The organism is Paracidovorax konjaci, from assembly GCF_900112675.1.
Classification (GTDB): Bacteria; Pseudomonadota; Gammaproteobacteria; order Burkholderiales; family Burkholderiaceae_C; genus Paracidovorax; species Paracidovorax konjaci.
Genome location: NZ_FOMQ01000002.1, coordinates 284,420 through 399,762 on the forward strand (window position 1 = coordinate 284,420; position 115,343 = coordinate 399,762).

Annotated in this window: 89 protein-coding genes, 1 tRNA gene and 1 pseudogene (2 of these 91 running past the window's edge); 44 read left to right on the plus strand and 47 right to left on the minus strand. The window is 68.6% G+C overall.

Translation table 11 applies throughout. The annotated features are described in order from the left end of the window. From rpoH to ftsY, 3 genes are all read right to left on the minus strand, one after another. Positions 1-928, minus strand: partial view of an RNA polymerase sigma factor RpoH gene (gene rpoH, locus BM144_RS03850; RefSeq protein ID WP_092949968.1) — the 5' portion only. The gene continues 14 nt to the left of window position 1, outside the view; only the first 928 of its 942 coding nucleotides appear in the window; it begins with the start codon at positions 926-928; the stop codon falls past the left edge of the window. A gap of 358 nt (positions 929-1,286) precedes the next feature. Beyond that, the gene (locus tag BM144_RS03855; protein WP_092949969.1) at positions 1,287-1,778 is read right to left on the minus strand and encodes a hemerythrin domain-containing protein; all 492 of its coding nucleotides are present in this window, start codon (positions 1,776-1,778) and stop codon (positions 1,287-1,289) included. A gap of 189 nt (positions 1,779-1,967) precedes the next feature. Beyond that, positions 1,968-3,245: a signal recognition particle-docking protein FtsY gene (gene ftsY, locus BM144_RS03860; protein ID WP_092950117.1), complete on the minus strand. Its 1,278-nt coding sequence runs from the start codon at positions 3,243-3,245 to the stop codon at positions 1,968-1,970. Positions 3,246-3,463: 218 nt separating this feature from the next. On the opposite strand from ftsY, the gene BM144_RS03865 reads away from it, so the two are divergent. The 4 genes from BM144_RS03865 to coaD all read left to right on the plus strand — a co-directional run bounded on the left by BM144_RS03865 (position 3,464) and on the right by coaD (position 7,793). Further along, positions 3,464-4,915 carry a M16 family metallopeptidase gene (locus BM144_RS03865; protein ID WP_092949970.1) on the plus strand — a complete coding sequence of 484 codons (1,452 nt, stop codon included), beginning with the start codon at positions 3,464-3,466 and terminating at the stop codon, positions 4,913-4,915. A 156-nt stretch (positions 4,916-5,071) separates the two neighbouring features. Beyond that, positions 5,072-6,436: a M16 family metallopeptidase gene (locus BM144_RS03870; protein ID WP_175525940.1), complete on the plus strand. Its 1,365-nt coding sequence runs from the start codon at positions 5,072-5,074 to the stop codon at positions 6,434-6,436. After that, on the plus strand, positions 6,433-7,098 hold the full coding sequence (rsmD, locus tag BM144_RS03875; RefSeq protein ID WP_092949971.1) for a 16S rRNA (guanine(966)-N(2))-methyltransferase RsmD: 666 nt from the start codon (positions 6,433-6,435) through the stop codon (positions 7,096-7,098). Before BM144_RS03870 ends, rsmD begins: the two co-directional genes overlap by 4 nt. A 188-nt stretch (positions 7,099-7,286) precedes the next feature. Then, positions 7,287-7,793, plus strand: a complete 507-nt coding sequence (gene coaD / locus BM144_RS03880; RefSeq protein ID WP_092949972.1) for a pantetheine-phosphate adenylyltransferase — start codon at positions 7,287-7,289, stop codon at positions 7,791-7,793. A 147-nt stretch (positions 7,794-7,940) separates the two neighbouring features. Here coaD and BM144_RS03885 read toward each other — a convergent pair whose 3' ends face one another. The 6 genes from BM144_RS03885 to BM144_RS03910 all read right to left on the minus strand — a co-directional run bounded on the left by BM144_RS03885 (position 7,941) and on the right by BM144_RS03910 (position 12,449). After that, positions 7,941-9,017, minus strand: a complete 1,077-nt coding sequence (locus BM144_RS03885) for a zinc-binding metallopeptidase family protein (RefSeq protein WP_092949973.1) — start codon at positions 9,015-9,017, stop codon at positions 7,941-7,943. A 110-nt stretch (positions 9,018-9,127) separates the two neighbouring features. Continuing rightward, positions 9,128-9,442 (minus strand): BON domain-containing protein, encoded by a 315-nt coding sequence (locus tag BM144_RS03890; protein WP_092949974.1) that lies wholly within the window; start codon positions 9,440-9,442, stop codon positions 9,128-9,130. Between the two features lie 111 nt (positions 9,443-9,553). Further along, positions 9,554-10,114 carry a ferritin-like domain-containing protein gene (locus BM144_RS03895; protein ID WP_092949975.1) on the minus strand — a complete coding sequence of 187 codons (561 nt, stop codon included), beginning with the start codon at positions 10,112-10,114 and terminating at the stop codon, positions 9,554-9,556. 143 nt (positions 10,115-10,257) lie between these two features. Continuing rightward, the gene (locus BM144_RS03900) at positions 10,258-10,653 is read right to left on the minus strand and encodes a hypothetical protein (RefSeq protein ID WP_092949976.1); all 396 of its coding nucleotides are present in this window, start codon (positions 10,651-10,653) and stop codon (positions 10,258-10,260) included. A gap of 46 nt (positions 10,654-10,699) precedes the next feature. Further along, positions 10,700-10,864, minus strand: coding sequence for a DUF1328 domain-containing protein (locus tag BM144_RS03905; RefSeq protein ID WP_011796896.1), 165 nt, complete (start codon positions 10,862-10,864; stop codon positions 10,700-10,702). A gap of 244 nt (positions 10,865-11,108) precedes the next feature. Next, complete coding sequence (locus tag BM144_RS03910) at positions 11,109-12,449, minus strand: sensor histidine kinase (protein ID WP_092949977.1); 1,341 nt, start codon at positions 12,447-12,449, stop codon at positions 11,109-11,111. 143 nt (positions 12,450-12,592) lie between these two features. On the opposite strand from BM144_RS03910, the gene BM144_RS03915 reads away from it, so the two are divergent. After that, on the plus strand, positions 12,593-13,225 hold the full coding sequence (locus BM144_RS03915) for a response regulator (protein WP_092949978.1): 633 nt from the start codon (positions 12,593-12,595) through the stop codon (positions 13,223-13,225). Further along, positions 13,222-13,455: a hypothetical protein gene (locus tag BM144_RS22540; RefSeq protein ID WP_139225626.1), complete on the plus strand. Its 234-nt coding sequence runs from the start codon at positions 13,222-13,224 to the stop codon at positions 13,453-13,455. Before BM144_RS03915 ends, BM144_RS22540 begins: the two co-directional genes overlap by 4 nt. Positions 13,456-13,483: 28 nt before the next feature. Here BM144_RS22540 and BM144_RS03920 read toward each other — a convergent pair whose 3' ends face one another. The 4 genes from BM144_RS03920 to gpmA all read right to left on the minus strand — a co-directional run bounded on the left by BM144_RS03920 (position 13,484) and on the right by gpmA (position 17,226). Then, entirely contained in the window at positions 13,484-13,879 is a 396-nt protein-coding gene (locus BM144_RS03920; RefSeq protein ID WP_092949979.1) for a response regulator, read from the minus strand. Positions 13,880-14,027: 148 nt separating this feature from the next. Beyond that, positions 14,028-14,774: a HesA/MoeB/ThiF family protein gene (locus tag BM144_RS03925; protein WP_092949980.1), complete on the minus strand. Its 747-nt coding sequence runs from the start codon at positions 14,772-14,774 to the stop codon at positions 14,028-14,030. A 134-nt stretch (positions 14,775-14,908) separates the two neighbouring features. Continuing rightward, positions 14,909-16,345 (minus strand): S41 family peptidase, encoded by a 1,437-nt coding sequence (locus BM144_RS03930; RefSeq protein WP_092949981.1) that lies wholly within the window; start codon positions 16,343-16,345, stop codon positions 14,909-14,911. Positions 16,346-16,482: 137 nt separating this feature from the next. Next, positions 16,483-17,226, minus strand: coding sequence for a 2,3-diphosphoglycerate-dependent phosphoglycerate mutase (gene gpmA / locus BM144_RS03935; RefSeq protein ID WP_092949982.1), 744 nt, complete (start codon positions 17,224-17,226; stop codon positions 16,483-16,485). A gap of 84 nt (positions 17,227-17,310) precedes the next feature. Here gpmA and BM144_RS03940 point away from each other — a divergent pair, with 84 nt between their 5' ends. The 4 genes from BM144_RS03940 (at position 17,311) to BM144_RS03955 (ending at position 19,739) form a co-directional block, all read left to right on the plus strand. Then, entirely contained in the window at positions 17,311-17,718 is a 408-nt protein-coding gene (locus BM144_RS03940; RefSeq protein WP_092949983.1) for a rhodanese-like domain-containing protein, read from the plus strand. Between the two features lie 52 nt (positions 17,719-17,770). Continuing rightward, positions 17,771-18,028, plus strand: coding sequence for a glutaredoxin 3 (gene grxC, locus BM144_RS03945; RefSeq protein ID WP_092949984.1), 258 nt, complete (start codon positions 17,771-17,773; stop codon positions 18,026-18,028). Between the two features lie 120 nt (positions 18,029-18,148). Next, positions 18,149-18,607, plus strand: a complete 459-nt coding sequence (secB, locus tag BM144_RS03950) for a protein-export chaperone SecB (protein WP_092949985.1) — start codon at positions 18,149-18,151, stop codon at positions 18,605-18,607. 94 nt (positions 18,608-18,701) lie between these two features. Then, a complete protein-coding gene (locus BM144_RS03955) occupies positions 18,702-19,739 on the plus strand; it encodes an NAD(P)H-dependent glycerol-3-phosphate dehydrogenase (protein ID WP_092949986.1) in 1,038 nt (345 codons plus the stop codon). Between the two features lie 437 nt (positions 19,740-20,176). On the opposite strand, the gene panC is transcribed toward BM144_RS03955, so the two are convergent. Both panC and panB read right to left on the minus strand, forming a co-directional pair. Beyond that, positions 20,177-21,040: a pantoate--beta-alanine ligase gene (gene panC / locus BM144_RS03960; RefSeq protein ID WP_092949987.1), complete on the minus strand. Its 864-nt coding sequence runs from the start codon at positions 21,038-21,040 to the stop codon at positions 20,177-20,179. A 55-nt stretch (positions 21,041-21,095) separates the two neighbouring features. Beyond that, a complete protein-coding gene (panB, locus tag BM144_RS03965; RefSeq protein ID WP_092949988.1) occupies positions 21,096-21,989 on the minus strand; it encodes a 3-methyl-2-oxobutanoate hydroxymethyltransferase in 894 nt (297 codons plus the stop codon). A 71-nt stretch (positions 21,990-22,060) separates the two neighbouring features. Here panB and nadC point away from each other — a divergent pair, with 71 nt between their 5' ends. The 3 genes from nadC to BM144_RS03980 all read left to right on the plus strand — a co-directional run bounded on the left by nadC (position 22,061) and on the right by BM144_RS03980 (position 26,130). Beyond that, on the plus strand, positions 22,061-22,942 hold the full coding sequence (nadC, locus tag BM144_RS03970) for a carboxylating nicotinate-nucleotide diphosphorylase (RefSeq protein WP_092949989.1): 882 nt from the start codon (positions 22,061-22,063) through the stop codon (positions 22,940-22,942). 131 nt (positions 22,943-23,073) lie between these two features. After that, positions 23,074-24,198: a quinolinate synthase NadA gene (gene nadA, locus BM144_RS03975; RefSeq protein ID WP_092949990.1), complete on the plus strand. Its 1,125-nt coding sequence runs from the start codon at positions 23,074-23,076 to the stop codon at positions 24,196-24,198. A 147-nt stretch (positions 24,199-24,345) separates the two neighbouring features. Further along, positions 24,346-26,130: a chorismate-binding protein gene (locus tag BM144_RS03980; RefSeq protein WP_092949991.1), complete on the plus strand. Its 1,785-nt coding sequence runs from the start codon at positions 24,346-24,348 to the stop codon at positions 26,128-26,130. Between the two features lie 83 nt (positions 26,131-26,213). Here BM144_RS03980 and BM144_RS03985 read toward each other — a convergent pair whose 3' ends face one another. The 10 genes from BM144_RS03985 to BM144_RS04030 all read right to left on the minus strand — a co-directional run bounded on the left by BM144_RS03985 (position 26,214) and on the right by BM144_RS04030 (position 34,192). Next, positions 26,214-26,573 carry a 5-carboxymethyl-2-hydroxymuconate Delta-isomerase gene (locus BM144_RS03985; RefSeq protein WP_092949992.1) on the minus strand — a complete coding sequence of 120 codons (360 nt, stop codon included), beginning with the start codon at positions 26,571-26,573 and terminating at the stop codon, positions 26,214-26,216. Between the two features lie 86 nt (positions 26,574-26,659). Further along, entirely contained in the window at positions 26,660-27,037 is a 378-nt protein-coding gene (locus BM144_RS03990; protein ID WP_092949993.1) for a 6-pyruvoyl trahydropterin synthase family protein, read from the minus strand. A gap of 28 nt (positions 27,038-27,065) precedes the next feature. Beyond that, positions 27,066-27,704: a 7-carboxy-7-deazaguanine synthase gene (gene queE, locus BM144_RS03995; RefSeq protein ID WP_092949994.1), complete on the minus strand. Its 639-nt coding sequence runs from the start codon at positions 27,702-27,704 to the stop codon at positions 27,066-27,068. Next, positions 27,701-28,942 (minus strand): 8-amino-7-oxononanoate synthase, encoded by a 1,242-nt coding sequence (gene bioF / locus BM144_RS04000; RefSeq protein WP_092949995.1) that lies wholly within the window; start codon positions 28,940-28,942, stop codon positions 27,701-27,703. Before bioF ends, queE begins: the two co-directional genes overlap by 4 nt. Further along, complete coding sequence (bioD, locus tag BM144_RS04005; protein ID WP_092949996.1) at positions 28,939-29,628, minus strand: dethiobiotin synthase; 690 nt, start codon at positions 29,626-29,628, stop codon at positions 28,939-28,941. The genes bioF and bioD overlap by 4 nt, the downstream gene beginning before the upstream one ends. Then, positions 29,625-30,977, minus strand: coding sequence for an adenosylmethionine--8-amino-7-oxononanoate transaminase (gene bioA, locus BM144_RS04010; RefSeq protein ID WP_092950119.1), 1,353 nt, complete (start codon positions 30,975-30,977; stop codon positions 29,625-29,627). Before bioA ends, bioD begins: the two co-directional genes overlap by 4 nt. Before the next feature lie 18 nt (positions 30,978-30,995). Then, positions 30,996-31,376, minus strand: a complete 381-nt coding sequence (gene panD, locus BM144_RS04015) for an aspartate 1-decarboxylase (protein WP_092949997.1) — start codon at positions 31,374-31,376, stop codon at positions 30,996-30,998. Positions 31,377-31,420: 44 nt separating this feature from the next. Next, entirely contained in the window at positions 31,421-33,010 is a 1,590-nt protein-coding gene (gene nadB / locus BM144_RS04020) for an L-aspartate oxidase (protein ID WP_092949998.1), read from the minus strand. 52 nt (positions 33,011-33,062) lie between these two features. Next, positions 33,063-33,917: a segregation and condensation protein A gene (locus BM144_RS04025; protein WP_092949999.1), complete on the minus strand. Its 855-nt coding sequence runs from the start codon at positions 33,915-33,917 to the stop codon at positions 33,063-33,065. Positions 33,918-33,988: 71 nt separating this feature from the next. Continuing rightward, entirely contained in the window at positions 33,989-34,192 is a 204-nt protein-coding gene (locus tag BM144_RS04030; protein WP_092950000.1) for a DUF3460 family protein, read from the minus strand. Between the two features lie 131 nt (positions 34,193-34,323). Here BM144_RS04030 and BM144_RS04035 point away from each other — a divergent pair, with 131 nt between their 5' ends. Together BM144_RS04035 and BM144_RS04040 are read left to right on the plus strand one after the other, a co-directional pair. Continuing rightward, positions 34,324-34,890: an outer membrane protein assembly factor BamE gene (locus BM144_RS04035; protein ID WP_092950001.1), complete on the plus strand. Its 567-nt coding sequence runs from the start codon at positions 34,324-34,326 to the stop codon at positions 34,888-34,890. A gap of 84 nt (positions 34,891-34,974) precedes the next feature. Beyond that, positions 34,975-35,610 carry a YitT family protein gene (locus tag BM144_RS04040; protein WP_092950002.1) on the plus strand — a complete coding sequence of 212 codons (636 nt, stop codon included), beginning with the start codon at positions 34,975-34,977 and terminating at the stop codon, positions 35,608-35,610. Here the strand turns inward: BM144_RS04040 and BM144_RS04045 are convergent. The 4 genes from BM144_RS04045 to BM144_RS04060 form a co-directional block, all read right to left on the minus strand. After that, on the minus strand, positions 35,595-35,903 hold the full coding sequence (locus BM144_RS04045) for a hypothetical protein (RefSeq protein ID WP_092950003.1): 309 nt from the start codon (positions 35,901-35,903) through the stop codon (positions 35,595-35,597). The two genes, BM144_RS04040 and BM144_RS04045, sit on opposite strands and share 16 nt — an antisense overlap. An 11-nt stretch (positions 35,904-35,914) precedes the next feature. After that, positions 35,915-37,996 (minus strand): methionine--tRNA ligase, encoded by a 2,082-nt coding sequence (gene metG / locus BM144_RS04050; RefSeq protein WP_092950004.1) that lies wholly within the window; start codon positions 37,994-37,996, stop codon positions 35,915-35,917. A gap of 87 nt (positions 37,997-38,083) precedes the next feature. Next, positions 38,084-39,340 (minus strand): patatin-like phospholipase family protein, encoded by a 1,257-nt coding sequence (locus BM144_RS04055; protein ID WP_092950005.1) that lies wholly within the window; start codon positions 39,338-39,340, stop codon positions 38,084-38,086. Positions 39,341-39,360: 20 nt separating this feature from the next. Beyond that, positions 39,361-39,945 carry a restriction endonuclease gene (locus BM144_RS04060; RefSeq protein ID WP_092950006.1) on the minus strand — a complete coding sequence of 195 codons (585 nt, stop codon included), beginning with the start codon at positions 39,943-39,945 and terminating at the stop codon, positions 39,361-39,363. A gap of 170 nt (positions 39,946-40,115) precedes the next feature. Here BM144_RS04060 and apbC point away from each other — a divergent pair, with 170 nt between their 5' ends. The 8 genes from apbC (at position 40,116) to BM144_RS04100 (ending at position 51,990) form a co-directional block, all read left to right on the plus strand. Then, positions 40,116-41,207, plus strand: coding sequence for an iron-sulfur cluster carrier protein ApbC (gene apbC, locus BM144_RS04065; RefSeq protein WP_092950007.1), 1,092 nt, complete (start codon positions 40,116-40,118; stop codon positions 41,205-41,207). 179 nt (positions 41,208-41,386) lie between these two features. Next, on the plus strand, positions 41,387-43,027 hold the full coding sequence (locus BM144_RS04070) for an OFA family MFS transporter (RefSeq protein WP_092950120.1): 1,641 nt from the start codon (positions 41,387-41,389) through the stop codon (positions 43,025-43,027). A gap of 16 nt (positions 43,028-43,043) precedes the next feature. Next, the gene (locus BM144_RS04075) at positions 43,044-44,564 is read left to right on the plus strand and encodes a methyl-accepting chemotaxis protein (RefSeq protein WP_092950008.1); all 1,521 of its coding nucleotides are present in this window, start codon (positions 43,044-43,046) and stop codon (positions 44,562-44,564) included. A gap of 164 nt (positions 44,565-44,728) precedes the next feature. Then, the gene (locus BM144_RS04080) at positions 44,729-47,050 is read left to right on the plus strand and encodes an FdhF/YdeP family oxidoreductase (protein ID WP_092950121.1); all 2,322 of its coding nucleotides are present in this window, start codon (positions 44,729-44,731) and stop codon (positions 47,048-47,050) included. A 475-nt stretch (positions 47,051-47,525) separates the two neighbouring features. Then, positions 47,526-48,314, plus strand: coding sequence for a formate dehydrogenase accessory sulfurtransferase FdhD (fdhD, locus tag BM144_RS04085; protein WP_434802643.1), 789 nt, complete (start codon positions 47,526-47,528; stop codon positions 48,312-48,314). Positions 48,315-48,487: 173 nt separating this feature from the next. Beyond that, a complete protein-coding gene (locus BM144_RS04090; RefSeq protein WP_245783521.1) occupies positions 48,488-48,877 on the plus strand; it encodes a hypothetical protein in 390 nt (129 codons plus the stop codon). 87 nt (positions 48,878-48,964) lie between these two features. Next, the gene (locus tag BM144_RS04095) at positions 48,965-51,490 is read left to right on the plus strand and encodes an ABC transporter permease (protein WP_175525941.1); all 2,526 of its coding nucleotides are present in this window, start codon (positions 48,965-48,967) and stop codon (positions 51,488-51,490) included. 65 nt (positions 51,491-51,555) lie between these two features. Then, positions 51,556-51,990 (plus strand): group II truncated hemoglobin, encoded by a 435-nt coding sequence (locus BM144_RS04100; RefSeq protein WP_092950010.1) that lies wholly within the window; start codon positions 51,556-51,558, stop codon positions 51,988-51,990. Positions 51,991-52,224: 234 nt separating this feature from the next. Here BM144_RS04100 and BM144_RS22545 read toward each other — a convergent pair whose 3' ends face one another. From BM144_RS22545 to BM144_RS04145, 9 genes and pseudogenes are all read right to left on the minus strand, one after another. Next, complete coding sequence (locus BM144_RS22545; RefSeq protein WP_175525942.1) at positions 52,225-52,524, minus strand: hypothetical protein; 300 nt, start codon at positions 52,522-52,524, stop codon at positions 52,225-52,227. 919 nt (positions 52,525-53,443) lie between these two features. Beyond that, positions 53,444-53,836 (minus strand): annotated as a pseudogene (locus tag BM144_RS23770) (RHS repeat-associated core domain-containing protein); the annotation flags it as partial. A 492-nt stretch (positions 53,837-54,328) separates the two neighbouring features. After that, the gene (locus tag BM144_RS22550) at positions 54,329-54,787 is read right to left on the minus strand and encodes a hypothetical protein (RefSeq protein WP_139225627.1); all 459 of its coding nucleotides are present in this window, start codon (positions 54,785-54,787) and stop codon (positions 54,329-54,331) included. Continuing rightward, positions 54,784-59,583: an RHS repeat-associated core domain-containing protein gene (locus BM144_RS04120; protein ID WP_092950014.1), complete on the minus strand. Its 4,800-nt coding sequence runs from the start codon at positions 59,581-59,583 to the stop codon at positions 54,784-54,786. The genes BM144_RS22550 and BM144_RS04120 overlap by 4 nt, the downstream gene beginning before the upstream one ends. 15 nt (positions 59,584-59,598) lie before the next feature. Further along, positions 59,599-60,807: a hypothetical protein gene (locus tag BM144_RS04125; RefSeq protein WP_139225628.1), complete on the minus strand. Its 1,209-nt coding sequence runs from the start codon at positions 60,805-60,807 to the stop codon at positions 59,599-59,601. A gap of 24 nt (positions 60,808-60,831) precedes the next feature. After that, on the minus strand, positions 60,832-61,983 hold the full coding sequence (locus BM144_RS04130; RefSeq protein ID WP_092950016.1) for a DUF2169 family type VI secretion system accessory protein: 1,152 nt from the start codon (positions 61,981-61,983) through the stop codon (positions 60,832-60,834). After that, entirely contained in the window at positions 61,980-63,287 is a 1,308-nt protein-coding gene (locus BM144_RS04135; protein WP_092950017.1) for a hypothetical protein, read from the minus strand. The genes BM144_RS04130 and BM144_RS04135 overlap by 4 nt, the downstream gene beginning before the upstream one ends. Positions 63,288-63,431: 144 nt before the next feature. Then, the gene (locus tag BM144_RS04140; protein ID WP_092950018.1) at positions 63,432-63,935 is read right to left on the minus strand and encodes a hypothetical protein; all 504 of its coding nucleotides are present in this window, start codon (positions 63,933-63,935) and stop codon (positions 63,432-63,434) included. Beyond that, entirely contained in the window at positions 63,925-66,243 is a 2,319-nt protein-coding gene (locus BM144_RS04145; RefSeq protein WP_092950019.1) for a type VI secretion system Vgr family protein, read from the minus strand. Before BM144_RS04145 ends, BM144_RS04140 begins: the two co-directional genes overlap by 11 nt. Positions 66,244-66,467: 224 nt before the next feature. On the opposite strand from BM144_RS04145, the gene BM144_RS04150 reads away from it, so the two are divergent. Beyond that, complete coding sequence (locus BM144_RS04150; protein ID WP_092950020.1) at positions 66,468-68,528, plus strand: bifunctional 2',3'-cyclic-nucleotide 2'-phosphodiesterase/3'-nucleotidase; 2,061 nt, start codon at positions 66,468-66,470, stop codon at positions 68,526-68,528. 50 nt (positions 68,529-68,578) lie between these two features. Here the strand turns inward: BM144_RS04150 and BM144_RS04155 are convergent, their stop codons facing one another. Beyond that, entirely contained in the window at positions 68,579-69,217 is a 639-nt protein-coding gene (locus BM144_RS04155; protein WP_092950021.1) for a PepSY domain-containing protein, read from the minus strand. A 121-nt stretch (positions 69,218-69,338) separates the two neighbouring features. On the opposite strand from BM144_RS04155, the gene BM144_RS04160 reads away from it, so the two are divergent. The 3 genes from BM144_RS04160 to BM144_RS04170 all read left to right on the plus strand — a co-directional run bounded on the left by BM144_RS04160 (position 69,339) and on the right by BM144_RS04170 (position 72,271). Beyond that, on the plus strand, positions 69,339-70,073 hold the full coding sequence (locus tag BM144_RS04160; RefSeq protein ID WP_092950022.1) for a PepSY domain-containing protein: 735 nt from the start codon (positions 69,339-69,341) through the stop codon (positions 70,071-70,073). Continuing rightward, positions 70,073-70,747: a response regulator transcription factor gene (locus BM144_RS04165; protein ID WP_092950023.1), complete on the plus strand. Its 675-nt coding sequence runs from the start codon at positions 70,073-70,075 to the stop codon at positions 70,745-70,747. Before BM144_RS04160 ends, BM144_RS04165 begins: the two co-directional genes overlap by 1 nt. A gap of 132 nt (positions 70,748-70,879) precedes the next feature. Beyond that, the gene (locus tag BM144_RS04170) at positions 70,880-72,271 is read left to right on the plus strand and encodes a sensor histidine kinase (RefSeq protein ID WP_092950124.1); all 1,392 of its coding nucleotides are present in this window, start codon (positions 70,880-70,882) and stop codon (positions 72,269-72,271) included. A gap of 303 nt (positions 72,272-72,574) precedes the next feature. Here the strand turns inward: BM144_RS04170 and BM144_RS04175 are convergent, their stop codons facing one another. From BM144_RS04175 to radC, 4 genes are all read right to left on the minus strand, one after another. Continuing rightward, on the minus strand, positions 72,575-73,258 hold the full coding sequence (locus BM144_RS04175; RefSeq protein WP_092950024.1) for a hypothetical protein: 684 nt from the start codon (positions 73,256-73,258) through the stop codon (positions 72,575-72,577). Between the two features lie 308 nt (positions 73,259-73,566). Further along, positions 73,567-74,229 carry a Smr/MutS family protein gene (locus tag BM144_RS04180; RefSeq protein WP_092950025.1) on the minus strand — a complete coding sequence of 221 codons (663 nt, stop codon included), beginning with the start codon at positions 74,227-74,229 and terminating at the stop codon, positions 73,567-73,569. A gap of 112 nt (positions 74,230-74,341) precedes the next feature. Continuing rightward, positions 74,342-75,547 carry an esterase-like activity of phytase family protein gene (locus BM144_RS04185; RefSeq protein ID WP_092950026.1) on the minus strand — a complete coding sequence of 402 codons (1,206 nt, stop codon included), beginning with the start codon at positions 75,545-75,547 and terminating at the stop codon, positions 74,342-74,344. Then, positions 75,547-76,260, minus strand: coding sequence for a RadC family protein (gene radC / locus BM144_RS04190; RefSeq protein ID WP_092950027.1), 714 nt, complete (start codon positions 76,258-76,260; stop codon positions 75,547-75,549). The genes BM144_RS04185 and radC overlap by 1 nt, the downstream gene beginning before the upstream one ends. Before the next feature lie 105 nt (positions 76,261-76,365). Here radC and BM144_RS04195 point away from each other — a divergent pair, with 105 nt between their 5' ends. From BM144_RS04195 to BM144_RS04205, 3 genes are all read left to right on the plus strand, one after another. Further along, complete coding sequence (locus tag BM144_RS04195) at positions 76,366-76,851, plus strand: FKBP-type peptidyl-prolyl cis-trans isomerase (RefSeq protein WP_092950028.1); 486 nt, start codon at positions 76,366-76,368, stop codon at positions 76,849-76,851. 4 nt (positions 76,852-76,855) lie between these two features. After that, positions 76,856-77,854, plus strand: a complete 999-nt coding sequence (gene ispH / locus BM144_RS04200; protein WP_092950029.1) for a 4-hydroxy-3-methylbut-2-enyl diphosphate reductase — start codon at positions 76,856-76,858, stop codon at positions 77,852-77,854. A 227-nt stretch (positions 77,855-78,081) separates the two neighbouring features. Next, entirely contained in the window at positions 78,082-79,407 is a 1,326-nt protein-coding gene (locus tag BM144_RS04205; RefSeq protein ID WP_092950030.1) for a hemolysin family protein, read from the plus strand. A 54-nt stretch (positions 79,408-79,461) separates the two neighbouring features. Here the strand turns inward: BM144_RS04205 and BM144_RS04210 are convergent, their stop codons facing one another. Continuing rightward, the gene (locus BM144_RS04210; RefSeq protein ID WP_092950031.1) at positions 79,462-80,133 is read right to left on the minus strand and encodes a CBS domain-containing protein; all 672 of its coding nucleotides are present in this window, start codon (positions 80,131-80,133) and stop codon (positions 79,462-79,464) included. A gap of 226 nt (positions 80,134-80,359) precedes the next feature. On the opposite strand from BM144_RS04210, the gene BM144_RS04215 reads away from it, so the two are divergent. After that, positions 80,360-81,301, plus strand: a complete 942-nt coding sequence (locus tag BM144_RS04215; protein WP_092950032.1) for a threonine/serine dehydratase — start codon at positions 80,360-80,362, stop codon at positions 81,299-81,301. Between the two features lie 9 nt (positions 81,302-81,310). Here BM144_RS04215 and BM144_RS04220 read toward each other — a convergent pair whose 3' ends face one another. After that, positions 81,311-81,751 (minus strand): VOC family protein, encoded by a 441-nt coding sequence (locus tag BM144_RS04220; RefSeq protein ID WP_092950033.1) that lies wholly within the window; start codon positions 81,749-81,751, stop codon positions 81,311-81,313. 96 nt (positions 81,752-81,847) lie between these two features. Here BM144_RS04220 and serS point away from each other — a divergent pair, with 96 nt between their 5' ends. The 13 genes from serS (at position 81,848) to BM144_RS04285 (ending at position 112,544) form a co-directional block, all read left to right on the plus strand. Beyond that, positions 81,848-83,170 carry a serine--tRNA ligase gene (serS, locus tag BM144_RS04225; protein ID WP_092950034.1) on the plus strand — a complete coding sequence of 441 codons (1,323 nt, stop codon included), beginning with the start codon at positions 81,848-81,850 and terminating at the stop codon, positions 83,168-83,170. Positions 83,171-83,182: 12 nt separating this feature from the next. Beyond that, a complete protein-coding gene (locus BM144_RS04230; RefSeq protein WP_092950035.1) occupies positions 83,183-83,695 on the plus strand; it encodes a DUF1993 domain-containing protein in 513 nt (170 codons plus the stop codon). A 75-nt stretch (positions 83,696-83,770) separates the two neighbouring features. Continuing rightward, positions 83,771-83,860: transfer RNA gene (locus BM144_RS04235), tRNA-Ser, on the plus strand. 235 nt (positions 83,861-84,095) lie between these two features. Then, complete coding sequence (locus BM144_RS04240) at positions 84,096-84,623, plus strand: sigma-70 family RNA polymerase sigma factor (protein ID WP_092950036.1); 528 nt, start codon at positions 84,096-84,098, stop codon at positions 84,621-84,623. Between the two features lie 90 nt (positions 84,624-84,713). Beyond that, entirely contained in the window at positions 84,714-84,950 is a 237-nt protein-coding gene (locus BM144_RS04245) for a DUF4880 domain-containing protein (RefSeq protein ID WP_092950037.1), read from the plus strand. Positions 84,951-85,128: 178 nt separating this feature from the next. Beyond that, positions 85,129-85,389, plus strand: coding sequence for an MbtH family protein (locus BM144_RS04250; protein ID WP_092950038.1), 261 nt, complete (start codon positions 85,129-85,131; stop codon positions 85,387-85,389). A gap of 5 nt (positions 85,390-85,394) precedes the next feature. Beyond that, positions 85,395-86,147, plus strand: a complete 753-nt coding sequence (locus BM144_RS04255; RefSeq protein WP_092950039.1) for a thioesterase II family protein — start codon at positions 85,395-85,397, stop codon at positions 86,145-86,147. Positions 86,148-86,237: 90 nt separating this feature from the next. Then, the gene (locus BM144_RS04260; protein WP_092950125.1) at positions 86,238-87,230 is read left to right on the plus strand and encodes a TauD/TfdA family dioxygenase; all 993 of its coding nucleotides are present in this window, start codon (positions 86,238-86,240) and stop codon (positions 87,228-87,230) included. Continuing rightward, a complete protein-coding gene (locus BM144_RS04265; RefSeq protein WP_092950040.1) occupies positions 87,227-92,548 on the plus strand; it encodes a non-ribosomal peptide synthetase in 5,322 nt (1,773 codons plus the stop codon). The genes BM144_RS04260 and BM144_RS04265 overlap by 4 nt, the downstream gene beginning before the upstream one ends. Next, entirely contained in the window at positions 92,545-97,137 is a 4,593-nt protein-coding gene (locus tag BM144_RS04270) for a type I polyketide synthase (protein ID WP_092950041.1), read from the plus strand. The genes BM144_RS04265 and BM144_RS04270 overlap by 4 nt, the downstream gene beginning before the upstream one ends. A gap of 18 nt (positions 97,138-97,155) precedes the next feature. Continuing rightward, positions 97,156-100,530 carry a non-ribosomal peptide synthetase gene (locus BM144_RS04275; RefSeq protein WP_092950042.1) on the plus strand — a complete coding sequence of 1,125 codons (3,375 nt, stop codon included), beginning with the start codon at positions 97,156-97,158 and terminating at the stop codon, positions 100,528-100,530. Continuing rightward, positions 100,527-108,452 (plus strand): non-ribosomal peptide synthetase, encoded by a 7,926-nt coding sequence (locus tag BM144_RS04280; protein WP_245783522.1) that lies wholly within the window; start codon positions 100,527-100,529, stop codon positions 108,450-108,452. Before BM144_RS04275 ends, BM144_RS04280 begins: the two co-directional genes overlap by 4 nt. A 27-nt stretch (positions 108,453-108,479) precedes the next feature. Further along, positions 108,480-112,544 carry a non-ribosomal peptide synthetase gene (locus tag BM144_RS04285; protein WP_092950043.1) on the plus strand — a complete coding sequence of 1,355 codons (4,065 nt, stop codon included), beginning with the start codon at positions 108,480-108,482 and terminating at the stop codon, positions 112,542-112,544. 85 nt (positions 112,545-112,629) lie between these two features. On the opposite strand, the gene BM144_RS04290 is transcribed toward BM144_RS04285, so the two are convergent. Both BM144_RS04290 and BM144_RS04295 read right to left on the minus strand, forming a co-directional pair. Then, on the minus strand, positions 112,630-114,831 hold the full coding sequence (locus tag BM144_RS04290; RefSeq protein ID WP_092950044.1) for a TonB-dependent siderophore receptor: 2,202 nt from the start codon (positions 114,829-114,831) through the stop codon (positions 112,630-112,632). 110 nt (positions 114,832-114,941) lie between these two features. Beyond that, positions 114,942-115,343 carry the 3' portion of a GNAT family N-acetyltransferase gene (locus tag BM144_RS04295; RefSeq protein ID WP_092950045.1) on the minus strand. It continues 675 nt past the right edge of the window, so 402 of the gene's 1,077 nt are visible here — the last part of the coding sequence; its start codon lies off the right edge, out of view — the gene reads right to left on this strand; it ends in the stop codon at positions 114,942-114,944.

Sequence of the window (115,343 nt, forward strand, 5' to 3'; positions counted from 1 at the left end):
CCAGGGCCTTCTTCATCTTCTTCATGGCGGCGACTTCGATCTGGCGGATGCGCTCGGCACTCACGCCATACACCGCCGCCAGCTCGTGCAGCGTCATGCCCCCGGAACCATCGTCGTTCACCTTGAGCCAGCGCTCTTCCACGATGCGGCGGCTGCGGTCGTCCAGCGCCGCCAGGGCGGTGGCGATGCCGTCGGTGGCCAACACGTCGCGCTGGCGCGACTCGATCATGGCGGTGGGCTCGTGCGCTCCGTCGGCCAGGTAGGCGATGGGGCCGTAGGCCTGCTCGCCATCGTCGGACGGGGAGGGGTCGAGCATCACGTCGCCGCCGGAGAGGCGCGTTTCCATCTCGATGACTTCTTCTCGCTTCACGTTCAGGTGCTGCGCCACCACATCGATCTCCTGCTCGGAGAGCGTCTCCCGGTGCGTGCCGGCGTCGGCGTTGGCGGCATTCGCCTTGAAGCCCTGCTTCATCGAGCGCAGGTTGAAGAACAGCTTGCGCTGGCTCTTGGTGGTGGCCACCTTCACCATGCGCCAGTTCTTCAGGATGTATTCGTGGATCTCCGCCTTGATCCAGTGCATGGCGTAGCTCACCAAGCGCACGTTCTGGTCGGGGTCGAACCGCTTCACGGCCTTCATGAGGCCCACGTTGCCTTCCTGGATCAGATCGCCGTGGGGCAGGCCATAGCCCAGGTATTGCCGGGCAATCGACACCACCAGGCGCAGGTGCGACATCACCATGCGGCCGGCGGCTTCCACATCGTTGTCTTCCTTCAGCCGGCGCGCATAGTTGCGCTCCTCCTCGGCCGTGAGCATGGGCAGGCGGTTGACAGCCGAGATGTAGGCGTCCAGATTGCCCAGCGGGGGGATGAGTGCCCAGGCGTTGGCCGGGGCAAGCGCGGTCGTGGCGGTCCCAGATTGAATGGTCATCCCAGAGGTCCTTTCGTCCATGGCAGTCACTTTAGCAGTCTCTTTGAGAGAGTGCTAAGACCGAAGTTCCTGTCCCTGCGTAGGACGGGGGCGTTGCCTCGGCGGGCATTGTGCGCAAGCGGTGCATAACGCGACCAGAGCGCTGCAAGTCATTGTCCGGAAAGCAAAATTTCCCTCCATTGGACGGAATTTCCTTCAAACCATCCCTGCCTGGGCGAACGGATTGCATGCGGTCCGAAGGCATTCGGCCAAGGGGTGGTCACGGTTTTTCACGATCTGAAAGACGCCCCATGGCCCTTCGTCGGGCACAGGGGCGGTCCTGGGAGTTCGCCTCCCCGCCCGCCCGGCAGCGCCGGCCTCAGGCCATTTCGACCATCTCCGCCATAAGTTCTTCCTTGCGGGCCTGGAGCGTCTCGCGCATCGCGACCAGGTCCAGCTTCCGCGAGGCACGGGCCTTGACGAAGATCTCGTTGCGCTCTTCCTTCACGTGGTGGTCGATGTATTCGCCCAGCACGGTGACCTTGGCGTCGAACTTGTCGTCGGCCAGATCGGCGCCCTGGATCTGGGCGATCAGGTCCTTGGCGCTGGCATGTTCCACCTCGGCTTCGTCGAGCAGGTCGGTTTCCTTGAGCGCTTCCCGGAGCGCGGGGTAGAAGATTTCCTCTTCGATCTGCGCGTGCACCGTCAACTCGATGCAGATCTGCTGCGCCAATTCCAGCTTCTTGGCGGCAGCGCTCTTGGCTTTCGAGCCGACCAGTTCATCGTATTCCTTGAACATCTTCTTGACCTTGCGGTGGTCGGCATCGAGTAGGGTGCAGGCGTCGGGAGCGGAACGTGGGGTCGTGGGCATGGTATTTCCTTGGTGTTGTCGGGAAATTCCATTGTCTTTTTGCCCTCTTGCGGCGCCGTAGGAAGGCGGCCTGTGTTCCCGTATTCCGAGTGCGATTCGGGGTATACGTCCGGCTCCTGTCGAGATCTCCCGGCAATTGTCTCGAATGCCGCGGTGCACGGGGCGAGACGCCCCATGCCCGGGCCGCCGTCAGGCGAGCAGCGCCTGCGCGAATTCGCGTGCGTCGAAGGTTTCGAGGTCTTCGAGTTTCTCGCCCACGCCGACGAAATACACGGGCACGGGCCGTTCCTGGGCGATGGCCGCCAGCACGCCGCCCTTGGCGGTGCCATCGAGCTTGGTGACGATCAGGCCCGTGAGCTGGAGCGCATCGTCGAAGGCCCGCACCTGGGCGAGGGCGTTCTGCCCGGTGTTGCCGTCGATCACGAGCAACACCTCGTGCGGCGCCGTGCCATCGGCCTTGGTGATCACGCGCTTGATCTTCTGCAGCTCCTGCATGAGGTGCAGTTGCGTGGGCAGGCGGCCGGCCGTGTCCACCAGCACCACGTCCTTGCCGCGTGCCTTGCCGGCGCTGACGGCATCGAAACTCACGGCCGCCGGGTCGCCGCCTTCCTGGCTGACGATCTCCACTGTATTGCGGTCGGCCCAGACGCCGAGCTGCTCGCGCGCGGCGGCGCGGAACGTGTCGGCCGCGGCCAGCAGCACGGCGGCGCCTTCGTTGGCGAGGTGCTTGGTGAGCTTGCCGATGGAGGTGGTCTTGCCCGCGCCGTTGACACCGGCCACCATGATCACGGTGGGCGTGTGGCGCCCGATCTCCAGCGGCTTTTCGAGCGGGCGCAGCAGGTCGGCCAGTGCATCGGCCAGCAGCGCCTTCACGGCCGCGGGATCGGTGGCCTTGGCCTCCTTCACGCGGCGCTTGAGGTCGCGCAGCAAGTGTTCGGTCGCCTTCACGCCGGTGTCCGCCATCAGCAGGGCTTCTTCGAGTTCTTCATAAAGCGCGTCGCTGATCTGCGTGCCGGTGAAGACGGTGGCGATGCTTCCTCCGGTCTTGCGCAGGCCGTTCTTGAGCCGGTCGAGCCAACCTTTGCGCTCCTCGGGCGCGGGGGGCGGCACGGGCGCGGGAGATGCTGCAGGAGCCGGCGGCAAGGGTTGCGGTGCAGGCGAAGGCGGCGGGACCGGCACGGGCGCACGCACCGGTGCGGGGGCCGCAGCGGGCAGGGGCGCAGGTGCCGGGAGATGCGCAGGCGGCACCGGCGCAGGTGCAGGATTCGCAGGTGTCGGAACGACGGGCGCAGGGGCCGCGGCGGGCACGGCCGGGGGCACCGGGGCATTCGCCGGTACCTGGGGTATGGCCGGTGCCGGGGGCGGCGGCACGGCCACCGGAGGTGCGGGCAATGGGGCCGGCGGCTGAGGCGCAGGCGAGGCAGGCGGCGTGGCCGGCGAGGGGGCCTTGGCGAACTGGTTGCGCAGCCAGCCGAGTGCGCCGGTGGCTGCAGGGGGCTCCGCCGCGGCGGTGGGCACGGGTGCAGGTGCCTGCACCTGCGCGGGTGCGGCCGCAGGCGCTTCGGGCGCAGCGGTTCCGGGTGTGGCCGACGGCGGGGTGGAGGGCACCTCGGCGGGTGGCGGTGGGGCGGGCTTTTTCTTGAAAAAACTGAACATCGGCGGGTTCTTAGAATCGCAGCCATTCTATGAAACGCGCACTTACCCTTCTGGGCCTGTTGGCCTGCGTGCATGCCGGGGCGCAATCCCCCGCCGCCACGACCGTCCCTGCCCCCACGTCCGCGGAGGGCTCCCAGCCCGGCGCACAGGCGCCCAGCGTGCGCCAGTACACGCTGCGCAACGGCATGCAGCTGTTCGTGCAGCCCGACCGGCGCGCCCCCACGGCGGTGCACATGGTCTGGGTGCGCGTGGGCTCGATGGACGAGGTGGACGGCACCTCCGGCGTGGCCCACGCGCTGGAGCACATGATGTTCAAGGGCACGAAGACCGTGCCGCCCGGCCAGTTCTCGCGCCGGGTCGCCGCGCTGGGCGGGCAGGAGAACGCCTTCACCAACCGCGACTACACGGGCTACTACCAGCAGATCCCCGCCAGGCGGCTCGCGGAGGTCATGCGCCTCGAATCGGATCGGTTCGCCCACAACCAGTGGCCGGACGCGGAGTTCAAGAAAGAGATCGAGGTCATCAAGGAAGAGCGCCGCATGCGCACCGACGACCAGCCCCGCGCGGCGCTGATCGAGCAATTGAATGCCGCGGTCTTCACGTCCTCGCCGTACCGCCGCCCGGTGGTCGGCTGGATGAGCGATCTCGATGCGATGACGCCCGACGACGTGCGCGCCTTCCATCGCCAGTGGTATGTGCCCGCCAATGCCGCCGTGGTGGTGGCCGGCGATGTGGACCCGGATGCCGTCCGTGCGCTCGCCGAGCAGACCTATGGTCGCATCCCCGTGCGGGCCGTGCCCACCCGCAAGCCGCGCACCGAGCCCGCGCAGCGCGGCCTGCGCCGCATCGATTTCAAGGCACCGGCCGAGCAGGCTTTCGTGGCGCTGGCCTTCCGCGTGCCCAGCGTGGAGCGGCTGGAGGGCCTGGCCGATTCCGACCGCGATGCGCTGGCGCTCATGGTGCTTTCGGGTGTGCTGAGCGGCTACGACGGCGCGCGCCTGGACCGCGCGCTGAGCCAGGGCGCCGACCGCGTGGCCGACGGCGCGGACAGCGGTGCCTCGGTCATGGGCCGGGGCCCCAGCCTTTTCCTGCTCACGGGCGTGCCGGCCGCCGGCAAGACCGCGCAGGAGGTCGAGGCCGCGCTGCGCGCCGAGGTGGCGCGCGTGGCGCGCGACGGCGTGGGCGATGCCGAACTCTCCCGCGTGAAGACCCAGTGGGCGGCCTCCACCATCTATGCCCGCGATTCGCTGCAGGCGCAGGCGAGCGACCTGGGCAGCAACTGGGTGCAGGGCCTGCCGTCCGACGCCGACGCCCGCCTGCTCGCGCTCTTGCGCGCCGTGACGCCCGCCCAGGTGCAGGCCGTCGCCGCGCGCTACTTCGGCGACGATCAGCTCACGGTGGCGACGCTGCTGCCCCAGCCCGTGGCCCCCGGCACCCGCCGTCCGGCCGCGCCCGCGAATGCCGATGGGCGCATGCACTGATGCGCTGCGCGCTCCTCCGTGGCCTTCGGCGGGCTCGCGCGGCACGGACGGCGGCAAGGGCCCTCGGACGGCTGAGCCCGCCTCCCAATGCGCGTGCCAGCGGCGCGATGGATCACCGAGGCGGCTGTCCGCAGCCGCCGGAAAGAAGAACTTCCGATGATGACTTTTGCTATTAAAAAAGTAGCTGCTCGTGCAGTGTTTGCGGCGGCATGCGGCCTGCTGGCCACGCAATCTGCCTGGGCGCTGCTGCCCATCCAGCACTGGACGGAGGCCAATGGCGCCCGCGTCTGGCTGGTCGAGAGCCCGGGCATCCCGATGGTGGATGTGCAGGTCGATTTCGACGCCGGCACCCGGCGCGACCCCGCGCCGCAGGCCGGCCTGGCGGCCGCCGCGGCGGCTATGGCGTCCAAGGGCGTGCGCGGCGGCGAAGGCGGCGAGCCCGCGATGGACGAGAACGCCCTGGGCGAGGCATGGGCCGACCTGGGTGCCAGCCTGTCGGCCTCGGCCGAGCGCGATGGCCTGAGCTATTCGCTCAGGTCGCTCACCGACGCCGGCCTGCTGGACCGCGCCGCGCGGCTGGCCGCGCGGCAGATCGCCCAGCCCGCCTTCCCGCAGGACGTCTGGCAGCGCGAGCGCGCACGCTGGAGCGCATCGCTGAAGGAGGCCGAGACCCGTCCCGGCACGGTGGCCGGCAAGGCGTTCGCGCAGGCCGTCTTCGGCAGCCATCCCTACGGGCAGCGCACCACGCCCGAGACGCTCGCGCGCATCGAGGTGGCGGACCTGCAGGCCTTCCACACGCGCTACCTGCAGGCCTGCCGGGCCCGCGTGAGCATCGTGGGCGCCGTCACGCGCGCGCAGGCCCAGACCCTGGCGCAGACGCTGCTCGCGCGCCTGCCCGCATCGGATGCCACCGGCTGCGCGCCGCTGCCCGCCGTGCCGCGCGTACAGGCGCTGGACAAGCCGGTGGAAGAGAAGATTCCGTTTGCTTCGGCGCAGGCGCACGTGCTGATCGGCCAGCCGAGCTTTCCCCGCAAGGACCCGGACTTCCTCGCGCTGCTGGTGGGCAACCACATCCTGGGCGGCGGCGGGTTCACGTCGCGGCTGACCGAGGAGGTGCGCGAAAAGCGGGGCCTGAGCTACAGCGTCTACAGCCAGTTCTCCCCGGGGCTGGATGCGGGGCCCTTCGCCATCGGCCTGCAGACCCGTCCGGACCAGGCGGAGCAGGCCGTGAAGGTCTCGCGCGAGGTGCTGGCCCGCTTCGTCGCCGAGGGCCCGACTGCCGCCGAGCTGCGCGCGGCCAAGGACAACCTCATCGGCGGCTTCGCGCTGCGCATCGACAGCAACCGCAAGCTGCTGGGCAACGTGGTCAACATCGCCTGGAACGACCTGCCGCTGGATTACCTGGAGCACTGGACCGACCGCGTGGAGGCCCTCACCGCGGCCGACATCCGCGCCGCGCTGGCGCGCAAGCTGCAGCCGGACCGCATGGTGACCGTGGTGGTCGGCGGGAGCGCGCCATGAGCCGCGCCCCTGCACGGCCCGGTGCATCCGCACCCCGCCCGGCGGCCAGGAACGCGGGCTCTGCGCGTGCCGCTGCCGGCCCCGCTGCCGCGCCGGAGCCCGCGCACCGCGGCGCGGGCGAAGTGCGGATCATCGGCGGCCAATGGAAGCGCACGCGCCTGCCGGTGCTGCAGCGGCCGGGGCTGCGGCCCACGCCGGACCGCGTGCGCGAAACCCTGTTCAACTGGCTGGGCCAGGACCTCGCCGGCTGGCATTGCGTCGATGCGTTCGCCGGCACCGGCGTGCTGGGCCTGGAGGCCGCGTCGCGCGGCGCGGCCGAGGTACTGCTCGTCGAGGGCGATGCCGGGCTGGCCGAGCAGTTGCGCAAGTCGTGCGACAAGCTGGGCGCCAAGACCGTGCGCGTGCAGCGCGGCGATGGCCTGGCCGCGCTGCGCCAGCGGGCCCCGCGCTCCACGCATTTGGTGCTGCTCGATCCGCCGTTCGAGGGCGGGCTGTTCGAAGCCGCGCTCGCCGCCGCCGTCCCCAGCCTGGCCGACGACGGGTGGGTCTACCTCGAAGCGCCGCAGGCCTGGGACGATGCCGCGCTCGCGCCCTTCGGGTTGGCCGTGCACCGGCACCTGCGGGCGGGCGCCGTGCATGCCCACTTGCTGCGCAAGGTATAGATTGCTATAAATTAGATAGCAAACTATTCAATGGAATCGGAGGCATGGGGTCGATTCCATCGGATCCCGCGAGTCCGGGCCGGGAGCGACAGGGGCGGGCGGGGCACGCTGCAATAATCCGCCCCACGGCCGTCGCGCGGGGAGCGCGCGGCCCCCGCATCAGCCCACGCACAGGAGCACCGTCCGCCATGGCCCAGAACGTCCTCGCCATCTATCCCGGCACCTTCGATCCCATCACGCTGGGCCATGAGGACGTCGTGCGCCGTGCCACGCAACTGTTCGGCCGCGTGACCGTGGCCGTGGCCGCGGGCCACCACAAGAAGACCCTGTTCAGCCTGGAGGAGCGCATCGAGATGGTGCGCGAGGCCGTGCAGGCCTATCCACAGGTCGAGGTGGAAAGCTTCTCGGGGCTGCTGCGCGACTTCGTGGTGGCGCGCGGCGGCAAGGCCATGGTGCGCGGCCTGCGCGCGGTGACCGATTTCGACTACGAATTCCAGCTCGCCGGAATGAACCGCAGCCTCATGCCCGAGGTCGAGACCGTCTTCCTCACGCCCAGCGACCGGTACCAGTTCATCAGCAGCACTTTCGTGCGCGAGATCGCCGTGCTGGGCGGCGAGGTGGACAAGTTCGTCTCCGTGCCCGTGTGCGAACGGCTCGCCAGCAAGGTGCGGGCGATGCTGCCCGCCTCGTCCTGAGGCGCCTGCCGCCTGGCGGAAGGCAAGAGCCGCCGCGCTGCCATCGGCCGGCGCCGCGGCTGGCGGGGAGATGCGCCGATCGACCGTGCGAAGCCGGGTGCTGCGTATTCGGCCCCGGTCACTCCGCGCGCTGGCTGGCGTGCAGGCTCAGGCGGACTGCACGAGGTCGTGCACGAACCGCAGCTTGGCCAGTGCCCCGGTGGAGAGCGCGAAGGGGTAGGCATCCTGCTGGCCCAGGCTGCGGTTCAGGCTGTTGAGCAGCAGGGTCAGCGGCACCCATTCCCGGACCATGGTGTCGAAATCGGGTTCCGACGTCGCGAAGGGGTTGCCCACGCGGTAGCTGTCGCTGGTGTCGCCGTGGGGGATCTGCAGGCCCGTGTGGTAGCTGGACGCGGTTTCCAGCAGATCGACCATGTGCAGATAGTGCGCCCAGGTTTCGGCCCAGTCCTCCCAGGGATGCGCCGTGGCGTAGGCGCTCACGTGGTTCTCGCGCCATGCGCCCAGGTGCGGGCTGCTCGCGTAGTAGGCCTGCAGCGCTGCGCCGTAGTCCTGCCGCTCATCGCCGAAGACCGCGCGGAACTGCTCGACCCGGTCGGAGCCCTGCAGCAGGTGGTCCCAGTAGAAATGCCCCGATTCATGGCGCAGGTGGCCCAGCAGGGTGCGGTAGGGCTCGTGCAGGGCGAGCCTCAGCCGGGCCCGCTCGTCGTCATCGGCCTCGGCCACGTTCAGCGTGATGGTGCCGCCCGAGTGGCCCGTCATGACGCGATGGCCCGGTTGGTCGGCCAGGAACTCGAACACCGGGCTCGCGCCATCGGGCGCGGGCTGCAGGCCCAGGCGGGCCAGCGTGTAGTAGAGCTGCCGCTTGGCATGCTCGATCTGCTTCCAGCGCCGCAGATTCGCGGGTTCCGAGAGGTCGGGAAGAATGCGTGTCTGCCGGCAGGACGGGCACAGCCGCTGCGGCGAGTCGGCAGGCACTGCGAAATTGCAGGTGCCATGCGCGATGCGGTTGTGGCAGAGGCGGTAGAGCGGTGGCGCACTGCCTTTGCGGCGCGAAGGCACGCGCTCCCACAGATCCCCGTCCGAGTGCAGTCCGGACACGGCCGGCACCAGGGCCGCCATCACGAGCTGGTCAGCGAGGAAGGCGAGCTTCGCACCGCAGTGCAGGCACTGGACGCTGTCGAAGAAAACGAGGTGACCGCACTGGTCGCAATTGAAAACCTGCATGGCGCAGAGCTTAGCCCTTGGGGAGAGAGGATCGCCAAAGAAAACAGGCTCCGATGGAGCCTGTCTGGAAAGGTGCAGGCAGGGCCCGGAAGCCCGCCTGCCGATGTGCCTCAGGGGCGCACGACGATGCTATTGCGCACGTCGCGCACGTGCTTCGTGTTGCGGGCGATCGATTCAGCGCGGTCCTTCTCGGTCTGCGACTTGGCGAAGCCCGAGAGCTGCACCGTGCCGTTCAGCGTTTCCACGCTGATCGACGTGGCCGACACGGACTTGTCTTCCGCCATCTTGGCCTTCACGGCCGTGGTGATGCCGGCGTCGTCCACGTAGGAGCCGACGGTCTGCTGGTCGCGTGCCACCGAGCATCCGGTGGTGACGATGGTGGCGCCAGCGAGGGCTGCGAAAGCGAGGGCACGAGCGTACTTCATGGTTATTTCCTTGGTTTGGTTGAGAGAACACGGGTGCGGGGACATCCTTCAGTCCATCGGTCTGTTGCACCCTCCGTGACCGATGCACTGTCTACCAGGGCCGGCTGCGCGTCAGCGGTGCAGCCAATCCTTGAGTTCATCGGCATGCTCTTCCTCGTCGGCGAGGATGCCCTCGAGCATGCGGCGCGTGGTCGGGTCCTTGTCGCCGATCAGCGAGATCATCTGGCGATAGGCTTCGACAGCGATGCGTTCGGCAACGAGGTTGGCACGCACCATCGCCTTCAGGTCCGATGACTCGTCGTACTGGGCGTGGCTGCGCTCTTCCAGCGTGCGTGGGCGGAAGTCGGGCTCGCCGCCCAGTTGAACGATGCGCTGCGCGATCAGGTCTGCGTGCGCCGCTTCCTCGTTCGCATGCACGAGGAATTCGGCAGCGATCGCGGGAGACTCCAGGCCGTCTGCCGTGAAGTAGTGGCGCTTGTAGCGCAGCACGCACACCAACTCGGTGGCCAGCGCGTCGTTCAGCAGCTTCACGATCGCGTCGCGGTGCGGGCCGTATGCCGGGGTTACAGCGCCGTCGTCGAGGTCTTGCGTCGCGGCGTATTGCAGCGCTTTCTCGTCCAGCGCGAGGGTGTCGTTCGCAGTTGCCGGTGCCTGGGATGTCGGGGTAGTCATGGAGCGCCCGTGTATGTTGTTGTTGGGGTGTTTCAAAAGGGCCGGTGGGCGGACCGCAGGGCGGAAGTCCTCATGGGATTCCGGCCTCCTGCTGGTGTCGGCTTCAGGCCTCTGTCCATCTGTTGCGGGGGTGGCCCTCGGGTTCAGTAGTCGCGGCGGCTCGGACGGCGGGCCAGCATGCACAGCGTTGCCACGAAGGCACCGGCCGCAGCGGCCAGGGCGAGCGACTTGCCGGGTTGCTCCGTCACGTAGCGTGCGGTGGCGTCGGCGGCCTGGTTCAGCTGGCGGCGTGCGCGCTCGCTGGTATCGGCGCAGTAGGCGATGCCGCGGGACGCGAGGTCCTGCGCACGGGCAGCCAGGTCGTCGATCAGCGGATCCACGTCACCCTGCAGTTCACGCACCTTGCGTTCGGCCTTGTCGAGCGTCTTGTTCGCAGCATTGCGCGTGGACTGCACGGCATCCTTGGCGGAGTCCAGCATGTCGTCAGCCACGTCGTGTGCGGTGTCGGCGGCCTTGTTGGCGAGGTTTTGGGGTTCCATGGTCTGTTCCTTCGTTGTGGAGTGGTCTGTGGCGGGCTTCGGTTCGTCAGCCGCGCTTGAGCAGGCTCAATACGAAGGTGACGACGGCCATGATCACGAACACGAAGAACAGGATCTTGGCGATGCCGACGGCGCCTGCCGCGATCCCACCAAAGCCGAAGAGTGCGGCGATCAGGGCGATCACCAGAAAAACCACTGCGTAATGCAACATATCCATCTCCTCTTGGACCGGCGGACCGGTGGGTGGTTGGTCGATGGCGCTGTCGTGTTGGCGCCTGGGGTCCACTGTAGGTTTGGCCGATGGTGGGGGCTGCCGGTCCCTGGCGCGCTGCGCTGTAGGACGCAGCCGACCGCCGGACCGCACTTGCGCAGCGCGGCCCGGACTGGTCGGAATCGGAGGAGAAAGCGTGGCGCCGCGGAGCGCGGGACGTGCTGCCCGCGGGCGTCGCCAGGGCTCAGTGCATCACGGGTAGAACGGCGGACACGAGCGTGCCTTCGCCGGCTTCGGAGGTCACGGTCAGCCGCCCTCCGGCTGCCTCCACGCGGTGGCGCATGCCCATCAGGCCGTGGGCCGAAGCATGGACTTTGCTGGTGTCGAAACCGGCGCCGTTGTCGCGGATCTGCACCGCGACATGGGTGGGGTAGTTGTGCACGGCCACCAGCACCTTGGTGGCGTTGGCGTACTTGCCGATGTTGGTGAGCGATTCCTGCACCATGCGATAGATGGTGAGCTGTGCGGATTCGGGCAGCTCCACCGATTCGAGGTTCAGGTCCACCTCGATGCTGCTGCGCTGTTCGAACTCGCGCGCCAGGATCTCCAGCGACGCCGTCAGCCCCAGGTTGAAGAGCGACGAGGGCCGCAGGTCTTCGATGATGCGCCGCTTGAGCGCGATGCCGCTGTTGAGGGTCTCGGTCAGGTGCTTGAGCCGCTCTGCGATCTCGGGTGACTGCGCATCCACCTTCGATTTCAGCCGTGCGACATCCAGCTTGGCCGCCGTGAGCAGCGCGCCCAGTTCATCGTGCAGCTCCCGTGCCAGGTGGCCACGCTCGTCTTCACGCACCTGCTGCAGGTGGTTCGCCAATTCGGTCAATGACGCCGTGCGCTCGCGCACGACGATCTCCAACCGGTCACGCTCGCGCTGGAGGGCGTCCTGCTCGCGCTGCTGCGCGGTCTGCAATGCACTGGCCTGCCGCAGGTACATGTAGAACGCGAGCAGCCCGATCACGACCACCGTGGCGATGCCGATGCGCGAGAGCGTGAGCGAGTGGAGGATTTCGTCGGTGTGGTGCGTGGATTGGTCCACGCTGCGCTGCACGAGCCGGCCCGAGAGCGTGCGGATGGCATCCATGTTCTCCTTGCCCACATCGGTGGACAGGACGAACTTCCATGCGTCGTCGTTGTTCTGCCGGCGCAGGCGCAGGCTCAGGTCCAGCTCGGACATCTTCCGGGAGATCTGCCGGGACAGCTGGGTGAAATCTTCCTGGTCTTCGGGCGAAGAGACGTATATGCCGCGCAGCTCTTCCAGGTTGGTATCGATGGTGGCTGCAGCCTTCTGGTAGGGCTGCAGGTAGCGCTCGTCGCCGGTCAGCAGATAGCCCCGCAGGCCGGTTTCGGCATCGAGCATGTTCTGCATCATGCGGTTGAGCGCCGCACGCGTGGTGTAGGTGCTCGACAGTGCGTGCACCGCATCGTTGGAGCGTGCATAGCCCGCTTCGTTGATGCCAACCAGCGCAGAGGCTGCCAGCAGCGCCAACGGCAGGCTGACGGCCATCTTGCGAAAATTGGACCAGCGCATATGTATGTTTCTCCGAAAGACAAGCGGGTGAATTCTGGATAATGTCACCAGCCAGCCGCAACAGCGGAAGGCACGCTCCCGCAACGGTGGATGGGCCACCTGAACAACGATGGGCAGCCATGCTGCTCTTGAAAGAACTCTCAATGATCAAGATCGGCATTGTGGATGACCATGCGATTGTCCGCTCGGGATTGCGACAATTTCTGTCAGAACATGTAGACCTTCGCGTCGTCGGCGAAGCGTCCAACGGCCGCGAAGCCATCGACCTCGTACGCACCCACGAGATCGACGTCCTGCTCATGGACTTGTCCATGCCGGGGCAGAGCGGACTCGATGCGCTCGCCATGCTCCGCGCCAAGGCCCCGGACATGGGCATCCTCATCCTGAGCGGCTATCCCGAGGAGCACTACGCCATCAACCTCATCCGCCAAGGCGCGAGCGGCTATCTCAACAAGGAGTGCGATCCGAAAGAGATCGTCGAAGCCATTCGCACCATCTCGCTGGGGCGCCGCTACCTCACCCCTGCGGTCGCGGACCTGCTGGCACAGCAGCTCAACCGCAAGGACGATGCGCCCCCGCACGAGCAATTGTCCGAGCGTGAGTTCCAGGTCTTCCTGAAGCTTGCCAAGGGCGAAACTGCCGGCGACATCGCGAAGTCGCTTTCGCTCAGCGTGAAGACGGTGAGTACCTACCGCACGCGGCTCATGGAGAAGATGGCGCTGTCGTCCAACAGCGACCTCACGTACTACGCGCTGAAGAACAAGCTGATCGATTGATCCTGCAGCGTTGGTGCATGCGGGGTGGTTGGCCCTGCATGCATGTTCGGCAGGCACTCAAGCAAAAGGCCCCGGATGGTTTTGCCATCCGGGGCCTTTTGTCTGATGCACGGTTCAATGGTCGTGAGTGCGGGGATCTGGAAGTGGCGGCGCTGCCGCGCATTCAGGCGCGTATTAGCCAGGCCGACGACGCAGCGCCCGGCGTGCCGTGCATCCGAAGTTTCTGGTGAAAGAGAGGATGAGGAAAACGATTGCGCTTCAAGCGTTGCCGGCAGTGTTGCGCAGTGCCCCATGCTCCACGCAGTATTCGACCAGCGCATCGATTTCATTGGATTTGTCGAACACGGCATCCACACCCAGCTGAGCGCAGCGCATGCGGACATCGGGCGTCGCATAGTTGCTGAGGACCACCATCTTTTGGCGTGCCGTCCGGTCCCTGCAGGCGGCGAGGATGCCCAGGCCACTGCCCTGCCGGAGGAAGAGATCGACGATGGCCAGATCCCACTGCTCCGGATGGCTGGCAAGCCATTCCTTGCCCTCGTCCTCGGTTTCAGCGACGCCCACGGCTTCGACCTCCGCCAACTCCTCCAGCGTGCCGATCAGGTTCTCCCGGATCGTGGCGTTGTCTTCAACGATATAAGTGCGCAGTTTCACTGTGGGGTCTGGTCCGGATCAGGGGCCAGATGGGAGGGGTTGATCACGGCTCTACTTTATAGGGAGAGAGCCGGCATTCTGCCAGCAGCAGGGTGTTACCCCGGTAGGATTTCTCCTACCGCACCAAGCGCGCCATCGGCATGCCCGCTCATTGGCCGCACACCTGGCAGGCAGGATCGCGCCGCGCGCGCATGGACGTCCACTCCATCCGCAAGCCATCGAGCATGAGCAGGCGCCCGGCCAGAGTCGTCCCGGCTCCCGTCAGCAGCTTCAGCGCCTCGGCAGCCTGCATCGCGCCGATGATGCCGACCATCGGGGAGAAAACTCCCATGGAAGAGCACTGGACTTCCTCGAAAGCGGCGTCGGGCGGAAAAAGGCAGGCATAACATGGGGCATCGGGCACGCGTGGATCGATGACCGTGATCTGCCCATCGAAACGGATCGCGGCCCCCGCCACCAGCGGCACGCTGTGCCGCACGCAGGCAGCGTTCACTGCTTGCCGTGTAGCGTAGTTGTCGGTGCAGTCCAGAACGACATTGGCCTGCGGGACATGGGTGTCCAGCCACTCTGCATCGGCGCGCGACGGCACGGAGTCCACGCGCGCGCCAGGATTGAGGGCCGACAGCGCCTGCGCGGCCGAGGCCACCTTGGCCTGCCCGATCCGCTCCGTGGTGTGCGCGATCTGGCGTTGCAGGTTGGTGAGGTCCACGGTGTCTGCATCGACCAGGGTCAGATGCCCGACGCCTGCCGATGCCAGGAACAGCGCGGCAGGCGAGCCCAGGCCGCCAGCGCCGATCACGATGGCGTGCGCGGCCAGCAGGCGTTCCTGCCCTTCGATGCCGATCTCGTCGAGCAGGATGTGGCGGGAATAGCGCAGGAGCTGGTCATCGTTCATGGAATAGGGGGGCCTTCGAGAGGGCTGGGCGGTATGTGGTGAGAGGGTAACCCTCGTCCGCCCCTCGAAAAAGCAAAGCCGGGCTCCCTTCGGAGACCCGGCCTGTGCGGAGCAGCGCGATGTGGCTCGGCCGATCAGTTGTCCTTCTTCTCTTCCTTGCGCTCGGTCTGCGTCTTGCTGACGACCACGGTCTGGCCCTTCAGCTGGTTCAGTGCCTGGATCAGCTGGAAGTCCTTCTCGGATCCGAACTCGGGCATCTTGCGTTCGGATCCCGGCTTCTTGGCTTCCTCTTCAAGGCGCTTGCGAGCCTCCTCGCGGGCCTTTTCCCGGACTTCGTCCTTCTTCTCTTCCCCCTGGCCGCTGGTCAGGTGCTTTTCGAGGTCGGCCTCGCGCATGCGCAAGGCTGCGTAGAGGTCTCCCTCGGGGCTCTCGTCCACCATCACGTCGGGCACGATGCCCTTGGCCTGGATCGATTTGCCCGTGGGCGTGTAGTAGCGGGCCGTGGTGAGCTTGATGCCGGTGTCCGGGCCCAGGGGGCGCACGGTCTGCACGGACCCCTTGCCGAAGGTCTGGCTGCCCATCACCGTGGCACGCTTGTGGTCCTGCAGCGCGCCGGCCACGATTTCGCTGGCCGACGCAGAGCCTTCGTTCACCAGCACGACCAGCGGCACATTCTTGAGCGCGGGAGGCAGGCGCTTGAGCGGGTCGCCGCTGCCACGCCGCTGATAGAACTCGGGCGACGCCTTGTAGACCGCCTTGCTTTCCGCCAACTGGCCGTTGGTGGACACGACGGTGACGTTCTCGGGCAAGAAGGCCGCGGAGATGGCCACGGCAGCGTCCAGCAGGCCGCCCGGATCGTTGCGGAGGTCCAGCACCATGCCCTTCAGCTGCGGATCCTGGCGATAGACTTCCTCGACCTTGCGCACGAAGTCGTCGACGGTGCGTTCCTGGAACTGCGAGAGCCGGATCCATGCGTAGCCGGGCTCGATCACCTTGCCCTTCACCGACTGGGTCTTGATCTCTTCGCGCGTGATCGTGACCGGAAAGGTGCGGCTTTCGTCCTTGCGGAAGATCGTCAGCGTGACCTGGGTACTGGGCTCCCCGCGCATCTTCTTCACGGCCTCGCTGAGGGCCAGGCCCTTGACGGCCGTGTCGTCGATCTTGGTGATGAGGTCGTTGGTCTTGAGGCCTGCACGGAAGGCGGGAGAGCCTTCGATGGGTGAGACGACCTTGATCAAGCCGTCTTCCTGGGTGATCTCGATGCCGACGCCCACGAAGCGCCCCGTGGTCCCTTCGCGGAATTCCTTGAACGACTTCTTGTCGAAATACTGGGAGTGCGGATCGAGGCTCGCCACCATGCCGGAGATGGCATCGGTGATGAGCTTCTTGTCGTCCACCGGCTCGACATAGTCGGTCTTGACGAGGCCGAAGACGGCGGAGAGCTGCTGGATTTCCTCGAGAGGAAGCGGAGCCAAGGCTCCGCGAGCGACGGTTTGCAGAGAAACCGTGGTCAGGGCGCCGGCAATGACGCCGACCGACACCCATCCTGCGATTTTGAGTTTGTGGCCCATTCAAATACCTTTGCCGGTTCAAGGTCCAATATACACCCCGTTGGAAAGCGCAGGTGCGGCGCAGTTCCGCACCCGTCGGGGCTTTTACGGGCTTTTTGCCGGCTTCTTCCGGCTTTTGCCCCGGAACGGGGGGAAGTTCAGGCCTTTCCTTGCGACGCCACGGCGGCGGCGGCTTTCGCGGCGGCCTCGGCATCGCCCAGGTAGTAGTGGCGCAGCGGCTTCAGGCTGGCATCCAGCTCATAGACCAGGGGGATGCCGTTGGGGATGTTGAGGCCCACGATGTCGCCATCGGAGATGCCATCCAGGTATTTGACCAGCGCGCGGATCGAATTGCCGTGCGCCGCGATCACCACGCGCTGGCCGGATCGCACGGCCGGGGCGATGCGCTCGTTCCAGTAGGGCAGCACGCGGGCGACCGTGTCCTTCAGGCATTCGGTGAGGGGGATCTGCTCGGCCGGCAGTCCGGCATAGCGGATATCGCCGCGCTCACTGCGCGGATCGGCGGCTTCCAGGGCCGGCGGCGGAGTGTCGTAGCTGCGCCGCCAGACCAGCACCTGCTCGTCGCCGTACTGCTTGGCCATGTCGGCCTTGTTGAGCCCCTGCAGGGCGCCGTAGTGGCGTTCGTTGAGGCGCCAGCTGTGCTCGACCGGCAGCCAGGTCCGGTCCATCTCGTCGAGCACGTGCCAGAGGGTGCGCGTAGCGCGCTTGAGCACGCTGGTGAACGCCACGTCGAACTCGTAGCCCTCGGCCTTGAGCAGCCGGCCGGCTGCTTTCGCCTGTTCGATCCCGGTGGGGGTCAGGTCCACGTCGGTCCAGCCGGTGAAGCGGTTTTCAAGGTTCCAGGTGGATTCGCCGTGGCGGATCAGGACGAGTTTGTGCATGTTGGCTCGGTAGAAGCTGTAGAAACGGGCGGGGCAAAACGCCGCATTCTAAAATTGCGGGGTTTGCTTTCCCCAAGGACTTCCGTGAATTTCTTCATCGACAACTGGTATCTCGTCCTCGCCGCACTGGCCTCGGGCACCGCGCTGCTGCTGCCCGTCTTCCGCGATGCGACGGGCGGGTCGCTGACCGCCGCGCGCGCGGTGCAACTGATCAACCGCGAAAAGGCCGTGGTGATCGATGTCTCCGAGCCCGACGAGTTCGCCGCGGGGCACGTGGGTGGCGCAAAGAACGTCCCGCTGGGCCAGCTCGAGGAGCGCCTGCCCCAGGTGGTCAAGAACAAGGCGATTCCGCTCGTGCTCGTCTGCGCCAAGGGCAACCGCGCCCAGCGCGGCGTGGCGGTGGCCAGGAAGCTCGGCTATGACAACGCGCAGGCGCTCGCCGGCGGCCTGAAGGGCTGGAAGGACGCGAGCATGCCGGTTGAAAAGGCCTGAAGCGGCTTCACCTGCCACGCATATCCCACGAAACCGCACAGGAGGCCGCCCCATGCAACCCGTCAAGATGTACACGACCGCCGTCTGCCCGTACTGCATCCGTGCCAAGCAAATCCTCAAGGCCAAGGGCGTCGAACAGATCGAAGAGGTCCGCGTCGACCTCGATCCCACGGCCCGCTCGCACATGATGGAGATCACCGGCCGCCGCACGGTGCCGCAGATCTTCATCGGCGATACCCACGTGGGTGGCCATGACGAACTGGTGGCGCTCGACGGCCGCGGCGGGCTCATGCCGCTGCTGGGCGCCTGAGACCGCTTCCGGGGCGCTGCATAATGCGGCCCCAAGTGCCCGCTGCGGGACCGCGACGTCCCCTGGCGGGCTTTGTTTTATTTGCCGAAATTCCGTTTTCGAACCGAAAGACCGACGACCATGTCTGAAGAAAATCCCGTGTTCCAGATCCAGCGCGTGTATCTGAAGGACCTGTCCCTGGAGCAACCCAACTCCCCGCAGATCCTCCTGGAGCAGGAACAACCCAACGTGGACATCCAGCTGGGCGTGGAAGCCGCTCCGGTCGCGGACGGCATCTTCGAAGTGGCCGTCACGGCCACCGTGCAGACCAAGATCAAGGACAAGACGGTGTTCCTGGTCGAGGCCAAGCAGGCCGGCATCTTCGAGATCCGCAACATTCCCGAAGACCAGATGGGCCCGATCATGGGCATCGCCTGCCCGCAGATCGTGTACCCCTACCTGCGCGGCAACGTGGCCGACCTGATCACGCGCGCCGGCTTCCCGCCCGTGCACCTGGCCGAAATCAATTTCCAGGCCATGTACGAGCAGCAGCAGGCGCAGATCGCCTCCGCTGCCCCGACGCCGGGCGTCACGCAGTAATCCCCAGGCTTTGCCGATCGCGCCGCCCCGCGGCGCTGCCGGAGCAGGGCCGGTCGACGTCCCCCGGGCCCTGGCTCCGCAAGCGCAGACATCCATGAAGATCATCGTGTTGGGTGCGGGGGCCTGGGGCACCGCCATGGCGCTCAGCGCCGCTGCCCACCCTGCCGGGCATGGCGTGACCCTCTGGGCGCGCGACGGGCAGCAAGCGGCCGCCATGCGTGCGGCCCGCGAGAACCCCCGCTATCTCCCCGGCATTCCCTTTCCGGAAACCGTCGCCCTGGCCAGTGGCGACGGCATCGCCACGCTCGCGTCGGCGGCCGATCTGGCGATCATCGCCACCCCCATGTCCGGGCTGCGCAGCATGCTGGAGCACCTGCGCGATGCCTCCGTGCCCGTGGCCTGGCTTTGCAAAGGGTTCGAGGCGGTGCCTGCCGGCGCTGCGTGTCCCGGGGATGCGCCGTACGGCCTGATGGCCCATGAGGTCTGTGCCCGCGCGGCGCCGCGGCTGCGCGCGGGCGCGCTCAGCGGCCCGAGCTTCGCGCAGGAGGCGGCCCAGGGCCGGCCCACGGCCCTCGTGGCGGCCAGCGCGGACGCGGGCGTGCGCGAACTGCTGGTGGAGGCCTTCCATGGGCCCACGCTGCGCATCTATGCCAACGAAGACATCGTGGGCGTGGAAGTCGGCGGCGCCGTCAAGAATGTGCTGGCCATCGCCACGGGGCTGTGCGACGGCCTCGACCTCGGGCTGAATGCCCGTGCCGCGCTGATCACCCGCGGTCTTGCCGAGATGACCCGACTGGGCCTCGCATTGGGCGCGCGGCCCGATACGTTCATGGGCCTTTCCGGTCTGGGCGATCTGGTGCTCACGTCCACCGGGGATCTGTCCCGCAACCGCCGCGTGGGCCTGGCGCTGGCGCAGGGCCTGACGCTGGAGCAGGCCGTCCAATCGCTGGGCCACGTGGCCGAAGGGGTCTACAGCGCCCGCACGGTGGTGCAGCGCGCCCGGCACGTGGGCGTGGACATGCCGATCGCCGAAGAGGTGGTGTCGTTGCTGGACGGGCACACCACCCCGCGCGAGGCGGTGGCGCGGCTCATGGGCCGCGGCCCCGCGGCAGAAACGCTGCTGCCCGGCTGAAAAGCAGAAAAGGCCCGCGCGATGCGGGCCTTTTCTTTCCGGAGTGTCCTTGCCATCGCAACGGTACTTTGGCCCGCTGCGCAAGACCCGGGTGCTTACAGCACGCCGAAGAGCATGAGCAGCAGAACGAGGGACAGTGGGACGCCGAGGAGCCAAAGGATGATGGGCATGGTCTTTCTCCTGAAAGGTGGGTTGTCGATGCCTCCACGTTAAGACCGCGTCCCTGCGCGGATTGTGCGCGTGCGGCACCTGCCCGCGTAGGCGACGGCCGCACCGGATCGCCGGACGCAGGGGCGCTGCCGGCGCGACCCGGTCCACTGTCGGGCGTGCGAGGGCCGCCAGGCCTCAGGCGGGAACGGCCGGGCGCTGTCGCGCAGGCAGTGCGGGCCGCACGGAGGGCGGCGGCAGCGGTGTCGGCAGGGCCCTTGGGGCCGTTGTCAGAACTCGAGGTTGTCGATGAGCCGCGTGGAGCCGATACGCGCTGCGCCGAGGGCCACGAGCGTGCCTGCCGGATGGCCGTTGCCGTCGCTCGCTGCAGCAGCAGGCTGCAGGTCGGCGCGGCGGCGCACCACGAGGTAGTCGGGCGCCCAGCCCCCGCGTCGCAGCGTGTCGGCGGCCGCGGCTTCCAGCGCGGGCCAGTCGCCCACGGGGTGCGAGAGGGCCGCATCCGCCAGCCTGCGCAGCGCCTGCGAGAGCCCGGCGGCCTGTGCCCGCTCGGCGGGGCCGAGGTAGCCGTTGCGTGAACTCAGCGCGAGGCCGTCCTCCGCGCGGCAGGTGTCGCCGGCCACCACGTCCACGGGCAGCGCGAACTGCTCGGCCATGCGCCGGATCACCATCCACTGCTGGTAGTCCTTCTTGCCGAACACGGCCGTGCCGCCGCCCGTGGTGCCGAACACGGCGGCGAAGAGCTTCATCACCACGGTGCACACGCCGGTGAAGAAGCCGGGGCGGAACTGGCCTTCCAGCAGGTCGGCCAGGCGGGGGTCGGGCTGCACCTTGAAGGTCTGCGGTTCCGGGTACAGGTCGGCCTCGCGCGGGGCGAAGAGGATGTCGCAGCCCGCCGATTCCAGTTGGGCGCGATCGGCGTCCCAGGTCCGGGGGTAGCTGTCGAAATCTTCGTGGGGCAGGAACTGCAGGCGGTTCACGAAGATGCTGGCGACCGTCACATCGCCAAACGGCACGGCCTGCCGCACGAGCGAGAGATGGCCGGCGTGGAGGTTGCCCATGGTGGGCACGAAGGCCGGGCGGCCGCGGCCGGCTAAGGCGGTGCGCAGCTCCGCGATGGAATGGGCGATGTGCATGGAAGAGAAGGAAGAAGGCGGGGGATTCGTGGTCGGAAGGCCGGATGGGCCGGCATCACCAGGCATGCACGGCATCGTCGGGGAAGCGCCCGGCCTTGACCGCCGCCACATAGGCTTCGATGGCGCCGCGCACGTTGCCGGCTTCGGCCATGAAGTCGTGCACGAAGCGCGGCATGCGGCCAAGGTTCATGCCCAGCATGTCGTGCAGGACCAGCACCTGGCCCGCGGTGCCGCTGCCCGCGCCGATGCCGATGGTGTGGCAGCGGGGCAGGGCCTCGGTGAGCTCGCGCGCCAGACCGGCGGGCACCATTTCCAGCACCAGCATGGAGGCGCCGGCATCCTGCAGTTCGCGCGCCTGCTGGCGCAGCAGGCGCGCGGCGTCCTCGTCCTTGCCCTGCACGCGGTAGCCGCCGAGCGCATGCACGGTCTGCGGTGTGAAGCCGAGGTGGGCGCACACCGGAATGCCGCGCTCCACGAGGAACTGCACGGTGGGCGCGGTCCAGCCGCCGCCTTCGAGCTTCACCATGTGCGCGCCGGCCTGCATCAGCACGCAGGCGCTGCGCAGGGCCTGCTCGCGGCTTTCGGCGTAGCTGCCGTACGGCAGGTCGGCCACCAGCCAGGCGGTGCCCTGCACGCGGTTCAGGCCGCGCGCCACGCTGGCCGTGTGGTAGGCCATCGTGTCGAGCGACACGCCCACGGTGCTGGGCAGGCCCTGGCAGACCATGCCGAGCGAATCACCCACCAGGATGCATTCCACGCCCGCCGCATCGGCCACGGCCGCGAAGGTGGCGTCGTAGGCGGTGAGCATGGCGATCTTCTCGCCAGCCTCGCGCATCTGCGCGAGCCGCGGCAGGCTGACGGGGCGGCGCTGGGGCAGGGGCGATGCGGGCGGCAGCGTGCCGTAGGGGGTGCCGGGGGCGGCAGCGGATGCGGCGTGGGCGGTGGTCATTGGGCGTGTGGTGCGGAAGGCGTCCCGAAAAAGTGCCGGGAGTCTATGCGATGCCGCTATGCTTGCCGCCCATGCAAAAAAGCGACCTTTCCCGAGACCTCTTCGCCGACCCCGGATACGTGAACCGCCTGGCGCAGGCCGATGTGGCCCGTGCGCTGCAGGAAGATGTGGGCGAGGGCGATCTGACGGCCGGCCTGGTCGATGCCGGGCGCCGCGTCCGGGCCCGGGTGCTCGCGCGCGAATCCGCCGTGATCTGCGGCGGGCCGTGGGCGGAGGCCGCCATCCGCGCGCTGGACCCCGGCGCGCGCATCGAATGGCAGGTAGGCGAGGGCCAGCGCTGCGCGGCCGACGAGGTGGTGCTGGTGGTGGAGGGCAGCGCCCGCGCGCTGCTGAGCGCCGAGCGCACGGCCCTCAACTTCCTGCAGCTGCTCTCCGCCGTGGCGACCAAGACGGCCACCTACGTCGAGGCCGTGCGCGGCACCGGCACGCGCATCGTCGATACGCGCAAGACGCTGCCGGGCCTGCGCCTCGCGCAGAAATACGCGGTGCGCGCGGGCGGCGGCACCAACCACCGCATCGGGCTGCACGACGCCGTGCTCATCAAGGAAAACCACATCGCCGCGGCCGGCGGCGTCACCGCCGTGCTGCAGGCCGCGCGCGCCGTGGCCGATCGCGCGGCCTTCGTGCAGATCGAGGTCGAGACGCTGGAGCAGTTGCAGGAGGCGCTCGCCGCCGGCGCGTCCATGCTGCTGCTGGACAACATGCCCCTGCCCATGCTCCAGGACGCCGTGCGCATCGCTGCAGGCCGCGCGGTGCTGGAGATCTCCGGCGGTGTCACCCTGGATGGCCTGCGCGCGCTGGCAGAGACCGGCGTGGACCGCATTTCCATCGGTACGCTCACCAAGGATGTGCGGGCCGTGGACTTTTCCATGCGCATGCAGGACATCGCCTGACGGCGGGACCTGCCGGCCGATGGCCCTGCCACTGCGGGGGGGCTTCGGCAGCGCGACAATCGCGTCCGGACCGGACCGACGCCCCCCCACAACCCACGAGCGGCCCGAGAGCCGCACCCGACCCGATCGCCATGACCGCCACCGCCATCAAGGACGTGGAATACGAGCAGCCCGAGGGCACCACCCCCGGCGCCGCCTGTGCCACCCGCCATGCCTGGGCCCGCGTGCCCGCCGAACCCGCGCCGGCCGAGCGCGCGGCCCTGCTGGACCGCATCCGCCGCCTGCTGCGCGAGAAGAACGCCGTGATGGTGTCGCACTACTACGTGCACCCCGACCTGCAGGACCTGGCCGAGGAGACCGGCGGCATCGTGAGCGATTCGCTGGAGATGGCGCGCTTCGGCCGCGACCATGCCGCGCAGACGCTGGTGGTCTCCGGCGTGCGCTTCATGGGCGAGACGGCCAAGATCCTCTCGCCCGAGAAGACTGTGCTCATGCCCGACCTCGACGCGACCTGCTCGCTGGACCTGGGTTGCCCGGTGGACGCCTTCAGCGCCTTCTGCGACCAGCACCCGGACCGCACCGTCGTGGTCTATGCCAACACCAGCGCGGCCGTGAAGGCGCGCGCCGACTGGCTCGTCACGTCGAGCTGCGCGCTGGAGATCGTCTCCGCGCTCAAGTCGGCGGGGCACAAGATCCTCTGGGCGCCGGACCGGCACCTGGGCGCCTACATCCAGCGCGAGACCGGCGCGGACATGCTGTTCTGGAATGGCGCGTGCATCGTGCACGACGAGTTCAAGGCGTTCGAGCTGGAAGCGCTGATGCGCGACCACCCGCAGGCCAAGGTGCTGGTGCACCCCGAGAGCCCGGCCGAGGTGGTGGCGCTCGCCGACGCGGTGGGCTCCACCAGCGCGATCCTGAAGGCCGCGCGCGAGATGGATGCGCGCGAATTCATCGTGGCCACCGACAACGGCATGCTGCACAAGCTGCGCGCCCTGAACCCCGGCAAGGTGTTCCACGAAGCGCCCACGGCCGGCAACAGCGCCACCTGCAAGAGCTGCGCGCACTGCCCCTGGATGGCGATGAACGGCCTGGCCGATGTGGCGCGGGTGCTGGAGACGGGCGCCAATGCCGTCCATGTGGACCCGGCGCTGATCCCGCGCGCGCGGCAGCCCATCGACCGCATGCTGGCGTTCACCGCTGCGCTCAAGGGCGGTCAGCCCGCGGGCGCGCTGGTGCCGCGCATCGGCGCTGCCTGATATTTGCTACTAAATAAATAGCAAACTATTCAATGAAATCGGCGGCATCAGGCACTTTTGACTGGAATGGATGCCGCGCCCTGCCGTCGCCGGGCGGGTGGCCCCGCCGCGTGCCGGCGGCGCGCTGAACCGGCCCGGGCTTCGTCCATGGCATCCCGCATCGATTTTTCCACCCCGCTGGACCCGGCTGCGCCGCGCCTGCGCCACGCCTTCGGCACCCCGCGCGAGGTGTGGGTGGCGCGGTCGCCGGACGAGGTGCGCGGCGTGCTGGAGGCCGTGCAGGCGGCCGCGGCCCGGGGCGACTGGTGCGTGGGCTACCTGCGCTACGAGGCGGCGGCGGCCTTCGACGCGGCCCTCGTCACCCATGCGCCCGAGGGGCCGCTGGCCTGGTTCGCGGTGCACGGCGCGCCGCAGCCCTGGCCGGGGCCGGCCGGCACGGAGCCGGCTGGAGGGGTGCAGGGCCTGGCGCGCGTGGAGGGCTGGACGGGCCTGGAGCGCGCGGCCTTCGATGCCGCCTTCGCCCGCATCCAGCAGGCCATCCGCGACGGCGAGCTGTACCAGGTCAACTTCACCGCGCCCCTGCGCGGCGGCTTCGAGGGGAGCCCCGCAGCGCTGTTCGATGCCCTGCGGCGCGCGCAGCCGGGCGGGTACGCCGCCCACATCGAAGCGGAGGGCGAGCAGGTGCTGTCGGTGTCGCCCGAGCTGTTCTTCGACTGGCGGTCGGCTGGTGAGCAGGGCGGCGCCATCCTCGCGCGGCCCATGAAGGGCACTGCGCCGCGCGGTGCCACGCCCGAAGCCGACGCGGCCCATGCGGAGCACCTGCGCACGGCGCCCAAGGAGCGCGCCGAGAACGTGATGATCGTGGACCTGCTGCGCAACGACCTCTCGCGCATCGCCGAGCCGCACAGCGTGCGCGTGCCCACGCTCTTCCACACCCAGGCGCTGCCCACGGTATGGCAGATGACCTCCGACGTCACCGCGCGCACGCGCCCCGGGCTCAGCCTGTGGGACGTGTTCGCGGCGCTGTTCCCGTGCGGCTCGGTCACCGGCGCGCCCAAGGTGCAGGCCATGCGCACCATCCGCAACCTGGAGGCTGCGCCGCGCGGCATTTACTGCGGCGCCATCGGCGTGGTGCGGCCCGACGGCCCCCCGGGCGCGGGCGGCATCGCCGCCACCTTCAACGTGCCCATCCGCACCGTGGTGCTGCACGGTGCGGCCGCCACCTGCGGCATCGGCAGCGGCATCACTTCCGACGCGCAGGCGGCGGCCGAATGGAGCGAATGGCGCCACAAGCGCGCCTTCGTGGAGCGTGCGAGCCAGCCGTTCGAGCTGCTGGAAACCCTGGCGCTGGAGGCCGGGCACTTCCGCCATCTGGCCGACCACCTCGCGCGCATGGCCGCTTCGGCCGCGCATTTCGGCTTCGGCTGGGATGCGGCGCGCGTGCAGGATTGCCTGGACGCGCTGGCGCGCCGGCACCCGGAGGGCCTCTGGCGCACGCGCCTGCTGCTGGACGCCGCGGGCGCGCCGCGCGCCGAGGCGCTCGCCTGCGCAGCGGTCCCCACCCCGGTGCGCCTGCGGCTGGCCGACCGCGCCTTCGAAGCCGCCCACGGCGAATTCGTGCGCCACAAGACCACGCGCCGTGCGCACTACGCGGCCTTCGCGCCCACGGTGCCCGGCGTGTTCGATACGGTGCTCTGGAACGAGGCCGGCGAGGTCACCGAGGGCACCTTCGGCAACCTGGCCGCGTTGCGCGACGGGAAGTGGACCACGCCGCCGCTCGCCTGCGGCCTGCTGCCCGGCGTGGGCCGCGCGGTGGCCCTGCGCGAAGGGCGCATCGCCGAGGCCGTGCTGCGGGTGGAAGACCTGCCGCGCGTGCAGGGCTGGGCGTTCCTCAACAGCCTGCGGGGCTGGCTGCCGGCCACGCTGGACTGACGGCACGGCCCCGCCGGGGAGCGCGCGGGCCGTCCCTGCTGCCCGTCACCGCGCGTTGCCGCGCCGCGGGGATCAAGCGTGCTTCAGAGCTTTTCTTTCACGTACGAGCCGCGGTCCATGTCCACGATCTCCACGCTGAGCTGCACCGCCAGGCCTTCGGGCCTGGGCGTGTGCGCGCGCAGCACGGCACCCACGCGGCCGGCGAGGTCCTGCTTGGCTTCGGGCGAGCGGCCCGAGAGCAGGCGCAACTGCGCATGCACGAAGGCGCGGCCTTCGGGCTGCGTGCCGATGGCGAAGCGGTCGGTGGTGATGTAGCGGCTCTTGAGGTCGGACTCGGCCAGGATCTCGGGGCTGGCGGTGAGCGAGGCATTGACGGCTTCGAGGATCCGGGCTTCCGGGAAGGGGCGCAGGTTGTCGGTGTATTCGATGACGAGGTGGGGCATGGCGTCTCCGTGGATGGGCGGGTGGATGGTGGTCTGACAGAAAAAAGCGGTGTGCCGTGCAGGCCGGCGCGGGCCACGGGGCGGCGTCAGCCGCGCGGCCGGGCCAGGTCCAGCACGCAGCCGTCGCCGACGGCTTCGCGCCACACGCGCACGCGGCTGGGCGGCGGGTCGAGGTCGGAGAGCGCGTCGGCGATGAACACGCACAGGTTCTCCAGCGTGGCGGGGCCCAGGCCAGGCACCTCGTCCAGGAGGTGGTGGTCGAGCCGTTCGCGCAGCTGCGTGCAGCGCGCCCGCAGGTGGCCCAGGTCGATCACCATGCCGGTGGCGGGATGGCGCGGGCCGGTGACGGAGATCTCGGCGTGGTAGGTGTGGCCGTGGATGCGGCGGCTGCCCTCGGCCTCGATCTCGCGCTGCAGCGTGTGCGCGGCATCGAAGAAGAAGCGTTGGTGGACGGTGAACAACATGGTCGAAAAAAAAAGGGGGCGGGCCGGCTCAGCGGATGCCGGTGAGTTTGTGGGTCTGCAGGCTCAGGCGCCAGGCGGGGCGCTCCAGGCAGGCGTCGATGCAGCGGGCGGTGTGGGCGGCCTGGTCGGGCCCGTCCATGGGCTGCAGGAAGCGGTGGGTGAAGCGCGTCTGCGATTCCAGCGCGGCGAGATCGAACCCAGGCTGGGGCCACACCAGCTTGAGCTCTTGCCCCTCGCGCTGCACCCAGGGCGCGCCGGCCTTGGGGCTGATGCAGAGCCAGTCGATGCCCGGCGGTGCGGCGATGGTGCCATTGCTCTCCACGGCGATGCGCAGGCCCCGCGCATGCAGTGCGTCGATGAGGGGCGCGTCGAGCTGCAGCAGCGGCTCGCCGCCCGTGATGACCACGAGGCGGTGGTCGGCATCGTGCGCGGGCCACTGGGCGGCGACCACGTCGGCCAGCGCATCGGCCGTGGCGTACTTGCCGCCCAGCGTGCCGTCGGTGCCCACGAAATCGGTGTCGCAGAAGCGGCAGACGGCGCTGCTGCGGTCTTCCTCGCGGCCGCTCCAGAGGTTGCAGCCCGCGAAGCGGCAGAACACGGCGGGCGTGCCGGCCTGGCCGCCCTCGCCCTGCAGGGTGTAGAAGATTTCCTTGACGCTGTAGGTCATGCGGCGGCCTCCTGCGCCATGTCGGCGGTCTGGGTCTGTGCGAGTTCGGCCAGCGCGTCCAGGAGCCGCGCCACGTCCGCCTCGGTGTGGGCGGCCGAGAGCGCGATGCGCAGGCGCGCCGTGCCCTCGGGCACCGTGGGCGGGCGGATGGCCGGCACCCAGAGGCCGCGGGCGCGCAGGAATTCCATCGCGGCCAGCGCCTCGCCGTTGGCGCCGATGACGAGCGCCTGCACGGCCGTGCGCGAATCGCCCAGTTGCCAGCGCGTGCCGCGCAGCACCGGCGCGAGGCCGCTGCGCAACTGCGCGATACGGGCCTGCAGGTGGGCGCGCAGCGCGTCGCCGCGTTCGATCAATCCCAGGCTGGCCTGCAGCGAACGCGCCAGCAGCGCCGGTGCGGCGGTGGCGAAGATGTAGCTGCGCGTCTTCTGCAGCAGCCATTCGACGAGCACGTCGCTGCCCGCCACGAAGGCGCCGGCCGCGCCCGCGGCCTTGCCCAGCGTGGCCATGTAGAGCACGCGGGGCGAGGCGTGCGCGCCGGTGAGGCCCGCTTCGGCCAGGCTGCCCCGGCCCTGCGGGCCGAGCACGCCGAAGCCATGCGCGTCGTCGAGCAGCAGCAGGGCGTCGTAGCGCTCGCACAGGGCATGCAGCGCGGCGATGTCGGCCACGTCGCCGTCCATGCTGAACACCGCGTCGGTGATCACGAGCTTGGCGCGCGCCGGGCTGGCCGCGAGCTGGCTCTCCAGCTCCGCGAGGTCGGCGTGCGCATACCGGTGGATGGAGGCCCGCGACAGGCGCGCGCCGTCGATCAGGCAGGCGTGGTTGAGCGCGTCCGAGAAGATGGCGTCGCCCGCGCCCACCAGGGCCGGAACGATGCCGATGTTGGTGGCGTAGCCCGCATAGAAGTAGAGCGCGCGCGGCAACTGCACGAAGCGCGCGAGGTCGGCTTCCAGCGCGGCATTGGCCGTGCTGTGGCCGCTCACGAGCGGCGAGCCGCCCGAGCCCACGCCGAATTCCCGCGCGCCCGCGCAGGCGGCCTCGGCGATGGCCGGGTGGGCGGCCAGGCCCAGGTAGTCGTTGCTGCAGAAGGCCAGCATGGTCTGTCCGTCCACGTCCAGGTGCGCACCCTGCAGCGGGCGCACGGCACGGCGGCGGCGGCGCAGGTGGGCGGCGTCGAGCGCCGCGATGCGGGCGGGCAGCGCGTCGAGCCAGGACGGTGCGGGGGCGGTGGTGGTCGTCATGCGGAAGAAAGGGTCCAGGAAGCGGGCAGCGCGAAGTGCGCGGCGCGCGGGTCGGGCACGCGCTGGTGCGGGATGTCCGCGAGCAGGGGGGCGTCCAGGCGCTGGCGCAGCCAGTCGATATTGTCCTCCGTAGCCTGCATGGCGGGGTCGATGCGGCTCGCGATCCAGCCCGCCAGGGGCAGCCCGCGCGCGCGGATGGCCTCGGCCGTGAGCGCCGCATGGCTGAGGCAACCCAGCCGCAGGCCCACGACCAGCACCACCGGCAGGCCCAATGCCTGGGCCAGGTCGGCGCCGGTCGCCGTATCCGACAGCGGCACGTGGAAGCCGCCCGCGCCCTCGACCACCACGGCATCGGCCAGGCCGGCAAGCGCGCGGTAGGCGCGCACGATGGCGCCGGTGTCGATGGCCGTGCCGGCGCGCCGCGCGGCGATGTGGGGCGAGAGCGGGTCGGGCAGCAGCACGGGGTTGTCCAGCGCGGGCGGCACTTCGAGCGTGGAAGCGGCCCGCAGCGCGAGCACGTCCTCGTTGGCGAGCGCGCCGCCGGGGCCGATGGGTTCCGCGCCCGCGGCGATGGCCTTCATGCCCACCACGCGCGCATGGTGCCGCGCGAGCGCATGCAGCAGGCCCGCGCTCGCCAGCGTCTTGCCCACGCCGGTGTCCGTGCCGGTGACGAAGCAGCCGATCATGGGAGGCTCCTCTCGGGGATGTCTTGCGCGCCGGGTGTTTCCTCGGCGAGCGTGGCGTCCAGCGCCGCGAGGGCCTCGCGGCCCAGGTGCGCGATGGCGCCATCGTCCAGCACGTAGGGCGGCATGGCGTAGAGCGTGCGGCCGATGGGGCGCAGCAGCAGGCCGCGCGCCATGGCGTGGCGGTGGTAGCGGCGCGCGAAGTCCGGGGCCGAGCCTTCCACGTCCCAGGCCCAGACCATGCCGAGGTGGCGCGCATGGCGCACGCGCGGGTGCGCCGTGAGCGGCGCGAAGGCCGCATGGAAGAGCGGCGCGCGCTGCGCGTTGCGTGCCAGCGCGCCGGTCTGCTCGAACAGCTCCAGCGTGGCCAGCGCCGCGCGGCAGGCCAGCGGATTGCCGGTGTAGGAGTGCGAATGCAGGAAGCCGCGCGCCACGTCGTCGTCGTAGAACGCGGCGTAGACCGCGTCGGTGGTGAGCACGGCCGACAGCGGCAGCGTGCCGCCCGTGAGCCCCTTCGAGAGGCAGATGAAATCGGGGCGGATGCCCGCCTGCTGGTGCGCGAACATCGTGCCGGTGCGGCCGAAGCCGGTGGCGATCTCGTCCACGACCAGGTGCACCCCGTAGCGGTCGCACAGTGCGCGGGCCTGCCGCAGGTAGCCCGGGCCGTGCATCGCCATGCCGCTCGCGCACTGCACCAGCGGCTCCAGGATCAGCGCGGCGGTGGTGGCGTGGTGTTCGGCGAGCCAGGTCTCCAGCGCTGCGGCGGCGCGCCCTTCCACGGCCGCTGCGTCCTCGCCCGGCAGCGTGCCGCGCGCATCGGGGCTGGGCACGGTGGCGCCCAGGCGCACGAGCGGCGCATACGCCTCGCGGAAGAGGCCGATGTCGGTCACGGCCAGGGCTCCCACAGTTTCGCCGTGGTAGCCCCCGGCCAGGCCCACGAAGCGGCATTTCTCGGGCCGGCCCTGGTTGCGCCAGTAATGGGCGCTCATCTTGAGCGCGATCTCCGTGGCGGCCGCGCCGTCGCTGCCATAGAAGGCATGCCCCAGCCCGGTGAGCGCCGCGAGCCGCTCCGACAGCTCCACCACCGGCGCGTGCGTGAAGCCCGCGAGCATGACGTGGTCGAGCCGCGCGATCTGGTCGGTGAGCGCCGCGCGGATGTGCGGGTGGCCATGGCCGAAAAGATTCACCCACCACGAGCTGATGCCGTCCAGGTATCGGCGGCCGTCGGTGCCGTGCAGCCAGGGGCCTTCGGCGCGGGCGATGGCCACCGGCGGCTCGGCCTCGTGGCGCTTCATCTGCGTGCAGGGGTGCCAGACGCTGGCAAGGCTGCGGGCGGCAAGGGGGTCGGGCATCGGCGCGTTCACGGCGGCTCAGGCCTTCTGCGTGGGCACGTGCTCGCGCAGCGCCACCTGGCGGTTGGCGGCGTCCACGAACACCAGGCGCGGCCGGTGCGCGGCCACGTCGGCCTCGTCCACCTGGGCGAAGGCCGCGATGATGAGCAGGTCGCCCACGCTCGCGCGGCGCGCGGCCGAGCCGTTCACCGAGACGATGCCGCTGCCGCGCTCGCCCCGGATGGCGTAGGTGACGAAGCGCTCGCCATTGTTGATGTTCCAGATGTGGACCTGCTCGTTCTCCGCGATGCCGGAGGCGTCCAGCAGGTCTTCGTCGATGGCGCAGGACCCTTCGTAGTGCAGCTCGCAGTGCGTGGCGCTGGCGCGGTGGATCTTGGATTTCAGCAGGGTGCGGAACATGGGCGGGCAGGGCGGGGAAAGTGGGGAATCGGTCGCGGACGGGCTCAGCGGGCGGACGGCACGAGCAGCGTGGGCGCCGCGGGGGCGGCCATTTCGGGCCAGTCGCGGCTGTAGTGCAGTCCGCGGCTCTCGCGGCGTTGCTGGGCCGAGCGTACGATCAGCTCGGCCACCTGCACGAGGTTGCGCAGCTCCAGCAGGTCGCGGCAGACGTGGAAGTTGGCGTAGAACTCGGCGATCTCCGCCTGCAGCAGCGCGATGCGGTGCGCGGCGCGCTCCAGCCGCTTGTCGGTGCGCACGATGCCCACGTAGTCCCACATGAAGCGGCGCAGCTCGTCCCAGTTGTGCGAGATGACCACGCGCTCGTCGGCGTCGGTCACGCGGCTGTCGTCCCATGCGGGCAGGTCCGGTGCCGGCGCCGCCGTGCCGGGCGCCGTGAGCACCGCATCGGCCGCCGCCCGCGCGAACACCATGCACTCGACCAGCGAATTGCTGGCCAGGCGGTTGGCGCCGTGCAGGCCGGTGCAGGCGGTCTCGCCGATGGCGTAGAGGCCGGCCAGGTCGGTGCGGCCGGCCAGATCGGTCAGCACGCCCCCGCAGGTGTAGTGGGCCGCGGGCACCACGGGGATGGGCTGGCGCGTGATGTCGATGCCCAGCTCCGCGCAGCGCGCGAGGATGGTCGGGAAATGCGCCTGCAGGAATTCCGGGCTCTGGTGCGAGATGTCCAGGTGCACGCAATCGAGCCCGTGGGTCTTCATCTCGAAGTCGATGGCGCGGGCCACCACGTCGCGCGGCGCGAGTTCGGCGCGGTCGTCGTGCATCGGCATGAAGCGCGTGCCGTCGGGCCGCAGCAGGCGCCCCCCCTCGCCGCGCACGGCCTCGCTGATGAGGAAGGACTTGGCCTGCGGGTGGTAGAGGCAGGTGGGATGGAACTGGATGAATTCCATGTTCTGCGCGCGGCAGCCTGCGCGCCAGGCGGCGGCGATGCCGTCGCCCGTGGCGGTGTCGGGGTTGCTGGTGTAGAGATACACCTTGCCCGCGCCGCCCGTGGCCAGCACGGTATGCGGTGCGCGGAAGGTGTGCACCGTGTCGGTCGCCTCGTCGAAGGCGTAGAGGCCCAGGCAGCGTTGCGGGCCGGGCAGGCCCAGCTTGCGGGCGGTGATCAGGTCCACCAGGGTGTGCTGCTCCAGCAGCGTGATGCCGGGGGTGGCCCGCACGCGCTCCAGCAGCGTGCGCTGCACGGCCGCGCCCGTGGCGTCGGTGGCGTGCACGATGCGCCGCGCCCCGTGCCCGCCTTCGCGCGTGAGGTGCAGGCGGCCGGCCTCTTCTTCGGAGAACGGCACGCCCAGCGTCTGCAGCCAGCGGATCGCCTGCGGCGCGCCTTCGACGACGGCGCGCGTGGCGGCCAGGTCGCACAGGCCGGCGCCGGCCACGAGGGTGTCCTGCACATGGGCATCGAACGTGTCGCCCTCGGCCAGCACCGCGGCGATCCCGCCCTGCGCCCAGCCGCTCGCGCCGTCGGCGAGGCCGCGCTTGGTGAGCACCGCCACGCGGTGCGTGGGCGCCAGGTGCAGGGCGGCCGAGAGGCCCGCGAGGCCGCTGCCGATGATGAGGATGTCGAAATCGAAGGAGGCCATGCGTTTCGGTTCGGGGGTCTGGGAAATGCCGCGCCCGGGCGGCGGAGCGGCCCTACACGGGGGTGTAGGCCAGCCGCACGTAGATGGGGGCGAAGGCCTCGGCCTGTGTGATCTCGATCAGGGTTTCCTTGCCCAGTTCCAGCAGCGCGATGAAGGTCACCACGAGCACCGTGGAGCCCTTGGAGGGGTCGAACAGTTCTTCGAACTCCACGAACCGGCGGCCCTGCAGGGTCTTGAGCACGGCGCTCATGTACTCGCGCACGCTCAGTTCCTCGCGCGTGATGCGGTGGTGCTGCACGAGCTTCGCGCGCTTCATGATGTCGCGCCAGGCCTCCTGCAGCTCGGCCACGTGCACGTCGGGAAAGCGCTGCACCAGGCTCTGCTCGATGTGGACCTGCGCCCGCAGGAAGTCCCGGCCGTACTGGGGCGCGCGCCCCAGGCCCGCGGCGGCGAGCTTGATCTGCTCGTATTCGAGCAGGCGGCGCACCAGTTCGGCACGCGGGTCTTCGGCCTCCTGGGCGCCTTCCTGCTTCTTGGGCGGCAGCAGCATGCGCGACTTGATCTCGATGAGCATGGCCGCCATGAGCAGGTACTCGGCCGCCAGCTCCAGGTTGCGGCTGCGGATCTCGTCCACGTAGCGCAGGTACTGCCGCGTCACGTCGAGCATTGGAATGTCGAGGATGTTGAAGTTCTGCTTGCGGATCAGGTAGAGCAGCAGGTCCAGCGGGCCTTCGAAGGCTTCGAGGAACACTTCCAGCGCATCGGGCGGGATGTAGAGGTCCTGCGGCAGCGCGAAAAGCGGCTCGCCGTAGAGCCGGGCCACGGCATCGGACACCGGCCCGGCAGGCGCGGCATCCGCTGGGGAATCACCGGCGGTCGGGGGCGCGTCCACGGCCTCGGTGCTCATGCGATGCTGTTATTTTGGTAGCAAGGTATGCAGATGTGACGCCGGCATACCGCTATTTCGGTGCCCAGGCGTCAGCCCTGGGTCTGGTACACGTAGGGCTTTTGCGCCACGCGGCTGTCGTCGTATTCCTGCCAGATGTCGCGGTCGACCTGCTTGTCCCACAGGAGGGCGCGGCCGGCCACCTGCTGGGCGTCGAGCTCGGGCTTCTGGGACTTGAGCTTCTCGATGAACTGGGTGGCGTCGGATTGGTAGTCGGGGCGGCGGAAGAAGGACATGGTCGTGGTTGGGCTCGGAAACAGTCTGAGATTTTACCGGCGCCCGGTCGCGCTACATTGCGGCTCCCGCGCGACGCGCGGCCTGGCCCTTTCTCCCACCCTGCGCCGAGTGCGCTTTTCCCGTTTCCCCGATGACCTCTCGCACGCTCTCCGTCCTGCCCGTCTCCTTGCCGGATGCCTCCCGCAACGGCCCTTCCGCGCCCGACCGGCGGCGCCTGCTCGCCACGGCGGTGGGCACCGTCGCGGCGCTGTGGCTGCTGAATGCGTGCGATCCGCAGCGCATCCGGGAACTGGAGGAAGGCGTCTCCACCGAAGCGGACGTGCGCGCGCGCTTCGGCGAGCCCGAGCGCGTGTGGGACGAGCCCGACGGCGCGCGCACGCTCGAATACAACCGCCAGCCCGAGGGGCACCAGAACTACATGATCACGATCGGCACCGATGGCCGCATGACCGCGCTGCGGCAGGTGCTCGCGTCCCACGTGTTCGAGAAGATCGTGCCCGGCATGCTCATGGAGGATGTACGGCGGCGCCTCGGCAAGCCGGCCAGGATGACCACCTTCGAGCGCCAGGGCGAAACCGTCTGGGACTGGCGCTGGAACGACGGCGGCACGCAGCCCATGGTGTTCAGCACCACCTTCGACCTGCGGGGCCGGGTGCTGCGCAGCGGCAGCGCCTTCGAGATGCGCGACGGGAAATGATGCGCGACGGGAAATAATCGGGCCCTCCCGGCCTGGCCCGCGGCTTGCATGCCCGCGGCCAGCCCTGCCACCCCACCCCCCGCCATGTCCGACGCACCGCCCGATCCCATTCCCGTTCCCGTCCCCTCGCTGCGGCACGGCCGCTACGAGGACGTTCAGGCGCTGGTCGCCGGCACGCTCTTCGTGGCCATGGCGCTGATGCTGTTCGGGCAGGCGGGGCTGCTCATCGGCAGCACGGCCGGTATCGCATTCCTGCTGCACTACCTGACGGACGTCTCTTTCGGCAAATTGTTCTTCGCGGTCAACCTGCCGTTCTACTGGTTCGCGTGGACGCGCATGGGCCGCGAATTCACCATCAAGACCTTCCTGAGCGTGGCCATGCTCTCCGGACTCACGGAGATGTTTCCGCACGTGATGCACGTGGATTACCTGGACCCGCTGTTCGCCGCCGTCCTGGGCGGGCTGCTGCTCGGCACGGGCTGCCTGTTCCTGGCGCGCCACAAGTCCAGCCTGGGCGGGGCGACCATCGTGGCGCTGTACCTGCAGAACCGGCACGGCATCCGCGCGGGCAAGGTGCAGATGGCGATCGACTGCACGGTGCTGGGGCTGGCGCTCTTCGTAGTGCCGCCGGAGCGGGTGGCCTATTCGGTGCTGGCGGCGGTGGTGATGAGCCTGTTTCTCTGGGTCAGCCACCGTCCGGGGCGCTACGTCGGGGAGTAGGGCGCCGCGGGCGTGCCGGCCGGTGCGGCGGCGGGCCGGATGGATTCGCGGATCTGGATGCCGCTGGTGTCGCCGCTGCCGCCGGTCACCGCATCGGCCGCCATGCCCACTCCCTTGCCCACGATCTTGACCGTGCCAATGGCCGCGTCCGCCGCCAGACCGACGGCACTCGCGGTGACGCCCACGGCCGTGCTGGCCACCGTCACCACGGTGCAGCCCGCGAGCCAGTGCAGGACCACCGCCAGGGCGGCGGCGGCCGGCAGGGTGCGCCGATGGAAGGCTTTTTTTGGCATGGCCGCAGCCTTCAGCGCACGCGCATGCCGGGCGTGGCGCCCGGCCAGGGGTTCAGCACGTGGATGCCGGGGTGCGCCTTCTCGTCGTTGTGGCTCGCGGCCAGCACCATGCCCTCGGAGACGCCGAACTTCATCTTGCGCGGCGCGAGGTTGGCCACCATCACGGTGAGCTTGCCCACCAGGTCCTCGGGCCGGTAGGCGCTCGCGATGCCGGAGAACACGTTGCGCGTGCGGCCCTCGCCCACGTCGAGCGTGAGGCGCAGCAGCTTGGTCGATCCTTCCACGGCCTCGCACTGGACGATGAGCGCGATGCGCAGGTCGATCTTCGCGAAATCGTCGATGGTGATGGTGGGCGCGATTTCCTCGCCGCCCGGTGCTATGGTTTCTGTAGCAATCTTTTCAGGTTCTGCGGCGGCATGGGGCTCGAACAATGCTTCAAGCTGCTTGGCGTCCACGCGCTGCATGAGATGCTGGTAGGCACCGATGGCATGGCCCTCGCCGAGCAGCGCCGGCGCATCCGAGAAGCTGAGCGGCGCGATGTTCAGGAACGCCTCCACCTGCGCGGCGAGCGCCGGCAGCACGGGCTTGAGGTAGAGCGTGAGCCAGCGGAAGGCCTCGATGCAGGTGGTGCAGGCGGCCTGCAGTGCCGCCTCCTGGCCTTCCTGCTTGGCGAGTTCCCAGGGCTTGCGTGCGTCCACGTACTCGTTCACGCGGTCCGCCAGCAGCATGGTTTCGCGCACGGCACGGGCCGTATCGCGCTTGTCGTAGGCCTCGGCGATGGCGCCGGCCTGCGCGCGCAGCACTTCCAGCAGCGCGGCGCCCTCGGCGTCCGCCGTGCCCAGGCGTCCGCCGAAGCGCTTGGTCAGGAAGCCCGCCGCGCGGCTCGCGATGTTCACGAACTTGCCGATCAGGTCGCTGTTGACCCGCGCCATGAAATCTTCGGCGTTGAAGTCGATGTCCTCGTTGCGTCCGTTGAGCTTGGCCGCGAGGTAGTAGCGCAGCCATTCGGCGTTCATGCCCAGGCCCAGGTACTTGAGCGGGTCGAGGCCGGTGCCGCGGCTCTTGCTCATCTTCTCGCCGTTGTTCACGGTGAGAAAGCCGTGCACGAAGACCGCGTCCGGCGTCTTGCGGCCGCTGAACTTCAGCATCGCGGGCCAGAACAGCGTGTGGAAGGTCACGATGTCCTTGCCGATGAAGTGGAACTGCTCCAGCTGCGGGTCGGCGATGTAGGCGTCGTAGCTCTCGCCGCGCTTCTCGAGCAGGTTCTTGAGCGAGGCGAGGTAGCCCACGGGCGCGTCGAGCCACACGTAGAAATACTTGCCCGGCGCGTCGGGGATCTCGATGCCGAAATACGGCGCGTCGCGGCTGATGTCCCAGTCGCCCAGGCCCTCGCTGGTGGTGCCGTCGGGGTTGGTGCGCACCGAGAACCATTCCTTGACCTTGTTGGCCACCTCGGGCTGCAGGCGGCCGTCCTGCGTCCACTCCTGCAGGAACTCCACGCAGCGCGGGTCGGAAAGCCGGAAGAAGAAATGGTCGGAACTCTTCAGCACCGGCTTGGCGCCCGAGAGCGCGGAATACGGCTCGACGAGGTCGGTGGGCGCGTACACGGCGCCGCAGTTCTCGCAGTTGTCGCCGTACTGGTCCTTGGCATGGCAGCGCGGGCATTCGCCCTTGATGAAGCGGTCGGGCAGGAACATGTTCTTCTCGGGGTCGAAGAACTGCTCGATGGTGCGCGTCTCGATGAGGCCCGCGGCCTTCAGGTCGCGATAGATTTCGCGGGCGAGCGCGTGGTTCTCGGGGGCGTCGGTGCTGTGCCAGTTGTCGAAGCGGATGTGGAAGCCCTCGAGGTAGGGCTTGCGGCCGGCCGCGATGTCGGCCACGAACTGCTGCGGCGTCTTGCCCGCCTTTTCGGCCGCGATCATGATCGGCGCGCCGTGCGTGTCGTCCGCGCCGACGAAGTTCACCGCGGCGCCCTGCATGCGCTGGAACCGCACCCAGATGTCGGCCTGGATGTATTCCATGATGTGGCCGATGTGGAAGTTGCCGTTGGCGTAGGGCAGGGCGGTGGTGACGAAGATCTTGCGTGCGGACATCGGGGTGCGTCTTTCGGTGCGGCGGTGCGCCCGCGCGCGGTGCGCGGGCGGAGCCGGCGATTTTAGGGCGAGGCGGGCGGCGCCGCGTTACTGCGTGGGCGCGCGCAGCGCGTGCCCCGCGTCGCGCCAGCCGAAGAAGCGGCAGATCTCCCCGCGGCGCGCGAGCGCATCGGCACGGCCCAGTGCCATCAGCTCGCGCGTGTAGGCGGGCTCGAAGAGCAGATAGCTCGCCAGGGCCGCGCCCCGCACGTCCCGGGCGTTGGTGGTGACGCCCAGCGCGCCCAGCAGCGTGCGCACCGGCGCGGGCAGGTCGCCCACGTGCCGTGCGGCGAGGGCATCGAGGCGCTGGGAGGGCGCGATCACCAGCAGTTCCAGCGGGCGCAGCGGACTGTTCGCGCGGGCTTCGGGCGGGATCAGGGCCAGCGTCTGGTTGATGCGCTGGGCGCGTTCCACGTCCACGGCCAGGGCATCCAGGAAGATGTTGGAGAGCGCGTGCCCGGCCACCTGGGCCAGGGAGGGGTAGGCGGGCGCAGGCTCGGCCGCGGTGTCGCCGGCGGGCTCGTGCATGCGGCCCGCGCCGATCACCAGCACCCGCTCGGCCCCGAGGTGGATCGCCGGTGCGATCGGCGCGGACTGGCGCATGGAGCCGTCGCCGAAGAATTCGGTGCGCCCGCCCAGCTCCAGCGCAGTGGCCGGGAACACGAAGGGAATGGCGGACGAGGCCAGCAGGTGCGGGTGCGTGATGCGCCCGCGCGACGCCCGGCGCTGCTGCCGCGCCCAGGGCTGCAGGGACTCGGCCGCCTCGAAGAAGGTGATGTGCTCGCCCGAGCTGTAGCTGGAGGCCGTCACGGCCAGCGCCTGGAGGTGGCCGTCGCGGATCAGGCGCGGCAGGCGCGAGAGCGGCACCAGCCGCGCCAGCAGTTCGGACAGCGGCGCATTGTCGAGCAGCGACCGCGGGCGCATGCGCCGCCAGCGCGCCACCGCCCAGCCCAGCGAGAGCAGGGTCAGCCAGCGCGCACCGCTGCGCATCACGCTCAGCGAATCGGCGCGGTAGACCTGCGGTGCGTGGAAGTCGCGCCACACGTGAGCGATGCGGCGCACGGCCCGGTCGAAGTGGTCGGCGCCGCAGGCCAGGGCCGCCGCATTGATGGCGCCGGCCGAGGTGCCGGTGATGATCGGGAAGGGGTTGGGATCGCGCCCGGCTCCGCAGGATTTGCGCAGGTCGGAGATGGCCTCCAGCACGCCGACCTGGTAGGCGGCGCGGGCGCCGCCGCCCGTGAGCACGAGCCCGGCCGGGCGTGACTGCGCTGCGTGCCGGGAGCGGTGCGCAAGCGGGGCGGCCATGGGCGGCGGATCCGGCAGGCTCAGCGGCGGGCAGCCGGTGCGGCGGGCGCCTTGAGCAGCAAGGTGGCCAGGGCCGGGCCGTCCATGATGGCCAGGGCATGGTCGCGCGCGAAATCGCGGGCCGCGTCGCTCACGGCCCCTTGCGGCGCGATGTACACGCCGGAGGCCACGTCCTGCGCGCGCATCGCGGCCTGCAGGTCGCGCAGCGGCTCCACGCCATGGGCGCCGGCCTTCCACCGGCGGGCGCTGACCAGCGCGGAGCGTCCTTCGCGCTCGATGCGGAAGTCCGCCGGCCCGGCCGGCAGGCGGTGCACGGTATGGCCCTCGGCCCGCCAGGCGCTTTCGAGCCGGTCGGCCAACGCCCGCCAGGGCAGGGCTCCGGCTTCGTCCAGCGCGGCCTGCATGCGCGTGGCACTGGGGGCCCGCAACTGCCGCCACGCGGCCACGCAGCCCACGCCGAAGATCGGCAGCACGCCCACGGCGGCATAGGGCGCCACGTGCGAGGGCAGCAGTGCACCGCAAGCCAGCGCGATCGCTCCCGCCGCAAGAAAGCTCACCCACCAGGGAGAGCGCAGCAGCACGGCGAAAAGCGAATTGGGGGCCATCTTCAATTTCACGGGGAACGGTCCTTCGGGCGGTAGGGGAACAGGGGTGTGCAGTACGGCGGGCCGATGCCGCGGAGCGCTTTCGCGCGGCTCGGCCGCGGCATTGTCCTGCGGGCGGCGGGGGCGCGGATCAGGGAATAGACTACCTGCCCCCAAGGAGATTTACCGATATGGCAGTGACTGAACAGGCGCTCCTCGCGGCGCTCGCGAGCGTACGCGATCCGCACTCGGGCAAGGATTTCGTTTCCCTGCGCGCGGTGCGCGGCATGCGCATCGATGGCGGCAACGTGGCGTTCGGCGTGGAACTGGGCTACCCGGCCCGCAGCCTGGAAGCCGCGCTGGCCCGCGACCTGGAGGCCGCCGCACGCACGGTGCCCGGGGTGGAGAGTGTCTCGGTCCAGGTCACCACCCAGGTCACCGCGCATGCGGTGCAGCGCGGCGTGCAACTTTTGCCGCAAGTGAAGAACATCATCGCCGTCGCTTCGGGCAAGGGCGGTGTGGGCAAGAGCACCACGGCCGCCAACCTGGCGCTGGCGCTCGCGGCCGAGGGCGCGCGCGTCGGCGTGCTGGATGCCGACATCTACGGCCCCAGCCAGCCGATGATGCTGGGCATTGAAGGCCGGCCCGAAAGCACCGACGGCAAGACCATGGAGCCGCTGCGCAACCACGGCGTGCAGGTGATGTCGATCGGCTTTCTCGTCGATCCCGACCAGGCCATGATCTGGCGCGGCCCCATGGCCACGCAGGCGCTGGAGCAGCTGCTGCGCCAGACGAACTGGCAGGATCTGGACTACCTGATCGTGGACATGCCCCCGGGCACGGGCGACATCCAGCTCACGCTGTCCCAGCGCGTTCCGATCACCGGCGCGGTCATTGTGACCACGCCGCAGGACATCGCACTGCTCGATGCACGCAAGGGCATCAAGATGTTCGAGAAGGTGGGCGTGCCCATCCTGGGCATCGTCGAGAACATGGCGGCCCACGTGTGCAGCCAGTGCGGCCACGTGGAGCACATCTTCGGCGAGGGCGGCGGGCGCCGCATGGCGGCCGAATACGGCATGGAATACCTGGGCGCGCTGCCGCTGGACCTGCAGATCCGCCTGCAGGCCGACAGCGGCACCCCCACGGTGGTGGCCGATCCCGGCAGCGAGGTGGCCGACATCTACCGCCAGGTGGCACGGGAGGTGGCGGTCAGGGTGGCACAGCAGGCCCGGGACTTCTCCTCCAAATTCCCCACCATCTCGGTGACCAAGGACACCTGACGCCACCCCGAAGGGGCGTGTGCGCCCCGCCCCGCCCGCTTGTGTTGGAAAAACCAATCACATTGCTCGGTCACATGTATTGACGTGTATCAACTGCTGCGCTGACACTGCGCCATCCATTCCATTTGGCGGGATGGGCATGCGGCAGAAGACAGTAACCAATATAGCGAGGAGTGGGCATGGCGGGAACACAACCAGGGTTTCTGGACAAAGAGCGGATCATCGCGGGGCCAGGCTTCAACCGGTGGCTCGTGCCCCCGGCGGCTTTGGCCATTCACCTGTGCATCGGGATGGCCTACGGCTTTTCCGTCTTCTGGCTACCGCTGTCGCAGGCGCTGTCCAAGGCCGGCACGGGACAGGCCTGTCCCAAGGACATGAGCTTCTTCGCGGAACTGTTCGCCAGCGGCTGCGACTGGCGCGTGGCCACCCTGGGCTGGATGTACACGCTCTTCTTCGTCTTCCTGGGCTGCTCCGCGGCCATCTGGGGCGGCTGGCTGGAGCGTTCGGGCCCGCGCAAGGCCGGCGTGGTCTCGGCGGTGTGCTGGTGCGGCGGCATGCTGCTGTCGGCCCTGGGCATCTACCTGCACCAGTTCTGGCTCATGATTCTGGGCTCGGGCGTCATCGGCGGCATCGGGCTCGGCCTCGGCTACATCTCGCCGGTGTCCACGCTGATCAAATGGTTCCCGGACCGCCGGGGCATGGCGACGGGCATGGCCATCATGGGCTTCGGCGGCGGCGCGATGATCGGCTCGCCCCTCGCGGTGGACCTCATGAAGACCTTTGCCACCCCGACCGACGTCGGCGTGATGCAGACATTCGTGGTGATGGCGCTGATCTACTTCGTCTTCATGATGGCCGGTGCGCTGGGCTACCGCGTGCCGCCCACCGGCTGGAAGCCCGAGGGCTGGACGCCTCCGCCCCCCAGCGCCAACGCGATGATCACGCAGCGCCATGTGCACGTGAAGCGCGTCTGGGGCATTCCGCAGTTCTGGCTCGTCTGGGTCGTGCTCTGCATGAACGTGAGCGCCGGCATCGGCGTGATCGGCATGGCGTCGCCCATGCTGCAGGAGGTCTTCGGGGGTGCGCTCATCAACGTGCCCGCCAGGTTCGGCGACCTCAATCGCGAGCAGCTCGCCGCGATCGCCGTGGTGGCCGGCGGCTTCACGGCACTGCTGTCGCTCTTCAACATCGGCGGCCGCTTCTTCTGGGCCAGCCTCTCCGACAAGCTCGGCCGCAAGATGACCTATGTGGTGTTCTTCGTCCTGGGCGGCCTGCTCTACGCCAGCATCCCCAGCTCGGCCAGCGCCGGCAGCAAGCTGCTGTTCGTGGGGGCCTTCTGCATCATCCTCTCGATGTACGGCGGCGGCTTCGCCACGGTTCCGGCTTACCTGGCCGACCTGTTCGGCACGCAGTTCGTGGGCGCCATCCACGGCCGCCTGCTCACGGCCTGGGCCACGGCGGGCATCCTGGGGCCGGTGGTGGTGAACTACATGCGCGAATACCAACTGGGCCTGGGCATTCCGCGCGAGCAGGTCTACAACCAGACCATGTACATCCTCGTGGGCATGCTGGTCATCGGGCTCATCGCCAACCTGCTCGTGCGCCCGTTGGCGGACAAATGGTTCATGAGCGACGAGGAACTGGCGCACGAGAAGAAGCTGGCCCACGAGAAGGCCGCTGCGGCCGAGGTCGGCGCGGGCTCGGGCGGCGGCGGGTCCACCAGCCCGGCATTGGTGGCATTCGCCTGGGCGGCCGTGGGCATCCCGCTGGCCTGGGGTATCTACAAGACCCTGGTGAGCGCAGCCAAGTTCTTCCATTGAACGGGAGGGCGCGGCCATGTTGCCCGGCTCCCTGACCCGCCGCATCGGCGCGGCGGCCCGGCGGTTCGCCGCCGAGCATGCCGGTGCCTTCAGCCTCGAAGCGGCCGCCGGCGGCCAGCCTCCGCTGCTGCGCTGCGGCGGGCAGGTGCTGAACGGCGATTTCGCCCCCATCGACCGGTTCACGGAGCAGACCGGCGTGCGGGCCACGGTGTTCGCCCGCCAGGGCGAGGACTTCGTGCGCATCGCCACCTCGGTGCGCAAGCAGGACGGCGAGCGCGCCATCGGCACGCTGCTCGACCGCTCCCATCCGGCCTACCGGGCTCTGCTGGCGGGGCGCCCCTACGCGGGCTACGCCACGGTCTTCGGCCGGCAGAACATGACACGTTACGACCCCGTGCGCGATGCCGCGGGCCAGGTCGTGGGCGTGTTGTACGTGGGGCTGGACGTGAGCGGCATCCCCGCCCTGGGTGCTGCAGCGCGCCTCGCGCTGTCGGTGGTGGCGGCCCAGTACGCGGTGGGCGCGCTGGCATGGCTGCTGCTGCCGCCCCTGCAGCCTGCCTGGCTCGCGGTATCGGTCGCCTTGCCCCTGATCGTGGCGGCGCTGGTGTATGCGCTGGCGCAGCGCGGCATCACCGGTCCGGTCGCGGAGGGCTGCGCGGCGGCGCAGCGCATCGCAGCCGGCGACCTGACCACGCAGATGCACGTCTCCCGCCGCGACGAGGTGGGCCAGATGCTGCAGGCGATCAACGGCATCGGCGTCGGCCTCACGGGGCTGGTCTCGCAGGTGCGCCAGGGCGCCGAAGGGCTGCGCGTGGCCACCCGGGAGATCGCGGAGGGCAACGGCGACCTGGCGAACCGCACCGAGCAGCAGGCCGGCGAAGTGAACGCGGCCGCGTCGGCGCTGGAGCAGCTCACCGCCACCGTGTCGCAGAACGCCGGGCATGCGCAGCAGGTCAACGGCCTCATGGCGACCGTGTCCCGCACGTCCGCGCAGAGCAGCGAGGCGGTGGATCGCGTGGTGGCGACCATGACCGAGATGCGGGACGACGCGCACCGCATCCGCGACATCATCGGCATCATCGACAGCATCGCCTTCCAGACCAACATCCTCGCGCTGAACGCGGCGGTGGAGGCGGCCCGCGCGGGCGAGCAGGGCAGGGGCTTCGCGGTCGTGGCGTCCGAGGTGCGGGCGCTGGCCCAGAGGTCCTCGGGCGCGGCGCGGGAAATCCGCACGCTGATCTCGGCCTCGGTCGACCGCGCTGACGCGGGTGGCGGTCTGGTCGATGCGGCCCGCGTGTCCATGCAGGGTATTTCAGGATCGATCTCCGAGGTGACACGGCTCATCGAAGGCATCGCCACGGCGAGCGGCCAGCAGAGCAGCGGCATCGAAGGGATCCACCACAGCGTGGAGCGCATCGAGCAGATGACCCAGCAGAATGCCGCCCTGGTCGAGGAGGCCGCCGCTGCCGCCCTGCGCATGCGCGAGCAGGCAGCCGGTCTTGCCGATGCCACGGCGAAGTTCAAGACCGCGGGCTGACCCCTCCGGCAAAGCACCACCACGACCGACCATCCGGCCATGCACACCCTTGACCTGCCCGCCCCGCATAACCCCCTGACCCCAAGGGGCGGCGCAACGGCGTAGCCTTCCTGCCCCGGGGCGCCGCCCGCGATCCGGCAATGCTTCCGTCTGAGGAGACCACGATGAGCGAACAGAAAATCGAGTTCTACAACGGCCCGGCCGGCGGCTGGGGCGCGCTGCGCTCCGTCGGCAAGACGCTCAGGCAGCAGGACATCCCGATCAAAGGCGCCAAGACGCTGCTGTCGGCCAACCAGCCCGACGGTTTCGACTGTCCGGGCTGTGCCTGGCCCGACCGCAACCATGCCTCCACCTTCGAGTTCTGCGAGAACGGCGCCAAGGCCGTGGCGGCGGAGGCCACCGCGCGGCGTGCCGGGCCCGAGCTGTTCGCGCGCCACACCGTGGCCGAGCTGGCCGAGCAGAGCGATTTCTGGCTGGAAGACCAGGGGCGTCTCACGCACCCCATGGTCTACGACGCGAGCACCGACCACTACGTACCCATCGCCTGGGACGATGCGTTCGGGATCATCGCGCGCCACCTCCAGGCGCTGCCCGACCCGAACCAGGCCATCTTCTACACCTCGGGCCGCGCGAGCAACGAGGCCGCGTTCCTCTACCAGCTCTTCGTGCGCGAGTACGGCACGAACAACTTTCCCGATTGCTCCAACATGTGCCACGAGCCCAGCGGCAGCGCCATGCGCCCGCAGATCGGCGTGGGCAAGGGCACGGTGACGCTGCAGGACTTCGAGGAGGCCGACGCCATCTTCATCTTCGGCCAGAACCCCGGCACCAACCACCCGCGCATGCTGGGCGAGCTGCGCGCGGCCCACAAGCGCGGCGCGCAGATCGTGAGCTTCAACCCGCTGCGCGAGCGGGGGCTCGAGCGGTTTGCCGATCCGCAGAGCAAGATGGAAATGGCCACCCTGGGTTCCACGCCCATCAGCACGCACTACTTCCAGTTGCGGGTGGGGGGCGACCTGGCGGCGGTCAAGGGGATGATGAAGCACCTCGTGGAGATCGAGGACCGCGAGGGCGGCGTGCTCGACCACGAATTCATCCAGGAACACACCACCGGCGTCGATGCGCTGCTGGCCGATGTCCGCGCCGAATCGTGGAGCCTGATCGAGCAGGAATCGGGGCTCTCGCAAGAGCAGATCCGCGCTGCGGCCGAGGTCTACCGGCAGGCCAAGCGCGTGATCGCCTGCTGGGGCATGGGCATCACCCAGCACATGCACTCGGTGGCCACCATCCAGGTGATCGTCGACTGGCTGATGCTGCGCGGCAACATCGGCCGCCCCGGCGCGGGCCCGTGCCCGGTGCGCGGGCACAGCAACGTGCAGGGCGACCGCACCATGGGCATCTGGGAAAAGCCTCCCGCCGCGTTGCTCGACCGGCTGCAGGAAGTCTTCGGTTTCGAGCCGCCGCGCGAGCCCGGCGTGGACACCGTGGAGGCGATCCGCGCCATGCTGGACGGCAGGGGCCGCGTGTTCTTCGCACTGGGCGGCAACTTCGCGGCCGCCACACCGGACACGTACGAGACGTGGAAGGCGCTCAGGCGCTGCGATCTCACGGTGCACGTGACCACCAAGCTCAACCGCAGCCACATCGTGCATGGCCGCGAGGCGCTGATCCTGCCGTGCCTGGGCCGCACCGAGATCGACATGCAGGCCACGGGCCCGCAGGGCGTGACGGTGGAGGATTCCATGAGCATGGTGCACATCTCGGCGGGCATCAACCCGCCGGCTTCGGAGCACCTGCTGTCCGAGCCCGCCATCGTCGCGCGGCTCGCGGCGGCCACGCTGGGCGAACGCACCCGCACCCCCTGGCTCTGGCTGATCGAAGACTACGCGCGTATCCGCGACAAGATCGAACAGGTGTTCGTGGACTTCAAGGATTTCAACCAGCGCGTGGCCGTGCCCGGCGGCTTCCGCCTGCGCAACACGGCCAGCGAGCGCGTGTGGAACACCGCCACGCGCAAGGCCGGTTTCGTGCCGCATCCCGTGCCGCAGGACACCCCCGTGCACCAGGCGCGCGCCCGCACGCGCGACACGGTGGTCTTCACGCTGCTCACCACGCGCTCGCACGACCAGTACAACACCACCATCTACGGGCACGACGACCGCTACCGCGGCGTGTACGGGCAGCGCCGCGTGGTCTTCATCCACCCCGAGGACATCCGGGCGCTGGGCCTGAAGGACGGCGACTGGGTGGACATCCGCACCGTATGGAGCGACGGCCAGGAGCGCCGCGCCGACCGCTTCAAGCTGGTGGGCTACGACATTCCGCGCGGCAACCTCGCGGCCTATTACCCCGAGACGAACCCGCTGGTGCCGCTGTCGTCCGTGGCGCTGAATGCCGGCACTCCCACGTCCAAGTCGATTCCCGTGGTGCTCCTGCCCAGTGCGGACACTGCCGCTGCCGTCGTGATGGTGGCAGCCGAGGCCTGACGCGGGCGTGGCGGACGAAACCGATGGCCTCACGGCCGCGCTGCTGTCGGCGCTGGCCGAACTGGACGGTCCGCAAGGCGTCTCGCTGCCCCGGCTCGCCAAGCGGCTGGGTCTCTCGGGCAGCGTGCTGCTGCGGCGCCTCCATTGGTTCAGCGATGCCCGGTTGGGGGGCACACCGGGCCCCGGCTGGGTGCAGGTGGTGCAGGACGGAGAGCGGTGGATGGTCCGGCTGACGGAGGCCGGCCGCGCCCAGGCCGGCACCGGGGTGGGTACCGACACCGAGGCCGGGGGCGATACCGAAGCCGGCGCGCAGGCAAGCGCGGGTGCTGCCGTTCCTGCGCCGTCTGCGGCATGCCTTCCGGCGCAGTCCGGCACCGGCGACCCCGCCCGCAACGAACCTGCCGCGCTGCCCGGCCCCGTGGTCGCGCGCGCGGTGCAGCGGCATGCGGCCGCGGGCGCTGCGCCGGGTGCGAGCCTGGATGCAGGGGCCTCGCCGTTGCCGGTGCCTGCCTGGCAGGACGATGCGGTGGCCGCCGAAGTGCCCGTGGCGCTGGTCTTCAACGGCCTCTCGCACGCGGTGATGATGGCCACCCCGTCCGATCTGGATGAATTCGCCCTGGGTTTCGCGCTCAGCGAAGGCCTGATCGACACCCCCGCCGATTGCCGCGGCATCGAAGTGTTCTCCCGCGACGGCGCAGAGGCCGGTGTGGGCGCGGCCTGCGAAGTGCACCTGGACATCGCGCCCCGCTGCTTCGCACGCCTGAAGGAGCGGCGCCGTGCGCTCGCCGGCCGCACCGGCTGCGGGCTGTGCGGCATCGACAGCCTGCAGGCGCTGGACCTGGTGCCCGAGCGGGTTGCACAGCGCCCCTGGGTGGCGGCGCTGCCGGCCGCTGCCGTGCTGCGCGCGGTGGCCGCCATGCCGCCGCTGCAGGTGCTCAACGCGGCCGCGGGCGCATTGCATGCGGCGGCCTGGGCCACGCCGGACGGCGAACTCACCGACCTGCTCGAAGACGTGGGCCGCCACAACGCGCTCGACAAGCTCATCGGCCGCCTGGCCGCGCAGGGCCGATCGGGCGAAGAAGGCTTTGTCGTGATGTCGAGCCGGGCCAGCTACGAGCTGGTCCGCAAATGCGCGCGCAGGGACATCCCCCTGCTGGCCACCGTGTCCGCGCCAACCTCGTTGGCCGTGGACCTGGCCGGGCAGGCCGGAATGGTGCTCTGGGGCCTGTGCCGGCCCCCGCGCGCCGTGCGCTACGCCGGCTGAGCCCGACGTAGCCACGGTTTCCTCGGCCGGCCTGCAGCCGGAGAAAGGGTGGGCACGCCATTTGCCGGCAATCGGTCGTGGCCGGCGCCCGGCCGGCCCGGCCCGAAGCCGCCGGCATCCGGCGAGTGGCAGCAGCCCATCCCCGCAACGCATCCTTCAGGAGACCTCCATCCATGGCATCCGCACCGTTCCCGCCCACCTCCGCCGCTTCGTCCGCGCCCGCATCCTCCGGTGACTCTCCCGTGGGCGGAAAGCCGGGCCGCGATCCCCTGTCCTTCGGGGCTTCGGTTGCCGGCGAAGAGGATCCCGGCGCCGCCTTCGACAACGACGACACCGGAGCGCCGCGGCCCGGGGCCCCCGACCAGCCGGCCGGGCCGCGCGGCGGCAGCGAACCCCGCGAAGCCAGCCCGCCGCTGGCGCCCGGCGACGAAGCGGCCCCTGGCACGCCGGGCACGGGCGAAGACCTGTGCCCGGCCTGTGGCGGAAGCGGCCGCCGCGAGGGCGCGCCGTGCGCCGAATGCGCGGGCACCGGGCGCATCACGGTCGGCATCGGGGGCGCCTGAAGCGCGGAGCCGCGACTTGCGAACGCCCTGCGGCCGGGTTGCCCCGCGGCCGTGGAGGGACGGGCCATTTGCGCTAAGGTGCCGCCCATGATGCCGTCCTTCTTCCTGCTGGGCTGGCGCACTCTCTGGCGCGATCTGCGCGCCGGCGGCCTGCGCCTCCTCGTCGTCGCCGTGGCGCTGGCCGTGGCCGCGCTCACCTCCGTGGGCTTTTTTGCCGACCGGCTGCAGGGTGGCCTGGAGCGCGACGCGCTGCAGCTGCTGGGGGGCGACGTGGTCATCGCCAGCGACCTGCCCACCCCTGCCGCCTTCACCGACAAGGCCCGGGCGCTCGGATTGCGCGGCGTGACCACGCTGGGCTTTCCCACCATGGGCCGCGCGAGCGATGCGCAGGGCGGCGCCAGCCGCCTGGTCGCGCTCAAGAGCGTCGAGGCGGGCTACCCCCTGCGCGGTAGCCTGCAGACCGCCGACGGCTCCGGTGCCCCCGCCGGGCCCACGCGCGACGTGCCCGCGCGCGGCGAGGTCTGGGTGGACCCCGCACTGCTCGAAGCCCTGGGCCTGAAGATCGGCGACCCGCTGCTGCTGGGCGACGCGCAGCTGCGCATCGCGCGCACCATCGCCATCGAGCCCGACCGGGGCGCCGGCTTCATGAGCTTCGCGCCGCGCGCCATGGTCAACGTGCAGGACCTGCCCGCCACCGGTCTCGTGCAGCCCGCCAGTCGCCTCACCTACCGCTTCGCCGTCGCGGGCGATTCGCCCGCTGCCGTCCAGGAGTTCACCGCCTGGGCCAACCGCGCACTGCAGGACCCCGCCGTGCATGGCGTGCGCGTGGAGTCGCTCGACAGCGGCCGCCCCGAGATGCGCCAGACGCTCGACCGCGCCCAGAAATTCCTCAGCCTCGTGGCCCTGCTGGCCGCACTGCTGTCCGCCGTGGCCGTCGCCCTGGCCGCGCGTGGCTTCGCCAACGACCACCTCGACGCCGCGGCCCTGCTGCGCGTGCTCGGCCAGAGCCAGCGCGGCATCGCCGGCGGCTACGTGGTGGAGTTCACGCTCGTCGGCCTGTTCGCCAGCGCCGTGGGCGTGGCGCTGGGCTACGCGGTGCACCACGTCTTCGTGCTGCTGCTCGCGGGCCTGGTCGAAGCCACGCTGCCCGCGCCCAGCCTCTGGCCGGTGGCGTTCGGTTTCGGAATGGGCCTCACGCTGATGTTCGCCTTCGGCCTGCCGCCCGTGCTGCAACTGGCCCGCGTACCGCCGCTGCGGGTGATCCGCCGCGACCTGGGCGGCCTCAAGCCGGCCTCCCTGGCCGTGCTCGGGGTGGGCATCGCGGGCTTTGCCGCGCTGCTGCTGGCCGTGAGCAGCGACCGCAAGCTGGGCCTCATCGCGGTGGGTGGATTTGCGGGGGCTGTGGCGCTCTTCGCACTCCTGAGCTGGGCCGCCGTCAAGCTGCTGCGCGCCAGCGTCAACGAGGCCACCGCGCCGCGCTGGCTGGTGCTGGCCACGCGGCAGATCTCCGCGCGGCCGGTCTACGCGGTCGTGCAGGTCAGCAGCCTGGCCGTGGGCCTGCTGGCGCTGGTGCTGCTCGTGCTGCTGCGCACCGACCTCATCGACAGCTGGCAGCGCGCCACGCCGGCCGATGCGCCCAACCGCTTCGTCATCAACGTCATGCCCGATCAGGCGGATGCCTTCCAGGCCACGCTGCGCGACGCGGGCGTGCAGCGCTACGACTGGTTCCCCATGATCCGCGGCCGGCTCGTGGCCATCAACGGACGCGACGTCGGCCCGCAGGATTACACCGACGACCGTGCGCGCCGCCTCGTCGACCGCGAATTCAACCTCTCCAACGCCGCGAAGGCGCCGGACCACAACACCCTCGTGGCCGGCCGCTGGACCGACGGCGCCGCCGGCGAGATCAGCGTGGAGGACGGCATCGCCGAAACCCTGGGCCTGAAGCTCGGCGACACGCTGCGCTTCGACATCGGCGGCATCCCGAGCGAGGCACGCGTCACCAGCCTGCGCAAGGTGGACTGGAGCTCGCTGCGTGCCAACTTCTTCGTCATGTACACCACGGCGCAGATGCCGCCCGAGCTGCCCGTCACCTACCTGGCCGCCTACCGGGCGCCCGGCGCGCCGGGCTTCGACAACGCCCTCGTGCGCGCCTTCCCCAACATCACCAACGTGGACATGGGTGCCACCCTGGCCCAGGTGCAGCGCGTGCTGGGGCAGGTGATCCGGGCGGTCGAATTCCTCTTCGGCTTCACGTTGGCGGCCGGCCTCGTCGTGCTCTTCGCGGCGGTCACCGCCACCCGCGAGGAACGGGCCCGGGAATTCGCCATCATGCGCGCCGTGGGCGCCCGTGCCAGCCTGCTGCGGCAGGTGCAGCGCGCCGAATTGGCAGGCATCGGCCTGCTGGCCGGCTTTCTCGCCAGCACCGTGGCCGTGGCGGTGGGCTGGGCCCTGGCGCGCTATGTCTTCGACTTCCAGTGGACTGCCACGCCCTGGGTGCCGCTGGCCGGCGCGCTCGCGGGCGCCGTGCTGGCACTGGCCGCCGGCTGGTGGGGCCTGCGCGAAGTGCTGCGCCGCCCCGTGGTGGAAACCCTGCGCCGCGCCGCGGAGTGATGGGTGGAGCGCAGCCGGCGCACCGGCTGCGCGCGAAGGCCCCGACCTGATCGATGAACCGACCGATGACCTCCCCTGCAGACCCTTCCCTGCCTTCGCCAGCCGCCGTGCCGACGCCCGCTGCCACTCCCTTCGAGTGGATCGGCGGCGAACCCGCCGTGCGCACCCTCGTGGACCGCTTCTACGACCTCATGGACCTGGAGCCCGCCTACCGGGAATTGCGCGCCGCCCACGGCACCACCCTGGCCGATGCGCGCGACAAGCTGTTCTGGTTCCTCTGCGGCTGGCTGGGCGGCCCGGACCACTACATCGAACGCTTCGGCCATCCCCGCCTGCGCATGCGGCACATGCCGTTCTCCATCGGCATCAAGGAACGCGACCAGTGGGTGGCTTGCATGGACCAGGCCATGGGCGAGAGCGGTGTCCCTGAGGCCCTGCGGGCGCGGCTGCGGGAGAGTTTCATGGGGACGGCGGATTGGATGCGGAACCGGGGCGGGTGAGAGCGCGGCCCGCGTGTAGGCTTGAACCGGGCGGTCTCTGAAAATGCCCTATTCAGGATGGCTTCCGTGTGGCGTCCTCTCAAGGCCGCATCTCCCCAGGCCATGCTGCTTCCGTCCATACGGGGCCTGGCCCCTTGGTCGATTTCCGCGGCGCACCGATCTGGTCGCAGTATTGGTCGTGGATGGCAAAGATCTTCGGATTTTTGCTTTATTTGCTATATTTTTGATAGCAAACTATTCAATGAAATAGGCGGCATGGAGGAGTTTTGGTCCGGATTTCTCTGCTCCGTCGCCTTTCCACTCTGATTCCAGCTTGGCTAGGGGCACGAAGCTGCCCGGCTCGTAGAGGTACTCGGACAGGCGCGATCCACGCAATTCGCCGGTGAGGAGATCGCCGTCGTAGAGGAAGCGGATGTGCCCGAAGGCATCGGCCTTGTCGATGCGCCGGCCCAGGGGGTCGTAGCGGTAGCGGGTGACCTGTTCGGTGGCAGCGGGCTGCACGTGGCCTTCCGCAGGTCGGTCGCGGTACCGCACGACCCGTGCCTCGACGATCTGGTGCTCGGGGCTGTAGCGGTAATGCTGGACGGTGTGCCAGCCGATGCGGCGCTCGGTGATGTTGCCGTGCAGGTCGTAGGTGAAGCGCAGGTCCTGGCAGACGGTAAGTCGGTTGCTGGCGACATGCCTGGATAGAGTAACGGATTTATTGTGATTCTTTGATGAAATAAACTTGAATGTTGCCTCTTTTCTCTTTTGTGGATAATGAATAATATTCTGCAGGCGAGAAATCCCCTTCTATTAGAAATTTGTTGATCTTGAAGATTGCATACTCAACGGATTCTTCTGAAAGCTCAATATGAACAAGTTTTTCTTTGATGTCAATGAATTCAAGGGCTTCATCATCGGTAATGCTTATGATTATCTCTGACTGAATTTCGGAGGCGGCTTTCTTGTATTTTGCTTGAAATGAGTTGAATTGTTTGGTTGCTTTGATTTTTTTAGTGCCTCAATGAAGTAATTTGCACTGCCGTAATCGAATGATATGGATAGTTCTTTTTTGCTGTAAGGGCCTATCCAATATTTAATCATGGGCACCTCTTTATTGGAACATGGACATTCTTTGTGACAGTGAAATTGCCGGTGGGGTTGCCCTTCTTGTCGGTTTTGGGGTGAAAAACTCAAAATGTACGTGAGGAGTATTGGGGATGTTGGGACTGCCCATACCATGGGCTCCAGAGTAGTCTCCAGGTGTTACTCTGAATCGACGAGTGCCATCTATACTTCGCCATTTTCCTTCTTCAACTTTCACAAACTCATCCCCAAGAAATTTCTTCATTTCATCTTTAATACCATGCATACAAACGGATCTTCGCCATTCTGATAATTGTTGTGTGGAATTGTTTGGCTTGTCTTTACCTGATACGACATGTGGGGAGCGTGTCCCTGAGCGATATTTAAGTCCGAGAGGGTCTATCCATGTAATTGGGTTGATCCCATATCTGAAGAGGTTGGCTCCGCCTTCCAACCCAACCGGATCCTGATGGACGAACCTGCCAATAACCGGGTCGTAATACCGGAACCGGTTGTAATGCAACCCGGTTTCCCCATCGGCATACTGCCCTTGGAAGCGCAGGGGTTGTTCGACGAAGGAGAGGGCCTGGATATCGCCTTGTGCAGCGAGTGCCAAAGGCCGATCCGCATGCGTGAAGACCGCCGAACCGTCCGTGCCGGTTTTCAGAACCTGCAGCGCCTGCGTCTCCCCCCAGACTTTGTAGCTCGCTGCCCAGACGATGCGGCCCTGCTCATCGGTCAATTCCTGCGGCGCGCCGATCTGGTCGCACTGGTAGTAGTAGGCGGTAAACGTCTTCGGCCGCTCAGATGTATTTGCTATATTTTCAATAGCAAGCTCTTCAATGAAATCGGCGGCGTGGAGGGGGTTTGGTCCGGATTTCTCTGCTCCGTCGCCTTTCCACTCCGACTCCAGCTTGGCCAGGGGCACGAAGCTACCCGGCTCGTAGAGGTACTCCGAAGCGGTCGGACTTGGCCACGCGCCGTCCGAGGGTGTCGTAGGCATAGCGCGTGGCCTGGGTCACGCCGTGGCGGTAGCCCACTAGACCACGCCCGAGTGCGAAGCGTGGCGCGTCTCCACGGTGCGTGTTCGTGCCGGTGAATTAAGGTGACAGACAGAACAATTGGCAACGTTCGAGAGACATCACGCTCATTCCGTTGAAATCATTGGACAGGCTGCTATTAATGGCGTAGCAAATGGGCGAGGGTAAGCGCGTGGCTCTGCGATGAGGCTATGAAGATCATGTTGCACTCCAGTTTCGAGACAGCCTTACTATTTAACAGACTCTCCATAGTCGACAAAACCCTCCATAGTGATTGCGAGACACCAAGAGCCGTCCTCGGGAAAGAAATAATGATGTTGAGGAGTATTAATTATAATCAATCTAAATACATCCCAAAAAATATTTCTGGATATGATTAAGCCGAAATCCAATGAGGAGTCATTGATATAAAATATTCTTGGACTTTGATCAATGATGGACTGGAAGTTTTTATTTTCTAATTCATTTGCTACGATTTCTAGCTTTTCTGTCGTGTTGATGGTTTTGTTTCTTGGATTGTAGTTGTATAGCCAGTGGTTTCGGGTTTTTCCCCAATCTATTTTCGAACCTGAAAAGCTAAATTTTTTGCTTAGGGGATTTATTAGTTTTTCTTGATTGTGCTCGACGATCAAATGATTGTTGATGGTGTAAGGAGCGATCTTCTCTAGTATTTCTTCTTCAATGTTCATCTGCCTCTCCAAGGTTTTGATGGTAAGTTAAAGCTGCCTTGTATCTTTTCTACCGTTTTGCTTGATCCTTCAAAGGTGAAATGCGGGCCTTCTTCTTTGCCGTTGAATACATTGATATGTCCTCCGCATCTTGAATCATGCTCAACTCTAAAACCAGTTTTTCCGTTTTCCGTTGTCATCCCAACCGGCTGTCCTGCTGTAGAGCCAAATTTACCTGTGTTTACTGTATTGGCTGAGAAACCCCGTGCTGTTAACCATGCCAACGCGGCATTTCTGGCCTGGTTATAATCTTTGAAATGCTTTCTGTTGGGACAGTCATCCTTCTTTTTCTCTTCGCAAGGACAGTTCTTATTAGATGAACTGCTTTTCTGCGGGCTGAGTCCTAAAGGATCAAACCAGTCGGATGAGTTGGGTGCATACGTGAATAAGTTTGTACCACCCATTAACCCGATAGGATCCTGAGAAACAAACCTCCCCACCCCCGGGTCGTAATACCTAAACCGGTTGTAATGCAACCCGGTTTCCTCATCGAACTGCTGCCCCTGGAACCGGAAGGGCTGTTCGATGAGCGGAGGCACGGTGTGCCGGGCTGCCTTGTCGTTGGCGTCGTGCGAGTCCATTCCCGGCCCATGCCCCCGGCGCCGTTCGCCGGCCAGCCCGTCCGTTCCAGTCGCCGTTCTCGGCACGGCCCGCAGCGTGGCCTCGCCCCAGACCTTGTAATCCGCAGCCCAGGCGATGTGGCCCCGCGCATCGGTCAGCTCCAGCGGGGCGCCGATCTGGTCGCAGTGGTACCAGTAGGTCTGGCGATCATCCTGCGTTCCCTGGAGGGTGGCCAGCGGCACGAAGCTGTTCGGCTCGTAGACGAACAGCGCCTCGCGCCCGCCGCGCTGGCTGTGCACCAGCAGGTCGCCGTCCCAGAGGTAGTGCGTGGCGCCGAAGCGGTCGGACTTGGCCACGCGCCGTCCGAGGGCGTCGTAGGCATAGCGCGTGGCCTGGGTCACGCCGTGGCGGCTGGTGGTCGATTCGACCAGCTGGTGGTCGGCGTTCCAGCGCAGTTCGATGACCTCGTGGGTGCCCGCTTTCTGGTTGCCGCGCGTGCGCTTCGTCACGTTGCCGTGCTCGTCGTACTCGAAGTGCAGGTCCTGGTAGAAGCGCAGGCGGTTGTCGCCCACGACCCCCAGGCCGGTGCGCTCGGTACGGCCCTCCTGGGCGTGCTGGCGCTCGATCTGCGAGGCGGAGCCGTCCAGCAGGTTGCCGGCCGGATCGAAGGCGAAGAGTTCCCTGGCGAGGCGGCTGCCGTGGCCGGGCAGGGCGGCGAGGATGCGGCCGGTGGGGTCGTAGCGGAAGTCCTGGCGGCCGCGCAGGGTGTCGGCGCGGGCGACGAGCTGGCCGGTGGCGTCATAGGCGTAGGCGCGCTCCAGCACGGCAGCCCCTGCCTCCGTCGCCACGTTGCCGCTGCCGCGCAGGCTGGCGCGGTGGCGCACGAGGCGGCCGGCCGGGTCCCAGCCGTAGTGGCTGGTGGCGGCGCCCTGGCTGCGCTCCGTCTCGCGGTGCAAGGCGTCGCGTTCGATGTCGGTGATGACCTCGTGGGCGCCCTGGCCGTCCGCCGGGGCGATGTTGATCTGGTGCAGGTGCCCGGAGCCGTAGAAGAGCCAGTGCAGCGCGCGCCCGTCGGGCAGGCCGGTACGGATGCGGTTGCCCAGCGGGTCGTAGCCGTGGGAGAGGGTGCGCACCAGATCGTTGGAGACCGGATGGCCCGGGCGGCTGCGCACGGTGCCGGTCCCTTGCCCGATCAGCGTCTGCGTCTCGGCCAGCAGTTGCCCCACGGGGTCATAGGCGAAGGCGAGGTGCGCCGCACCGTTGTTCGCCTGCGTGAGGCGGCCCAGCGCGTCGTAGCGGTAGGTGGATTCCAGTGCGGCTTCTGCGGCGCCGTGTCCGTGCGAGCGCTTGGCGAGCAGCCGGCCCAGCGCGTCGCGCTCGAAGCGCGTGACCTTGCCGGGCCCGGCCTCGCAGCCGCCGGTCTCGACCGCGTGGGTGAGTTCGCCCGCGGCGTTGTAGACGTAGCGCTGCCAGCGGCCGTCGAAGCCGATCTCGTCGGTGAGCTGGTCGCGCAGGTCGTAGCGGAAGGTGGTCTGGGCGCGGTTCTCGTTGGTGAGGGCGATGAGGCGGCCGGCGCGGTCGTAGTGGTAGGCGAGGGTGCGGCCGGCCGCATCCACGCGGGTGAGGGGGCGGCCGGCACCGTCGTAGGTGTAGCGGGTGGTGTGGCCCAGCGGGTCGGTGTAGGCGAGCAGTTGGGCCTCGCCGTTCCAGGCGTACTGGTGGACGGCGGGGGTGCCGCGTCCTTCTGCGTTGCCCGTGCCGGGCTCGGTCACGCGCACGAGGCGGCCTGAGCCATCGTACGTGTAGTGCGTCGTCTGCCCGAGTGCATCGGTGCGCGCCAGGAGCTGGCCCAGGGCGCCGTAGGCGAAGCGCGTGGTGCGGCCGGAGCAGTCGGTGGCGGCGATGAGGTTGCCGGCCTCGTCCCAGGCCAGGCGCCGGGTGCCGCCACGGGCATCGGTGGTCTGCACGGGCCGGCCGGCCAGGTCGTAGACGGTGCGCGTGGTCTGCCCGAGCGGATCGGTGGACTGCACGAGATGCCCGCGCGCGTCGTACTCGCGCCGCCATTCGTGGCCCAGGGCATCGCGCAGCACGGTGACGAGGTCCAGCGGGTTGTACTGCAGCTGGGTGGATTGGCCCAGGGCATCGACGATCTGCACGATGTTGCCGCGTGCGTCGTGGCGCAGGCTGGTGCGCCGGCCCAGGGGGTCGATGCGCCCGCGCGGGGTGCCGGTGGCGTCGAAGGGCGTGTCCTCGCGCGTGGCCTCGGGGGTGCCCTCGGCGACGACGGTGGAGACGATGTTGAAGCGCGCATCCCAGTGGTAGGCGGTGACGCGGCCCAGTGCATCGGTGTGGCGGGTGATGCGCTCCTGGGGGAAGTAGGCGAAGCGGTCGTCGTCCTGGCCGGGGATCGGGGTGTCGGCGCACCAGGAGCGCAGCACGCGGCCCTGCGGGCCTTCGGTGTCGTATTGGGCGAAGTAGCGGTGGCCGCTGGCCTTGCGGTAGCCCACCAGCACGCCCGTGCGCCAGGCGTACTGGCGGTAGGGCGTGTCTCCATGGTGGGATGCGATGAGCTGGCCGTGCGCGTCGTAGTCGTACCGCGCCAGCACGGTGGGCGCATGGCCGGGCACGAGCCATTCCACCGCGGCGATGCGCTCGCCGAGCAGCGCGTCCTGTGGCGCGGGCGCCGAGGCGCGCGTCCACGCGAGGCGCAGGTGGCGCCCTGCGGTATCGGTCAGGCCCGTGAGGCGCTGCGGACGGAACGCCGCGCCGAAAGTGTCTGCCGCGGCCGTCGGGGGCGGAGCAGCGTCCGTGCCGTCCTCGCGGGCGCGGCGTTCGCGCTCTTGCCGGCCGCTCCAGGTCAACACCTCTTGCGTGCCGTTGCCCCCAGGTTCCAGCGGTTCCCAGTGCAGCGCGATGGAGTTGCCGTCGCGGTCCGAGAGGCGTGCCAGCGGCAGGCGCCATTGCCCGGGTGCGTGGCGGCGGAAGTGGTGTTGCAGGCCGCTCTTGTGTTCGACGATCCACAGGTCGGCGCCCGGCCGGCGCACGGTGAACTTCTCGTAGCGGTCGAAGTGCTCGGCGCCTTCGGCGACCAGGGGCAGCGGCACGTGGCGGCCGGCATCGTCCAGCAGCACCATGCCCTCGGCGGAGAGGCGCAGTTCCTGTGCCACCGAATGGCTCCAGCCGCGGCCGAACGGGCCGTCCTCGGCCAGGCCCGAGCGGTAGCGGCGGCGCCAGGCGAGCGATAGCAGCGGACCCGGGCCGGGCAGGGCGAAGTCCGTCTCGTCCATGAGCTTCTGCCCGCTGGAGATGAGGACGGGGCCGCCGATGGCGCACGTTTCGCAGGGGCCCTTGCCGTGCGGCTGCTGGTTGTTGCTGTGCTGGGGCGTGGCCTTGGTGTCGTTCTTGCCCTCGCTCTTGGTGCTGCGCTTGAAGCGCTTGCCCGCCAGCGCGAACAGCAGGGCGGCGCCGCTGCCCACGAGCCAGCGTGCCAGGCGCTGGCGCGCTTCTTCGAGCTGCGCGGGTGTCATCTCGGAGGTCCAGGTGGCGGTGATGGCGCGGATCTCGTCGGCGGCCTGCATGGCGGCCTGGCCCGTGCCGATGGCGCGGTCCACCATCACGGCGCCCCCCACCGCCTGGCCGATCACGGGCACGCCCTGCACAGCGGTGGCGGCGATCGAGATGCCCAGGCCTGCGTAGGTGGAGGGGTCCTTGAGGGCTTCGAGCACTTGGTCGATCTCCGCCTGCGCGGCATCGCCGAAGTGCTTGGCCTCCAGTCCGCCGAGCACCTTGCCGGCGTTGTCGATCATCTTGGCCGTCTGGGGCGAGAGGCGCACCAGCACGGCGTTGGCGAGCGTGGTCACGCCATCGACGACCATCTCCCCGGCTTCGTGGGCCACGTCCTTGACGTAGGTGGAGTACTGGTTGACCTTGTCGCGCACTTTGGTGAACCAGCCGACCTTGACGGGCACGGGGTCGTGCCGGCCCTGGTCCATTGCGCCATAGCGGTTGGCCATCTGGGTGCCGTGTTCGCGGATGGTGCCCAGAGGGATCTGGATGGTGCGGCTGTTGTTGGCGTGCCATGCCACGCCGGGGTTGCCTTTGGTCTTGAGTTCGACCGGCGTGGCAGGCTCGAAGGTCCAGCCATCGGCCACCTGCGTGACCGCTCCGCGGCCCCCGCTGAAGATGTGCGTGCCCATGCTCGGGTTTTCTCCCTATCGGTCAATGTTCTGGTTGTTCTGGAGGAAGCGGGCCGAATAGGTGCGGACCTGCTCGGGGTGGGAGCCTGCCTCTGCGGCGTGTCCCTGCGCTGTATGTGCCCGCGGATGCTGCAACGTACGCTCCAGTGCCACGGCCGCCGCTTCCGTGCCCTCGTCGAGCGTCCATGACAGGATCGAGTTGGCGGGATGGAGGTCGTGGAGCACGCGCTGTGCGGCCAGAGCCCAATGCACGGGGCCCGTGGCAGCACCCACCTGACCGATCACGGCGGCCGGCTCCCAGTCGGTCGGGTCCAGGTAGCGTGCCGCCCGCACGCGCGCGGCGACCTGGGCCAGGGCCCGCCACGAGGAACCGTCGAAATCCGACAGGCTGAAGCCCACGTTGTCCCCTTCCCAGCCCGCCTGGGCCAGTGCCGTGCGCAGAACCTCTTCCAGGGCTGCCGCATCGGGGTCCTGGGGCGGGCGCCGGTGCGCCGTGGCGTTGCCGGCGAGCGCAGGGGCGTGCAACACGAGGCCACGGGCGTGGGAGGCGCGGGTGTCGGATACAGCCGTCAGCCACAGGCAGGCGGCGGCTTCGCTGGCGACGCAGCCATCGGGCGTGGCTTCGGCCAGCAGAGCACCGCGTGCGTGCGCCTGCGCAAGAGACGACTCGTCGAGCAGGCTGTCCACGGCCATGAGCAGCGCAGTACCCTGGTGTTCGCCGAGCTTGCCTAGAGCTTCGAGCGCTGCGAAGCCGGCGGAATGCCCTCCGCGAACGAAATGGCATGGCCGTGCAACCCACGCCGCTGCCACCTGCGGACCGGCCCATCGGGCCAGTTCGGCCAGGGCCTGGCGCCAGACTTCCGCGCAGGCTTCGCCCTCGATGCGCAGGGGCAGGGCCAGCACCAGACGGTCCGGCTCGGGCACCGGCACGGCATGGCTGGCGTCCCGGGCTCCAGGCAATGCCTCCGACAGGTCCGCCAAAGCCGCAGCCAGCAGCCGCGCGAGGCGGGGGATGCCGTCGAGTCCGCCCGTCACTTCCGGGCAAGGCGCGGTAGTGAAGGGCCGGGCGGCAATGCGAGGCTGGAGCGTCTTGCGGAAGCGCTTTTGCATGCCCACCCAAGATGCGGCCGATTGCCAGGCGCGGGTGCCGACCGAGGTGACCGCACCGCAGTGCTCGATCCGCCAGAGGCGCGGCGCGGGAGGGGGTGTCGATGGGGAGGGCATGGCAGGGAGGAGAAAAAGCGGGCGTCAGGGCTGCGTGGCCGGCGCAGAGTGGGGGGGGCACTTCGCGAAGGAGGGCGCGCGGGCGTGGGCCGTGATGTGTACGAGGCCGATGCTCTCCAGCGAAGGCAGGGCCAGTGCGGTGCGCCAGAGAAGCGAGGCATGCCGGTCCTCGGTATCCGCGAGCACCGTGTCCCAGCGCATTTCCTGCGGCGCAAGCAGCGTGCCGCCCGAGGTTTCCGCCTGGGCGGTCAGCGTGATTTCGGGCCAGGTGAAGAACAGCGGGCCTTCCGCGGACATGCCTTGCAGGACCAGGCCGTGACCGGGCCTGGGGCTTTCGCGCAGTTGCAGGGGCTCGGGGGCGGCGTTGTAGTGGCGGGGATCGAAATCTTCCGGAAGATCGGGGGCGCGTGTCGTTCGCCACCGTTCGTCGAAGGTTCCCTGCAACGCCCGGCGAGGCAGGTGGTGGGGCGGAACGTGCCCGAGCGCTGTGGGCGCAACGGAATCATCCCAGCCGCCGAGCGCCGTTTCGGCCGATTCCACCCATGGCATCGGCGCACTCTGTGCGGCTGCGGCGCTGGGGTACCAGCCCATGCCTTCGGGATTGCTGTCGAGCGCTTGGTGCGCACCGGTTTTCGCGTCAGTGACCTGTCCGCCGAAGGCGAACGGCCGCAACAGCGGAATGCGGGAGACCGGGCCCGTACCAGCCGCGCGCAGCCGTCCCAGACCACCAAGATCGGCCATCCAGCAACGCGGCGCAAACGCGCGCAGATCGAGCAGGCGGCGCGTGGACCCCTGTGCCAGGTAGTCCACGGAGGCATCCATCGACAGCGCAGGTTGTCCGCCCGGGGCCACGGCCCAGGCGTTCACGAGCAGATCGAAGCAGGGTTTGGGTGGCACATGCTCGGATTCGACGCGAGCCCAGGATTCGCCGCGCCGGGCCTCGATGACGGCTGCCTGCGCATCGTCGAGCGGCAGGCTGCCGAGGCTCTGCAGTACCCCGCTGCGTGCGATGGGCGCCTGCCGTTCCGCAGGTGCAAGGCGGGGAGGGCTCTGGGCTTGTGCGGACAGCAGCCACGTTCCTTTCACGACGATCACCAGCATGTTGCCTGCCTGCGGATCTCGGTGCGCGAAGGTCTGGGCGCGGAACGGCGTGTGATTGAGGATTTCGCAGTTCATGGCGATGCGCCGTCGTCTTCGAGCCCGGCGATCAGCTGCACGGCCTCGACGGCACCCATCTGCCGTGACGCCAGATCTTCCGTGAGCACCGGAAACGCCCGTCCGGAGGCGGCCGCGTGCTCGTGGTAGAGCCAGCCCCGCATCGCATGGCTCACGTCGAAAGCTTGTTCGAGACGTGTACGTGGGTGGAGGGGCGAGGCTCCGCGGATGCGCACGGCGTCCAGGGCCCACAGCCTGTCTTTCGTCACCGGATCGGCCCATGCCGCGATGTGGCCAGGCTCCAGCCCCGTGCATCCGTTGGCCGCGAACACGTCGCAGGCCATGGCACGAAGCGCGCCCTGGCGGACCAAGGGGTCCACGGCCTGGGTGGAAGTCAATTCGGGAGGAACCTGGCCGAAAACCAGTTGCAGCACGTCGCGCTCTGCAGGATCGACCGGCCTGTCCAGCCGCTCGATGAAATCGAGGACAGGGAGCAAACCCTGGATCTTGCCGGCCACCGCCACCACACGCAGGGCGGTCTCGTTCGGGATGCGCAGGCCTCCCACGACGGATTCCAGTGCCGCTTCGGGTTCCCTGGCTGTCCAGAGCCCCATCGATGCATCCACGGCAGCGGCCCAGCCGATGGGGTGCGAAGCCTCGGAAGGCCCGTCCGCCGCGGTAAGGCGGCCGATATAGGAGCGTAGTTCGGGCAGCGGCAGGTGCCCTCCGATCGCACCCAGCGCTTGAAGCGTGATGATCTGCCGCGCGAGGTCCTGGCCCTTCAGCACGGAGGTCCAATGCTCCTGCGTGCGCGGAGGCAGCTTACCCATGAGCGCGCACGCGAGCAGGCAGGTGTCTTGGTTCGCCCCGTTGCAGGCCGCCGTGTGTACGCCATCCAGGTGCGCGGGCAAGGCCAGGCGGCCGGCGAGTTCCACCCCCAGGTCGCGCAGCGCCGGTGTGGTCGATGCGAGGAGGTGTTGGCAGGTATCGGGCGCGCCGTAGAACCACAGGGCATCCCGGACAGCCCCGGCGTGTTGCTGCAGAAAGGTACCTATGAGCGCGAGGCGTTTCGGGGCATCGGTTTCGTGGTGCTCGGAAAGCGCCACGCGCACGAAGGCCGCGCTGTGCCGGTCGAACGGCTTGGCCCGTCCGTATGCATCGGCAGCTGCTTCCTGACACGCCGGGCCGTAGTAGCGGCAGACGGCCACAAGCGCATCCAGACGTTGGTCCACGGCCTTCAGGGCGCGGACGGTGTATCCGCCACGCAGCAGTCCGGCACGTCTCCCGTAGGCCCGGATGGCGATGTCCATCTGCGTGGGCAGCATCCCTGGCAGTGGAGGCGGAGCATTCGTTCGGAAAGGTGTCATCGTCGGAAAGGAGTCCATGTCGTGTGCATGGGTCTGATCGGCATGCAGGACATCGCCGAAATGGCCGCATCCAGCACCACGGGGGGTGCATGCACTCCGGTATCAGTTGAGTTCGATCGAGCCGCCTTCGATGCGGTGGGTCTCGACCGCTGCCGAGGTGATCTGGTGCGCACGGGTTTCCAACGCACCAACCTTGGTGAACTGCATTCGGGCATCGCCGCAACGCAGAACCACCTGACTCACCGCGGCCATGTCGATCTGTGCCACTTCCAGCGCAAGGCTGCCAGTGGCACGGTCAAATTGCCAAGGCGGGCATACCGGAGACCCCGGCACCGGCCATGCGGCGACGATCAGGGCGGGTAGTTCTGCCGCATCCGCTCCACTGCCGAGCGCTGCCAGAACGGGCTGCCCGGCCACTACGCCCGGCACCTGCGAGGCGAGTGCGGCGCGGATCTCGCGCCCCTGGCACGACACCAGGGCCATGCCGTCTGATTCCACGCGCATGACTTCGGCGGGAAGCAGCGCGAACGCATCCGCAGTTGCAGGCGACGGGGTGGAGAGCGCCCCGGTATCGCGGCCGCGCACCATGCGGGCATCAGTTTTCATGGATGCCTCCGGAAGTGGTGGTGACATCGCTGGAGCCGATGAGCCGGATGCTCTGGCCATTGACGGTAATGGTTCCGTCAGCCTGCAAGATCACGCTGCTGGAGCCGACCTTGAGCGTGATGGATTCCGCATCCATGGTGATGCTCGAGCCGCCTCCGCCTCCGCCGCCCGATGGAGAAGATGCCACGATGTTCTGGGGGCCGCCCGCACCCGCGGCACCAGAGCCCCCACCTCCACCGACGGTGAGGCTGTACTTGGTACCCACCACCGTGCTCTGGTTGGAGCCGACCTTGACATTGCGGTCGCTTCCCACCGTGGTGCTCTGATTGTTTCCAACGATCGTGGCCATGATGGCACCCACGTTCAGGTTGTAGACCACGCCGACGTTTTCCATGCGGCCCACGCCCACGTTCTGCATGGAGGCGATGCCGATGGTCTCGGTCTTGATCTTGCCCACCTTGATCGACCAGTTGTTGCCGATCTTGTCCTTCTCGTTGCGCCCGATGGTCTTGCTGCGGTTCTTGCCGATGTCGATGGTTTCGTCGATGCCGACGTCCTCGCGGCGGTTGTCGCCGATGCTGATCTTCTCGTCGTGGTCCACACGCTCGGTGCGGTTGTTGTGCACGGTGATTTTTTCATCCCGATCGACGGTCTCCGTGCGGTCGCGGTGGATCACGCTGGTCTCATCGCGGTCGATGGTCTTGCGCCGGTCCTGGCCGACCCACTTGTCCTCGTCGTTCTCGACCTCGGTGAGCTGGTCCTTCTGGGCGTGCAGCCAGAGCTGCTCGGCGCCCTTCTTGTCCTCGAAGCGCAGCGCGTTCGCATCGCCCGCGCCGTTCTTCAGGCCGTCGCCCGCCGCGCCTCCCTTGCTCGACCGGGTCTTGACGCCCGACTGCGTGGCATTGCCCGGCAGGCCCCAGGGCGGCATGTTGGCCGCGTTGTAGACGCAGCCCAGGATGATGGGGTAGTCGGGGTCGCCGTTCAGGAAGTCGACGATCACTTCCATGCCGATGCGCGGCGTGAAGACGGCGCCGAAGTTCGGGCCGGCCCAACTGGTGGACACGCGCACCCAGCAGCTGGAGTTCTCGTCCATGGCACCCAGCCGGTCCCAGTGGAACTGCACCTTGACGCGGCCGTATTCGTCGGTCCATATCTCTTCGCCGGCCGGGCCCACCACCACCGCCGTCTGCGGGCCGGTGGTGCGCGGGCGAGGGGTGGTCACCTGCGGGCGGTAGGGCTGGGAGGTGGGATGCACCTCCATGTTGAACTTCTGGACCGATCCGCCCTGGGTCTGGCCCACGCCGCCCGTGCCCTGGGAGGCCTGCACGTTCTCCTCCAGGTGGTATTGAACGCGTGTGACGAGGTACTGCCGGTTCTGGTCGCCGCGCGGGTAGTTCTCCAGCACGATGGTGTAGCCGGGGGCGATGCTGCGCTTGTTGAGCTCGGCCCGGGCGCGCTCGCGCCCGGCCATGCCCTCTTCCATGTGCAGGCGGGTGTAGGTCTCGCCGTCGGCGAACTCGGTATAGCCGCCCGGCCACTCGTAGCGCTCGTAGCTGTCCTGCGCATGGCCGGGGGGCGCCTGGCGCATCTCGGAGAGGTCGGCGCGCGGCTTCTTGAAGTCGTAATCGTCCAGGTAGGCGCGCCCGGGAGCGACGCCCTGGCCCATGTGCCAGGCGAAGATGTGCTCGCGGTCGGCGATGGCGGCCTTGCCCGGGGGGTAGAAGGGGATGGTGCCGCCGCCGGGCAGCGGGGCGTGCGATCCGACCACGTCGTCGGCGAAGACCACGGTGTGGCTGCCGCTGGCGTGTTCGACGAACCAGTAGATGCCTTCGGACTCGCACAGGCGGGAGATGAACTGGTAGTCGCTCTCGTGGTACTGCACGGTGTAGGGCCGGCTGCGGTAGCCGCGCGTGAGGCGCTGCACGAAGGGCTTGCCGTAGCGCGAGAGCACCTGCGTGACGATGGCCGGCACGTCCATCTCCTGGAAGATGCGGAAATCGGTGCGGCGGGTGGCGAGCCAGAGCCAGGGCTGGAGGGTGAGGCGGTAGGCGAACTGCGCGGAGGTGTCCTGCCCGCGCATGCCGAAGCCGGTGACGATGCCGTCGATATAGCGGTGGCCCTGGCCTTCGGTTTCCACGACGACGGTGGTGCCGAGCCCCAGGAGGGCCTTGGGATCGATGGACGAATCCTTGGACAGCAGGTCGATCTCCAGGGCCGAGAGGGCCGAGAGTTCCTCCACTCCCTGCAACTGGCGGAACTGCAGGGCCTCTCCCAAAGGTGTCTGAATTGTTACGCGACGATTCGTCATGCGATCAACTGTTTCCAGGCGTTGTTGTTGGGCCGCATTATGGAGGCGGGGGTACGTGCGAACGCACTGTTACTGTCGTGCCATTGCATCCAAATGTTCCCGGGATGCCGCAGGATGGCAACAGAAGGCAACGGCTGGCGAGGTGATGCGCTTTGTGCATGAAGTCATGGCGATGTCACACGGGATGCCAACACTCGCAGGTTTTGTTACCCACGGACCCTTGCATGCCTGCACATCTCTCCCCTCTGACGATCTCCGGCCGGGCCGCATGGCCGCTCCACGCGCTGGGTGCGGCTTCCGCCGTGCTGCTGGCCGCCTGCGGCGGCAGCGACGGTGCCAGCGACAACGCCGGCGCCACCGCCACGCTGGCCGTGTTGGAAACCACCGACCTGCACTTCAATGTGCGCAGCTACGACTACTTCAAGCTGGCCGACGACCCGTCCTACGGCTTCGAGCGCACCGCCACGCTGGTGCGCCAGGCCCGCAAGGAATTCGCCAACACGCTGCTCGTGGACAACGGCGACACCATCCAGGGTACGGCGCTGGCCGACTACGAAGCCGTGGTGAAGGCGATCCCCTGCAACCAGCAACTCTCGATGTACAAGGCCATGGGCGCCCTCGGCTTCGATGCCGGAACGCTGGGCAACCACGAGTTCAACTACGGCCTGCCGTTCCTCAACCAGGTGCTTGGCGGCGGCATGGACGTCGAGGGCGTGGATGCCAAGCAGAAATGCGCGGGCTCGGGATACCCCGCGGTGCTGGCCAACGTGTACAGCAGCAAGACGCGGCAGCCCCTCGTGCAGCCTTACACGCTGATCGAAAAGACGCTGGTGGCCACCGGCCCGGACGGCAAGGAAGTGAAGCTGCCGATCAAGGTCGGCGTGATCGGCTTCACGACGCCCGGCATCATGAACTGGGACAAGCGCTACCTCGACGGCAAGGTGTACACCGAAGGCGCCGTGGAATCCGCGACGAAGTACGTGCCCGAGCTGCGCGCCAAAGGGGCGGACATCGTCGTGGCGCTGCTCCACGGTGGCCTGGACGCGGGTGCGTACACGCCCACGATGGAAAACCCGGGCCTGTACCTCTCCAAGGTGCCGGGCATCGATGCCATGGTCATGGGCCACCAGCACAGCGTGTTCCCCGACACGGCGGCCACGCCGGCCTACAGCCAGCCCGGCGTGGACAACAAGGCGGGCACCATCAACGGCGTGCCGGCCGTGATGGCGAGTTCGTGGGGCAAGGCGCTCGGCGTGATCAGCCTCAAGATGAAGTGGGACGGCAAGGCCTGGAGCGTGGACAGGTCCGCGAGCAAGAGCGAGTTGCGCAACATCCAGACCGGCAAGGACGCGGCGGGCAAGGCCGTGTACGTGAGCGCCGATGCCACCATCGCACCGCTCGTCGAGTCGCAGCACCAGGCCACCATCGGCTACGTGAAGACGCCCATCGGCAGCACGGATTTCCGCATGAGCACGCTGTTCGCCGACGTGGGCGACCCGGGCGCGATCCAGATCGTGAACCAGGCGCAGCAGGCCTACGTGTCGGCCTACATCCAGGCGAACCTGCCCCAGTACAAGGACCTGCCGGTGCTGTCGGTGAGCGCGCCGTTCAAGTCCGGCTTCCAGGGCGGTGCCGACTACACCGATGTGGCCACCGGCCCGCTCGCGATCTTCAATGCGGCCGACCTGTACCTCTACCCGAACACCGTCTACGCGGTGAAGGTAAATGGCGCGGACATCAAGAACTGGCTGGAAGCCGCGGCCAAGCGCTTCAACCAGATCGACCCCGCGAAGACCTCCGAGCAGCAGCTCATCAGCACCTTCCCGGGCTACAACTTCGACATGTTCACCAGCACCGACGTGCAGTACGAGATCGATGTCACCCAGCCCACCGGCAGCCGCATCAAGAACCTCGCGTACAAGGGCCAGCCGATCAATACCGCGCAGGAGTTCGTGATCGCCACGAACAACTACCGCGCCACCAGCGGCAAGAGCTTCATCGACAAGCTCGATGGCTCCGGCACCATCTGGGCATCGCCCGATGCGAACCGCGACGTGGTGATCGACTACATCCGCAAGAACCCCAGCGTGACCCGCACGGCCAATGGTGCGGCCAAGAGCTGGCGTTTCGCCAAGGCCACCACGGCCGGGCCGGTGGTGTTCAGTTCGGGGGGCAATGCGCTTTCCGTGGCGCAGGCTGCCGGCCTCGCGAACATCTCGCTGCTCGCCGCCGACGATGGCTCGGGCAAGGGCACGTCGAAGTACCGGCTCGACTTGTCGAAATAAGCCGGCCGGCCGGATGCAAGGGTCGGTGCATGCCGGCCCTTGCATCGGGGTCAGTCGTCCAGGCGTTCGCTCAGGACCTGGCCGGTGGTGGGCTCCACGCGCAATTCCACGGCCTGGTTGGCGCGGTTGGTGGCCTCGGCTTCCCAGAACCCGTCGTCGTATTCGATGCCGCGGACATGGGTGTAGCCGGCCTGCTGCAGTGCCTGCACCACCTGCTCGGCGCCGAGCACGGGCTGGTTGTTGAGCGTGCCGCCCGAGCGCCCCACCTGGCTCAGCACTTCGAGCGTCACGGGGTGCAGCACGAATTCCACCTTCTCGTGCTGCTGGACCGATTTGCGGGCTTTCGCTTCCCAGAAGCCGTCGTCCAGTTCCACGTCGTACACCACGGCGTAGCCGCCGGCGCGCAGCCGCTGGGCCACCTGCTCCGCGCTCGGCAGCGTGGTACCGATGTCGCTCTTGCGCACGGCGGTGAAGCTGCCGTTGGCATCGTTCACCAGCACGTGGGCACGCACGCCGTCCTGGGAGACGGCCTCGGCCGTCCAGTACCCATATTGCTTCTGGAGGTCGTGCGGCGCGACGTAATGGTTCTGCGCCATCACGTGGACCGCCTCCTGGGCATTCAAGGCCAGGGCGAGGGACGGCAGTGCGGCTGCGGTGGCGATGGCCAGCGTGATGACGGTCTTCTTCATGGTTGCTTCCTTTCGGTGTTGCGATGGTTTGGAATCTGGAGGCAGTGTGTGCAAACCTTCCTAAACCCACCATGAAGCGCCCATTCATGGGCCGTTTAATGGCGCCCGCAATAATCGCGCGATGGAGCAACGGACACCGGGCTATTTCTTGCGGGCGGCAGCGTGCGCTGCGATGGTGCTCGCCTGCGCCCACGTCCCTGCGGCCGAACAGGATGCGGCGCGGCGCGGGGTGCTCACCGGCCAGCTCAAGCCACTCAACAGCATCATTTCGGACATCAGCCGCCAGTACGCGGGCCGTGTCATCGATGTGGAGAGCAAGCGCGGGCGCAAGGGCGAGCTCCGCTACGAGATCACGATCATCGATGCCCGGGGCGACAAGCATGAAGTGCTGGTCGACGCGGCCACCGGCTCCGTGGTGGCGCAGGAGCGCGACTGGCCCACGCAACCCGTTTCGCTGGCGCAGATGGCGCGGTACATCAAGCAACTGGAGCAGCGGTACGGCTCGCGCGTGGTGAACGCCGAGTTCGAGCGCGATGCCCAGGGCAAGGCGGTCTACGAGGTCAAGTTCTCGGACCGCCCCGCCGGCGACATGAAGCTGCTGGTGGATGTGCGCACGGGCGAGGTACTGCATCCGCCCGAGCCGGCCGCCGCGCAGGCCCCCCCGAAATCCATGGCCGTGATGCTGGAATCGCTGCGGCCCCGATTTTCCGGGCTGGTGCTGGAAGTGGAGCTGGAGACCGACCACCGGCGCCGCCCTTACTACAGCGTCGAGCTGCAGCAGCCCAACGGCTTCAAGCTGGAGCTGGAAGTCGATGCCGTCACCCTGGAAGTGATACGGCAGAAAGTGGACGACTGATGCGCATCCTGGTGGTGGAAGACGACGTGGCGCTGGCGCAGCAATTGCGCGGCGCCCTGGAGGCGGCGGGTTTCGCGGTGGATGTGGAGCACGATGGCGAGGCCGCATCCTTCGCCGGCAGCGCCGAGGCCTACAGCGCCGCGGTGCTGGACCTGGGCTTGCCGCTCAAGGACGGCCTGAGCGTTCTGCACGACTGGCGCGAGGCCGGCCGTGGCTGGCCCGTGCTGGTGCTCACGGCCCGCAACCGCTGGAGCGACAAGGTCGCCGGCTTCAACGCGGGGGCCGACGATTACCTGACCAAGCCGTTCCTGATGGACGAGGTGGTGTTGCGGCTGAGGGCCATGCTGCGCCGCACGGCCGGATCGGCCGCCGCGGTGTTGCGCCTGGGCCCGCTGGAGTACGACGTGGTGCAGGGCCGCTTCTCGCTGCAGGGGCAGGGTCTGCAGCTCACCGCGCAGGAGCACAAGATTCTGGCCTATTTCATGCACCACCCGGGCCGGCTGCTCACGCGCACCGACATCAGCGAGCATGTGTATGCGCGCGACCTCGATCCGGACTCCAACACGCTGGATGTACTCATCGGCCGCATCCGCCGCAAGCTCGGCGGCGCGCCGCAGCTGGTGACCGAGCGCGGCCAAGGGTTTCGTCTGGTGGCCTCCGATGCCCCGGGCTGAAGCATTGCAAGGGCCGCGATGACGCACGGCGGCAGCGGCTTCGACGAGGTGCCGGAACCCTCTGCGCCACAGCCTCCTGCGCAGCCGGCCCGGGGATTTTCCGCATGGGCGCTGAGGCTGGCCCAGTGGCCCATGGCCACGCGCATCGCGCTGCTGGCGCTGATTCCCATGCTGCTGCTGGTGGCGGCGGGCGGGCTGTGGTTGCGCGGGCAGATGCACCAGAGCCTGCTGGATGGCTTCGAGCAGGTGCTGCGCGACAAGGCCCAGCGAGTGGGCGCGCGGCTGCACCGCGGTCCCCAGGGCGGGCTGCGCGAGGCCACCGGCGGGGCGGACGAATTCAGCGCCATCTACGCCGGTTGGTACTGGCGTGCGAATGCGGGCGGCGAGGTGCTGCGCTCGCGGTCGCTGTGGGACATGGACAGCCTGCCCGTCGCCACACGGCCCACGCGCGGCTCGGCCGTGCTGCACCCGGCCACGGGCCCGTTGCAGGAGCCCTTGCTGGCGCTGACCCTGCCCATCGCCCTGGGCCAGCCACCCGTGCCGGTGGCGCTGACGGTGTATGGCCCGGCAGCCCAGCTGCAAGACAGCATCCGGCAGATCGACCGCACCCTGGTGCTGGCCGGAATGGTGCTGATGGCGCTGGCCGGCGTACTGGCATGGTTGCAGGTGCGGGTGGGCCTCGCGCCGCTGCGCCGCCTGGAAGCGCTGCTGGCCACCCTGCGGGCGCCGAACGGCGCGGGGCCCGATGTGGCGCAACACCTGGCCGCTCCCACGGGAAGGGATCTGCAGCCCCTGCAGAATGAACTGGCCGGCCTGCTGGCGCACAACGCGCATGTGGTGGCCCGGGCGCGTGCCCATGCGGTGGACCTGAACCACGCCCTCAAGAAGCCCCTGGCCCTGCTGAGCGCACAGGCCAGTGCGCAGCCCCAGGTGTCCAGCAGCGAGGTGCGCCACCAGGTCGAGGCGATGGCCCAGCTGGTGGACCGCTACCAGGCCCGCACCCTGAGCGATGCGCTGCATGCCCACCCCGGTGCCACGGGGCAGGCGGTGGACGTGCGCGAGTGCGTGGCCCAGGTGCTGCGCATGATGGAGCGGCTGCATGCCGCGCAGGCGCTGGACTGGGCGTTGAAAGACCGCACTGCAGGCCTCCTGCTGTGGCGCGGGGAGCGGGCCGACCTGGAGGAAGTGCTGGGCAATCTGCTGGACAACGCGGGGAAGTGGGCGGCTTCGCAGGTGCGGTTGACGCTCTCCATGGCGGGGGATGCCGAGCACGCCAGCCTGCGCCTGGATATTGAAGACGATGGCCCGGGCATGACGCCGGAGCAGTTGCAGGCCGCCGGGCAGCGTGGCGTGCGGTTTGACGAATCGGTGCAGGGCAGCGGGCTCGGCCTGGCGATCGCGAGCCAGATCGCACAGGCCTATGGGGGCCACCTGCACCTGCGCAAAAGCGACGATCTTCGCGGCCTGGGTGTGTGGCTGGAGATGCGCGGACTGATGCAGGCCAGGCGGCATCGCACGGAATGACGGGGCGGTGCCCAGGCGACTTCGGTGTGGGCCTTGTCCAAGAAGGCTCCACCGAATGCACTTCGAGTGCCGATGAACTGAAGGGCAGAACCCTGGCATGGCTGCGGCGCGGGCCGCCCACGGCCTGGATGACCATGCCATGGGCGTGATCGATGCTCTGCCGCGTGCGCTGGATTGTCGGGCCCCATCGGGGGCCATGGGAAATCTCGTCCTGCCTACCGTGCGGATTGCCGGGCGACCAGGGAACTGGTCGCCCTTTCGGTCCGGTGGCGTGTTTTCTGCATTGCTGCAGGCAACGGCGGCTCAGGCGCGCAGCGCCGTGGCGTTGAGCGCTACGTTGTTGAGCTGCCCGATCGGCGTGGCGGATACCTCTGGCGTTTTGCGTGGGGCGCCCTGGCCTTCGCTCAGGCCGAGTTCCTTGAGCAGCTTGGGGTCGCCCAGCGCACGCTTCGCGGCCTGGGTCAGCGCCGGAGGGGCATCGTGCGCCGGGTTCTGCGAGAGTTCGTAAAGATCCTGCGCGTCCAGTTGCTTGTCGGGTGTTCCTGCCCGGAAAGTGTTCAGCACGTCTTTGACTTCGTGGTCCGGCATGGCGCGCTGCAAGCTGCCGCCGTTGCCCACGAGTACCCTGAGCCCTTGGGGCACCTTGCCGTCGAATGCGCCATTGGCGGCGCGATCGAAACTATCCACGCTGGCGATGCCATCGGCTTTGCCGGACGCGTCGTCGGCCGACTCCAGCTGGGAGAAGAGCTTTGGATTCGCCAGCATGTAGCTGGCGGCGTCGGACACGTTGCCGGGTGTCTGGCCGTCCTTGTTGAGCGCGAGCTTCATGAGGTCGTTCACATTGAGCGTCTGCTGTCCGCTGGACCGCAGGTGGTTGGCCAGCGAGGTGCTGGCCTGCCGAACCGCCTGTTCACGGTCCGCCGGCAGTGAACTCCTTTCGCCGTTGATGTTCTTGGGTGCTTCCAGAACTTTTTTGATACTGCCCATTGATGACTCCTCTGCTGGTGGGTGGGGTGATGCCGACGGTCGATGGGGAACGCGGCTGTCGCAAGACGACTCGAATTCGATGACTGTTGGCCATCGAGTTCGATCCTAGGCAGAGGTGGTGAAGATCATTGCCCGGGGGGCGAAGCATCCGGGCAGCGTGCGAAGCGGTCGCTGGTGCCTTCCTCCTCGGGTTCGCCCGAGAAACCGCCTGAGCCAGGAGAGGATGGGATCGGCGAATTCGGTCCGCGTGGAGCAGACCTTCGGTGAGTTCTTTGGGCTGCTTCGCGTGTGCGCGTCGGGAGAGCGCACTAGCCCAGCGGCGCAACACCGCGCCGGCTGGGCTGCAGCAGCACCACCAGCGCCCCGGCCCCTCCATCGGCGGGGCGGGCCTGCACGAAGGCGAGCACTTCCTTCTTCTGCACCAGCCAGCGCTGCACGCGGCCCTTGAGCACCGGCGCCCGGCCCGGCGATCCCAGCCCCTTGCCGTGGACCACGCGCACGCAGCGCAGGCCGGTGCGGTGCGACAGCCGGATGAATTCACCGAGCGCCTCGCGCGCCTCGTCGGTGCGCAGGCCGTGCAGGTCGAGCTGGCGCTGGATGCTCCAGTGCCCCGCGCGCAGGCGGCGCGTCACGTCGGTGCCGATGCCGGGCCGCCGGAAGCTCAACTGGTCGTCCACGTCCAGCAGCGTGCTCACGTCGAATTCGTCGCTGATCGATTCGTGCAGCACGCGTTCCTCGTCCAGCGTGCGCTGCACGGGCAGGGGCTCGGGCAGCTCGGGGGCATGCCAGCGCCGGTCGCGCTGGCCGCGCAGCGGCTGCACGGGGCCCACGGCATCCTGGAAAAGCATCCGCTCGGCGCGGGCACGGCGCTCGGCCTCGATGCGCGCCTGCCGGGCCTCTGCCTCCCGCGCCGCCGCGTGGGCCAGGGCCTTGCGCAGCGGTTGGAGGTCCTGGAGCGACTTGGCTTTCATGCGCCCGGTTGTACCGCAACCCGGGGCCTGTTTCCGGTGGATCGCGAGCGCCCTCCCGCCCTGCGGGATGGGGGCGATCCGCGGCCACGGGGCCGGTGGGCTGGCCCGGGGTTCAGGGCGCATCCGCGATGTACTCGGCGGCGATGAACTGGGTGGCCTGCGCCGGGTTGAAGTTGTCGTCGCTCACGAAGACGATCACGCGGCGCCCGCCGGGCAGCGGCGGCCCCCAGGCCATGCCTTCCAGGTTGTCCACTGCGGGCAGGTCCGGGCCCGCGAAATCGGCCACCAGGGACTTGCGGGCGGGAACGTGGTTGCCGGGCAGGAGCTGCTCCAGAGCGAGCGTGTCGCTCGCGGAGCGGATGTCGATGCGGTAGAGCCGCGCGGAGAACCCTGCGCCCGCACTGTAGGCGCGCTCCAGCACGAGGAGGTGATCGGGCCCGTCGGCGAGGATCTCGCTCACGCCATTGAGCTGTGGCCCCCAGGGCAGGCGTCGCGCGCGCGGCACGGCATCGGGCACATAGGTCAGCTGCCGCAGGGGCTGCCCGCTGGCGATGTCGATCGCGGTGATGCGCAGCGGGCCGCCGGGCGCCTGGAGCGTGGGCTCGGGGCCGTCCTGGTACCAGGCGGCTTCCATGGCGAGCCAGGCCGTGCGGCCGTCCGGCGAGAGGGCCAGCCCTTCGAGCGTGCGATTGCCCCGGGGCCCCCAGGTGCCGCCGCTTCGGGGCGCAAAGCGGGCCGGCAGCACGAACTGGCGCACCTGCGAGCCATCGGCGCGGCTCTCGCGCAGCGCGGGGCCGAAGCCGCGGGCGAAATCGCCCTCGCTGGTCCACAGCAGCGATTGGCCGCCCGGCAGCCAGCGCACGGCCTCGGGGTCGGGCGCCTCGGCGGGGGTGGGTGTCGCGCGGCGTGCCTGCTGCGGCGAAGGAAAGGGCTGCCCGTCCGCCTGCCGCAGGGTGACCATGCCGGTGAGCTGCGGCGTGTCCAGCGCGTCGGCGCGATAGCGCAGCCGCGCGGTGTAGAAGCGTGCGGGCTGCAGGCTGGAGCGGTCGTCGCTCAGCAGCACCCATTGGTCGTGCACGGGGTCGTAGTCGATCCCCGAGAGCCCGCCCACCGTGCTGCCCAGGAACTCCATCGCATGGGGCAGGGTGGCGGTGCCGATCCAGCGCAGGCGGGGCGCGGCCGGCGCCCCCGCTTCCGGGGCGGTGGCCAGCGGGATGGTGGGCGTTGGCGCGCAGGCGGCCAGCAGGCCGGCCAGCGCGGCGGTGGCGAGGAGGCAGCCGCCGCGCGCGGCGCGGTGGCGCAGCGTAAGGCCGTGCATCACATCAATCCCTCTTCCGCCATGGAGAGGGAGGTTCCCTGCGCGACGATCATGTGGTCCAGCACCCGCACGTCCACGAGCCGCAGCGCGTCGGTGAGCGAGCGCGTCAGGGCCTCGTCCGCGCGGCTGGGCCGGACATGCCCGCTCGGGTGGTTGTGCACCAGCACCACGGATGCGGCCTGGTGGTGAAGGGCGCGCACCACGACCTCGCGCGGGTACACGCTGGCCTGCGCCAGCGTGCCGCGAAACATCTCCTCCATGGCGATGAGCCCGTTCTGGCTGTCCAGGAACAGGACGGTGAACACCTCGTACGGCTTGCTGCCGAGATAGAGCTGGAGGTACTCGCGCACGGCCCGGGGCGACGTGAACATTTCCCGCTTGGGCAGCGCCTGTGCGAGCACGCGGCGGGCCAGCTCCAGCACCGCCACGAGCGCGGTACGCTTGGCCGGGCCCAGGCCCTTGATGCGTTTGAGTTCGTCCGCGTTCGCGTGCAGCAGCCCGCTGATGCCTCCGAAGCCGCCGCTGAGGGCGCCGGTGGCGGGGTCGGGCAGCGCGGGGGAGAGCAGTTCCTGTGCCATCTGCATCACCCCCTTGCCCACGATGCCGGTACGCAGGAGGATGGCCAGCAGTTCGGCGTCCGAAAGGGCGGTGGGGCCACGCGCCAGAAGCCGTTCACGGGGTTGTGCATCGATGGGCAGAGTCTTGAGAGCCATGGGGTTGGAAAGAAGGACGGACAATCGGACCAGACCGCGTGCCCGCTCCGGCGAGGTGTGGGCACTGGGTTTTTATACACTATTTGCAGCAGACCGGCATCCCCCATGACCACCATCGCCTCCTCGTCCGAGCGCTCCGGGCCTTCTTCCCCCACCGTCCAGGAAGGCTCCTTCCTCACACTGCACTACCGCCTCGCCGGGCCGGCGGGCGACGTCATCAACACCTTCGGCGACAAGCCGGCCACGTTGTCGCTGGGCGCGGGCGAGCTGTCGCCCGCGATGGAGCAGCGCCTGATCGGCCTGCCCGAGGGCACGCGCGCCACGTTCGAGCTGCCGGCCGGCGAGGCCTTCGGCGACCGCAATCCCGAGATGCAGCAGTGGGTGGCCCGCAGGCTCCTGGCCGAGCTGGGCGACCCCGACGAGCAGTACGCCACGGGCGACGTGGTGCAGTTCCCCACGCCCGACGGCCTGGGCAGCTACGCGGGCGTGGTGCTGGAGGTGCGCGGGGACGGCGCGGTGCGTTTCGACTTCAACCACCCGCTGGCGGGGCAGCCGGTGACCTTCGAGGTCCAGCTCATCGGAGTGCTCTGACGCCATGTCCATCCCACCCCAGGAAATCGTTCTGGCCGAGCCGCGCGGCTTCTGCGCGGGCGTGGACCGCGCCATCGAGATCGTGGAGCGCGCGCTGCAGAAGTTCGGCGCGCCCATCTACGTGCGCCACGAGATCGTGCACAACACCTACGTGGTCAACGACCTCAAGGCCAAGGGCGCGATCTTCATCGAGGACCTCGCCGAGGTGCCGCCCGGCGCCACGCTGGTCTTCAGCGCCCACGGCGTGAGCAAGGCCGTGCAGGCCGAGGCCCGGGCGCGCGGCTTCAGCATCTTCGATGCCACCTGCCCGCTGGTCACCAAGGTGCACGTGGAGGTGGCCAAGCTCGCCAAGGAGGGCTACGAGTTCATCATGATCGGCCACAAGGGCCACCCCGAGGTCGAGGGCACCATGGGCCAGCTCGATCGCGGCATCCACCTCGTGGAGGACACGGCGGATGTGGCCCGCGTGCAGCCCGCGCAGACCGAGAAACTGGCCGTCGTCACGCAGACCACGCTCAGCGTGGACGATGCCGCCGAGATCACCGCCGCCGTGCGCGCGCGCTTTCCGCAGGTGCGCGAACCCAAGCAGCAGGACATCTGCTATGCCACCCAAAACCGGCAGGACGCCGTCAAGGTGCTGGCCGGACAGGTGGAGCTGGTCATCGTGGTGGGCAGCCCGACCAGCTCCAACAGCAACCGCCTGCGCGAGCTGGCCGCGCGGCTGGGCACCACGGCCTACATGGTGGACAGCGCGCAAGAGCTGCGCACCGAATGGTTCGAAGGCGTGCAGCGCGTGGGCCTCACGGCGGGCGCGTCGGCCCCTGAAGTGCTGGTTCGGCAGGTGATCGACCGCATCAGGGCGCTGGGCGCGGTGGCGGTGCGCAGGATGGATGGCATCGAAGAGACGGTGAAGTTCCCGCTGCCCAAGGGGCTCAAGATCGATGCGGCCACCGGGCTGGAGATCAGCGAGCGGACACCCGAAACAGGCGCTGCGGGGCATTGAGCGAATCCCGGCGGAATGAAAACGACGCCGATATGCTATTTATTTTGTAGCAAACAATTCAATGAATCCGGCGGCATGGATGCATTTTCATGCCCAAGGTGTATCTGCCGGCTCCGGGAGGGCGCCGGGCAAAGCCCCCACGCCTTCCTGCCCCAAATCCCCACCGGCGGTAGGACTTCTTACAATTTCCGCTCGATTCACTCCGAGGGAGCCCTCACTCCCTGCTTATGGAAATAGCATTACTGTTCGCCCTCATCCTTCTCAATGGCCTCTTTGCCATGTCCGAGCTGGCGCTGGTTTCAGCGCGCAAGACCCGGTTGCAGAAGCTGATCGATGAGGGCGATAGCGGCGCCATCGCCGCCATGAAGCTCGGCGAAGACCCGACGCGTTTTCTCTCCACCATCCAGATCGGCATCACGTCCATCGGCGTGCTCAACGGCATCGTCGGCGAAGCCGCCTTGGCCGAGCCGTTCGCGGTCTGGCTGCTGTCCGTGGGCATGCCCGAGAAGTACGCCGGCTACACGGCGACGGGCCTGGTGGTGGTGCTCATCACCTATTTCTCCATCGTCGTGGGCGAACTCGTGCCCAAGCGCCTGGGGCAGAGCTACCCCGAAACCCTGGCGCGGCTGGTGGCCCGGCCGATCAACTGGCTGGCGCTCGCCACCAAACCCTTCGTGCGGCTGCTGTCGGTGTCGACGCAGGCCCTGCTGCGCCTGCTGGGCGTGAAGGAAAACACCGCCAGCGCCGTGACCGAGGCCGAGATCCATGCCGTGCTGGCAGAAGGCACGAGCGCCGGCGTGATCGAATCCCACGAACACCAGATGGTGCGCAACGTGTTCCGCCTGGACGATCGCCAGATCGGCTCGCTCATGGTGCCGCGTGCCGACGTGGTGGTGCTCGACATCGAGGACAGCTTCGAAGACAACGTCCGGCGCATCGAAACCTCCGACCATGGCCGCTTCCCCGTGGTGCGCGGCGGCATGGAAAACGTGCTGGGCGTGCTCAATGCCCGCCAGTGGCTGTCGCGCTCGCTGCGCGAAGACGTGCGCGATCTGGCCACCCAGCCGCTGCAGACGGCGCTCTACGTGCCCGAGACGATCACCGGCATGGAGCTGCTCGACAATTTCCGCCAGTCCGACCTGCAGATGGCCTTCGTCATCGACGAATACGGTGAAGTGCAGGGCATCGTCACGCTGCGTGACCTCGTCGAAGCCATCACCGGCGAATTCCACGCGCGCGACCCGGCCACGTCCTGGGCGGTGCAGCGCGAAGACGGCAGTTGGCTGCTCGACGGGCACATTCCCGTGCCGGAACTCAAGGACCGGCTGGATCTCGACGCCGTTCCGGAGGAAGACCGGGGCCGCTACCACACGCTGAGCGGCATGGTGATGCTGCTGACGGGCAAGCTGCCCAAGGTGACGGACACCGTGCAATGGGAGGGCTGGCAATTCGAGGTGGTGGACATGGATGGCAAGACCATCGACAAGGTGCTGGCCAGCCCGCTGCCCGCCGTGACCATCGCGGAAGCCCAGGGGACGGCCCTGGCCGATTGACGCCGGCGACGGCGCCGGAGGCTGCCCGGCAATGCCCGGGCGGCTTCTTTCCTCTCAGCTCCAGAGGTCGAGCGGCGGATCGGCGGCCACGGCACGCAGGATGTCCGTGCGCGAGATGAAGCCGGCGAGCGTGCCGTATTCGTCCGTCACGGGCAGGCCGGGCAGGCCCGTGTCCAGCAGCACGCCCGCCACGCGGCGCAGTTCGGTATCGGGCGCCACCGTGGGCACCGGGCTCACCATGACTTCCGATACCGGCCGGCGTGCCAGGTCGATCGCCGCTTTCACGCTGCCCGGCTCGGGCAGCAGGTCGAGCGGGGCCATGTCGGCGCGCAGCAGCAGGCCGACCACGTGGCCCTGCGCATCCACCACGGGCGCCTGCGCGACGTGGTACTGCGCCAGCGTTTGCCACGCGTCGTTCACACGGACATCCGGCGGGACTGAAAGCGATCCGGAAGTCATCACATCGCGCACGTGCATGAGGGGTTGGCGGGCCTGCTGCGGCCCTTGCTCCGTCTGCGCATAGGCGCTGACTGCGACCTGCGCAAGCAGGTTCACGTGCGGTGGGGCGGGAGCGGGCGGTTGCGGCGCGACCTCCGGCTCGGGAACATCGGGGCCGCGGGTGCGCAAGGCCTGGGGACGCTGCACGCGGCGCACGGGCGACACCTGCGACAGCTGCTCGGGACCGCCGCGGTACATCTGCCCCAAAGGGCCGAACACGAAGAACATGCGCCATCTCCTGCTGAGGAAAGCCGCGGAGCGCGGCCTATGGGCATGTTATCGGCAGGTGCGGCGCGTGGCACAGGGCGCGGCAGGCATCTGCTGGACGGGTGTGCGGGGCTTGCCGGGCGCTGCACGGCGCGTGCCTGGGGCCGGGCTGCATACACTCCGAGGGTCCGCTCCGGTCAAGGCCGGGTGCCGCCTTCTCATCCATCCCTTCTTCACGTGCTTCCCCATGATCGATCGCTCCGCCATTTCTTCTGCCCGGCTGCGCCTGGCCGCGCACCCCGACTTCCTGCGGACGACGCCGCTCATGCGGCTGTCCGGCCGCTCGCTGGGCATCGGCTGCGCCGAGGTGTGGCTCAAGCTGGAGCACCTGCAGGTGGGCGGCAGCTTCAAGGCCCGGGGCATGCTGTACCGCCTGCTGGCCAACCCCGTTCCGGACAGTGGCGTGATCGTGGCGTCCGGCGGCAATGCCGGCATCGCCACGGCCGCTGCCGCCCGCTCGCTGGGCGTTCGCTGCGAAGTCTATGTGCCCGAGGTCTCGCCGGAGGCCAAGCGCGCGCGCCTGCGGGCCCTGGGGGCGCATGTGGTCGTGGGCGGCGCCACCTATGCAGAAGCCCTGCAGGCCTGCCTGGCGCGGCAGCAGGAAACCGGCGCCTTGCTCCACCATGCGTATGACCAGCCCGAGGTGGCCGCGGGTGCGGGAACCCTTGCGCTCGAGATGGAAGAGCAGGCGGGAGGGCTGCCGGACAGCGTGCTCGTGAGCGTGGGCGGCGGCGGGCTGATCGCCGGCATCGCCGCGTGGTGCGAAGGGCGCGCGCGCGTGGTCGCTCTGGAGCCCGAGCGCGCACCCACCCTCCACAGCGCACGCGCGGCGGGTGCACCGGTCGACGTGGCGGTCGGCGGGATCGCCGCCGACTCACTGGGTGCCCGGCGCATCGGCGACATTGCCTGGCAGGTGTCGCAGCGCCATGTCCAGGATGCCTTGCTGCTGCCCGACGAAGCCATCCGCGCGGCTCAGCAGTGGCTCTGGCATGAACTCAAGCTGGCCGTGGAGCCCGCAGCGGCCCTGGGCATCGCTGCCTTGCAGAGCGGCGTGTACCGCCCGCGGCCGCAAGAGACGGTGGGTCTGGTCATCTGCGGGGCCAACTGCGATCCCGCAGCGGTGGCCTGAACGACAGGGTCAGCCGGTTCCACACTCGGCGGCGCTCGCTCCGTCGCAGTTGACCATCCAGCCCACACCGAAGCGGTCCACCAGCGTGCCGAAATGCGCGCCCCAGAACGTGACGGTAAAGGGCATGGTCACCAGCCCGCCTTCCGACAGGCCGCGGAAAATGCGCTCGCCATGCGCCGCGTCCGAAGGGCAATTGATCGACATCGAAAACCCCGCATGCCCACCGAACGGCTGGCCCGGCATGCGGTCGCTGGCCATGAAGCGGTGGCCGCCAGGCGCTTCCAGCGTGGCATGCATGATCTTGTCGCACCAGTGCGCGGGCAGCTGTTTCTCGAGCGGAGAGCCTCCATAGCGCTGCACGGACTGGACCGCCCCTCCCAGGCACCGTGCATAGAACTCCAGCGCCTCTTCGCAATTGCCATCGAAGAAAAGATACGGTTCTATCTGCATCGCGCCTCCTGTGCTGTTGGATGCATCCTAAAGCGATGAGGCCCGGATATTCAATGCCTGACAACCCATGGGGGGTGGTCGGTAAAATCGCGGGCTATGCTCGATATCCTCCTCCTTCGCAAAGACCTCGATTCCGCCATCGCGCGGCTGGAAACCCGCAAGAAGCCCCAGAGCTTCCTCGAGGTGGAAACCTTCCGGTCCCTGGAGTCCGAGCGCAAGACGCTGCAAACGCGGACCGAGGAACTGCAGGCCCGGCGCAACCAGCTTTCCAAGCAGGTCGGCCAACTCAAGTCCAAGGGCGAGAACGCCGACGGCGTGATGGCCGAGGTGGGCAGCCTCAAGATCGAACTCGAAACCTCCGCTGCGCGCCTGGAGCAGATCCAGGCCGAACTGCACGCGCTGCTGGTGGCCGTGCCCAATCTGCCGCACGAGAGCGTGCCGGTCGGCTCCGATGAGTCGGGCAACGTGGAGATCCGTCGCTGGAGCCCGGACGGCCAGGCACCCCAGGCCTTCGATTTCCCGGCCAAGGACCATGTGGACCTGGGCGAACCCCTGGGCCTGGATTTCGACATGGGTGTGAAGCTCTCCGGCTCACGCTTCACCGTGATGAAGGGCCCCATCGCCCGCTTGCACCGCGCATTGGCGCAGTTCATGCTCGATGTGCAGACGCAGGAGCATGGATACACCGAGTGCTATGTGCCTTACGCCGTCAACGCGGACTCTCTCAAGGGCACGGGGCAGCTGCCGAAGTTCGAGGGCGACCTCTTCGCCGCGAAGAAAGGCGGGCAGGAGGGGGAACCGGTGCCAGACAACGCGGCGCTCTACCTCATTCCGACCAGCGAGGTGCCTCTGACGAACTTCGTGCGCGACCAGGTCGTGCCGGAGGCAGAGCTTCCCATCCAGCTCACGGCGCACACTCCATGTTTCCGCTCCGAGGCCGGAAGCTATGGCCGCGACACGCGCGGCATGATCCGGCAGCACCAGTTCGACAAGGTCGAGATGGTGCAGATCGTGCACCCGGACAAAAGCTACGAGGCGCTGGAGGAGATGACCCGCCATGCCGAGGCCGTTCTGCAAAAGCTCGGCCTGCCGTACCGCGTGGTGCTGCTGTGCACGGGCGACATGGGTTTCGGCGCCGCCAAGACCTATGACCTCGAGGTGTGGTTGCCCGCTCAGAACACCTACCGCGAGATCAGCTCCGTAAGCAATTGCGAGGCTTTCCAGGCGCGGCGCCTGCAGGCCCGCTTCAAGAACGCCCAGGGCAAGAACGAACTCCTGCACACGCTGAACGGCTCAGGGCTGGCCGTGGGCCGAACCTTGGTGGCAGTACTGGAAAACTACCAGAACGCCGATGGCAGCGTGACGGTGCCCGAGGTGCTGCGCCCTTATCTGGGCGGGCTGGCGGTGTTGAAATCCTGAAGAACATCCACCATGACCTATCCCCTCTACAACGCCAGCATCCCCGTCTTCCGCCAGATGCTGGGCTCGCTGAAAGACATTCTGTCCAAGACCGAAGCCCACGCCATGGCCCGCAAGATCGAGCCCGATGCGCTGCTGCAGGCCCGGCTGTTCCCCGACATGTTTCCGATGGCGCGGCAGGTGCTGGTTGCGTGCGACTTCGCCAAGGGAGTGTCGGCGCGGCTGGCGGGCGCCGAAGTGCCTTCGTTCCCCGATGCGGAGCGCCCCGGCTTCGTGGAATTGCACGACCGCATCGACACCGTGCGGGCTTTCATCGAAAGCCTGCCGGTGGCGCAGTTCGAGCAAGCCGCAACGCGCCAGATCACGCTGCAGCCCGGCACGCCGCGTGAGAAGCAGTTCGTGGGCGAGACCTACGTATTGCACTACGGCCTGCCGCAGTTCTTCTTCCACGTGAACGCGACCTATGCGATTGCCCGCCACAACGGCGTGGAGCTGGGCAAGCGCGACTACATGGGCAAGTTCTGAGCAGGAAAAAACGAGCGGCGTGGCGCGAACGTTCTGGCAGCGCAAACTTCCTGCTAGAATCCGCGCTTCGACACAGGAGAGGTGGCAGAGTGGTCGAATGTACCTGACTCGAAATCAGGCGTGGTGGCAACATCACCGTGGGTTCGAATCCCACCCTCTCCGCCAAATGCGCAAGATCAAACGGGCCCTTCGGGGCCCGTTTTTATTTGTGCCTTTGGGAACGGCAGCCGCGTTCCCCGCATCGTCTTTTCTCATCGCCATGCCATGGCCGATGGCTGGAAACATTTCCGACGATCAACTCACGTTTAATAAATACAAATAATTCGCATTCGCTGTTTTGTTTGTATCATCGCTTTCCATAAGCCGGAACTGTTGCCGGCAATTCCAGGAAGCGTTGCCTATGTCCTTGCCGTTGTCCGAACCTTCCTTGGCCGATGTGTTCGTTGCCCACCGGGCACAGCTGTGGCGTGTGGCGCGGCAGATCGTGAATACCGGGGATCTTGCGGACGACGTCGTGCAGGATGCCTATCTCAAACTGGCGGAAGGCCCGAGTACGAGGGTGGCGGATCGGCCCATCGGCTACTGCTGCCAGGTGGTGCGAAACCTTGCTTTGGACTACTGCCGGCGACACAAAGTCGAAGCCAGCTATCGCACATTCGACGTGGACGTCGAGGCGATCGACGTCCCATGCCATCGGTCGCCCGACCGAATGATGTGCGAGCAGCAGGTGATCCATGCGATCGATACGGTGCTCTCGCAACTGCCCCCACGGACTCGCATGGTGTTCGAGCTCTACCGCATCGAAGGGCTGACCCAGCGCCAGATCGCTGAAAGGCTGGGTTGCGCGCTGGGGCTCGTCAACGGCCTGATTGCCGATGCCGCAAAGGCCGTTGCCCGGTGCCGCGTGCACATGATGCCCGGCCAGTGATCCGTCCAGCGTCGGATCGGCTTGCCGGCTCCCGCCGCGATCTGCCGCGGACCGGATGGGGGTGGCTTCTGGATGCGCTAGGCTTGGCGCATGAATGCACCGTACGACGACGATCCTGTCTGGGACACCGCCTGGGCCTGGGTCCAGCGCGAATTCGATCGAGAGACTTTTGACGAAGCAGCGCGTGCCGAGATGACGGCATGGTTGTTGGAAGACCCGCTGCACAGGCGCAGGTATGAAGAGGCGGCCCATCTCTGGCTGCTGGCGGGCATGGTTCCCCGCCGAAGCGGCAATCAAACGGGTGGTGGAGAGCGAGAAGACGCTTGATGTCTTTGCTGCACTCCCGACAGCCGGTGCAATTGCCAAGGAATGCATCTGCGGCTGGCTGTGCGGTGAACAGATTGCCTCGCGAATCGTCTTGTGGAGGTGGGTCTGCCATCCGGCTTCCTTCCTTCGGACGGAAAGACGTGGCGACCCTATGTTCAACTGCACAAGGGATGCACCGATGTCTACGAGCTGCTTCGATCGCGAAGACGAAACCTTCATCGTCCTGATCAACCACGAAGGACAGTATTCGATCTGGCCGCACTGGAAGACGGTGCCTGATGGATGGACGTCCATCGAAGGCGTGCGTGGCGACAAGAAGACCGTGGTCGCCTACGTGGACGAAGTCTGGACGGATATGCGGCCGCAGTCGCTGCGTGACTGGATGCAGCGCCAGGAGTCCGGGGCGCAGGTTGAAGATTCAACCACTGCAGCAGCCTGACGGCGATGGCGCGCGACGCTGCTCTGCCGCTGGTCTGCCTGCCTTGCGCGGGTGCAAGTGCCACGATGTACCTGCGCTGGCGAAGGGGTTTGCCCGAGGGTGTCGAAGTGGCACCGGTGGAGTTGCCCGGCCGTGGTGCTCGAATGGGCGAGCCGTTTGCACTGAGCTATGTCGATCTCGTGCAGCAGCTGGCCGGGCCTTGCCTGCGCGCCGCAAACGGGCGTCCTTTCGTGCTCTTTGGGCACAGCATGGGAGCGCTGCTGGCCTATGGCGTAGCGCGGCACTTACAGACGCATTTTGGGGTAGAGCCCGCTGCATTGGTCGTATCGGCTTGCGCTGCTCCGTTGGCGCGAAGCCCGGAGCGCTATGCCGAGCCGCTGGACGATGAGCGGCTGCTCATGGACTTGCGAGACCAGGGCGGAACTCCCGAAGCCGTGTTTACTGAACCCGAGCTTCTGCGCATCACGCTGGACGTGCTGAGAGCGGACTATCGCGTTTGCTACAGCTTCGAGCGTGACCAGAAGGCCACTCCGCTGGGCTGCCCCGTCCACGTCTTCGCGGGAAGGGATGACCGTATCCACCAATCCGAGTTGCTTGCCTGGGCGCATGAAACGCGCGGCCCTGCCACCACGGATTGGTTCGACGGTGGGCATTTCTACCTGCGCGACCGCGAGCCTGCTTTCCTGAGTGCGCTGGAACAGCGTTTGAGGCCATTGCGTGTGGCCTGGAACCAGCCGGCCGTTGCCTCCGCCGCCTGAGGCGGCCTCCCTTTCCCCCTGCTTTTCCTGATTTCCCGCTGCGTGCGTGCGGCGGGCTGGCAGCGCCTTTGCGCGCACAAGGAGTTCTTCATGAATGAAATGCCGATGCAATTCAGGCGCCACGCGCCCGAGGGATCCGAGTTGCCCTTGTTGATCACGCCTCATCGACCGGGCGAAGGATTGCTGGACGCGCTCGCAAGGCTGCGCCCTCGCATCGAAGCGGTGCTGCCGCAGGTTGGCGGTGTGCTGTTGCGGGGTTTTGCCGTTCCGGATGTCGAGATATTCCAGCAGTTTGCGGCGTCCTTCGGCCACCCGCTGCTGAAGTACGAGTTCGCCTCCACTCCGCGCTCGGCTGTGGAGGCATCGACGGGTGCCGGCGTCTACACCTCGACCGAGTATCCGGCGCACCAGAGCATTCCCCTGCACAACGAGCAGGCCTACACACGCGAATGGCCGATGCGGATCTGGTTCCACTGCGTGAAGGCCTCGGCAGAGGGGGGCGAGACGCCCATCGCGGACAGCAGGGCCATCTATCGGCGCATGCCCGAACGCATCCGCCAGCTCTTCGAGCCCGGTGTGCTCTACGTGCGCAATTTCGGAGACATGGACGTGCCCTGGCAGAAAGTGTTCAACACCGAGCGGCGCGATGAAGTGGAAGCGTTCTGCACCCGCTCGGGAATCGGCTGGGAATGGAAGGAGGACGGCGGCCTCCGGACGCGGCAGCTCTGCCAGGCGATCGAGGTGCATCCTGCCACCGGAGAGACCGTATGGTTCAACCAGGCGCACCTTTTCCACATTTCTGCTCGTGAGGCGGAAGAACGGGAGGTGCTGGAGGAAGTGCTGGGCATCGAGAACGTGCCGCGAAACACGTTCTTTGCCGATGGCTCCCCCATGCCTGACGCCGTGCTGGATGAAGTACGCGCCGTGCTCGATGCCGAAACCGTTTCTTTCCCATGGGAAGAAGGCGACGTGATGATGCTGGACAACATGCTTGCGGCCCATGCCCGTTCGCCTTTCAAGGGTGCGCGCAAAGTGGTCGTGGCGATGGCGCAGCCACACGGCAACCTGGAGGTGCCAGCATGAGCGCCAAAGATTGGGTGTTGCAGGAAGCGGGACACACTGTCGCGGCAGAGCCGCCGCCGGGTAACTTCGTAGAGCAGTTGGAGCGCCTGGTGGCTGGCCAGCCGGATGCTCCCTGGTTGACCGTGGTGGACGAATCGCAGGGGCATTGCCGTGAGATCACGCTGACCTACGGTGAGTTCAGCCGCAAGGTACGGTCTCTCGCCGCCCGGATGCAGCAGCAATTCGCCGTGGGCGACCGCGCGCTGGTGCTCCAGGACAACGATGAGAACTACGCCATCAGCATGCTGGCCTGCTTCCATTGCGGCGTCATTGCAGTACCGGTGTTTCCACCGGAGTCGCAGCGCCCGCAGCACCTTGCACGCCTGCAGGCGATTGCCCAGGACAGCGGCGCTGCCTGCGTGCTCACGACCCAGGTCCTGCAGGACCTGGTCCGCTCCGGCTTCGGTGCTTTGGCCGCCATCGCAGTGGACGCAGTCGATGAATCGGGCCATGAGACCTGGCAGCGATACAGCCCACGGGAAGACGACGTGGCGTTCCTGCAGTACACCTCCGGCTCCACCGGGCAGCCCAAGGGGGTGATGGTCACCCACGGCAATCTGATGGCCAATGAGCGTGCGATCCAGGAGGGAATGGGATTGGGTCCGCAGGACCGATTCGTCTCCTGGGCACCGCTGTTCCATGACATGGGCTTGATCGGCGGCCTGCTGCAACCGCTCTACAGCGGTGCGCCGCTCGTGCTGGTTTCCCCCCGTTATTTCCTGGAGCGGCCCGCGCGCTGGCTGGAGCTCATGTCCCGCTACCGTGGCACCGTCAGTGGCGGGCCGGATTTCGCTTACCGCCTGTGCCTCGAGCGCATCGGCGAATCGCAATGTGCAGGGCTGGATCTGTCGCAATGGCGCGTGGCCTATAGCGGTGCGGAGCCAGTGCGGGCAGACACCATGGCTGCCTTTGCCGAACGTTTCGCGGCCCATGGCTTCGATGCCAATGCGGTCTACGCCTGCTATGGGCTGGCCGAGGCAACGCTCTATGTCACAGGCTCCCGAAGCGGGACGGGTTTGTGGTCCAGGGCGTTCTCTGCGGAAGCGCTGTCCGTCGGTGCTGCCGCACCGGACAGTGCCGGCCCGGTGCTGGTCGGCTGCGGAGGGCCTGCTGCCGGCCATGCGGTGGCCGTCATGGACCTACCATCGTTGCGCCCTGCAGATCCGGGCTGTGTCGGCGAGATATGGGCCAGCGGCCCGAGCGTGGCGGCAGGCTATTGGGGCAAGGCGGCGGAAACTGCGCAGACCTTCGTGGAACGCGACGGCCGGCGGTGGCTGCGCACCGGAGATCTCGGCTTCCTGCACGAGGGCCAACTCGTGGTGACGGGCCGGACGAAGGACCTCATCATTCTGCGCGGGCACAACGTCTATCCGCAGGATGTGGAGCGCGTGATCGAAGCGGAAGTGGAGGCTGTGCGCAAAGGGCGTGTGGCTGTCTTTTCAGTGCAGGGCGCGCATTCGGAAGGCATGGGCGCTGCCGTGGAAGTGTCCCGCGGCATGCGGAAGCTGGTGTCACCGCAAGCGCTGGTGGATGCGCTGAGCGAAGCCGTAAGCGAGACCGTGGGAGAGCCGCTGTCGGTCGTGCTGTTGCTGGAGCCTGGAACCCTTCCGAAAACCACCAGCGGCAAGTTGCAGCGCAGCGCATGCCGGGCCGCCTGGAAAGACCGTGTCGCGGATGCCTATGCCATCTACGAATGGGGCCATTTCGTGCGCGGCGGCACGGCTCAGGCGGTTCAAGCCGGAGCTGAGCCGCTGACCGCCTTGCAGGCTGGCGTGGCCGAGGTCTGGCGGCAGGTACTGCACATGGACGCAGCACGGCCCCTGGAGCGCGAGTCGCACTTCTTCGTGCTGGGCGGCAATTCCCTTGCGGCGACGCAAGCGGCCGTGCGCATCGCTCAGCGCTGGGGCGTGGATTTTGCACCGCGTGTGCTTTTCGATCACCCGCGCCTGCACCAGTGCGCTGCCGCCCTGGAGGGGGCGATCGGCCGCGGAGCCGGCGCCCCACCCACTCCGGGATCGCAAGTCGTTCCGCTGCCGCCTTCGGCGCGCGGTGCGGAACAACCGCTGTCGCATGCGCAGGCGCGCCAATGGTTCCTTTGGAAAATGGCGCCATCGCAGGCGGCATACCACGTAGGCGTGGCGCTTCGACTCACCGGAGAACTCGATGCCCAGTCGCTGCGCTCCGCGCTGGGCGACGTCGTGCGAAGGCACGCATCGTTGCGGACGGTGTTTGGGGAACATGCCGACGGCATGCCGTTCCAGCGTGTCGAAGATGCCGGGCCCCACCTGTCGCTGGACATCGTGGAAATTGCCGGCATCTCTTCCGAGGAACGCGAGGAGGCACTACGGGAGCAACTGGGCATGCTGCAGGCCCGACCGTTCGATCTGCTGAAGGGGTTTCCCTGGCGCGTGGCTTTGCTGAAGCTCGGCGGGCAGACCCACGTGCTGGCCGTGGTGATGCACCACATCCTCTCGGATGGGGCATCGATGCAGGTGTGGGCAAGCGAATGCCTGGAGGCTTATGGCTCCCGCAGGAGCGGCGCCGCACTGCCGCGCGAGATGCCTGGCATCCAGTACATCGATTACGCAGCGTGGGCCACGCAGCGGCTCGCGGCTGGCGAGAGCGATCGGCAGTGGGCCTGGTGGCGCGAGCGACTGGGCGGGAACCCGGTGCTGAGCGAGTTGCGCCCGGACCATCCGCGCCCGGCCCGGGCACTCTACACAGCGCGCCGCCATGCCTTTTCCGTGCCGGAGTCCACGGCACGTGGTTTGCAAGCGCTGCAGGCCTCCGAAAGTGTCACTTCCTTCATGGTCCTGCTGGCGGGGCTGCATGCCCTGCTCTACCGCTACACCGGGCAATCGCAGGTTCGCGTCGGTGCGGCCATTGCGCAGCGCGGCCGGCCCGAGGTGGAGCGCCTGATCGGTCTGTTCGTCAATACCCTGGTGCTGCCGGGAACGGTGACAGGGCAGGCCTCTCTGGCGACGATATTGCGCGAAGCGCGGGAACTGATGCTGGGCGCGCAGGCGCACCAGGAATTGCCGTTCGACCGACTGGTTGAATTCTTGCGGCCAGAGCGCAGCGCGAGCCTCAGCCCGCTGTTCCAGGTGATGCTCAATCACCTCGCGGAGGACACGCAGGCCTTGCATTCCGTTCCCGGGCTTCATGTCCAGGCTGAGCCGTTGCAGGGGCCCGAGGCGCAGTTCGAACTGGTGCTGGAGGCACGCGAACGCAAGGATGGCACGCTCTCCCTCGCATGGCTGTATGCCGGAGAACTTTTCGAGCCGGCCACCATCGAGCGCCTGGCAGGGCACTATCTGGCGCTGCTGAAGGCGCTGGCGGAGCAGCCCATGGCGCCCGTGGCAAGCGTGGATCTGCTTCTGCCTGGCGAGTGGAGTCGGCTGGTGGACTGGAGCCGCAATTCCTCCCGCGAAAGCGCGCCACGCGCAGTAATTCGCAGCCTGGAAGTCCATGCCATGCGGCAGCCGGAGGCCACCGTGCTACTGTTCGATGGCGTATCGCTTGGATATGCAGAGTTGAACGAGCGGGCCAACCGGCTGGCGAACCACCTGCTGCGGCAGGGACTCGCGCCGCAGTCGCTGGTTGGCATAGCGATGCACCGTTCGGCGGAAATGGTGGTAGGCATGCTGGCCGTGATGAAGGCGGGCGGCGCGTACCTTCCCCTGGACCCCGAGTACCCGGCCGAGCGCCTGGCCTACATGCTGCGGCACAGCGGTGCGCGCCTTGTGCTGACCCATGGGGCCGCACGGGCTGCCGTGCCCAGACTGCAGGGTGTACAGCGCATGGACATCGACAGCGCGATGCTGGATGCGGCCGGGGAAGACGCCAGGAACCCCGGCATCGAGATACATGCCGATCAGCTGGCCTATGTGATCTACACCTCGGGCTCCACCGGCCTGCCGAAAGGTGTGGCCGTACGCCACGCAGCGCTGCATACCTGCATGGCATGGATGCAATCCACCTACGGGTTGGCTCCTGCGGACACTGTGCTTCACAAGGCTCCATTCGGATTCGACGTGTCGTGCTGGGAGATCTTCTGGCCGCTCACTGCGGGCGCCCGGTTGCTGGTGGCTCCGCCAGGGGCGCATCGCGATCCGGAGCAATTGGTGAGCCTTATCGAGCAGCACCAGGTGACGACGCTGAACTTCGTTCCGTCGATGTTGCAGGCCTTTCTGGACCATCCAGGCATCGAGCATCGCACGCGCCTGCGCCATGTCATCTGCGGCGGCGAAGCGATGCCGGAAACGCTGCAGCGCGAAGCCCTGCGCCGCCTGCCGGGCGCGACGCTGCAGAACCTCTACGGCCCTACGGAAACCACCATCCACGTCACCCGCTGGACCTGCCGGGACGAGGATGGACCGGTACCCATCGGCCGCCCCATCAGTGAGACCGAATGCTGGGTGCTGGACTCCGACCTGAATCCCGTACCCCAGGGGGTCGCGGGCGAGCTGTACATCGGCGGCGCACTGCTGGCACGGGGATACCTGGGGCAGGCAGGACTCACTGCGGAGCGCTTCATCGCCCATCCGTTGGCGGTGGGCGAGCGGCTCTATCGCACCGGCGACCGTGTGCGATGGAACGCTGAGGGGCAGATCGAATACTTCGGCCGCGTCGATCACCAGATTAAGCTGCGCGGGCTGCGCATCGAGCTCGGCGAAATCGAATCCGCGCTGCGCGCGCAGGCAGGTGTCCGCGATGCCGTCGCAGTGGTGCAGGGGCGCGCGGGCAGCGAAACCCTGGTGGCCTACGTGGCAGGGGCGGGAGAGCCTGCCGCATTGCGTGCAGCGCTCGCGCTGCGGTTGCCCGATTACATGGTCCCACGCGCCGTGGTGGTGCTGGAATCGCTGCCGCTCAATGCCAACGGCAAGGTGGACCGTGCAGCGCTGCCATCGCCCGAATCTGCGCAGCCTCCCGGCCCCCAGCAGATATCCGATGGCAGCACCGCGCAGCGGTTGGCGGCACTCTGGAGTGAACTGCTGGGTGTCCGCGCAGTGGCCTTGACCGACAACTTCTTCGACCTCGGCGGGCATTCGCTGCTGCTGATCCGTGCGCACCGGCTGCTGCAGGACCAGTGGGGCCTGTCCCTGACCCTCGTGGAATTGTTCCAGCACCCGACCGTGGAATCGCTCGCGCGCCACATCGATCGCAAGAGCGGCGAAGCGGCGACCACCCCCGTATCCCCGCCGGCCGACGATCGCGCCCGACGCCAGCGCGCCGCGCTCCTGCAGCGCCGCGCCATTCTCCAAGGAACCCAAGAATGAACACACTGTCTTCCCATGAGCCCGGGGGGCTGGAGATCGCCATCGTCGGTATGGCAGGCCGCTTTCCTGGCGCACCCGACATCGACACTTTCTGGCAACGCATCCGGGACGGCGTGGAATCGGTGAAGCACTACACCGATGAGGAACTCGCGGCACTGGGGGTGCCGGAGTCCTTGCGCAACGATCCAGACTATGTGAAAGCCGGCATGCCGCTCGACGGGGTCGACCGCTTCGATGCCGAGTTCTTCGGCTTCACGCCACGCGAGGCGGAACAACTCGATCCGCAGCAGCGGCTCTTTCTGGAAAGCGCCTGGGCATGCCTGGAGCATGCGGGCTGCGACACATCGCGCTGGCAAGGCAAGGTCGGGGTGTATGGAGGCGAAGGCCCGAGCGTCTACCTCATGCGCCATCTGCTCCCATCGTCCGGACTGGACGGCGGTGCGGGCATCGCCGATGTTCTGGGGCTCATGGGCGCCAATGCCGGCAGTTCGCTCTGTACCCGCGTAGCGTACAAGCTGGACTTGCGTGGCCCTGCGGTCACCGTCCAGACCGCCTGTTCGACGTCGCTCATGGCCGTTCACATGGCATGCCAGGCACTCCTCGGCCATGAATGCGACATGGCGCTGGCAGGCGGGGTCTGGCTCAATCTTCTGCAGCAGGGCGGTTACCGCTACCAGGCTGGCGCCATCCTGTCGCCGGATGGCCACTGCCGTGCCTTCGATGCGAAGGCTGCGGGCACGGTGGTCGGCAGCGGCGCGGGGACCGTCGCACTCAAGCGCCTGGACGATGCCCTGCGCGATGGAGACACCGTGCATGCCGTCATCAAGGGAAGCGCAGCGAACAACGATGGATCGGCCAAGGTCGGATTCACGGCACCCAGCGTGGATGGGCAGGCCGAGGTGATCCGCGCGGCCCAGCTCATTGCAGGCGTGTCGGCCGACACCATCGGCTACATCGAGGCGCATGGAACCGGAACCGCACTGGGCGACCCCATCGAAATCGCGGCGCTCACGCAGGCCTTCCGTTCAGACACGGAGCGCCACGGCTTCTGCGCGGTCGGCTCGGTCAAGACCAATGTCGGCCACCTGGACGCAGCGGCCGGGGTCGCGGGGCTCATCAAGGCAGCAATGGCGCTGAAGCACCGCCAACTGCCACCCAGCCTGCATTGGCGCAAGCCCCATCCGCAGATCGATTTCGCGGCGAGCCCGTTCTACGTGAACACGGAGGCCAAGCCATGGCCCCAGGGGGCATTCCCGCGCCGTGCGGGCGTGAGTTCCTTCGGCATCGGTGGCACGAACGTGCACGTGGTGCTGGAAGAGGCACAGGCAAACACGGTTCCCGTGGAACCGATGGAGGGGGCGTGGCACGTGCTGCCGGTGTCAGCCCGCACCGAACCTGCATTGCGGGAGAGCCGCCTCCAGCTGGCAGCGCATTTGCTGGAGCAACCCGTGGCAGAGCTTGCGGATGTCGCCCACACGCTCCAATCCGGACGCCGTGCATGGTCTTGGCGTGCAGCCGTGGTTGCGCACGAGCCCGGCCTCGCCGCGCAGCGCCTGCAAGCGCCGCTGCCTTCCCCCGTGCGTGTTGCCGGTACGCCGGCGGAGGTGGTCTTCCTGTTTCCGGGCGCGGGCTCGCAGCATGTCGGTATGGCCCGGGACCTGTACCGCCGCCATGCCGTGTTTCGGCGGTCACTGGATGAATGTGCCGACATCCTGCGGCGAGAGACCGGCCTGGAACTGTGCGCGTTGATTCATCCCCCCGCTGGCGAAGAAGCCGCCGCTGCTGAGCGCCTGGCGCGCATCGACGCGTCCCAGCCCGCGCTGTTCGCGGTGGAATACGCGCTGGCCCAATGGTGGATGTCATGCGGTGTGCAGCCTGACCTGATGCTGGGCCACAGCCTTGGGGAATACGTAGCAGCCTGTATCGCAGGTGTCTTCTCCCTCGAAGATGCGATGCGCATCGTGGCTTGGCGGGGTCAACTCATGGCCACCCTGGTGCCCGGTGCCATGACCTCGGTCTCGCTGCCGGAGCCGGAGGTCGCGCCTTTCCTCGTGCACGGGTGCGACCTTGCGGCCGTGAACGGCGATGCGGTCTGCGTGCTGGCCGGCACGCCGGATGCCGTCGAACGCACGGAGCAGGCGTTGCGCGAGCAGGGCCATCTGCCGCGGAGGGTGCATGTCTCGGTGGCCTCGCATTCCCGGCTCGTGGAGCCCATCGTGGCCGAGCTGGAGCGGCGCATCGCCTCGGTACCACGCCAGGTGCCTCGGCTGCCATTCATTTCCAACGTCACCGGCAAGCGGGTCACGGCCGAAGAAGCTACCAGCCCCGCGTACTGGGGGCGTCACCTCCGCGGAACGGTGCGGTTCCGCGACGGCCTGGATACGGTGCTCTCGCAGCCTGGCCGTGTGGTGCTGGAAGTCGGGCCGGGCGAGGCCCTGGCAGGCTTGGCGCGGCAGCACGCCGCCGCTGCATCCGCGGCAGGGATATGGGCCAGCCAGGCCCATCCTCAGCAGCAGGAGCGCAACGGCCAGCAGCTGGCGCATGCGGTGGCGGGGCTCTGGATGGCCGGCGTGGACATCGGCTGGAGCGCACTCCGCGACGGCGCACCACGCCGGTCCGTGCCGTTGCCGACCTATCCGTTCCAGCGCCAGCGGTTCTGGGTGGATGCGGGTCCGCGGGATCCATCCGTCCGGCATCCCGGGCAGGCCGATGCCGCTCCTGGCGGGATGTATTACGCACCCTGCTGGCGCCGTGGCAACGCTGCTCAGGCCGATCCGGCCGCTGCCGGCCCTGCCCACGGCGATACCGTACTGATGTACGCAGGCAACGGGCTGCCGCTGGCGGACCGGCTTGCGGCGGTACTGAAGGAGCGCGGCGCCAGGGTGGTACGCGTACAGGCGGCCGATGCCTTCCTGCGGACGGGCAGCGACAGCTATGGCCTGCGGCCCGACCACCGCGCTGACCATGCCGCCCTCTGGCGCGATGCCGGCGCCATATCCCATGTGTTCCATTTTTGGGGCGTCGGCGGTGGCGAACCGGTCGTCTCACCCCCGCAGTCGCCCGCTTGGGAGCTTGGGTACTTCAGCCTGATGGCGCTGGCCCAGGGCCTGGAGGATGCGGGTGCAATGCGCGCTCTGTCCCTGACCGTGGTCACCGATTGCATCGACGAGGTCGCAGGCACCGAAGAATTGGTGCCCGAGAAGGCGACTCTGCTGGGCATTGCCAAAGTAATGGGGCAGGAGATGCCACATGTGGCCTGCCGGGTGGTGGATGTGATCCTGCCGCGCGCCGACAGCGTGGCGGAAGGGCAGTTGGCCCGGGCGCTGGCGGACGAGCCTACCCGATCCGCAGAAGATTTTCTCGTTGCGTGGCGAGGCGCCCACCGCTGGGTCAAGGCCTACGAACCCACGTTGCCGCCGCCGGTCAGCGCGCAACGCCTGCGGCCCGGCAGCGTGGTGGTGATCACCGGGGGGCTCGGTGGGGTCGGCCTCGCACTGGCACGCTACCTGGGCCGCACGCATGGTGCCCGGCTCGTCCTCACAGGCCGGACTCCGTTGCCTCCGCGCCCGACATGGCCCCAACTTCTCGCGCAGCGCGATCTGCCGTCCGCCCAGCGCCGCCGTTTGGAGCAACTGCAGGCGCTGGATGCGCAGGGCATCGCCTGGCTGGATGTGGCGGCCGACACCACCGATCCCATGCAATGGCGGGCCGCACTGGACGCCATCCACGCGCGCTTCGGACCGGTGAACGGCGTGATCCATGCCGTGGTGGAACCGGGGCGCGGCATGCTTGCGACCCGAACCCGTGAGCAGGCCGAAGCGGCATTCGCGCCCAAGGTGCGGGGCACGCAGGCCCTGCTGGAAGCGGTGCGCGGCGAGCCGCTCGATTTCGTGCTGCTTTGCTCTTCGGTGGCCAGCCTCATCGGCGGGCTCGGCCGCAGCGACTACGCCGCGGCCAATGCCTACCTGGACGCATTTGCGACCCTCTGCCGGCGCGAGTACGAATGGCCCGTGTTCTCCGTCAATTGGGACGCATGGCGCGACGTGGGCATCGCCGTGGACATGGACGTGCCCGAAGGCCTGGGCCTGGATGAGAAGACCGGTGCAGCAGTCTTCGAGCGCATCGTCAACGGCCCCGCGGTTCCACAGACGGTGGTGTCGGTCACGCCCCTTGCACAGCGGTTGAAGCCGCTGGACGGCCTGGTGGATTCCATGCCGGACGTGCCGGAAGCCGGGCCCGCGCTGGACGCAGGGCATCCGAGACCGGTGCTCTCGACGCCCTACCGCGCGCCGGAAGAGGGCGTGGAGTCGGATCTCGCGGCCTTGTGGACGGAAGCGCTGGGCATCGACGGCCTCGGCGCGGACGACAACCTCTTCGAGCTGGGAGGCGACTCCCTGCTGGCGATCCGGTTGCTCTCGCGTGTGCGCAAGACCTACGGCGTGGAAATCCATCCAGCCTCTTTCTTCAAGGCGCCCACCGTGTCGGAACTGGCCCAGCTCGTGGAGCTGCGCCTGATCGAAGACATCGAGCGCGAGGCATCGGGCGCCTCGCAGCCCGAGGGCCGCGCCGCCACCCTGCAGACCGAATGAACGGATGACCTACCGGCCATGAGCGATAGCCTTCTTTCCGAGCGCCGCGCGCGCCTCTCCTCTGCGCAACTGGCGCAATTGCAGCAACGTCTGCGTGCATCGCCCCAAGGCAATGCTGGCTCCGGCCCCATCCGTACGCCGGACGCTGCGCGGATATCCCACAGCGGCCTGCCCGATGGCGCGCAGGCGCCGATGTCCTGGGCCCAGCAGGGCCAGTGGTTCCTCTGGCGCATGGAGCCCGGCAACACCGCGTACCACGTGGGGGGCGGACTGGACCTGGGGGGGGCTCTCGACATGGGGTGCCTGCAATCGGCCTTGCAAGGCCTGCTGCAACGCCATGAGGCGCTGCGCACCGTGTTCGGAGAGGCATCGGACGGAACGCCGTGGCAGCGCGTGCTGCCGGCCGTGTCGATCGATCTTGCCTGCGACGATTTCTCTGCGTTGCCTTCTGCCGAGCGCGCCTCCCGCCTGGAAGAGATTGCCCAGAAGGTGTGCGCGACACCTTTCGATCTGCGTGCCGGGCCGCTGCTGCGCTGCATGCTCGTGAAGCTGGCCCCGCAGGAGCATCGCCTGCTGCTCATGATGCACCACATCATTTCCGATGCCTGGACGGTGGAGCGCATCCTCGATGAATGGGCGCAGGGTTACGCCGCGGCGCTGCGGGGCGAGGCGCAGCCTGTGCAGACGAGCTTGCCGGAGCTGCGCTATGTGGACTTCGCCGCCTGGCAACGTGGATGGCTGCAGGGCGAAGAGGCGCAGCAGCAGAGCACCTATTGGCAGCGGCAGTTGGCGCAGGAGGCACCCGTGCTGCAGATCGGCCGGGCCGATTCCGATGCTGGCGCGGCGTCGGTCGCAGCACAGTGGATTCTCGATGTGGAGCCTGTGCTTGCGGATGGCTTGCGCAAGCGCGCGCGCGCCCAGGGCTCCACGCTGTTCTGCGCACTCTTGGCATCGTTCCACGCGGTACTGTTTCGCCACGCTGGCCATGCACTGCAGCGGGTCGGGGTGCCCGTGGCGGGCCGGAACCGACCCGAAACCGCCGGTGTGGCCGGCATCTTCATCAATACCGTGGTGATGCAGGCGCGTGTTTCACCGTCGATGCCGCTGGCTGAACTTCTGACCCAGGTGCACGCGACAGCGCTGGAAGCGCGTGAACACGAAGACCTGCCGTTCGAGCACCTCGTGCAGGTGCTGCGGCCGGACCGTGGTGCGGAGGGCGCTGGATTGTTCCAGGTGATGTTCAATCACCTGGGCGAAGGCGATCGCCCGTTGGGCGGCTGGCCGGGCCTGAAGGTGCAGCGCGTCGACCTGGGGCTGCGTGCCGCGCCCTTCGCGCTCACGCTCGAAACCATGGAGCGGGCCGGTGGGGGGCTGCGCGCCGCTTTCCGCTATGACGCGGGTCGCCTGAGCGCGCAGCACGTGCAGCATCTGGCCGAGCATTACCGGTGCATGCTGCAGGCGCTGGCCGGCGATGCCTCTCGCCCGGTCGGAGAAGTGCCCATGCTGGGTGAGGCCGAGGCCGCCTGCCTGGAGCGATGGTCGGTCAATGGCAGCCGTGCAGGCGATGGTGTACCTGTGCATCGGCTGTTCGAGCGCCAGGCTGCACGCTGTCCCGATGCGCCTGCGCTGGTCTTCGGCGACGGGCAGTGGAGCTATGCGGAACTCAATCACCGTGCCAACCGACTGGCCCATCGGCTGCGTGCGCTGGGGGCCAGACCCGGCACCTTGGTCGGCGTCGCGCTGCCGCGCGGGCTGGAACTGGTGCAGGCGCTGCTCGCGGTCATGAAGGCGGGCGCCGCCTACGTGCCGCTGGATCCGGAGCTGCCACCGGATCGGCTGGCCTATCTGCTCGGCGATTGCATGCCAACGCTCGTGCTGGCAGATGCCGGCAGCCGGGGCCGGTTGCCGGCCCGGCCAGCGCAACCCGTGGTCCTTCTGCCTCTGGACGAGCCTGGGGCGGGCACGAGCATTGCCGGTTTGGATGGCAACCCGCTCGTGGAACTCCATGGCGAGGATCTCGCATACGTCATCTACACCTCCGGCTCCACCGGCCGCCCCAAAGGTGCGGCGAATCGCCATGGCGCGCTGGCCAACCGCATTGACTGGATGCAGCAGGCCTATGGCATCGGGCCCGGCGACACCGTGCTGCAGAAGACGCCGTTCGGCTTCGATGTGTCGGTGTGGGAGTTCTTCTGGCCTCTGGCCGCAGGCGCCCGGCTGGCGGTTGCGCCGCCCGGCGCGCATCGGGAACCCAGGCAGTTGCAGGCCCTGTTCATGCGCCATGCCGTCACCACGGTGCACTTCGTCCCTTCGATGCTGCAGGCCTTCCTGGCACAGGCGGAGCCGTCGGCCTGCGCCAGCCTGCGCCATATCGTCTGCAGTGGCGAGGCGCTTCCTGCCGAGGCACGGCAGCGGGTGTTCGCGCTGCTTCCAGGCGTGGGGCTGCACAACCTCTATGGCCCCACCGAGGCAGCCATCGACGTGACGCACTGGACCTGCGGCGCCGCGGAACGGGGCGCGGTGCCGATCGGCCGCCCCATCGCTGGCCTGAGCACGCGGGTGCTCGACGCTGCACTGCAGCCCGTCCCCCTGGGGGCGACGGGTGAACTGTGTCTTGGCGGTATCGGGCTGGCGCGCGGCTACGTCCGGCGCCCGGGGCTTACTGCAGAACGTTTCGTGGCCGACCCTTTCGAGGCCGGGCAGAGGCTCTACCGCACGGGAGACCTCGTGCGGTGGCGAGAGGACGGTGTCCTGGAGTACCTGGGCCGGCTGGACCACCAAGTGAAGATCCGCGGCCAACGCATCGAACTCGGGGAGATCGAAGCGCGGCTGCTGGCCTGCCCCGGCGTGCGGGAGGCCGTGGTGGTGGCTGCCGCCACGCCCTCGGGCACGGCCCTGGCGGCCTACTGCAGTGCCCATGTGGGTGCGGTTCTGGATGTGGCGGCGCTGCGCGAGCGGCTCGCTAGCGATCTGCCCGACGCCATGGTGCCTGCGCAGATCGTGGTGCTGGACACCTTGCCGCTCAATGCGAACGGCAAGGTGGATCGCAAGTCGCTCCCGGCGCTCCGCCCGGCCGAGCCCGCAGTGCATGTCCCTGCGCAAGGCGCAGTGGAGGCGGCGCTGGCGGGCATGTGGTGCGAGCTGCTGGGCCTGCCGCGCGTGGGCCGCACCGATCACTTTTTCGAACTGGGCGGGCACTCGCTGATGGCCATGCAACTCGTGGCCCGCGTGCAGGCCGGGCTGCAGGTCGAGCTGTCGGTACGGGATGTTTTCCTGCACCCCGTGCTCGCCAGCCTCGCGCGGCGGGTGGACGAAATCCTGCCGCAGCGCCCCGTGGCCGACGCGCTTTCGCGCCTCGATGCCTTCATCGACGACATGGAGACCGCCCGATGAGCGATACCCCTGACCAGGAAACCCAGCAGACCCAGATGGCCCGGCGCTTCATGCGCCTGACGGATGCGCAGCGCCAGGCGGTGTACGCGCGCATGCGGGAAGAGGGCCTGTCCATGGGGCAGTTCCCCATCCTCCCGCGAGAGGCGCAGGACGGGGAGGCCCTGCTTTCCTATGCCCAGATGCGCCAATGGTTCCTGTGGCAGATGGAGCCCCAGGGCTCGGCATACCACATCACGGGGGCCTTCGTGCTCCAGGGCGCGCTCGACATCCCGGCGCTGGAGGCCGCCTGGTGCGACGTGGTCGGCCGGCATGCCGCCTTGCGGACGGTGTTCCGTGCAGACGCCGAGGGCCAGGTGTCCCAGGCGGTGCTCCCGCACACCGGCTTCTCCGTGCAGCGGCTCGATCTTGCCTCGCTACCGGAACCCGAGCGCATCGTCCGTGCCGAGGCCGCGGCGCGCGCCTGCGGCGAGACGCCGTTCGACCTGGGTTCGGGCCCCCTGCTGCGTGTTCTGCTGATCGGCATGGAGGGTCACGAGCACCGGCTGGTGGTGGCGATGCACCATATCGTTTCCGATGGCTGGTCGCTGGGCGTGCTGGTCGAGTCGTTTGCCGAGCGCTACCGGGCACACCACGATGGCGTGGCGCGTGCATCCGTTTCTCCGCTGGCATTGCAGTACGCGGATTACGCCCACTGGCAGCGCCAGTGGATGGAGGCCGGCGAGAAGGATCGTCAGCTCGCCTATTGGCGCGAGAGCCTGGGTGCCGCGCATCCGGTGCTGCAGCTGCCCGCCGACCATCCGCGGCGGGCCGATGGCCGCTATCGCGCAGCCTTGCATGCATGGACGCTGGCGCCTTCTCTCGCACACGCCGTGCGCGCCGCCGCGCAGGCGCAGGGCGCCACGCCGTTCATGGCGCTGCTCGCCGCCTTCCAGGTGGCCCTGTACCGATGGAGCGGCCAGGACGACGTGCGCGTGGGCGTGCCGGTGGCCAACCGGGGACGTGTCGAGACCGAAGGGCTGGTCGGACTGTTCGTGAACACCCAGGTGCTGCGGGTCTGCCTGCACGGGCGCATGCCGCTGGCCGACGTGCTGGTTGCGGTGCGGGACGCAGCGCTGGGCGCGCAGGCGCACCAGGACCTGCCTTTCGACCAGCTCGTCGAGGCGCTGCAGCCCGAGCGCAGCCTCGCGGCGCCGCCGCTCTTCCAGGTCATGTTCAACCACCAGCAGCATGACCGGCAGGCGCTCGACGGCTTGCCGGGCCTGCAGTTCGTCCGCTGGGACCTGCCGGGACAGACGGCCCAGTTCGAACTGACGCTGGGCGTGGTGGAAGACGGGCAGGGCGGGCTGCGCATGGAGTTCCATTACGCCCGGGAGCTGTTCGGCGAGGCGACCGTCCTGCGCATGGCCCGCCACTACGAGGCGGTGCTGCAGGCGCTGGCCAATGCACCGGCGACCTGCGTGGGCGACATCGGCCTGCTGGCGGACGAGGAGGCCCGGCAATTGAGGGAATGGGGTGAGTGCCTCCGCGATGAGCCCCATGCAGAGCCGGTGCACCGGGGCTTCGAGCGCATGGCCTGCCGGCAGCCCGATGCCGTGGCCGTGGAACTGGGCGGGCACGCGTGGAGCTACCGCGACCTGGATCGCCGCGCCAACCACCTCGCGCATCGCCTGGCCGCACTGGGCGCGGGGCCCGAATGCCGCGTCGGCATCGCCATGGAGCGGTCCCCGGCATTCGTGGCGGGCCTGCTCGCCATTCTCAAGACCGGTGCTGCCTTCGTTCCGCTGGACCCTGCCTACCCCGCGGACCGGTTGGCCCACATGGCACGGGACTGCGGCATGGCGCTGCTGCTGACCGAACCGGCGCTCGCCAACCGCATTCCCTTGCCGCCCGGCGTGCCCTGCCTTGCCTGGGAATCCCAGGACGAAGAGAGCGACTCGCCACCGATTGCTGCCGTGGGGCCGCACCACCTGGCCTACATGATCTACACCTCGGGCTCCACGGGCCTGCCGAAAGGCGTGATGGTGGAACACGGCCCCTTCGCCGCGCATTGCATCGACACCGCCGCATGCTATGAAATGGGACCGGGATCGCGCGAGCTGCACTTTCTATCGTTCGCGTTCGATGGTGCACACGAGCGGCTCTTCACCGCGCTCACCTGTGGCGCTGCGGTGGTGCTGCGCGACGGCCAGCTCTGGACCGCGGAGCAGACGCTGCAGGCCTTGGGCGTACGCCGCATCACCAATGCCGGATTTCCACCGGCCTACCTGGGGCAACTGGCCGACTGGGCCGGCCGCACGGGGGAGGCCCCTGCGCTCGACCTCATCTCCTTCGGCGGCGAGGCCATGTCGCGGGATGGCTTCGATGCGGTGCGGCGCCACCTGCGGCCCCGCTTGCTCATCAACGGCTATGGCCCGACCGAAGCGGTGGTCACCCCCATGCTCTGGAAGGTGGACTCGCTGGCCTCGTTCAGCGAGGCCTACGCGCCCATCGGGCAGCCGATGCCGGGGCGCAAGGCCTATGTGCTGGATGCCCACCTGCAGCCCGTTCCCCGCCATGTTCCCGGTGAGCTGTACCTGGGCGGCTCGGGTATCGCACGCGGCTACGGAGGCCGGGCAGGGCTCACGGCGGAACGGTTCGTGGCCGATCCGTTCGGCGCTGGGGGCGGGCGGCTCTACCGCACCGGCGATTGGGTGCGATGGCGCGAGGACGGGCAGCTGGAATACCTGGGCCGTGTGGACCACCAGGTGAAGGTGCGGGGCTTTCGCATCGAACTCGGTGAGATCGAAGCAGTGTTGCGCACCGCCACCGGCGTGGGCGAGGCCGTCGTCGTGGCGCGCGAGACGCCCCGCGGCACGCGACTTGCCGCCTATGCGGCCCCGCGCGCCGGCGGCACGCTGGAGCCCGATGCACTGCGCGCGCATCTGGCGCGCAGCCTGCCCGATTACATGGTTCCCTCGGCCGTTGTCGTGCTGGAGCGCCTGCCCATGGGCCCCGGCGGCAAGGTCGATCGCAAGGCACTGCCGGAGCCTGCGGAGCCTGCACCGACGGAGGCAGGCGGCGCTCCCCTGGGGGCCGCCGAGCAGGCCCTCGAACGCGTGTGGAGCGACGTGCTCGGCCGCGAGCGTGTGGGGCGCGACGACAATTTCTTCGAACTGGGGGGCGACTCGATCCTGAGCCTGCAGATCGTGGCTCGCCTGCGGTTGGCAGGCTGGCGCGTGACGCCGCGCCAGTTGTTCGAACGCCAGACCATCGCGCAGCTCGCTGCCGTGGCCGAGCCGCTGCCGACGGGGGCCGTCGCCTCCACAGGGCCGGCGCGTGGCGAGGTGCCGCTGCTGCCGTTCCAGCGCGATTTCTTTGCCATGCCGATGCCGGCGCGCCACCATTGGAACCAGGCGGTGCTGCTGCGCAGCCCCGGGCCACTGGATGCTGCGGCCCTGCGCCATGCGCTGCGCGCCGTGGGCCGACACCATGATGCGCTGCGCCTGCGCTTCGCCCGGCAGCCGCAGGGCCACTGGGTGCAGCGCTATGCCGATGTGTCTCCCGCCCAGTGGGACGACATGCTCTGGGTGCAGGCCGCTGATGGCCCGGCCCAGCTCAGCGCGCTGTGCGAGCAGGCGCAGTGCAGCCTCGATCTGGAGCATGGCCCCCTGCTGCGTGCCGTTGCCATCACCATGCCCGGTGGCGACGCGCGGCTGCTGCTCGTGGCGCACCACCTGATCGTCGATGGCGTGTCCTGGCGCATCCTGCTGGAGGACTTGCAGCAGGCCTATGCGCACAGCCTCGCGGGTGGCCCGGCCGCACTGCCTCCCGCCTCGAGCGGGCTGCGCGATTGGGTGCAGGTGCTCCAGCGCCATGGCCAGAACCATCCTGGCGAAATCGACCATTGGGAGCGCTTGGCCGGGTGTCCTTCGGCCTTGCCGTGCGCCCGCCCCGGCGCTGCAGGCACGGCGGCCCACCAGCAGACGGTCTCCATCCGCCTGGATCGGGAAACCACGGACGCATTCCTGGCCAAGGCGCCCGCGGCCTATCGCACCCAGGCGAACGATCTGCTGCTGGCAGCGCTGGGCCGTGCGCTGTGCCGCTGGAGCGGGCAGCCCCGCATCCTGGTCGATGTGGAAGGCCATGGCCGGGAGGACCTCGATCCCGGCGTGGACCTGTCCCGCACGGTGGGCTGGTTCACCTCGCTCTATCCCGTGGCGCTGGACGCACAGGGCCCGCTGCCCGAGGCCGTGCGGCGGGTCAAGGAATCGCTGCGCCGCGTGCCGCACCGCGGTGTGGGCTACGGCGCTCTGCGGCATTTCGGCACCCCCGCTCAGCAGGCATCGCTGCAGGCGCTGCCGCGCGCACAGGTGGTTTTCAATTACCTGGGGCAGTTCGACGACCGTCCGCAGCAGGAGGGGCAACGCTGGGCGCTGGCGCCCGAACCGGCCGGCGCCAGTGTGGACGCCGGTGCGCCGCTCACCCACGAGTTCGCGCTCAACGGCCGCGTGCTGGCGGGGGAGCTTTCGGTCGAAGCCCTCTTCAGCGGAGCACGCCACGATGCCGCCACGGTCAGGGGCTGGATGCAGGACTTCGAGGCCGAACTGCGTGCGCTCATCGCCCATTGCGTCCAGGCACCGCAGGGCGCGACCCCATCCGACTTTCCGCTGGCGGAACTGGACCAGGGCGGGATCGATGCACTCGGGCTGGACTGGCGGCATGTGGAAGACCTCTACCCGCTGTCGCCGATGCAGGCCGGGCTCGTCTTTCAGACGCTGCTCGATCCCGATGCGCCGGCCTACCGCAACCAGTTGCGCATCGATTTCGAAGACCTGGATGCAGGGCGTTTGCGGGCCGCGTGGGCCGCGGCTTTCGAACGGCATGCCGTATTGCGCAGCGGCGTGCTGACGCACGGCAGCAGGCCACTGCAGTGGGTGGCACGGGGCGCGGAGTTGCCCTGGCGCGAGATCGATGCGCGCGGCGAGCGCAATCCGGCCCGGTGCACGGATGCGCTGGCCTCGGAAGAGCTGGCGAAGGGCCTGGGCCACTGGGCGCCCCCGCTCTCGCGCTTCGTACTGGTGCGCACCGGTGAACGCAGCCACCATTTCATCTGGACGGTGCACCATGTGCTGCTGGACGGCTGGAGCACGTCCCAGCTCATGGCCGAAGTCCTCAGGCACTACGGCGGTGCGGCAGAGCCCGTGCCCGCCAGCCGCTACGGCGACTACATTCGCTGGCTGCAGGGCCGCGATGCCGCAGCGGACCGCGCGCACTGGCTCGGCGCCCTGCATGCGGTGGATGGCCCGACGCGCCTGGTCGAAGCACTGCCGCCTGCCGAGGGGCAGGAGCACAGCCTCGGCACGGATGCGGGGCGAGCGCGGCACGCTTTCGACGAACCTTCGACGGCGCGCCTCACGGAATTCGCCCGGCGTGAGCGCATCACCCTCAATACGCTCGTGCAGGGTGCCTGGGCCCTGCTGCTGCAGCGCTACACCGGCCAGGACACCGTCGTGTTCGGCACCACCGTTGCCGGGCGCCCTGCGGAGCTGGTCGGCGTCGAGCACATGGTGGGCCTGTTCATCAATACGCTGCCGCTGGCCTGTACCCCGCGCCCCGATGCACAGGCGGGCGAGTGGCTGCGGTCCCTGCAGGCCCAGGGGCTCCAGGCCCGCGAACATGAGCACACGCCGCTCTATGACATCCAGCGGTGGGCTGGTGCCGAGGCGGGGGGCTTCTTCGATACGCTGCTCGTGTTTGAGAACTACCCTGTGGACGACGCGCTCGTGGGCGCATTGCCTGCCGGCCTGCGCGCCCGCGTCACCGCGCAGCGGGAGGAAACGCATTACCCGCTCACGGTGCTGGCCCTGCTGGAGCCCGTGCTGTCCCTGCAACTGCGGTACGACCCGGCGCGCGTCGCCCCTGCGGTGGCCGCCATGCTGATGGGCCACCTTGCGCATTGCCTGCAGTGGCTGTCCGAAGATGCGGAGCGCGCCCTGGGCACGCTGGACATGCTGTCACCGAAGGAAATCCAGCAGGTCGAAGAGCGGGGGCGCACCGTGGCCACCGTCGATGGCGCCGACACGCTGCACCGGATGTTCGAACGGCAGGCGGCGCTGCGACCCGGTGCCACCGCCCTGCGCTTCGAAGAAGACACGTTGTGCTACGGCGATCTTGACCGGCGGGCCAACCGGCTCGCGCACCACTTGGCCACGCTCGGCGTGCGGCCCGAATCGCGGGTGGGCGTGGCGCTGGGCCGCGGCACCGATCTGGTGGTGGCCCTGCTGGCCGTGCTCAAGGCCGGGGCGGCGTACGTACCGCTGGACCCGGACTATCCGCCCGACCGCATCGCCTATATGGCCCGCGACAGCGGCATGGCCTGCGTGGTGACCCAGGCCGGGTTGTGGGACGTCTCGCCCCTGCCGGACACCGTGGCGGTCGTGGACCTGGGCGCCTGCGATCTCTCCAGTCTCCCCGGCACCGCGCCGGACGTGGCCGTGCACCCCGATCACCTGGCCTACGTCATCTACACCTCCGGCTCCACCGGCCGGCCCAAGGGAGCGCAGCTGTGCCACCGGCAGGTGGTGCGCCTGCTGCGCGGCACCGACGACTGGTTCCATTTCGGCCCGGAGGATGTCTGGACCCTGTTCCATTCGTACGCCTTCGACTTCTCCGTGTGGGAAATCTTCGGGGCGCTGTGTACCGGCGGCCAACTGGTGGTGGTGCCGTACTGGGTGAGCCGCTCGCCGCAGGATTTCCTGGCGTTGCTGCGGCAGCGGCAGGTCACCGTGCTCAACCAGACGCCCTCGGCTTTCGGGCAATTGGTGGGCCTGCCCGCCACCTACGAGGGGCCGGCGGACGGCACGCAGGACTTGGCGCTGCGCGTGGTCATCTTCGGCGGCGAGGCGCTCGACCCGCAACGGCTGCGGCCCTGGATCGCGCATTTCGGCGACGACCGGCCGGCCCTGATCAACATGTACGGCATCACCGAAACCACGGTGCACGTGACATGGCGCCGCATCACGCGCGCAGACCTGCAACCGCAACGCAGCCCGGTCGGAACGGCCATCGGCGATCTGGGGCTGTTCGTCCTCGACGGCGACCTGCGGCCCGTGCCGCCCGGTGCGCCGGGCGAACTCTTCGTGAGCGGGGCGGGCCTCGCGCGGGGCTATCTGCACCAGCCTGCGCTCACGGCCCAGCGCTTCGTCGCGCACCCCCTGCCGGCGCATGCCGGCGAGCGGCTCTATCGCACGGGAGACCGCGTGCGCTGGACCGCTGCGGGCGAACTCGAATACCTCGGCCGCATCGACCACCAGGTGAAGGTGCGGGGCTTCCGCATCGAACTGGGTGAGATCGAGGCACAACTGCTGGCGCAGCCGGAGGTGCGCGAGGCCACCGTCGTTGCGGAGGACGGCCCGGCCGGCGCCAGGCTGGTCGCCCATGTGAGCGCGCAGCCGGGGATGCGCATCGACGTGCCTCTGCTGCGCGAACGCCTGGGCGATGCGATGCCCGATTACATGGTGCCCGCCGCGGTGCTGGTATCCGACGGCCTGCCGCTCACGCCCAACGGCAAGGTGGACCGCAAGGCGCTGCCGTCTGCGCACGCGCCTCAGGCATCCGGTGAAATCGGCGAGCCACCGCGCGAGGGTGTGGAGCACGCGCTGGCAGCGCTCTGGTGCGAGGTGCTGCAACTCGAAGCGGTGGGCCGCAACGACCATTTCTTCGAACGCGGCGGGCATTCGTTGCTGGCGGTGCAACTGATCGCCGCGATCCAGCGGGCCTGGGGGCGGGCAGTGGCACTGCGGACGGTATTCGAGACACCCGTGCTGGCCGATCTGGCCGCGCGCCTGGCCGCGGAGGGTGCGGTGCCCCCGGGCGGGGCCATTGCCGGCGGGGGCGACTCCGCACGGCGCATCGACGCCCTGCTGGGGGAATTGGAACTCTGACTCACCGAACCGGAAAGACCTGAACGCATGACCACCGAAATGCATGAGCTCTCGCGCCGCTTCGCGGCGCTCACCCCCGAAAAGCGCCAGGTCTTCCTGGAGCGCCTGCGCAACAGCGGCATCGGCTTCGAAGCGCTGCCCGTCGTGCCACGCACGCCCGAGGGCGACGCACCCATGGCCTATGCGCAGCGGGCGCTGTGGCTTGCCTGGCAGCGGGATCCCGGATCGCCGGCATACAACCTGGCGGGCCGCATGCCGCTGGCCTCCGGGACCGATGCGCAGCGAGTGCACGGTGCGCTGGCCGCACTGGTGGAGCGGCACGCCGTGCTGCACACGCGTTTTTCGGCCGATGCCGATGGCGAACCCGTGCAGCGCGTGGACTCGCAGCGGCCCTTCGGATGGTCTGTGCAGACCTGGAATACCGCGCGTGCGGCCGAGGAGGGAGAGGCGTTGTCCCGCGCCGCCAAGGCGTTCGCGCAACAGCCTTTCGACCTGGAGAACGGCCCCGTCTTCCGCGCCTGCCTGCATGTCTTCGCGGAAGGCGATCCCGAATTGATGCTGTGCGTGCACCACATCGCGGCCGACGGGCAATCCATCGGCATGCTGATGGCCGAGCTGCAGGCATTGCTTGCGGGCCGCGGGCTGGAATCCGCCCATCGGCCGCCGGTGGGCTATGCCGACTATGCGGCGTGGCAGCGCCATTGGCTGGAGGCCGGCGAGCTGCAGCGCCAGATCGGCCACTGGCGTGAACGCCTGCACGGCGCGCCCCTGGCCACCGCGCTGCCGCTCGACCGGCCCCGCCGCGCACCGCGCGGCACGCAGGGCGGCATGGTGGCGATGGCGCTGGACGCGGCGGTGTCGCAGCGCCTGCGTGCGCTGGGCCGTGCGCATGCGGCATCCCCGTATCTGGTTTCGCTGGCGCTGCTGGGGCAGTGGCTCCACCGCCAGGCGGGCGACGAAGACCTCTGCATCGGCGTACCCACCACCACGCGCGACCGGCCCGAGCTGGCGGGCGTGGTCGGCCATTTCACCAATGTGCTGGTGCTGCGCCTGCAGGCCGATCCGGCCTGGGGCTTCGCGCGCTGGCTGCAGCACGTGCGTGACCGCTTCCTGGAAGCCAAGGCCCACCAGGACGTCCCGCTCGACATGCTCGTCGAGGCATTGGCCGTGGAGCGCCTGCCCGGCCTGCACCCGCTGTTCCAGGTGAAGTCCACGCAGCAGCAGGCGGCATCGGCTCCCGCGGCGGGCCAGGCCAGCGGCATTGCCATGGACGAGATGCACTTCGACCTCAGCGTGGACCTGCTGGATACCGGGGACGCGTTGTCCTTCGAGATCGCCTACGCGGCCGATCTTTTCGACCGTTCCACGGTGCTGCGCCTGGCCGAGGGGCTGCAGGCACTGGCGCGCCAGGCCGCAGCCGACGACGGCGTGGCCATCGGAGCCGCCGCGCTGCCGCCGGCGCCGCCCCTGCGCGGCGAAGACCGCGACTGGCCTGCCTCCACCGTGCTGCACGCCTTCGCGGAGGCCGCAGCGCAGTCCCCGATGGCCGTGGCGCTGGCATCGGGCGACCGCGTGATCCGCTACGGCGAGCTCGACCGCGCTTCGGCCGCATGGGCCGCGCGCCTGCGCCGCCATGGTATCGGGCGCGAGGACCGCGTGGCCGTGTGCCTGGAGCGCGGGGTGGAGTTCGTTCTTGCCTGGCTCGCAGTGATGCGCGCCGGCGCCACCTGCGTGCCGCTGGATCCCTCGCTGCCCCCCGCGCGGCGCGATGGGTTGCTGCAGGACTGCGGCGCGGTGCTGCTGGTCTGCGCCGAGCCTGCCGATGCGTCCGCCATCGCGCAGTGGCGCATGGATTTCGAATCCGCCGGCGACGGAGCGGCCATGTCCGCGGCGGACGCTGCCGCGGTCCACCCCGGACAGGCGGCCTATGTGATCTACACCTCGGGGTCCACGGGCCGCCCCAAGGGCGTGGTGGTCTCGCACGGTGCCCTGGCCCACTATGCGCAGGGTGTGCTCGCGCGGCTGGACGTCGGCCCGGGCCGCTGCTTCGCCATGGTGTCCACCGTAGGGGCCGACCTGGGCCATACGTCGCTCTTCGGCGCGCTGTGTTCGGGCGGCTGCCTGCATCTGCTCACGAGCGCGGAGGCATTCGATCCCGATGCCTTTGCCGCCAGCATGGAGCGGCATGGCGCCGACGTGCTCAAGATCGTGCCGGGCCATCTGCGCGGTCTGCTGAACGCGCAGCAGCCTGCTGCCGTGTTGCCGCGGCACACGCTGGTGCTGGGCGGCGAGCTTGCCGACGAAGAGCTGCTGCGCACCGTCCGGCAACTGCGCCCCGGCCTGCGCATCGTCAACCACTACGGCCCCACCGAAACCACGGTGGGGGTCCTCACCCACACCGCTGCGCAGGACCTGGAGACGGCGGCACGGGCATTCACGGCCCTGCCTTTGGGCCGGCCCCTGCCGGCCTCGCAGGCGCATGTGCTGGACGCCCGGCTGGACCCGGTGCAGCCCGGCAATGCGGGCGAGCTGTACCTGTCGGGCCATGGCCTCGCGCGCGGCTATGGCGGACGGCCGGGCGCCACGGCCGAGCGTTTCGTGGCTTCGCCCTTCGGGCAGGGCGAGCGGCTCTACCGCACGGGCGATCGCGTGCGCCTGCGGAACGACGGCGCGCTGGAGTTCCTGGGCCGTGCCGACGACCAGGTCAAGATCCGCGGCTGGCGCGTGGAGCCCGGAGAGGTCGCTCAGCGCCTGCGCGAGTGCAGCGGCGTGGCCGATGCGGTCGTGGTGGCGCGCGCCCCCGACGCCGACCCCGGCGCGCTGGCATTGCACGCGTACGTGGTGGCCCGGCACCCTGGGTCGCCGCCCGCGGCGGATGCGCTGCGCGCGCAGTTGCAGGCGGGGCTGCCCGCCTGGATGGTGCCGGAGCACATCGCCGTGATCGGCGCCCTGCCGCTCACTCCCAATGGCAAGCTGGACCGCCGCGCACTGCCGGTGCCCCAGGGGCCCGAGGCCGGTGCGGCGGGCTTCGACGCACCCCGCGGCCCCCTCGAAGAAGCGCTGGCACGCGTGTGGTGCGATGTGCTGCGCGTGGAGCGCGTAGGGCGTGGCGACAATTTCCATGCCCTGGGCGGAGATTCCATCCTCAGCCTCAAGCTGGTGGCGCGCATCCGCAAGCAGGTGCCCGGCGGTGCGCAGATCGGCCTGCCCGACGTGATGCAGGCCACGAGCCTGGGCCATCTGGCCGGTCGGCTGCGCGAGCGCTTCGAGAGCGCGCACGATGCCGTCTGCCTGAGCGGGCAGGGCAGCGGTACACCCCTCTATTGCCTGCCCGGCATGATCGTGAACACGCGCGAGTTCCTGCCGCTGGCGGAGGCGCTGCGCGGCGAGCGCAGCGTGCATGCCTTCGTGAGCCACGTCTACACGCGCCAACGCTGGCGCGGCTTCGCATTGGAAGCGCTGGCGGCCGAATACGCGGATTTCATCGCAGCGACCGCGGTGGGTGGGCGGTGCGCGCTGCTGGGCTGGTCGTCGGGCGGGGACCTCGCCTTCGAGACCGCCCGCCGGCTGCGGGGCCGCGTAGAGGTGGCGTTCACCGGCCTGGTGGATGTGCACGAGACCGAGCCCCTGCGCGCGGCGCGCCCGTTGTCCGAGGCCGAGCGTGCCGTTGCCGAGGGCCGGCTCGCGGACTGGGTCGCCGGCTCCACCATGGCCGACCGCTGGACCGAACTGCTGCAGCGCATGGACACGCAGGAGCGCGATGGCGTGCTGCAGCTTCTGCAGGACGCGCAGCAGCCCTTCCCGCGCGATGGCGACGGCGAGGACTGCCATGAATACCTGCTCTGGACCACGCTGGACAAGCGCGTGCAGGCGCAGCGCTATGCCTGGTCGGCCGACGGGGTGCCGGTGCACCTGTTCCAGGCCGGCCGCTCGGTGGCCGAAGGCGGCGCGCTGCGGGACTGGTCGGTGCTCGCAGACGTGCGCAGCACGCAGGTGGTGGAGGGCGCTGGCCACCTCGACATCATCCGGAACGCCGGCTTCACCGATCTGCTGCGCACCGCGCTGCGTGCCGCGGATTCCGCCGCCGGTTGACCGCAGAAAAAAGGGGAGCGGCAGGCTGCCCTGCCGCTCCCCCGCGTAGCCGGAGGCGCCCGCCGCCGGCGAGCGCCTGGCCCCCTTACCAGCGATAGGTCGCTGTGGCGATCACGCGGCGCTGGTCGCCGTAGTAGCAGTTGCCGTACTGGTCGCAGTTGCCGATGTAGGTCTTGTCGGTCAGGTTGCGCACGTTCAGCGCGAAGGTCCAGCGATCGATGTCGTAGCCGATCATCGCGTCGAACACCGTGAAGGACGGAACCTTGCCCGGCGCGGCGTTCAGGTCGCCGTAGTTCGACCCCGTGAAGCGGGCGCCCAGTCCCACCTTGATGCGGTTCGGGAAGCGGTAGTCGGCCCAGAGCGCGGCGGCATTGCGCGACACGGCCGTGAGCGGCTTGCCGATCTCGCGCGCGGTGCTGCTGGCCGTGATCTCGGCCGTGGGCGTGTAGGTGTAGGAGCCCACCAGGTTCAGGCGGGGCAGCACTTCGGCCGAGGCTTCCAGCTCGAGCCCGCGCACCTGGACCTCGCCGGTCTGGCGCGGCACGAAGTTGTCGTCGGCGGTCAGGTAGTTCTTGCGGCGCAGATCGAAGATCGCCGCGCTGTAGCTCTGCTTGCCGCCTTCGGGTTGGTAGCGCACGCCGGCTTCGTACTGGCGGCCGGTCTCGGGCTTGAACGGCTGGCCCGTGGCGGGATTGCGCGTGGCCGTGGGCACGAAGGATTCGGTGTAGCTCACGTACGGCGCCCAGCCGTTCGGTGCCAGGTAGGTAAGGCCGGCCCGCTTGGTGGCCTTGCTTTCCGAGATCTTGGTATGGCTGCCGTCCAGGCGGCTGTCCACCTCGCTGCTGGCGCGGTCGTAGCGCGCGCCCAGCGTCAGCAGCCAGCGGTCGCGCCACTTGATCTGGTCCTGCACGTAGAAGCCGGTCTGCGCCAGCGTGGCGACGCCGTCATACCACGGGGCCGGGATCTGCACCGCGCCGCCGTACACGGGGTTGTAGATGTTGAGCGAGCTGGCCGAGCCGCCGCTGTAGCTGGTCTGGTCGATGCGCGTGCGCTGGTAGTCCAGGCCCACGAGCACCGTCTGCTGCACGTCGCCCGAGCGCAGGCGCGTCTCCAGCTGGTTGTCGAGGTTCAGCGCGCGGATGCGCTCGTTGCTGCCCGACACGGTGCGGCGCAGCGTCGTGAAGTTGGCCGGATCGCGCGGGTTGGCGGGGTTCACGGTGATGAAGTTGCGGCCCTGGACGGCGCTGTAGTCCACGTCGAGGTGGCTGTAGCGCGCGTTCTGGCGCACGGTGAAGGCGTCGTTGATGCGGTGCTCGAACAGAGTGCCGACCATCGAGGTGTCGAGGTCGAACCGGTTGTGCGTCGGATCGCTGGCGAAGAGCCCGCTCGGGATGAACGTGCCGATGGCCGTCGGCACGAGCGAGCCCACGGCCGGGCGCGTGCGCGAGAACACGCCCGCGCGGGTGCGCCCGAACTGCGAAAGCAGGGTGAGGCTGGTGTCGCTCGATGGCTTCCAGGTGAGCGAGGGCGCGATGAACGTGCGGTCGTCCTTCATGCCTCCGGCCGGCAGCTCGGCATCGCGCGTGAGCGCGGTGAGGCGGTAGAGCAGGGTGCCGTCCTCGCGCAGCGGGCCGGAGAAGTCGCCCGCGATCTGCTTGCGCCCGTGGTCGCCCACCTGCACCTGCACCTCGCGCAGGGGCTCGGCCGTCGGGCGCTTGCTCACCGCGTTCACGAGGCCGCCGGGGCCGCTCTGGCCATACAGCACCGATGCCGGGCCGCGCAGCAGTTCGATGCGCTCGGCGCCGTAGCTCTCGATCGGCCAGATGCCCCAGTTGCCGTTGTTGCGTAGCGGCATGCCGTCCAGGTAGAAGCCCGGCGCATACGCATCGAAGCCGCGCAGCGAGATCCAGTCATAGCGCGAGTCGGCGCCGAAGCGGGTGGGAATCACGCCCGGGGAATAGCTGAGCGCCTCCTTCACGTTCTTCGCGCCCTGCGCTTCCATGCGGTCGGCCGGGATCACCGAGATCGACTGGGGCGTTTCGATCAGGGGCGTGTCCGTCTTGGAGGCCGTGGTGCTGCGGCGCGCCGTGTAGCCGTTCACCCGCCCGGTGCCGCCCTCTTCGTTGCCGCCCGTCACGGTCACCGTGGGCAGCGTGGACGAATCGGCGGCTGCCTGCTGCGCGCCCACCGCGGAGGCGGTGAGCGCTGCCGCGGTCCCGAAGGCCGCGGTGATGGAGGCGTGCAGCAGCCGTTGGCGCGCGGGTCTCGCGGCGGAAAAATGGCGCATCGGAAAACTCCCCTTGGAAGAATGGAACGTGATGGAAACTGCGGAATGCATGAAATTGTAATGAGAATGTTTCTTATTCATGCGGCGCCATTGCTTTTTTTGTTCCGCTCTCAGGAACGCGGGAGCCAGAGGCCGTCGTAGAAGTAATGTTCCCGCAGCAGCATGACCAGTTGCGCGCGCTTGTGCGGCAGGTCGAACTCCTTCACTTTCGCGTAGCCCGACTTGTCGAGGTTGCGGATCTGCTGGTGGTGGTCGATGCGGGGCTCGCCCAGCACGCGCTGCGTGCGCGGATCGCACAGGAAGAGGTAGTGCGAGATCGAGGTGAGCCAGGCGGTGGCGAAGGCCTTGCCGCGGAAGGCGGGCTCGCCCACCAGCACATGCCATCCGCGGTCGTAGTCGTGCGCGTCGTAGAACGGCGAAATGCGGCTTTCCTTCGTCCAGTAGGACTCGAAGTACGCGAAGGGCTCGCCGTCCAGGCTGGCCATCATCGACTGCATGTGCGGATCGCGGTC

Bases quoted from the DNA above. Each gene is read 5' to 3' on its own strand.
- BM144_RS04165 (WP_092950023.1), top strand. From the start codon at position 70,073: ATGCGCATCCTGGTGGTGGAAGACGACGTGGCGCTGGCGCAGCAATTG.
- BM144_RS04125 (WP_139225628.1), bottom strand. From the start codon at position 60,807: ATGCCCTCCCCATCGACACCCCCTCCCGCGCCGCGCCTCTGGCGGATC.
- BM144_RS04155 (WP_092950021.1), bottom strand. From the start codon at position 69,217: ATGAAGAAGACCGTCATCACGCTGGCCATCGCCACCGCAGCCGCACTG.
- grxC (WP_092949984.1), top strand. From the start codon at position 17,771: ATGCAACCCGTCAAGATGTACACGACCGCCGTCTGCCCGTACTGCATC.
- BM144_RS04215 (WP_092950032.1), top strand. From the start codon at position 80,360: ATGATCGATCGCTCCGCCATTTCTTCTGCCCGGCTGCGCCTGGCCGCG.
- BM144_RS04185 (WP_092950026.1), bottom strand. From the start codon at position 75,547: ATGCACGGCCTTACGCTGCGCCACCGCGCCGCGCGCGGCGGCTGCCTC.
- BM144_RS04220 (WP_092950033.1), bottom strand. From the start codon at position 81,751: ATGCAGATAGAACCGTATCTTTTCTTCGATGGCAATTGCGAAGAGGCG.
- serS (WP_092950034.1), top strand. From the start codon at position 81,848: ATGCTCGATATCCTCCTCCTTCGCAAAGACCTCGATTCCGCCATCGCG.
- BM144_RS03925 (WP_092949980.1), bottom strand. From the start codon at position 14,774: ATGAACGATGACCAGCTCCTGCGCTATTCCCGCCACATCCTGCTCGAC.
- BM144_RS04270 (WP_092950041.1), top strand. From the start codon at position 92,545: ATGAACACACTGTCTTCCCATGAGCCCGGGGGGCTGGAGATCGCCATC.
- BM144_RS03955 (WP_092949986.1), top strand. From the start codon at position 18,702: ATGAAGATCATCGTGTTGGGTGCGGGGGCCTGGGGCACCGCCATGGCG.
- BM144_RS04135 (WP_092950017.1), bottom strand. From the start codon at position 63,287: ATGCTGCCCACGCAGATGGACATCGCCATCCGGGCCTACGGGAGACGT.
- BM144_RS04260 (WP_092950125.1), top strand. From the start codon at position 86,238: ATGAATGAAATGCCGATGCAATTCAGGCGCCACGCGCCCGAGGGATCC.
- BM144_RS04045 (WP_092950003.1), bottom strand. From the start codon at position 35,903: ATGCCAAAAAAAGCCTTCCATCGGCGCACCCTGCCGGCCGCCGCCGCC.
- BM144_RS04210 (WP_092950031.1), bottom strand. From the start codon at position 80,133: ATGTTCTTCGTGTTCGGCCCTTTGGGGCAGATGTACCGCGGCGGTCCC.
- BM144_RS04175 (WP_092950024.1), bottom strand. From the start codon at position 73,258: ATGGGCAGTATCAAAAAAGTTCTGGAAGCACCCAAGAACATCAACGGC.
- BM144_RS03930 (WP_092949981.1), bottom strand. From the start codon at position 16,345: ATGGGCCACAAACTCAAAATCGCAGGATGGGTGTCGGTCGGCGTCATT.
- BM144_RS04025 (WP_092949999.1), bottom strand. From the start codon at position 33,917: ATGAGCACCGAGGCCGTGGACGCGCCCCCGACCGCCGGTGATTCCCCA.
- bioA (WP_092950119.1), bottom strand. From the start codon at position 30,977: ATGCCCGACCCCCTTGCCGCCCGCAGCCTTGCCAGCGTCTGGCACCCC.
- BM144_RS03870 (WP_175525940.1), top strand. From the start codon at position 5,072: ATGATGACTTTTGCTATTAAAAAAGTAGCTGCTCGTGCAGTGTTTGCG.
- radC (WP_092950027.1), bottom strand. From the start codon at position 76,260: ATGGCTCTCAAGACTCTGCCCATCGATGCACAACCCCGTGAACGGCTT.
- BM144_RS03990 (WP_092949993.1), bottom strand. From the start codon at position 27,037: ATGTTGTTCACCGTCCACCAACGCTTCTTCTTCGATGCCGCGCACACG.
- BM144_RS04140 (WP_092950018.1), bottom strand. From the start codon at position 63,935: ATGAAAACTGATGCCCGCATGGTGCGCGGCCGCGATACCGGGGCGCTC.
- BM144_RS03885 (WP_092949973.1), bottom strand. From the start codon at position 9,017: ATGCAGGTTTTCAATTGCGACCAGTGCGGTCACCTCGTTTTCTTCGAC.
- BM144_RS03865 (WP_092949970.1), top strand. From the start codon at position 3,464: ATGAAACGCGCACTTACCCTTCTGGGCCTGTTGGCCTGCGTGCATGCC.
- BM144_RS04070 (WP_092950120.1), top strand. From the start codon at position 41,387: ATGGCGGGAACACAACCAGGGTTTCTGGACAAAGAGCGGATCATCGCG.
- BM144_RS03900 (WP_092949976.1), bottom strand. From the start codon at position 10,653: ATGGAACCCCAAAACCTCGCCAACAAGGCCGCCGACACCGCACACGAC.
- BM144_RS04150 (WP_092950020.1), top strand. From the start codon at position 66,468: ATGCCTGCACATCTCTCCCCTCTGACGATCTCCGGCCGGGCCGCATGG.
- BM144_RS04265 (WP_092950040.1), top strand. From the start codon at position 87,227: ATGAGCGCCAAAGATTGGGTGTTGCAGGAAGCGGGACACACTGTCGCG.
- BM144_RS03890 (WP_092949974.1), bottom strand. From the start codon at position 9,442: ATGAAGTACGCTCGTGCCCTCGCTTTCGCAGCCCTCGCTGGCGCCACC.
- queE (WP_092949994.1), bottom strand. From the start codon at position 27,704: ATGACCTACAGCGTCAAGGAAATCTTCTACACCCTGCAGGGCGAGGGC.
- bioF (WP_092949995.1), bottom strand. From the start codon at position 28,942: ATGACGACCACCACCGCCCCCGCACCGTCCTGGCTCGACGCGCTGCCC.
- metG (WP_092950004.1), bottom strand. From the start codon at position 37,996: ATGTCCGCACGCAAGATCTTCGTCACCACCGCCCTGCCCTACGCCAAC.
- BM144_RS04080 (WP_092950121.1), top strand. From the start codon at position 44,729: ATGAGCGAACAGAAAATCGAGTTCTACAACGGCCCGGCCGGCGGCTGG.
- BM144_RS04255 (WP_092950039.1), top strand. From the start codon at position 85,395: ATGGCGCGCGACGCTGCTCTGCCGCTGGTCTGCCTGCCTTGCGCGGGT.
- BM144_RS03855 (WP_092949969.1), bottom strand. From the start codon at position 1,778: ATGCCCACGACCCCACGTTCCGCTCCCGACGCCTGCACCCTACTCGAT.
- BM144_RS04100 (WP_092950010.1), top strand. From the start codon at position 51,556: ATGACCTCCCCTGCAGACCCTTCCCTGCCTTCGCCAGCCGCCGTGCCG.
- BM144_RS04205 (WP_092950030.1), top strand. From the start codon at position 78,082: ATGGAAATAGCATTACTGTTCGCCCTCATCCTTCTCAATGGCCTCTTT.
- gpmA (WP_092949982.1), bottom strand. From the start codon at position 17,226: ATGCACAAACTCGTCCTGATCCGCCACGGCGAATCCACCTGGAACCTT.
- BM144_RS04120 (WP_092950014.1), bottom strand. From the start codon at position 59,583: ATGGGCACGCACATCTTCAGCGGGGGCCGCGGAGCGGTCACGCAGGTG.
- BM144_RS04250 (WP_092950038.1), top strand. From the start codon at position 85,129: ATGTCTACGAGCTGCTTCGATCGCGAAGACGAAACCTTCATCGTCCTG.
- secB (WP_092949985.1), top strand. From the start codon at position 18,149: ATGTCTGAAGAAAATCCCGTGTTCCAGATCCAGCGCGTGTATCTGAAG.
- BM144_RS04195 (WP_092950028.1), top strand. From the start codon at position 76,366: ATGACCACCATCGCCTCCTCGTCCGAGCGCTCCGGGCCTTCTTCCCCC.
- BM144_RS03905 (WP_011796896.1), bottom strand. From the start codon at position 10,864: ATGTTGCATTACGCAGTGGTTTTTCTGGTGATCGCCCTGATCGCCGCA.
- BM144_RS04160 (WP_092950022.1), top strand. From the start codon at position 69,339: ATGGAGCAACGGACACCGGGCTATTTCTTGCGGGCGGCAGCGTGCGCT.
- BM144_RS22550 (WP_139225627.1), bottom strand. From the start codon at position 54,787: ATGAACATTGAAGAAGAAATACTAGAGAAGATCGCTCCTTACACCATC.
- rsmD (WP_092949971.1), top strand. From the start codon at position 6,433: ATGAGCCGCGCCCCTGCACGGCCCGGTGCATCCGCACCCCGCCCGGCG.
- BM144_RS04285 (WP_092950043.1), top strand. From the start codon at position 108,480: ATGACCACCGAAATGCATGAGCTCTCGCGCCGCTTCGCGGCGCTCACC.
- ispH (WP_092950029.1), top strand. From the start codon at position 76,856: ATGTCCATCCCACCCCAGGAAATCGTTCTGGCCGAGCCGCGCGGCTTC.
- BM144_RS04035 (WP_092950001.1), top strand. From the start codon at position 34,324: ATGACCTCTCGCACGCTCTCCGTCCTGCCCGTCTCCTTGCCGGATGCC.
- BM144_RS03895 (WP_092949975.1), bottom strand. From the start codon at position 10,114: ATGACTACCCCGACATCCCAGGCACCGGCAACTGCGAACGACACCCTC.
- BM144_RS04130 (WP_092950016.1), bottom strand. From the start codon at position 61,983: ATGAACTGCGAAATCCTCAATCACACGCCGTTCCGCGCCCAGACCTTC.
- BM144_RS04060 (WP_092950006.1), bottom strand. From the start codon at position 39,945: ATGGCCCCCAATTCGCTTTTCGCCGTGCTGCTGCGCTCTCCCTGGTGG.
- panC (WP_092949987.1), bottom strand. From the start codon at position 21,040: ATGCACATCGCCCATTCCATCGCGGAGCTGCGCACCGCCTTAGCCGGC.
- nadA (WP_092949990.1), top strand. From the start codon at position 23,074: ATGACCGCCACCGCCATCAAGGACGTGGAATACGAGCAGCCCGAGGGC.
- panD (WP_092949997.1), bottom strand. From the start codon at position 31,376: ATGTTCCGCACCCTGCTGAAATCCAAGATCCACCGCGCCAGCGCCACG.
- BM144_RS03985 (WP_092949992.1), bottom strand. From the start codon at position 26,573: ATGCCCCACCTCGTCATCGAATACACCGACAACCTGCGCCCCTTCCCG.
- BM144_RS04075 (WP_092950008.1), top strand. From the start codon at position 43,044: ATGTTGCCCGGCTCCCTGACCCGCCGCATCGGCGCGGCGGCCCGGCGG.
- nadC (WP_092949989.1), top strand. From the start codon at position 22,061: ATGCAAAAAAGCGACCTTTCCCGAGACCTCTTCGCCGACCCCGGATAC.
- BM144_RS04055 (WP_092950005.1), bottom strand. From the start codon at position 39,340: ATGGCCGCCCCGCTTGCGCACCGCTCCCGGCACGCAGCGCAGTCACGC.
- BM144_RS04245 (WP_092950037.1), top strand. From the start codon at position 84,714: ATGAATGCACCGTACGACGACGATCCTGTCTGGGACACCGCCTGGGCC.
- BM144_RS04240 (WP_092950036.1), top strand. From the start codon at position 84,096: ATGTCCTTGCCGTTGTCCGAACCTTCCTTGGCCGATGTGTTCGTTGCC.
- BM144_RS04095 (WP_175525941.1), top strand. From the start codon at position 48,965: ATGATGCCGTCCTTCTTCCTGCTGGGCTGGCGCACTCTCTGGCGCGAT.
- BM144_RS03910 (WP_092949977.1), bottom strand. From the start codon at position 12,449: ATGCGCTGGTCCAATTTTCGCAAGATGGCCGTCAGCCTGCCGTTGGCG.
- nadB (WP_092949998.1), bottom strand. From the start codon at position 33,010: ATGGCCTCCTTCGATTTCGACATCCTCATCATCGGCAGCGGCCTCGCG.
- BM144_RS04030 (WP_092950000.1), bottom strand. From the start codon at position 34,192: ATGTCCTTCTTCCGCCGCCCCGACTACCAATCCGACGCCACCCAGTTC.
- BM144_RS04170 (WP_092950124.1), top strand. From the start codon at position 70,880: ATGGCCACGCGCATCGCGCTGCTGGCGCTGATTCCCATGCTGCTGCTG.
- BM144_RS04230 (WP_092950035.1), top strand. From the start codon at position 83,183: ATGACCTATCCCCTCTACAACGCCAGCATCCCCGTCTTCCGCCAGATG.
- BM144_RS03915 (WP_092949978.1), top strand. From the start codon at position 12,593: ATGATCAAGATCGGCATTGTGGATGACCATGCGATTGTCCGCTCGGGA.
- apbC (WP_092950007.1), top strand. From the start codon at position 40,116: ATGGCAGTGACTGAACAGGCGCTCCTCGCGGCGCTCGCGAGCGTACGC.
- BM144_RS04145 (WP_092950019.1), bottom strand. From the start codon at position 66,243: ATGACGAATCGTCGCGTAACAATTCAGACACCTTTGGGAGAGGCCCTG.
- panB (WP_092949988.1), bottom strand. From the start codon at position 21,989: ATGACCACCGCCCACGCCGCATCCGCTGCCGCCCCCGGCACCCCCTAC.
- BM144_RS03980 (WP_092949991.1), top strand. From the start codon at position 24,346: ATGGCATCCCGCATCGATTTTTCCACCCCGCTGGACCCGGCTGCGCCG.
- BM144_RS04275 (WP_092950042.1), top strand. From the start codon at position 97,156: ATGAGCGATAGCCTTCTTTCCGAGCGCCGCGCGCGCCTCTCCTCTGCG.
- BM144_RS04290 (WP_092950044.1), bottom strand. From the start codon at position 114,831: ATGCGCCATTTTTCCGCCGCGAGACCCGCGCGCCAACGGCTGCTGCAC.
- BM144_RS04280 (WP_245783522.1), top strand. From the start codon at position 100,527: ATGAGCGATACCCCTGACCAGGAAACCCAGCAGACCCAGATGGCCCGG.
- BM144_RS04040 (WP_092950002.1), top strand. From the start codon at position 34,975: ATGTCCGACGCACCGCCCGATCCCATTCCCGTTCCCGTCCCCTCGCTG.
- coaD (WP_092949972.1), top strand. From the start codon at position 7,287: ATGGCCCAGAACGTCCTCGCCATCTATCCCGGCACCTTCGATCCCATC.
- BM144_RS04090 (WP_245783521.1), top strand. From the start codon at position 48,488: ATGGCATCCGCACCGTTCCCGCCCACCTCCGCCGCTTCGTCCGCGCCC.
- bioD (WP_092949996.1), bottom strand. From the start codon at position 29,628: ATGATCGGCTGCTTCGTCACCGGCACGGACACCGGCGTGGGCAAGACG.
- BM144_RS04180 (WP_092950025.1), bottom strand. From the start codon at position 74,229: ATGAAAGCCAAGTCGCTCCAGGACCTCCAACCGCTGCGCAAGGCCCTG.